Source organism: Streptomyces sp. APSN-46.1 (genome assembly GCF_022815725.1).
In the GTDB taxonomy this organism is placed as follows: Bacteria; Actinomycetota; Actinomycetes; order Streptomycetales; family Streptomycetaceae; genus Streptomyces.
Genome location: NZ_JALGRF010000008.1, coordinates 57,482 through 170,774, shown reverse-complemented (window position 1 = coordinate 170,774; position 113,293 = coordinate 57,482). Strand labels below are relative to the sequence as shown.

The 113,293-nt window shown below is 71.3% G+C and carries 104 protein-coding genes, 5 tRNA genes, 2 pseudogenes and 1 riboswitch (2 of these 112 cut by a window edge); of the genes and pseudogenes, 30 read left to right on the top strand and 81 right to left on the bottom strand.

Features of this window, described 5'->3' with window-relative positions; genetic code table 11:
* Both MTF65_RS21785 and MTF65_RS21780 read right to left on the bottom strand, forming a co-directional pair.
* Positions 1-182 carry the 5' portion of a PotD/PotF family extracellular solute-binding protein gene (locus MTF65_RS21785; protein ID WP_243630569.1) on the bottom strand. It extends 997 nt beyond the left edge of the window, so only the first 182 of its 1,179 coding nucleotides appear in the window; it begins with the start codon at positions 180-182; its stop codon lies off the left edge, out of view.
* Positions 183-283: 101 nt separating this feature from the next.
* The gene (locus MTF65_RS21780) at positions 284-1,723 is read right to left on the bottom strand and encodes a gamma-aminobutyraldehyde dehydrogenase (protein ID WP_243630568.1); all 1,440 of its coding nucleotides are present in this window, start codon (positions 1,721-1,723) and stop codon (positions 284-286) included.
* Positions 1,724-1,892: 169 nt separating this feature from the next.
* On the opposite strand from MTF65_RS21780, the gene MTF65_RS21775 reads away from it, so the two are divergent.
* The 6 genes from MTF65_RS21775 (at position 1,893) to MTF65_RS21750 (ending at position 7,999) form a co-directional block, all read left to right on the top strand.
* Positions 1,893-2,396, top strand: coding sequence for an Lrp/AsnC family transcriptional regulator (locus MTF65_RS21775; protein ID WP_243630567.1), 504 nt, complete (start codon positions 1,893-1,895; stop codon positions 2,394-2,396).
* Between the two features lie 3 nt (positions 2,397-2,399).
* On the top strand, positions 2,400-3,761 hold the full coding sequence (locus tag MTF65_RS21770) for an aspartate aminotransferase family protein (RefSeq protein ID WP_308407199.1): 1,362 nt from the start codon (positions 2,400-2,402) through the stop codon (positions 3,759-3,761).
* A 198-nt stretch (positions 3,762-3,959) separates the two neighbouring features.
* The gene (locus MTF65_RS21765; RefSeq protein WP_243630566.1) at positions 3,960-4,784 is read left to right on the top strand and encodes an ABC transporter ATP-binding protein; all 825 of its coding nucleotides are present in this window, start codon (positions 3,960-3,962) and stop codon (positions 4,782-4,784) included.
* On the top strand, positions 4,766-5,839 hold the full coding sequence (locus tag MTF65_RS21760; RefSeq protein ID WP_243630565.1) for a hypothetical protein: 1,074 nt from the start codon (positions 4,766-4,768) through the stop codon (positions 5,837-5,839). Before MTF65_RS21765 ends, MTF65_RS21760 begins: the two co-directional genes overlap by 19 nt.
* Positions 5,840-5,865: 26 nt before the next feature.
* Positions 5,866-6,999: an LOG family protein gene (locus MTF65_RS21755; protein WP_243630564.1), complete on the top strand. Its 1,134-nt coding sequence runs from the start codon at positions 5,866-5,868 to the stop codon at positions 6,997-6,999.
* Positions 7,000-7,093: 94 nt separating this feature from the next.
* Positions 7,094-7,999, top strand: coding sequence for a hypothetical protein (locus MTF65_RS21750; RefSeq protein WP_243630563.1), 906 nt, complete (start codon positions 7,094-7,096; stop codon positions 7,997-7,999).
* 150 nt (positions 8,000-8,149) lie between these two features.
* Here the strand turns inward: MTF65_RS21750 and MTF65_RS21745 are convergent, their stop codons facing one another.
* From MTF65_RS21745 to rpsB, 9 genes are all read right to left on the bottom strand, one after another.
* On the bottom strand, positions 8,150-9,172 hold the full coding sequence (locus tag MTF65_RS21745; protein WP_243630562.1) for an ABC transporter ATP-binding protein: 1,023 nt from the start codon (positions 9,170-9,172) through the stop codon (positions 8,150-8,152).
* The gene (locus MTF65_RS21740; protein ID WP_243630561.1) at positions 9,172-10,788 is read right to left on the bottom strand and encodes an iron ABC transporter permease; all 1,617 of its coding nucleotides are present in this window, start codon (positions 10,786-10,788) and stop codon (positions 9,172-9,174) included. The genes MTF65_RS21745 and MTF65_RS21740 overlap by 1 nt, the downstream gene beginning before the upstream one ends.
* 53 nt (positions 10,789-10,841) lie before the next feature.
* Positions 10,842-11,948, bottom strand: a complete 1,107-nt coding sequence (locus MTF65_RS21735) for a thiamine ABC transporter substrate binding subunit (protein WP_243630560.1) — start codon at positions 11,946-11,948, stop codon at positions 10,842-10,844.
* An 85-nt stretch (positions 11,949-12,033) separates the two neighbouring features.
* Positions 12,034-12,143, bottom strand: a riboswitch (TPP riboswitch).
* A gap of 56 nt (positions 12,144-12,199) precedes the next feature.
* Positions 12,200-13,309 (bottom strand): 23S rRNA (adenine(2503)-C(2))-methyltransferase RlmN, encoded by a 1,110-nt coding sequence (rlmN, locus tag MTF65_RS21730; RefSeq protein WP_243630559.1) that lies wholly within the window; start codon positions 13,307-13,309, stop codon positions 12,200-12,202.
* Positions 13,310-13,500: 191 nt separating this feature from the next.
* Positions 13,501-14,580 (bottom strand): phosphatidate cytidylyltransferase, encoded by a 1,080-nt coding sequence (locus MTF65_RS21725; RefSeq protein WP_243630558.1) that lies wholly within the window; start codon positions 14,578-14,580, stop codon positions 13,501-13,503.
* Positions 14,580-15,137 carry a ribosome recycling factor gene (gene frr / locus MTF65_RS21720; protein WP_243630638.1) on the bottom strand — a complete coding sequence of 186 codons (558 nt, stop codon included), beginning with the start codon at positions 15,135-15,137 and terminating at the stop codon, positions 14,580-14,582. Before frr ends, MTF65_RS21725 begins: the two co-directional genes overlap by 1 nt.
* A 79-nt stretch (positions 15,138-15,216) precedes the next feature.
* The gene (gene pyrH, locus MTF65_RS21715) at positions 15,217-15,996 is read right to left on the bottom strand and encodes a UMP kinase (RefSeq protein ID WP_243630557.1); all 780 of its coding nucleotides are present in this window, start codon (positions 15,994-15,996) and stop codon (positions 15,217-15,219) included.
* Between the two features lie 162 nt (positions 15,997-16,158).
* A complete protein-coding gene (tsf, locus tag MTF65_RS21710) occupies positions 16,159-16,995 on the bottom strand; it encodes a translation elongation factor Ts (RefSeq protein WP_243630556.1) in 837 nt (278 codons plus the stop codon).
* A 135-nt stretch (positions 16,996-17,130) separates the two neighbouring features.
* Complete coding sequence (gene rpsB, locus MTF65_RS21705; RefSeq protein ID WP_243630555.1) at positions 17,131-18,069, bottom strand: 30S ribosomal protein S2; 939 nt, start codon at positions 18,067-18,069, stop codon at positions 17,131-17,133.
* A 252-nt stretch (positions 18,070-18,321) separates the two neighbouring features.
* Here rpsB and MTF65_RS21700 point away from each other — a divergent pair, with 252 nt between their 5' ends.
* Entirely contained in the window at positions 18,322-18,867 is a 546-nt protein-coding gene (locus MTF65_RS21700) for a M23 family metallopeptidase (protein WP_243630554.1), read from the top strand.
* A gap of 42 nt (positions 18,868-18,909) precedes the next feature.
* On the opposite strand, the gene MTF65_RS21695 is transcribed toward MTF65_RS21700, so the two are convergent.
* The 18 genes and pseudogenes from MTF65_RS21695 to proS form a co-directional block, all read right to left on the bottom strand.
* Positions 18,910-19,467 carry a TetR/AcrR family transcriptional regulator gene (locus MTF65_RS21695; RefSeq protein ID WP_243630637.1) on the bottom strand — a complete coding sequence of 186 codons (558 nt, stop codon included), beginning with the start codon at positions 19,465-19,467 and terminating at the stop codon, positions 18,910-18,912.
* Between the two features lie 61 nt (positions 19,468-19,528).
* Positions 19,529-20,365 (bottom strand): RNA polymerase sigma factor WhiG, encoded by an 837-nt coding sequence (gene whiG / locus MTF65_RS21690; protein WP_243630553.1) that lies wholly within the window; start codon positions 20,363-20,365, stop codon positions 19,529-19,531.
* A gap of 209 nt (positions 20,366-20,574) precedes the next feature.
* Positions 20,575-21,699 (bottom strand): DNA-processing protein DprA, encoded by a 1,125-nt coding sequence (gene dprA, locus MTF65_RS21685; protein WP_374207279.1) that lies wholly within the window; start codon positions 21,697-21,699, stop codon positions 20,575-20,577.
* A gap of 473 nt (positions 21,700-22,172) precedes the next feature.
* Positions 22,173-23,806 (bottom strand): annotated as a pseudogene (locus tag MTF65_RS21680) (YifB family Mg chelatase-like AAA ATPase).
* Positions 23,806-24,177 carry a YraN family protein gene (locus MTF65_RS21675; protein ID WP_243630551.1) on the bottom strand — a complete coding sequence of 124 codons (372 nt, stop codon included), beginning with the start codon at positions 24,175-24,177 and terminating at the stop codon, positions 23,806-23,808. The pseudogene MTF65_RS21680 and the gene MTF65_RS21675 overlap by 1 nt, the downstream one beginning before the upstream one ends.
* 155 nt (positions 24,178-24,332) lie before the next feature.
* Positions 24,333-24,641 carry a DUF2469 domain-containing protein gene (locus MTF65_RS21670; protein WP_153486264.1) on the bottom strand — a complete coding sequence of 103 codons (309 nt, stop codon included), beginning with the start codon at positions 24,639-24,641 and terminating at the stop codon, positions 24,333-24,335.
* 55 nt (positions 24,642-24,696) lie between these two features.
* Entirely contained in the window at positions 24,697-25,209 is a 513-nt protein-coding gene (locus MTF65_RS21665) for an NUDIX hydrolase (RefSeq protein WP_243630550.1), read from the bottom strand.
* Positions 25,199-26,017: a signal peptidase I gene (gene lepB, locus MTF65_RS21660; RefSeq protein WP_243630549.1), complete on the bottom strand. Its 819-nt coding sequence runs from the start codon at positions 26,015-26,017 to the stop codon at positions 25,199-25,201. Before lepB (MTF65_RS21660) ends, MTF65_RS21665 begins: the two co-directional genes overlap by 11 nt.
* Before the next feature lie 43 nt (positions 26,018-26,060).
* Positions 26,061-26,966, bottom strand: a complete 906-nt coding sequence (lepB, locus tag MTF65_RS21655) for a signal peptidase I (RefSeq protein ID WP_243630548.1) — start codon at positions 26,964-26,966, stop codon at positions 26,061-26,063.
* 113 nt (positions 26,967-27,079) lie between these two features.
* Complete coding sequence (gene lepB, locus MTF65_RS21650) at positions 27,080-27,922, bottom strand: signal peptidase I (RefSeq protein WP_374207278.1); 843 nt, start codon at positions 27,920-27,922, stop codon at positions 27,080-27,082.
* The gene (lepB, locus tag MTF65_RS21645) at positions 27,915-28,694 is read right to left on the bottom strand and encodes a signal peptidase I (protein ID WP_243630547.1); all 780 of its coding nucleotides are present in this window, start codon (positions 28,692-28,694) and stop codon (positions 27,915-27,917) included. Before lepB (MTF65_RS21645) ends, lepB (MTF65_RS21650) begins: the two co-directional genes overlap by 8 nt.
* 44 nt (positions 28,695-28,738) lie before the next feature.
* Complete coding sequence (gene rplS / locus MTF65_RS21640) at positions 28,739-29,089, bottom strand: 50S ribosomal protein L19 (RefSeq protein ID WP_243630546.1); 351 nt, start codon at positions 29,087-29,089, stop codon at positions 28,739-28,741.
* 134 nt (positions 29,090-29,223) lie between these two features.
* Positions 29,224-30,045 (bottom strand): tRNA (guanosine(37)-N1)-methyltransferase TrmD, encoded by an 822-nt coding sequence (trmD, locus tag MTF65_RS21635; RefSeq protein ID WP_243630545.1) that lies wholly within the window; start codon positions 30,043-30,045, stop codon positions 29,224-29,226.
* The gene (gene rimM, locus MTF65_RS21630) at positions 30,045-30,608 is read right to left on the bottom strand and encodes a ribosome maturation factor RimM (protein ID WP_243630544.1); all 564 of its coding nucleotides are present in this window, start codon (positions 30,606-30,608) and stop codon (positions 30,045-30,047) included. Before rimM ends, trmD begins: the two co-directional genes overlap by 1 nt.
* Positions 30,609-30,771: 163 nt before the next feature.
* Complete coding sequence (locus MTF65_RS21625) at positions 30,772-31,011, bottom strand: RNA-binding protein (RefSeq protein ID WP_007266827.1); 240 nt, start codon at positions 31,009-31,011, stop codon at positions 30,772-30,774.
* 2 nt (positions 31,012-31,013) lie between these two features.
* Complete coding sequence (gene rpsP / locus MTF65_RS21620; protein WP_073776529.1) at positions 31,014-31,451, bottom strand: 30S ribosomal protein S16; 438 nt, start codon at positions 31,449-31,451, stop codon at positions 31,014-31,016.
* Between the two features lie 225 nt (positions 31,452-31,676).
* Positions 31,677-32,276: a hypothetical protein gene (locus MTF65_RS21615; RefSeq protein WP_243630543.1), complete on the bottom strand. Its 600-nt coding sequence runs from the start codon at positions 32,274-32,276 to the stop codon at positions 31,677-31,679.
* A gap of 233 nt (positions 32,277-32,509) precedes the next feature.
* The gene (gene proS / locus MTF65_RS21610; protein WP_243630542.1) at positions 32,510-33,922 is read right to left on the bottom strand and encodes a proline--tRNA ligase; all 1,413 of its coding nucleotides are present in this window, start codon (positions 33,920-33,922) and stop codon (positions 32,510-32,512) included.
* 131 nt (positions 33,923-34,053) lie between these two features.
* Here proS and MTF65_RS21605 point away from each other — a divergent pair, with 131 nt between their 5' ends.
* The gene (locus tag MTF65_RS21605; protein ID WP_243630541.1) at positions 34,054-34,722 is read left to right on the top strand and encodes a methyltransferase type 11; all 669 of its coding nucleotides are present in this window, start codon (positions 34,054-34,056) and stop codon (positions 34,720-34,722) included.
* 53 nt (positions 34,723-34,775) lie between these two features.
* On the opposite strand, the gene ftsH is transcribed toward MTF65_RS21605, so the two are convergent.
* The 6 genes from ftsH to MTF65_RS21575 all read right to left on the bottom strand — a co-directional run bounded on the left by ftsH (position 34,776) and on the right by MTF65_RS21575 (position 44,773).
* Complete coding sequence (gene ftsH, locus MTF65_RS21600) at positions 34,776-36,743, bottom strand: ATP-dependent zinc metalloprotease FtsH (protein WP_374207277.1); 1,968 nt, start codon at positions 36,741-36,743, stop codon at positions 34,776-34,778.
* Positions 36,744-36,873: 130 nt separating this feature from the next.
* Complete coding sequence (gene ffh, locus MTF65_RS21595; protein ID WP_243630540.1) at positions 36,874-38,448, bottom strand: signal recognition particle protein; 1,575 nt, start codon at positions 38,446-38,448, stop codon at positions 36,874-36,876.
* A gap of 347 nt (positions 38,449-38,795) precedes the next feature.
* Positions 38,796-41,231: a [protein-PII] uridylyltransferase gene (locus MTF65_RS21590; protein WP_243630539.1), complete on the bottom strand. Its 2,436-nt coding sequence runs from the start codon at positions 41,229-41,231 to the stop codon at positions 38,796-38,798.
* Positions 41,232-41,248: 17 nt separating this feature from the next.
* Positions 41,249-41,587, bottom strand: coding sequence for a P-II family nitrogen regulator (locus MTF65_RS21585; RefSeq protein ID WP_243630538.1), 339 nt, complete (start codon positions 41,585-41,587; stop codon positions 41,249-41,251).
* Positions 41,584-42,930: an ammonium transporter gene (locus MTF65_RS21580; RefSeq protein WP_243630537.1), complete on the bottom strand. Its 1,347-nt coding sequence runs from the start codon at positions 42,928-42,930 to the stop codon at positions 41,584-41,586. Before MTF65_RS21580 ends, MTF65_RS21585 begins: the two co-directional genes overlap by 4 nt.
* Positions 42,931-43,243: 313 nt before the next feature.
* The gene (locus MTF65_RS21575) at positions 43,244-44,773 is read right to left on the bottom strand and encodes a hypothetical protein (RefSeq protein ID WP_374207276.1); all 1,530 of its coding nucleotides are present in this window, start codon (positions 44,771-44,773) and stop codon (positions 43,244-43,246) included.
* 398 nt (positions 44,774-45,171) lie between these two features.
* Between MTF65_RS21575 and MTF65_RS21570 the strand changes: the two genes are divergently transcribed.
* Positions 45,172-45,840, top strand: coding sequence for a bifunctional DNA primase/polymerase (locus MTF65_RS21570; RefSeq protein ID WP_243630535.1), 669 nt, complete (start codon positions 45,172-45,174; stop codon positions 45,838-45,840).
* Positions 45,841-45,933: 93 nt separating this feature from the next.
* On the opposite strand, the gene ftsY is transcribed toward MTF65_RS21570, so the two are convergent.
* On the bottom strand, positions 45,934-47,151 hold the full coding sequence (gene ftsY / locus MTF65_RS21565) for a signal recognition particle-docking protein FtsY (protein ID WP_243630534.1): 1,218 nt from the start codon (positions 47,149-47,151) through the stop codon (positions 45,934-45,936).
* 273 nt (positions 47,152-47,424) lie between these two features.
* On the opposite strand from ftsY, the gene MTF65_RS21560 reads away from it, so the two are divergent.
* Positions 47,425-48,420 carry an LLM class flavin-dependent oxidoreductase gene (locus MTF65_RS21560; protein WP_243630533.1) on the top strand — a complete coding sequence of 332 codons (996 nt, stop codon included), beginning with the start codon at positions 47,425-47,427 and terminating at the stop codon, positions 48,418-48,420.
* Positions 48,421-48,471: 51 nt separating this feature from the next.
* On the opposite strand, the gene MTF65_RS21555 is transcribed toward MTF65_RS21560, so the two are convergent.
* The 4 genes from MTF65_RS21555 to MTF65_RS21540 form a co-directional block, all read right to left on the bottom strand.
* Positions 48,472-49,905 carry a sugar porter family MFS transporter gene (locus MTF65_RS21555; protein ID WP_243630532.1) on the bottom strand — a complete coding sequence of 478 codons (1,434 nt, stop codon included), beginning with the start codon at positions 49,903-49,905 and terminating at the stop codon, positions 48,472-48,474.
* A gap of 208 nt (positions 49,906-50,113) precedes the next feature.
* Positions 50,114-54,196, bottom strand: coding sequence for an AAA family ATPase (locus tag MTF65_RS21550; RefSeq protein ID WP_243630531.1), 4,083 nt, complete (start codon positions 54,194-54,196; stop codon positions 50,114-50,116).
* A 194-nt stretch (positions 54,197-54,390) separates the two neighbouring features.
* On the bottom strand, positions 54,391-54,606 hold the full coding sequence (locus tag MTF65_RS21545) for a hypothetical protein (protein WP_008739933.1): 216 nt from the start codon (positions 54,604-54,606) through the stop codon (positions 54,391-54,393).
* Between the two features lie 349 nt (positions 54,607-54,955).
* Positions 54,956-55,237: an acylphosphatase gene (locus tag MTF65_RS21540; RefSeq protein WP_243630530.1), complete on the bottom strand. Its 282-nt coding sequence runs from the start codon at positions 55,235-55,237 to the stop codon at positions 54,956-54,958.
* 160 nt (positions 55,238-55,397) lie between these two features.
* Between MTF65_RS21540 and MTF65_RS21535 the strand changes: the two genes are divergently transcribed.
* Positions 55,398-56,282: a CAP domain-containing protein gene (locus tag MTF65_RS21535; RefSeq protein ID WP_243630529.1), complete on the top strand. Its 885-nt coding sequence runs from the start codon at positions 55,398-55,400 to the stop codon at positions 56,280-56,282.
* Between the two features lie 80 nt (positions 56,283-56,362).
* Positions 56,363-56,794, top strand: coding sequence for a helix-turn-helix domain-containing protein (locus tag MTF65_RS21530; protein ID WP_243630528.1), 432 nt, complete (start codon positions 56,363-56,365; stop codon positions 56,792-56,794).
* Here MTF65_RS21530 and mutM read toward each other — a convergent pair.
* The 9 genes from mutM to MTF65_RS21485 all read right to left on the bottom strand — a co-directional run bounded on the left by mutM (position 56,767) and on the right by MTF65_RS21485 (position 65,739).
* Positions 56,767-57,636 (bottom strand): bifunctional DNA-formamidopyrimidine glycosylase/DNA-(apurinic or apyrimidinic site) lyase, encoded by an 870-nt coding sequence (mutM, locus tag MTF65_RS21525; protein WP_243630527.1) that lies wholly within the window; start codon positions 57,634-57,636, stop codon positions 56,767-56,769. The genes MTF65_RS21530 and mutM overlap by 28 nt on opposite strands.
* Before the next feature lie 118 nt (positions 57,637-57,754).
* The gene (gene rnc / locus MTF65_RS21520; protein WP_243630526.1) at positions 57,755-58,597 is read right to left on the bottom strand and encodes a ribonuclease III; all 843 of its coding nucleotides are present in this window, start codon (positions 58,595-58,597) and stop codon (positions 57,755-57,757) included.
* Positions 58,598-58,616: 19 nt separating this feature from the next.
* Positions 58,617-58,790: a 50S ribosomal protein L32 gene (rpmF, locus tag MTF65_RS21515; protein ID WP_053675094.1), complete on the bottom strand. Its 174-nt coding sequence runs from the start codon at positions 58,788-58,790 to the stop codon at positions 58,617-58,619.
* Between the two features lie 2 nt (positions 58,791-58,792).
* Positions 58,793-59,497 carry a DUF177 domain-containing protein gene (locus MTF65_RS21510; protein WP_374207275.1) on the bottom strand — a complete coding sequence of 235 codons (705 nt, stop codon included), beginning with the start codon at positions 59,495-59,497 and terminating at the stop codon, positions 58,793-58,795.
* Positions 59,498-59,574: 77 nt separating this feature from the next.
* Positions 59,575-60,591: an ATP synthase F0 subunit B gene (locus MTF65_RS21505; RefSeq protein ID WP_243630525.1), complete on the bottom strand. Its 1,017-nt coding sequence runs from the start codon at positions 60,589-60,591 to the stop codon at positions 59,575-59,577.
* A 103-nt stretch (positions 60,592-60,694) separates the two neighbouring features.
* Positions 60,695-61,174, bottom strand: a complete 480-nt coding sequence (gene coaD / locus MTF65_RS21500; RefSeq protein ID WP_243630634.1) for a pantetheine-phosphate adenylyltransferase — start codon at positions 61,172-61,174, stop codon at positions 60,695-60,697.
* Between the two features lie 29 nt (positions 61,175-61,203).
* A complete protein-coding gene (gene rsmD, locus MTF65_RS21495; protein ID WP_243630524.1) occupies positions 61,204-61,782 on the bottom strand; it encodes a 16S rRNA (guanine(966)-N(2))-methyltransferase RsmD in 579 nt (192 codons plus the stop codon).
* An 82-nt stretch (positions 61,783-61,864) separates the two neighbouring features.
* Entirely contained in the window at positions 61,865-64,057 is a 2,193-nt protein-coding gene (recG, locus tag MTF65_RS21490; RefSeq protein ID WP_243630523.1) for an ATP-dependent DNA helicase RecG, read from the bottom strand.
* A gap of 26 nt (positions 64,058-64,083) precedes the next feature.
* Complete coding sequence (locus tag MTF65_RS21485) at positions 64,084-65,739, bottom strand: DAK2 domain-containing protein (RefSeq protein WP_243630522.1); 1,656 nt, start codon at positions 65,737-65,739, stop codon at positions 64,084-64,086.
* A 242-nt stretch (positions 65,740-65,981) separates the two neighbouring features.
* On the opposite strand from MTF65_RS21485, the gene rpmB reads away from it, so the two are divergent.
* The gene (rpmB, locus tag MTF65_RS21480; RefSeq protein WP_007266795.1) at positions 65,982-66,167 is read left to right on the top strand and encodes a 50S ribosomal protein L28; all 186 of its coding nucleotides are present in this window, start codon (positions 65,982-65,984) and stop codon (positions 66,165-66,167) included.
* Positions 66,168-66,247: 80 nt separating this feature from the next.
* Here rpmB and thiD read toward each other — a convergent pair whose 3' ends face one another.
* Both thiD and MTF65_RS21470 read right to left on the bottom strand, forming a co-directional pair.
* Complete coding sequence (gene thiD / locus MTF65_RS21475) at positions 66,248-67,048, bottom strand: bifunctional hydroxymethylpyrimidine kinase/phosphomethylpyrimidine kinase (protein WP_243630521.1); 801 nt, start codon at positions 67,046-67,048, stop codon at positions 66,248-66,250.
* Complete coding sequence (locus tag MTF65_RS21470) at positions 67,045-68,028, bottom strand: thiamine-phosphate kinase (RefSeq protein ID WP_243630520.1); 984 nt, start codon at positions 68,026-68,028, stop codon at positions 67,045-67,047. The genes thiD and MTF65_RS21470 overlap by 4 nt, the downstream gene beginning before the upstream one ends.
* 245 nt (positions 68,029-68,273) lie before the next feature.
* On the opposite strand from MTF65_RS21470, the gene MTF65_RS21465 reads away from it, so the two are divergent.
* Both MTF65_RS21465 and MTF65_RS21460 read left to right on the top strand, forming a co-directional pair.
* The gene (locus tag MTF65_RS21465) at positions 68,274-68,507 is read left to right on the top strand and encodes an Lrp/AsnC family transcriptional regulator (protein WP_030028650.1); all 234 of its coding nucleotides are present in this window, start codon (positions 68,274-68,276) and stop codon (positions 68,505-68,507) included.
* 23 nt (positions 68,508-68,530) lie between these two features.
* Complete coding sequence (locus MTF65_RS21460; RefSeq protein WP_243630519.1) at positions 68,531-69,049, top strand: DUF3515 domain-containing protein; 519 nt, start codon at positions 68,531-68,533, stop codon at positions 69,047-69,049.
* Between the two features lie 73 nt (positions 69,050-69,122).
* Here the strand turns inward: MTF65_RS21460 and MTF65_RS21455 are convergent, their stop codons facing one another.
* From MTF65_RS21455 to MTF65_RS21445, 3 genes are read right to left on the bottom strand one after another with little or no spacing between them, the layout of a single operon-like run.
* Positions 69,123-70,280, bottom strand: a complete 1,158-nt coding sequence (locus tag MTF65_RS21455; RefSeq protein WP_243630518.1) for a D-alanine--D-alanine ligase family protein — start codon at positions 70,278-70,280, stop codon at positions 69,123-69,125.
* 39 nt (positions 70,281-70,319) lie between these two features.
* Complete coding sequence (locus MTF65_RS21450) at positions 70,320-71,330, bottom strand: NAD(P)H-dependent glycerol-3-phosphate dehydrogenase (RefSeq protein WP_243630517.1); 1,011 nt, start codon at positions 71,328-71,330, stop codon at positions 70,320-70,322.
* Positions 71,327-72,079 carry a 1-acyl-sn-glycerol-3-phosphate acyltransferase gene (locus tag MTF65_RS21445; protein ID WP_243630516.1) on the bottom strand — a complete coding sequence of 251 codons (753 nt, stop codon included), beginning with the start codon at positions 72,077-72,079 and terminating at the stop codon, positions 71,327-71,329. The genes MTF65_RS21450 and MTF65_RS21445 overlap by 4 nt, the downstream gene beginning before the upstream one ends.
* A 267-nt stretch (positions 72,080-72,346) precedes the next feature.
* Here MTF65_RS21445 and cofC point away from each other — a divergent pair.
* Positions 72,347-72,946 (top strand): annotated as a pseudogene (cofC, locus tag MTF65_RS21440) (2-phospho-L-lactate guanylyltransferase); the annotation flags it as partial.
* A 307-nt stretch (positions 72,947-73,253) separates the two neighbouring features.
* On the opposite strand, the gene MTF65_RS21435 reads toward cofC, so the two are convergent.
* The 4 genes from MTF65_RS21435 to leuC form a co-directional block, all read right to left on the bottom strand.
* Complete coding sequence (locus MTF65_RS21435; RefSeq protein WP_243630515.1) at positions 73,254-73,922, bottom strand: HU family DNA-binding protein; 669 nt, start codon at positions 73,920-73,922, stop codon at positions 73,254-73,256.
* Positions 73,923-74,066: 144 nt separating this feature from the next.
* A complete protein-coding gene (locus tag MTF65_RS21430; protein WP_243630514.1) occupies positions 74,067-74,294 on the bottom strand; it encodes a hypothetical protein in 228 nt (75 codons plus the stop codon).
* A gap of 137 nt (positions 74,295-74,431) precedes the next feature.
* On the bottom strand, positions 74,432-75,025 hold the full coding sequence (gene leuD, locus MTF65_RS21425; RefSeq protein ID WP_243630513.1) for a 3-isopropylmalate dehydratase small subunit: 594 nt from the start codon (positions 75,023-75,025) through the stop codon (positions 74,432-74,434).
* A gap of 3 nt (positions 75,026-75,028) precedes the next feature.
* Positions 75,029-76,462 (bottom strand): 3-isopropylmalate dehydratase large subunit, encoded by a 1,434-nt coding sequence (gene leuC, locus MTF65_RS21420; protein WP_243630512.1) that lies wholly within the window; start codon positions 76,460-76,462, stop codon positions 75,029-75,031.
* 119 nt (positions 76,463-76,581) lie between these two features.
* Between leuC and ndgR the strand changes: the two genes are divergently transcribed.
* Positions 76,582-77,298 (top strand): IclR family transcriptional regulator NdgR, encoded by a 717-nt coding sequence (ndgR, locus tag MTF65_RS21415; RefSeq protein ID WP_007266782.1) that lies wholly within the window; start codon positions 76,582-76,584, stop codon positions 77,296-77,298.
* 156 nt (positions 77,299-77,454) lie between these two features.
* On the opposite strand, the gene MTF65_RS21410 is transcribed toward ndgR, so the two are convergent.
* The 9 genes from MTF65_RS21410 to MTF65_RS21370 all read right to left on the bottom strand — a co-directional run bounded on the left by MTF65_RS21410 (position 77,455) and on the right by MTF65_RS21370 (position 81,423).
* A tRNA-Glu gene (locus MTF65_RS21410) sits at positions 77,455-77,527 on the bottom strand.
* Positions 77,528-77,549: 22 nt separating this feature from the next.
* A tRNA-Gln gene (locus MTF65_RS21405) sits at positions 77,550-77,621 on the bottom strand.
* Between the two features lie 24 nt (positions 77,622-77,645).
* Positions 77,646-77,718, bottom strand: a tRNA-Glu gene (locus MTF65_RS21400).
* A 60-nt stretch (positions 77,719-77,778) separates the two neighbouring features.
* A tRNA-Glu gene (locus MTF65_RS21395) sits at positions 77,779-77,851 on the bottom strand.
* Between the two features lie 27 nt (positions 77,852-77,878).
* Positions 77,879-77,950 (bottom strand) — tRNA-Gln (locus MTF65_RS21390).
* 86 nt (positions 77,951-78,036) lie between these two features.
* Entirely contained in the window at positions 78,037-78,765 is a 729-nt protein-coding gene (locus MTF65_RS21385; RefSeq protein WP_243630511.1) for an HAD family hydrolase, read from the bottom strand.
* Positions 78,766-78,877: 112 nt separating this feature from the next.
* A complete protein-coding gene (gene gltX, locus MTF65_RS21380; protein WP_243630510.1) occupies positions 78,878-80,353 on the bottom strand; it encodes a glutamate--tRNA ligase in 1,476 nt (491 codons plus the stop codon).
* A complete protein-coding gene (locus MTF65_RS21375; RefSeq protein WP_243630509.1) occupies positions 80,346-81,140 on the bottom strand; it encodes a fumarylacetoacetate hydrolase family protein in 795 nt (264 codons plus the stop codon). The genes gltX and MTF65_RS21375 overlap by 8 nt, the downstream gene beginning before the upstream one ends.
* A 97-nt stretch (positions 81,141-81,237) precedes the next feature.
* Positions 81,238-81,423 (bottom strand): hypothetical protein, encoded by a 186-nt coding sequence (locus tag MTF65_RS21370; protein WP_243630508.1) that lies wholly within the window; start codon positions 81,421-81,423, stop codon positions 81,238-81,240.
* Positions 81,424-82,017: 594 nt separating this feature from the next.
* Here MTF65_RS21370 and MTF65_RS21365 point away from each other — a divergent pair.
* From MTF65_RS21365 to MTF65_RS21330, 8 genes are all read left to right on the top strand, one after another.
* Complete coding sequence (locus MTF65_RS21365; RefSeq protein ID WP_243630507.1) at positions 82,018-85,671, top strand: nitrate- and nitrite sensing domain-containing protein; 3,654 nt, start codon at positions 82,018-82,020, stop codon at positions 85,669-85,671.
* Between the two features lie 9 nt (positions 85,672-85,680).
* Entirely contained in the window at positions 85,681-86,094 is a 414-nt protein-coding gene (locus MTF65_RS21360; RefSeq protein WP_308407201.1) for a roadblock/LC7 domain-containing protein, read from the top strand.
* 151 nt (positions 86,095-86,245) lie between these two features.
* Positions 86,246-86,641 (top strand): DUF742 domain-containing protein, encoded by a 396-nt coding sequence (locus MTF65_RS21355; protein WP_243630505.1) that lies wholly within the window; start codon positions 86,246-86,248, stop codon positions 86,639-86,641.
* Positions 86,622-87,206, top strand: coding sequence for an ATP/GTP-binding protein (locus tag MTF65_RS21350; protein WP_073776607.1), 585 nt, complete (start codon positions 86,622-86,624; stop codon positions 87,204-87,206). The genes MTF65_RS21355 and MTF65_RS21350 overlap by 20 nt, the downstream gene beginning before the upstream one ends.
* 292 nt (positions 87,207-87,498) lie before the next feature.
* Positions 87,499-90,684 carry a nitrate- and nitrite sensing domain-containing protein gene (locus MTF65_RS21345; protein ID WP_243630504.1) on the top strand — a complete coding sequence of 1,062 codons (3,186 nt, stop codon included), beginning with the start codon at positions 87,499-87,501 and terminating at the stop codon, positions 90,682-90,684.
* A gap of 10 nt (positions 90,685-90,694) precedes the next feature.
* Entirely contained in the window at positions 90,695-91,108 is a 414-nt protein-coding gene (locus MTF65_RS21340; RefSeq protein ID WP_008739857.1) for a roadblock/LC7 domain-containing protein, read from the top strand.
* A gap of 93 nt (positions 91,109-91,201) precedes the next feature.
* Positions 91,202-91,735 (top strand): DUF742 domain-containing protein, encoded by a 534-nt coding sequence (locus MTF65_RS21335; RefSeq protein ID WP_243630503.1) that lies wholly within the window; start codon positions 91,202-91,204, stop codon positions 91,733-91,735.
* The gene (locus MTF65_RS21330) at positions 91,716-92,303 is read left to right on the top strand and encodes an ATP/GTP-binding protein (RefSeq protein ID WP_243630502.1); all 588 of its coding nucleotides are present in this window, start codon (positions 91,716-91,718) and stop codon (positions 92,301-92,303) included. The genes MTF65_RS21335 and MTF65_RS21330 overlap by 20 nt, the downstream gene beginning before the upstream one ends.
* 167 nt (positions 92,304-92,470) lie before the next feature.
* On the opposite strand, the gene MTF65_RS21325 is transcribed toward MTF65_RS21330, so the two are convergent.
* Both MTF65_RS21325 and MTF65_RS21320 read right to left on the bottom strand, forming a co-directional pair.
* Positions 92,471-92,674 (bottom strand): acyl-CoA carboxylase subunit epsilon, encoded by a 204-nt coding sequence (locus MTF65_RS21325; protein ID WP_243630501.1) that lies wholly within the window; start codon positions 92,672-92,674, stop codon positions 92,471-92,473.
* A 24-nt stretch (positions 92,675-92,698) separates the two neighbouring features.
* Positions 92,699-94,282, bottom strand: a complete 1,584-nt coding sequence (locus tag MTF65_RS21320) for an acyl-CoA carboxylase subunit beta (protein ID WP_243630500.1) — start codon at positions 94,280-94,282, stop codon at positions 92,699-92,701.
* A 264-nt stretch (positions 94,283-94,546) separates the two neighbouring features.
* On the opposite strand from MTF65_RS21320, the gene MTF65_RS21315 reads away from it, so the two are divergent.
* Positions 94,547-95,167: a YceI family protein gene (locus tag MTF65_RS21315; RefSeq protein WP_243630499.1), complete on the top strand. Its 621-nt coding sequence runs from the start codon at positions 94,547-94,549 to the stop codon at positions 95,165-95,167.
* A gap of 54 nt (positions 95,168-95,221) precedes the next feature.
* On the opposite strand, the gene MTF65_RS21310 is transcribed toward MTF65_RS21315, so the two are convergent.
* The 6 genes from MTF65_RS21310 to ureA form a co-directional block, all read right to left on the bottom strand.
* Positions 95,222-96,553 carry a hypothetical protein gene (locus MTF65_RS21310; RefSeq protein ID WP_243630498.1) on the bottom strand — a complete coding sequence of 444 codons (1,332 nt, stop codon included), beginning with the start codon at positions 96,551-96,553 and terminating at the stop codon, positions 95,222-95,224.
* 97 nt (positions 96,554-96,650) lie between these two features.
* Complete coding sequence (gene cimA, locus MTF65_RS21305) at positions 96,651-98,276, bottom strand: citramalate synthase (RefSeq protein WP_243630497.1); 1,626 nt, start codon at positions 98,274-98,276, stop codon at positions 96,651-96,653.
* 281 nt (positions 98,277-98,557) lie between these two features.
* Positions 98,558-99,178, bottom strand: a complete 621-nt coding sequence (locus MTF65_RS21300) for a TetR/AcrR family transcriptional regulator (protein ID WP_243630496.1) — start codon at positions 99,176-99,178, stop codon at positions 98,558-98,560.
* A gap of 34 nt (positions 99,179-99,212) precedes the next feature.
* The gene (locus MTF65_RS21295) at positions 99,213-100,259 is read right to left on the bottom strand and encodes an agmatine/peptidylarginine deiminase (protein WP_243630495.1); all 1,047 of its coding nucleotides are present in this window, start codon (positions 100,257-100,259) and stop codon (positions 99,213-99,215) included.
* Between the two features lie 18 nt (positions 100,260-100,277).
* Positions 100,278-102,011: an urease subunit alpha gene (locus MTF65_RS21290; protein WP_243630494.1), complete on the bottom strand. Its 1,734-nt coding sequence runs from the start codon at positions 102,009-102,011 to the stop codon at positions 100,278-100,280.
* The gene (ureA, locus tag MTF65_RS21285; RefSeq protein WP_243630493.1) at positions 102,008-102,889 is read right to left on the bottom strand and encodes an urease subunit gamma; all 882 of its coding nucleotides are present in this window, start codon (positions 102,887-102,889) and stop codon (positions 102,008-102,010) included. The genes MTF65_RS21290 and ureA overlap by 4 nt, the downstream gene beginning before the upstream one ends.
* 167 nt (positions 102,890-103,056) lie before the next feature.
* Here ureA and MTF65_RS21280 point away from each other — a divergent pair, with 167 nt between their 5' ends.
* Complete coding sequence (locus MTF65_RS21280; protein WP_243630492.1) at positions 103,057-104,481, top strand: cytosine permease; 1,425 nt, start codon at positions 103,057-103,059, stop codon at positions 104,479-104,481.
* 98 nt (positions 104,482-104,579) lie between these two features.
* On the opposite strand, the gene MTF65_RS21275 is transcribed toward MTF65_RS21280, so the two are convergent.
* From MTF65_RS21275 to MTF65_RS21265, 4 genes are all read right to left on the bottom strand, one after another.
* Positions 104,580-105,665: a branched-chain amino acid aminotransferase gene (locus MTF65_RS21275; RefSeq protein ID WP_243630491.1), complete on the bottom strand. Its 1,086-nt coding sequence runs from the start codon at positions 105,663-105,665 to the stop codon at positions 104,580-104,582.
* A 226-nt stretch (positions 105,666-105,891) separates the two neighbouring features.
* Positions 105,892-106,932, bottom strand: a complete 1,041-nt coding sequence (locus MTF65_RS21270; RefSeq protein ID WP_243630490.1) for a 3-isopropylmalate dehydrogenase — start codon at positions 106,930-106,932, stop codon at positions 105,892-105,894.
* 93 nt (positions 106,933-107,025) lie between these two features.
* Entirely contained in the window at positions 107,026-107,154 is a 129-nt protein-coding gene (locus MTF65_RS30325) for a hypothetical protein (protein WP_279399355.1), read from the bottom strand.
* Between the two features lie 271 nt (positions 107,155-107,425).
* Positions 107,426-108,355, bottom strand: coding sequence for a LysR family transcriptional regulator (locus MTF65_RS21265; RefSeq protein WP_243630489.1), 930 nt, complete (start codon positions 108,353-108,355; stop codon positions 107,426-107,428).
* Positions 108,356-108,456: 101 nt separating this feature from the next.
* On the opposite strand from MTF65_RS21265, the gene MTF65_RS21260 reads away from it, so the two are divergent.
* Both MTF65_RS21260 and MTF65_RS21255 read left to right on the top strand, forming a co-directional pair.
* Positions 108,457-109,470, top strand: a complete 1,014-nt coding sequence (locus MTF65_RS21260; RefSeq protein WP_243630488.1) for an NADP-dependent oxidoreductase — start codon at positions 108,457-108,459, stop codon at positions 109,468-109,470.
* Positions 109,471-109,589: 119 nt separating this feature from the next.
* Positions 109,590-111,638, top strand: coding sequence for a phosphocholine-specific phospholipase C (locus tag MTF65_RS21255; protein WP_243630487.1), 2,049 nt, complete (start codon positions 109,590-109,592; stop codon positions 111,636-111,638).
* Between the two features lie 10 nt (positions 111,639-111,648).
* Here the strand turns inward: MTF65_RS21255 and MTF65_RS21250 are convergent, their stop codons facing one another.
* The gene (locus MTF65_RS21250; RefSeq protein WP_243630486.1) at positions 111,649-112,191 is read right to left on the bottom strand and encodes a GNAT family N-acetyltransferase; all 543 of its coding nucleotides are present in this window, start codon (positions 112,189-112,191) and stop codon (positions 111,649-111,651) included.
* 248 nt (positions 112,192-112,439) lie between these two features.
* Here MTF65_RS21250 and MTF65_RS21245 point away from each other — a divergent pair, with 248 nt between their 5' ends.
* Complete coding sequence (locus tag MTF65_RS21245) at positions 112,440-113,141, top strand: nitroreductase family protein (protein WP_243630485.1); 702 nt, start codon at positions 112,440-112,442, stop codon at positions 113,139-113,141.
* A 112-nt stretch (positions 113,142-113,253) separates the two neighbouring features.
* On the opposite strand, the gene pruA is transcribed toward MTF65_RS21245, so the two are convergent.
* Positions 113,254-113,293 carry the end of an L-glutamate gamma-semialdehyde dehydrogenase gene (gene pruA / locus MTF65_RS21240; RefSeq protein ID WP_243630484.1) on the bottom strand. 1,592 nt of this gene lie beyond the right edge of the window, so the window shows 40 of its 1,632 coding nt (coding positions 1,593-1,632); the start codon falls outside the window, past its right edge; the stop codon is at positions 113,254-113,256.

Genomic DNA, 113,293 nt, shown 5'->3' with positions numbered 1-113,293 from the left:
TCGATGTAGAGGGGCCAGTTGGAGAAGGCGACGCTCTGGTCCCGGTCGGAGACGTCCAGGCCCTCCCGGCGGTCCTCGGGGACGTAGGCCGCGGGCACACCGCATCCGGCGAGGCCGGCCACCAGGCCCGCGGCACCGAAGCCGCGCAGCACCGCGCGGCGGGAGAAGGGGAGTTCAGGCATGGGAGAAGACTCGGGCAACGCGAAAGGGGCGGGCAATAGACATGTTGTCTACCGCCCGCCCCCGTCAGCGCTGAGTTGTGCTGTGCCGTGATCGGCGAGGGTCAGCCGTCGAGCGAGGTCATCACGTGCTTGATGCGCGTGTAGTCCTCGAAGCCGTAGGCGGAGAGGTCCTTGCCGTAGCCGGACTTCTTGAAGCCGCCGTGGGGCATCTCGGCGACGAGCGGGATGTGGGTGTTGATCCACACGCAGCCGAAGTCGAGGTTCTTGGACATGCGCATCGCGCGGCCGTGGTTCTTGGTCCACACCGAGGAGGCGAGGGCGAACTCGACGCCGTTCGCGTACTCCAGGGCCTGGGCCTCGTCCGTGAAGGACTGGACGGTGATGACGGGGCCGAAGACCTCGTTCTGGATGATCTCGTCGTCCTGCTTCAGGCCGGAGACCACGGTCGGGGCGTAGAAGTAGCCCTTCTCGCCGACCCGGTGGCCGCCCGCCTCGACCTTGGCGTGCGCGGGGAGGCGCTCGATGAAGCCCGCGACCTGCTTGAGCTGGTTCGGGTTGTTCAACGGGCCGTACAGCACGTCCTCGTCGTCCGGCTGGCCGGTCTTGGTGTCGGCCGCGGCCTTGGCGAGCGCGCTCACGAACTCGTCGTGGATCGACTCGTGCACGAGCACGCGGGTGGCGGCGGTGCAGTCCTGGCCGGCGTTGAAGTAGCCGGCGACGGCGATGCCCTCGACGGCCTTGGCGATGTCGGCGTCCTCGAAGACGACGACCGGGGCTTTGCCGCCGAGCTCCAGGTGGACGCGCTTGACGTCCTTGGAGGCGCTCTCGGCGACCTGCATGCCCGCGCGCACCGAGCCGGTGATGGAGGCCATCGCCGGGGTGGAGTGCTCGACCATGGCCTGGCCGGTCTCACGGTCGCCGCAGATGACGTTGAAGACGCCCTTGGGCAGGATCGAGTCGATGATCTCGGCCATCAGGACGGTGGAGGCCGGGGTGGTGTCCGAGGGCTTGAGCACGACGGTGTTGCCCGCCGCGATCGCCGGGGCGAACTTCCAGACGGCCATCATCATCGGGTAGTTCCAGGGCGCGACCTGGGCGCAGACGCCGATCGGCTCGCGGCGGACGATCGAGGTCATCCCGTCCATGTACTCGCCGGCCGAGCGGCCTTCGAGCAGGCGGGCGGCGCCCGCGAAGAAGCGGAGCTGGTCCACCATCGGCGGCAGCTCCTCGCTGGCCGTGAGGCCCAGCGGCTTGCCGGTGTTCTCCGACTCGGCCGCGACGAGTTCGTCCGCGCGCGCCTCGAAGGCGTCCGCGATCTTGAGCAGCGCCTTCTGCCGCTCCGAGGGCGTGGTGTCGCGCCACGCCGGGAAGGCGGCGGCGGCCGCGGCCATGGCCGCGTCGACGTCGGCCTGGCCGGACAGCGGAGCCGTGGCGTACGCCTCGCCGGTGGCGGGGTTGACCACCTCGGTGGTCCGCCCGTCGGCGGCGTCCTTGAACTCCCCGCCGATGTAGTTGCGCAGCCGACGCAGTTCGGTGGTCACTACAGCCACTCTCCTGATCACATGTCCAACGATTGAGACGAATCCCAAGCCTAGCCCCTCGGCGGACGCTTTCGACAGGGCCACACGCCACGAACTACGAAATCAGTGAGATCTAAGTCTTCAAACAACGGATTTCATCGATTCCGTCTTGCGGAACAGACGACTCCTCGTGCAAAGTGAGGGTGTGGTCAGTCGAAGCGCAGATTCCAGGAACAGACAACCGTCCCCTTCGGTCGATGCTGTGTCCTTGGCGATCATCGAGCAACTGCAGGAGGACGGACGCCGTCCCTACGCGGCGATCGGAAAGGCCGTCGGCCTGTCCGAAGCCGCTGTACGCCAGCGCGTGCAGAAGCTGCTCGACCAGGGCGTCATGCAGATCGTCGCCGTCACCGACCCGCTCACCGTGGGCCTGCGGCGCCAGGCGATGGTCGGCATCAACGTCGAGGGAGACCTCGACCCCGTGGCGGACGCGTTGACCGCGATGGCCGAGTGCGAGTACGTGGTGATGACCGCGGGCTCGTTCGACCTGATGGTGGAGATCGTCTGCGAGGACGACGACCACCTGCTCGACACGATCAACAAGAAGATCCGCGCGCTCCCCGGCGTGCGATCCACCGAAAGCTTCGTTTACCTGAAGCTGAAGAAGCAGACCTACATGTGGGGAACTCGATAGCCCGTGAGCCAGGACCTCTCCAAGACCGCCTACGACCACCTGTGGATGCACTTCACCCGCATGTCGTCGTACGAGAACTCGCCCGTCCCCACCATCGTGCGGGGTGAGGGCACCTACATCTTCGACGACAAGGGCAAGCGCTACCTGGACGGTCTCGCCGGACTGTTCGTGGTCAACGCCGGTCACGGCCGCAAGGAACTGGCCGAGGTCGCCTACAAGCAGGCGCAGGAACTCGCGTTCTTCCCCATTTGGTCGTACGCGCACCCCAAGGCCGTCGAGCTCGCCGAGCGTCTCGCCGACTACGCCCCGGGCGACCTGAACAAGGTCTTCTTCACCACCGGTGGCGGCGAGGCCGTCGAGACCGCCTGGAAGCTCGCCAAGCAGTACTTCAAGCTGCAGGGCAAGCACACCAAGTACAAGGTCATCTCGCGTGCGGTCGCCTACCACGGCACCCCGCAGGGCGCCCTGTCCATCACCGGCCTGCCGGCCCTGAAGGCCCCCTTCGAGCCGCTGGTCCCCGGCGCGCACAAGGTGGTCAACACCAACATCTACCGCGCCCCGATCTACGGCGACGACCCCGAGGCCTACGGCCGCTGGTGCGCCGACCAGATCGAGCAGGAGATCCTGTTCGAGGGCGCCGACACCGTCGCCGCCGTCTTCCTGGAGCCGGTGCAGAACGCCGGCGGCTGCTTCCCGCCGCCGCCCGGCTACTTCCAGCGGGTCCGCGAGATCTGCGACGAGTACGACGTGCTCCTCGTCTCCGACGAGACGATCTGCGCCTTCGGCCGCCTCGGCACGATGTTCGCCTGCGACAAGTTCGACTACGTGCCGGACATGATCACCTGCGCCAAGGGCATGACCTCGGGCTACTCCCCGATCGGTGCCTGCATCATCTCGGACAGGCTCGCCGAGCCGTTCTACAAGGGCGACAACACCTTCCTGCACGGCTACACCTTCGGCGGACACCCGGTGTCCTCTGCGGTGGCCCTGGCCAACCTCGACATCTTCGACAAGGAAGGCCTGAACCAGCACGTGCTGGACCAGGAGGGCAACTTCTTCAACACCCTGAAGAAGCTGCACGACCTGCCGATCGTCGGCGACGTCCGCGGCAACGGCTTCTTCTACGGCATCGAGCTCGTGAAGGACAAGGTCACCAAGGAGTCCTTCACGGACGAGGAGACCGAGCGCGTGCTCTACGGCTTCCTCTCCAAGGCGCTCTTCGAGAACGGCCTGTACTGCCGGGCCGACGACCGCGGTGACCCGGTCATCCAGCTGGCCCCGCCGCTGATCGCGGACCAGGGCACCTTCGACGAGATCGAGGGGATCCTGCGCTCGGTGCTCACCGAGGCGTGGACCAAGCTCTGAGCCGGACCAAGCTCTGAGCCGAGCGGCGCCCGGGCCGTAAAGAGTCCGGCCACACGGCCCGGATCACCCGTTCGAGTGAGAACGCGGGGGTCCGGGCCGTGTGCTGTCACCATCCAAGAGGTTCATCTCTTTACATCTCCTTGCGGCGCCAGTGACTGAACGGGCTCCGCTTCGTTCCCCCGGACGGAGGTGTACGCCATGGTGGCTCCACCGGACAATGCCCAGCCTGACAAAGCCCCGCCGCAAGATGATCTGCTCTGGGCGCGGTCCCTTCATTACTCCCACAGCGGTTCGCCCGGCCTCTTCGGGATCTCGGTCGGCGTCCGCCAGGGCGAGATCCTGGCCTTGACGGGCCCGCGCGGCAGCGGCAAGACCACCCTGCTGCGCTGCCTTTCCGGGCAGCTGGTGGCCGAGCAGGGCGAGGTCTGGTTCAACAGCGTGCCCGTGCACACCATGGGCGCGCTGGCCCGCGAGCGGCTGCGCCGCGACCGCTTCGGCTGGATCGGCCCCGAGCCCCGGCTGCTGCCCGAGCTCAAGGTCTGGGAGAACGCGGCGCTGCCGCTGCTCATCGCCGGCGCCTCGCACCGCGCCGCCAAGACCTCCGCCTGCGAATGGCTGGACCGCCTCGACATCGGCGGCTTCGCCCACAACCGCCCCGGCGCCCTCACCTGGGCCGAGTCACAGCGGGTCGCCCTGGCGCGGGCCCTGGTCAACGAGCCCGCCGTCATCTTCGCCGACGAGCCGACCGCCCCGCTGCACCGCGCCGAGCGCGCCCTGCTCATGCGCACGCTGACCACCGCTGCCCGCTCGCACGAGATCACCGTGCTGCTGGCGACCCACGACGAGGAAACCGCGGCCGTCGCCGACCGCCGGATCGACCTGGTCGACGGCCGGCCCGCCGGGACCGCGGCCGCCACCGCTGCCACAGCCACAGCCGCCGCCTCCGTCGCGTCCGGCTCCCCCTCCGCCTCCGCCTCCGCCGAGACCCCGGAGGACAACGCCGCGTGCTCGCTCTCCGCCTAGCCCGCGGCTCCCGGCCGCTCGTCCAGCTGCGCAGGCTGCTGGTCGCGGCCGCCTCGGCAGGTACCGGATTCCTGCTGCTGTACGTCCTCGCGGAGGCGACCGCCCGCCCCGCCGGATCGTTCCCGCAGCTGCTCTGGGCCCTGGTGCCCCTCGCCGCCACTGTGCAGTTCGCGGTCGCCGTGGCCCGCGCCGACCCCGCGACCCGGCCCCGGGAGGGGCTGGACGCGGTCGGGCTGGGACCCGTTCGGCTCACCCTCGTCGCCGCGATTTCCACGGCCGTCGCGTGCGCCCTGGGCAGCGCGCTCGCGCTGGCCGCCTTCCTTCATCTACGGGGCGACCTCACCGGCCTGCCCTTCGACGGCGCCGCGGCCACGCTCCTGCACGCCGAACGGCCGCTCCCCGTGGCGGCCGCCCTCACCCTGCTGGCCCTGATCCCGCTGGCCGCCTCCGCCGCCACCGCCCTCGCCCTGCGGCCGCACCCGCCGCTGTCCCCGCAGGCCGGGCTCCCGTGGGGCATCGCCCTCACGGCGTGCGGGCTCGCCGTAGAAGCGGCCTTCGGTCACGGCAGCGCGGGCATGGCGGCCGGCTGGTCCCTGACCGCGGCCGGGCTCGGCCTCGCCGGACCGGGCCTGGCCTACGCCTGCGGAGCCCTGGTGCAGGCAGTGCGCCCGGGAGCGCTGCGACTCCTCGCCGGCCGGCCCCTCCAGGAGGAGGCCACCCGGCTGGGCCGCCCCCTCGGGGTGCTGTGCGCGGTCGTCGCGGGCGCCCTCACCGCGGCGGCGTTGCAAGGCCGGGCAGCCGAGCTCCTCCCGCTGGGCCCGCTGACGGGACCCGCCGCCGTACAGGTGGCGCTGTGCGCGGCCGCGACGCTGCTCACCTCCGCGGTGGAGGCCCGGCAGGCCCGCTCCGCCACCCGGGAGACCCTGATCGACCTGGGAACCCCGAGCGCGGTCCTGCGTACCGCGGCCACGTTGCGGGCGACCGCGCTGGTCGTCGTATGCGTACCGCTCAGCTGGGGTGTGGCACAGCTGACGTCGCTGGCGTTGACCCGCTGACACGGCCAGCCCTTAGGGTGGGCCGAATGGTCAACGCAGACATCGAGATCGAGACGCTCGCCGAATTCGACCAGGTCGTGGCCCGCGGTTCGCTCAGCGGCTACCGGATCCAGTCGGTCAACCTGCTGGACCGGACCTTCGCGCTGCTGTCCGCCGACACCTCCGCCGCCGTGTTCCTGGGCTGCGCGATGGAGCCCGACGCCTCGGTGAAGGTCCGCGCGGACGGCGCGCTCGTCTTCCCGCCGGTGCCCGACCTGCCGTTCGATCCGTACCGAGGGCTCCTCTACACGGCCGACGAGCTGTTCACGGGGCTGTCCGGCGGATACGAGGCCACCCCGGACGCCCAGGCCTACGCCTGGTTCCAGGAGACCAAGGCGGACGGCGACGTCTTCTCCTCGATGCTCCGCTCCCTCCACGACGACGCCATCTCCGACGCCCTCGACGAACACCTCCTGGACGCCCGGGTGGTGGGCGTGATGGGCGGCCACGCCATGGCGCGCGGCGGTACGGAGTACCGGGGCGCCGCGGAACTCGGCCGGGCTCTGACGCGGTCGGGGCTGACCGTCGCCACCGGCGGCGGCCCGGGCGCGATGGAGGCCGCGAACCTCGGCGCGTACCTGGCCGCCGCCCCGGACGAGGCCCTTCCGGAAGCGCTGGAACTGCTGTCCAAGGCCCCGTCCTTCGCTCCCTCGGTGTCCGACTGGGCGCGGGCGGCCTTCGCCGTACGGGAGCGCTGGCCGGCCGGCGGTGACTCGGTGGGCATCCCGACCTGGTTCTACGGGCACGAGCCGCCGAACGCCTTCGCGGGCCACGTCGCCAAGTACTTCGCCAACGCCACCCGGGAGGACGGGCTGTTGGCCCGGTCCACCGCGGGCGTGGTCTTCCTGCCGGGCGCGGCGGGCACGGTGCAGGAGATCTTCGACAACGCGACCCCGAACTACTACGCGTCGCGCGGCGAGCCGACCCCGATGGTGCTGGTCGGGCGCCACCACTGGACCGGTCATCTGCCGGCCTGGCCGCTGCTCCGGGCACTGGCGCGCGACCGGGGCATGGAGTCCCGGATCGCGCTGGTCGACTCGGTGGACGAGGTCCCCGACGCGCTCGCGGCCATGGGCCGGGCGGAACAAGAGCGGAACACGAGCGGTATGAGAGCGCAATGAGACGAGCCCGAGGGGCCGGAGAGGCAACTTCCCGGCCGTTTCACACGTCTGCAAGAGGTACCGCAAAACCTGCCAGACGTGAACGGAGCCTTCTGTGCTCATAGGCCTGCTGACCGCTGTCGCGGCGTCCATCTGCTACGGCACGGGATCCGTCCTGCAAGCCGTGGGCTCCCGCCGGGCGGCCCGGATGTCCCCGGCCGCCGCCGGGGTGACCCAGCACGGCGGACCGAACCTGTCCTCCACCGCGAAGGCGGCGATGACCTGGGAGTTCATCGTCGGCACAATCCTCGACTTCGTGGGCTTCGGCCTCGGAGCGCTCGCGGCCCGGCTGCTCCCGCTCTTCCTCTCCCAGACGGTGATCAGCGCCAACCTGGTGATCACGGCCGTGCTGAGCGTGAAGATGCTGGGCATCCGGCTGACCCGCAAGGAGTGGACCTCCATCGGGGTCGTCTGCGCTGCGCTGGTGCTGCTGGCCACGGCCGCGGGCCACGAGGGCGGCCACCACGCCCCGATGTCCACCCACTGGTGGCTGTTCGGTGTGACGCTGCTGATCATCGTGGGCGGCACGGTGGCCGTACGGTTCCTCGGCGCCCGGGCGGCGATCCTGGCGGGCCTGCTGTCGGGCCTGGCCTTCGGCGCACTCGGCGTCGGCGTGCGCATCCTCGACGGTGTCGAGCCCTTCGACCTGGGCGCGCTGCTGGCCGACCCGGCCCTCTACGCCATCCTGCTGGCGGGTACCGGCGGCATGTACCTGCACACCGTCGCCCTCCAGATCGGCTCGGTCAACGGCGCGACGGCGGCCCTGGTCGTCGGCGAGACGGTGCTGCCGGGCGCGATCGGCGTGCTCTGGCTCGGCGACGCCTCCCGGCCGGGCCTGGCCTGGCTGGCCGTCCTCGGCTTCGTCCTGGCGGTGACCGGTGCGGTCGCGGTCGCCTGGTACGGCAACCACGACGGCGCCGACGCCCCGGCCGACACCCCGGAGCCGGTCCCGGTCCGCTGATACCGCGGCCGGGCGGGGCCCGGCGGGGCCGGATGGGGCGGCCTATGGTGGAGCAGTGGATCACCGTCGCGACCGCCTGGCGCCGGCGTGCTTCGTGGCCGTTCTCGTTCGAGGGCGACGGCGCGGGCGCCGGCGGCGACCGCGGCGGGCCTACGCCGCCGGGAGGACGACCACCTCGTCCGGCGTGAAGGACACCGCGACCCGGTCGCCCACCGCCGGCGCCCCGGCCAGATCGCACTCGGCCTCCAGCACCGGCCCCGCCTCCGGACGGAGCAGCAGCGCCACATGCGTTCCGCGGAAGGTGCGCGAGAGTACCTCGCAGCCGAGGCCGGCCGCCGCGAGCACCACGCCCGCCGGCCGGATCAGGAGCAGCCGCTCCCCCTCCGCGGACCCGGCCGGCACCGGGACCTTGCCCCACGCGGTCGCGGCGGCCCCGCCCGACACCGTCGCCGGGACCACGTTCTCGAACCCGAGGAACCGGGCGACGAACTCCGAGGCCGGCCGCCGCCACACGTCCAGCGGGGTTCCCGCCTGCGCGATCCGCCCCTCCCGCATCACCACCACCCGGTCGGCCAGCGCGAACGCCTCCCCCTGATCGTGCGTGACCGCCAGCACCGTCGTCCCCAGCCGGGAGAACAGCTCCCGCAACTCCACGACCAGCCGCTCCCGCAGCCTGCGGTCCAGCTGCCCCAGCGGTTCGTCCAGCATCAGCAGCCGGGGGGACGGCGCCAGCGCCCGGGCCAGCGCCACCCGTTGCTGCTCCCCGCCCGAGAGCGAGGCCACCGCCCGGCGCTGGGCGCCGGGGAGCCCGACCAGCTCCAGCAACTCCGCGACCTGGGCCTCGTAGGCTCCGCGCGAAGAGCCGCGCATCCGGAGCCCGAAGGCGACGTTCCCGCCGACGTCCCGGTGCGGGAACAGCTGGTGGTCCTGGAACATCAGGCCCACCTCCCGGCGGTGGACCGGCACCCTGGCCTGGTCGGCGCCGCCGAGCAGCACCCGGCCGCACGAGAGCGGCTGGAGTCCGGCCACCACCCGCAGCAGCGTGGACTTTCCGCTCCCGCTGGGCCCGAGGACGCACACGATCTCGTGCTCGGCGACCTCCAGATCCACGGCGTCCACGACCGCGCGCTCCCCGAAGCGGACCGACACGTCCTCCAGCCGAAGCAGCGTCATCAGAACTCTCCCGAGGTCTTGTCGGATCGCAGTCGCTCCAGCACCAGCAGGGACACCGCGCACACCAGCATCAAAATCGTGCTCAGGGCCATCGCCTGCCCGTAGTTCATCTCTCCGGCCCGCCCCAGCAGCCGTGCCACGGCCACCGGCAGGGTCGGACGGTCCGGCCGCGCGATGAAGACGGTCGCCCCGAACTCCCCCAGCGAGACCGCGAACGCGAACCCGGCCGCGATCAGCAGCGCCCGCCGCACCAGCGGCAGATCCACCTCCCGCCACGCCCGCAGCGGCGACGCGCCGAGCACCGCGGCCGCCTCCCGCAGCCGCGCGTCCACCGCGCGCAGCACCGGCAGCATCGTCCGTACGACGAACGGCACACCGACCAGCGCCTGCGCGAGCGGCACCAGGATCCAGGAGGTCCGCAGGTCGAGCGGCGGCTCGTCGAGGGTGATCAGGAACCCGAAGCCGACCGTCACCGCCGACACCCCCAGCGGGAGCATCAGCAGCGCGTCGAAACCGCGGACGAACCGTCCGGCGCGCCGCGTCAGCGCCGCGGCCGCGAGCCCTCCGATGACCAGGGCGATGGCGGTGGCGGCCAGCGCGTACTGGAGGGAGTTCCAGATCGCCTCCAGCGGCGGTACGAGAAACGTTCCGCCGCCCGCGCCCACCTCCTGGAGCGCCCGGTAGAAACCGAACCCGTACCCGCCGGGCGCGTCGAAGGACCGCTCCACCAGCACCCCCAGCGGGGCCACGATCAGCAGAGCCACCGTCAGCAGCACCCCGCCCAGCAGCGAGCGCTGCGCCCAGCCGCGCGGCGGGTGCGCCGTCCGCGACGGGTCCACCAGGCGGAGCGCGGTGTCCCGCTTGCGTACGGTCCAGGCGTGCACGGCGAGGACCCCGCCGAGCGCGGCGAACTGCGTCATCGTCAGCACGGCGGCCGTCGGCAGGTCCAGCAGCTGCGCCGTCTGCCGGTAGACCTCCACCTCCAGGGTGGAGTACGCGGGCCCGCCCAGGATCTGCACGACGCCGAAGGAGCTGAAGGTGAACAGGAACACCATCAGCGAGGCGGCGGCCACCGCCTGCGCGAGCGCGGGCAGCGTCACCCGCCGCCACGCGCCGAACCGCCCGGCGCCCAGCACCCGGGCGGCCTCCTCCTGGCGCGGGTCCAGCTGCGCCCACAGACCGCCGACCGTCCGTACGACCACGGCGTAGTTGAAGAAGACGTGCGCGAGCAGGATCGCCCACACCGTGGTGTCGAGCCGGACGCCCCCCACCTCGTCCAGCAGCCCGCCCCGTCCGACCAGCGCCAGGAAGGCGGTGCCGACGACCACGCTCGGCAGCACGAACGGAACGGTGACCACCGCCCGCAGCACCTGCTTGCCGGGGAACTCGAAGCGCGCGAACACGTACGCGCCGGGGAGCGCGATCAGCAGCGTGAGCGCCGTCGACGCGAGCGCCTGCCAGGTGGTGAACCAGAGCACGTCGGCGATGTCGGGGCGGGCCAGCACCTCGCCGATCCGGCCGAACTGCCAGCCCGCGTCGGTCTTGAGCCCGCGCCCGACGATCGCGGTGACGGGGTAGGCGAAGAACAGCCCGAAGAAGGCGAGCGGAACCGCCATCAGAGCGAGTCTGACGGCTGTCGCCCGCGCCCCCTCCTTCGGGCTCTCCCGTACTACTTCACGACGAGCGAGGACCATGCCTTGACCCACTGGTCACGGTTCTTGGCGATGGTCTCGGGAGCCACGCTCTCCGGCTTCTCGACCACCACGCCGTGCTTCGTGAACAGCTCCGGCAGCTTCGCGTCCTCGACCACCGGGTTCACGAACATCTGGAGCGGCATGTCCTCCTGGAACTTCTTGCCGATCAGGAAGTCCAGGAGCGCCTTGCCGCCCTCCCCGTTCTTCGCGCCCTTGAGCAGGCCCGCGAACTCGACCTGGCGGAAGCAGGTGCCGGTGGCGACGCCCGTGGGGGCCTCGGCCGGCTGCGGGTCGGCGTACAGCACCTCGACGGGCGGGCTGGAGGCGTAGGAGACGACCAGCGGGCGGTCACCCTTGGCCTTCTTGCCGCCCGCGGAGCCGGAGAAGCGCTCGTTGTACGCCTGCTCCCAGCCGTCGACGACCTCGACGCCGTTGGCCTTGAGCTTGCTCCAGTAGTCCTTCCAGCCTTCCTCGCCGTACTTGCCGACGGAGGCGAGCAGGAAGCCGAGGCCGGGCGAGGAGGTCGCGGCGTTCTCGGTGACCAGCAGGTTCTTGTACTCCGGCTTGATCAGGTCGTCCAGCGTCTGCGGCGGGGCGATCTTCTTGTCGGCGAAGTACTGCTTGTCGTAGTTGACGCAGATGTCGCCGGAGTCGACCGGGGTGACCCGGTGCTCCTTGTCGAGCACGTACTCCGGCTTCACCTCGCCGAGGCCCTTGGCCTCGTACGGCGTGAAGATGCCGTTGTCGAGGGCGCGCGAGAGGAGGGTGTTGTCCACACCGAAGAAGACGTCGCCGCGCGGCGAGCCCTTGGTGAGGATCTCCTGGTTCAGCGCCGCGCCGGCGTCCCCGGACTTCAGCACCTTCACGGTGTAGCCGCTCTGCTGCTCGAACTCCTTGAGGACCGGCTCGCTCACGACGAAGGAGTCGTGGGAGACGAGCGTGACGGTCTTGGACTTCGGCGACGCGTCGCTCGCGTCCGCCGCCTTGTCCTTGGCGTCTCCGCCGCCGCCACAGGCGCTGAGCGTGGTGACGCCGAGCGCGGTCGCGAGCAGGGCGCCCGCGAACTTCCTGGTGGTGCTCACTGGTGAATTCCTCCTGGGATGTCCAGGAGAAGACGCGGCCCCGCCCGGCGCTCAGTAGGAGCGGTCGCCGGGCAGGGCGCAACAGCTTGAGTGGTGACCGAACTTCCTACCCCGAATGACCGGGGCGAGGTTCAGAGGGTCTGCGGATGACGGATACCGCACTCTCAGCGCTGTGGCGCTCCCCTGTCGGAATATGCAATTGGTTCGGCCACAGGGTACCCCGTGGCCGATCCGGCCCCAGAAGGCCGTGGCTAGCGCTCCGAGGCGGCCAGCTGGCCGCACGCGCCGTCGATCTCCTGGCCGCGCGTGTCCCGGACGGTGACGGGAACGCCGTGCCGGGCGATGGCCTCCACGAAGGCCCGCTCGTCCTCGGGGCGCGAGGCGGTCCACTTGGAGCCCGGGGTCGGGTTCAGCGGGATGAGGTTGACGTGCACGCGCTTGCCCTTGAGCAGCTTGCCGAGCAGGTCACCGCGCCAGGCCTGGTCGTTGATGTCGCGGATCAGGGCGTACTCGATGGAGATCCGGCGGCCGGACTTCTCCGCGTACTCCCAGGCCGCGTCCAGCACCTCGCGCACGTTCCACCGGGTGTTCACCGGCACCAGCGTGTCGCGCAGCTCGTCGTCCGGCGCGTGCAGCGAGACGGCCAGGCGGCACTTGAAGCCCTCGTCGGCGAAGCGCAGCATGGCCGGGACCAGGCCGACGGTGGACACGGTGATCCCGCGCTGCGACAGGCCCAGGCCGTCGGGCTCGGGGTCGGTGAGGCGGCGGATGGCTCCGACGACGCGGTTGTAGTTGGCGAGCGGCTCGCCCATGCCCATGAAGACGATGTTCGACAGCCGGGCCGGGCCGCCGGGGACCTCGCCGTCGCGCAGGGCGCGCATGCCGTCGACGATCTGGTGCACGATCTCAGCGGTGGACAGGTTCCGGTCCAGGCCGGCCTGGCCGGTGGCACAGAACGGGCAGTTCATGCCGCAGCCGGCCTGCGAGGAGATGCACATGGTGACCCGGTCGGGGTAGCGCATCAGCACGGACTCGACGAGCGTGCCGTCGTGCAGCTTCCACAGGGTCTTGCGGGTGGTGTCGTCGTCGCACGAGATGTGCCGGACGACGTTCATCAGGTCCGGGAGCAGCTCCTGCTGGAGCTTCTCGCGGGCGGCCGCGGGGATGTCCGTCCACTCGGCCGGGTCGTGCGCGTAGCGGGCGAAGTAGTGCTGCGAGAGCTGCTTGGCCCGGAACGGCTTCTCACCGATCGCGGCGACCGCCTCGCGGCGCTCGGCCGGCGTCAGGTCGGCGAGGTGCCGGGGTGGCTTCTTCGCTCCGCGGGGCGCGACGAAAGTGAGTTCTCCGGGACGGGGGGCCATGAGCGGGTACTCCTCAGTGGAACGAGGCCCGGGCGACCTCCGCGAGAGCGGAGCGACGGCAATGGCTCGACCGGAGCCAGGCGACCTCACAGGGTGACCCCGCTGTCGCGGGGCAGGAAAGGCGCGCCACTGCGAGTGGCGCGCCTTCCAGGATAACCCGGGCAGTTCAGCCCGTGCCCACACCAGCCGTGTCAGCCCGTGCCCACGAAACCGGCCAGCAGCAGCCACACGACCGGAGCGGTCGGCAGCAGGGAGTCGAGCCGGTCCATGATGCCGCCGTGCCCCGGCAGCAGCGTGCCCATGTCCTTGATGCCCAGGTCCCGCTTGATCATCGACTCGCCGAGGTCACCCAGGGTGGCGCTGACCGCGACCGCGAGGCCCAGCAGCAGGCCCTGCCACCAGGAGCCCCCGTCGATCATGAACTCCATGCAGAGCGCGCCCGCCGCCATCGCGAAGGCCACCGCGCCGAACAGCCCCTCGCGGGTCTTGCCGGGGCTGATGCGCGGCGCCAGCTTGGTCTTGCCGAAACGCCAGCCGACCGCGTAGGCCCCGGTATCGCTGACCACGGTCAGGACCAGGAAGGTGACCACCCGCTGCGGGCCGTCGTCGGCGGTGAGCAGCATCGCGACGAAGGTGGCCAGGAACGGCACGTAGAACGCCGCGAAGACGCCCGCCGTGACGTCCTTGAGGTAGTCCTCGGGCGGTTCGGTCATCCGCCAGACCAGCACCGCCAGCGCGGTCAGGGCCATGGCGACCCAGGCGCCCTCGGCCCCGCGGACGTATCCGGCGATGACCATCGCCGCGCCGCCTACCGCCAGCGGGACCAGCGGCGCCTTGATGCTCTTCTGCTCCTGGAGCCGGGAGGTGAGTTCCCACAGGCCCACGACGACCGCGACGACGATGACGCCGACGAAGACCGCCTTGACGATGAACAGGGAGGCAAAGATCACCGCGCCGAGGCCCACGCCGACCCCTATGGCGGCCCGCAGGTCCCGCCCGGCGCGCTTCTTCGGCGGCGGCGAGTCGTCCCGGGGTGCCTGCGAAGGCGGAGGCGGAGGCGGAGGGCTGGGCATGGGCTCCTGCGGCGGCGTCTCGTCGCGGAAGAGGGAGCCGCCGTCCGAGGCGGCTCCCCGATCGCGTGCTTCCCGGTCGTCGAAGTCACGGCCGGCGGCATCGGGCACGATGGGCATGGGCCGAGTGTGCGGGCCCACCAGCGCATCGTATGCGGGACCCGCCGGAACCGGCTCCGGCTGCCAGGAAGAGTCGTTCATCAGACTTCGAGGAGCTCGGCTTCCTTGTGCTTGAGCAGCTCGTCCACCTGCGCCACGTACTTGGCGGTGGTGTCGTCGAGCTCCTTCTCCGCGCGGCGCACCTCGTCCTCGCCGGCCTCCTTGTCCTTGACGAGCTTGTCAAGGGCGTCCTTCGCCTTGCGGCGGACGGAGCGGATGGAGACCTTGGAGTCCTCGGCCTTGTTCTTGGCGACCTTGATGTACTCCTTGCGGCGGTCCTGCGTCAGCTCGGGGAAGGTCACCCGGATGATGCGGCCGTCGTTGCTCGGGTTGACACCGAGGTCGGAGTCGCGGATGGCCTGCTCGATGTTGCGCAGCGCGGACGCGTCGAACGGCGTCACGATGGCCATGCGCGGCTCGGGAACCGCGAACGAGGCCAGCTGGTTGATGGGCGTGATGGCACCGTAGTAGTCCGCCACGATCTTGTTGAACATCGCCGGGTGCGCACGACCGGTACGGATCGCGGCGAAGTCCTCCTTCGCGACGACGACGGCCTTCTCCATCTTCTCCTCGGCTTCGAGGAGGATTTCTTCGATCACCACGTGCTCCTGCATGTCTTGAGTGGATGGTCCAGTCGGCCGGGGCGGGCCCGGTGGGCCGGGCCCGGCATCCGACTGCTCAGGCCCGGGTGCCCTGGTCGTTCACGAGCGTGCCGATCTTCTCACCCTTGACGGCGCGGGCGATATTGCCCTCGGCGAGCAGCTCGAACACGAGGATCGGCAGCTTGTTGTCACGGCACAGCGTGATGGCGGTGGCGTCGGCGACCTTGAGGTCGCGGGAGAGCACCTCGCTGTACTCCAGCGCGTCGAACTTGACCGCGTCCGGGTTCTTCTTCGGGTCGGAGTCATAGACCCCGTCGACACCGTTCTTGCCCATGAGCAGGGCCTCGGCGTCGATCTCCAGGGCACGCTGGGCGGCCGTGGTGTCGGTGGAGAAGTACGGCATGCCCATGCCGGCGCCGAAGATGACGACGCGCCCCTTCTCCAGGTGGCGCACGGCGCGCAGCGGGATGTACGGCTCCGCGACCTGGCCCATGGTGATGGCGGTCTGGACGCGGCTGGCGATGCCCTCCTTCTCCAGGAAGTCCTGGAGTGCGAGGCAGTTCATGACGGTGCCGAGCATGCCCATGTAGTCGGACCGGGCCCGGTCCATGCCGCGCTGCTGCAGCTCGGCGCCGCGGAAGAAGTTGCCGCCGCCGATGACGACCGCGATCTCCGCGCCGTCGCGGACCACGGCCGCGATCTCACGGGCGATGGCGTGCACGACGTCGGGATCGACACCCAGTCCGCCGCCTCCGGAGAAGGCCTCACCCGACAGCTTCAGCATGAAGCGCCGGCCCTTGTTCTCGTGGTCGTTCTTGTCGTCGGAAGCGGTGTGGGGGTCTACGCCCTGATTCATGGAGATCTCCTCGTGCACATACGAAGAAGGCCATTGCCGGTGGGTCCTCGCGGTTCCCTCTGCGGCAATGGCCTCCTCGTCAGATCTGCGGTCGTCCTGCGCGAGCGCGGACGACTGCTTCAGACCCTAGCGGGGTCCGGTGTCCGTCGCGTACGGACGGATTCAGATGCCGACCTTGATGCGCGAGAAGCGCGTCAGGGTGACACCGGCCTCGTCCAGAACCTTCTGGACGGACTTCTTGGCGTCCAGGGCGTACGCCTGGCCAAGGAGCGTGTTGTCCCTGAAGAAGCCGTTGACGCGACCCTCGACGATCTTCGGGAGCGCGGCCTCGGGCTTGCCCTCGGCGCGGGTGACCTCTTCGGCGACGCGGCGCTCGGACTCGACGACCTCGGCCGGGACGTCGTCCTTGGAGAGCCACTTCGGCGCGAACGCGGCGATGTGCTGCGCGACGCCGCGGGCGACCTCGGCGTTCTCCTTGTCGAGCTCGACGAGGACGCCGATCTGGTACGGCAGGTCGGGCATGGTGCGGTGCATGTACGCCGCGACGTAACCGCCGGTGAACTGCGTGAAGCGGTCCAGGACGATCTTCTCGCCGAGGTTGGCGTTGGCCTCGTCCACGAACGCCTGGACGGTCTTGCCGGGCTCGATCTCGGACGCGAGGAGCGCCTCGATGTCCGCCGGGGAGGTGGCGGCGACGTGCGCGGCCAGCTGGTTGGCGACGGCCTGGAACTTGTCACCCTTGGCGACGAAGTCCGTCTCGCACTTCAGCTCGACCAGAACACCGGAGGTGTTGTCGTCGCTGATCAGGGAGACGACGGCGCCGTTCTCGGCAGAACGGCCCTCGCGCTTGGCGACGCCCTTCTGACCCTTGATGCGCAGGGCCTCAACAGCCTTGTCGACGTCGCCGTCGGACTCGACCAGGGCCTTCTTGCAGTCCATCATGCCGGCGCCGGTGAGCTCGCGGAGCTTCTTGACGTCAGCGGCGGTGTAGTTCGCCATGAGTCTGTGATTCTCTCTCGAAGTCGTAGATCTACGGGTGAACGGTGGAGGAGGCGCGCTCGTGGCGCGGCTCCTCCACCGTCATCGTCCGTGCTGGGAGTGCCCGGCGCGTGAACGCCGGGCGCTCTCAGTGGGTCAGGCCTGCTCGGCGTCGGCGGCCGGAGCCTCGACGACCTCGGCGGCGGCCGGGGCCTCGGCCTCGGCGGCCGGGGTGACCTCGGCAGCGACCTCGGCGGCGGCGTCGGCGTCCACCTTGGCGGTGTCGACAACGGCGGCCGGGGCCTCGTCAGCCTTCTTGTCGCCCTCGAGCAGGTCGCGCTCCCACTCGGCGAGCGGCTCGGCGGCGGCCTTCTCGCCCGGCTTCGAGTCGCCGGTCGCGGCGCCGGAACGGGCGATGAGGCCCTCGGCGACAGCGTCGGCGATCACGCGGGTGAGCAGGGTGACGGAGCGGATCGCGTCGTCGTTGCCCGGGATCTTGTAGTCGACCTCGTCGGGGTCACAGTTGGTGTCGAGGATCGCGACGACCGGGATGTGGAGCTTGCGCGCCTCACCGACGGCGATGTGCTCCTTCTTGGTGTCGACGATCCAGACGGCGCTGGGGACCTTCGACATCTCGCGGATACCACCGAGGGTCTTCTCCAGCTTGGTCTTCTCGCGGGAGAGGACCAGGAGCTCCTTCTTGGTGAGACCCGAGGCGGCGACGTCCTCGAAGTCGATCGCCTCAAGCTCCTTCAGACGCTGAAGGCGCTTGTAGACGGTGGAGAAGTTGGTGAGCATGCCACCCAGCCAGCGCTGGTTGACGTACGGCATACCAACACGCGTCGCCTGCTCGGCGATGGCCTCCTGGGCCTGCTTCTTGGTACCGACGAACATGATGGAGCCACCGTGCGCGACGGTCTCCTTCACGAACTCGTAGGCGCGGTCGATGTACGACAGCGACTGGAGCAGGTCGATGATGTAGATGCCGTTGCGCTCCGTGAAGATGAAGCGCTTCATCTTCGGGTTCCAGCGACGGGTCTGGTGACCGAAGTGGACGCCGCTTTCCAGCAGCTCCCGCATCGTTACGACGGCCATGGCCATCTCCTTGGTTTCTCGGTTTTGGTTCCTGACGACCCAATGCACCCTGCCCCCGACGAGGGGACCGAGAGGCGCTGCCATGCGGCCTGACCGGCCGATGCTGGGGCGTGCGAAGTCGACCCGGTGACCCGGATCGCCACAAGAAGTGTACGGGACCCGGCGGTATGCCGGGTGACGCCCTTGTCCACACCCTTCGGGCTGTCCACAGGCGCCCGCGTGCCGCGCGCCGCGGCCGGGACCCTGGACGGCATGACATCACTGCTGCTCAGCCTGCTCCTGGCCCTGACCGCCGCAGCGGCCGTGCCGCCCGGCCCCGCCATGCCCGGCGACGGCGTCGGAGTCCGCGCCGCCGTCCCCGGCGCCGTCCCCGGCGCCGTCCGGCCGCTGCCCGCGCCGCTGGCCGTGGTCCGGTGGTGGGATCCGCCGCCGAGCCCGTACGCGGCGGGGCACCGCGGCGTGGACCTGGCGGCCCCGGTGGGCGCGGAGCTCCGCGCGGTCGGCCCGGGCCGGGTGCACCACGCCGGGCAGGTGGCCGGGCGCGGGGTCCTCTCCCTCACCCTCCCGGGCGGCCTGCGCACCACGTACGAACCGGTCCGCCCGCTCGTCGCCGAGGGCGAGGAGGTGGCGGCGGGCCAGGTCGTCGCGGTCCTCACGGAGGGCGCCCACTGCCCCGGCCCCTGCCTCCACTGGGGCCTCCTGGCAGGCGACACCTACCTGAACCCCTTGGCGCTGCTCCCCCGCCCGACGCCGAGACTGCTCCCCACGACGGCCGCACCCGGCCCCGCCGGCGTCTGACGTGCGCGGCCTGAGCGGACCGCCCGCGAGGCTGCCGCCGGGTCAGCCCCGTACGCCCCGCAGGGCCATGGCGACGGCGGTCTCCGTCACGACGTCGGGGTCCTCGGCCGCGCCGAGCTCGATGCGCCGGACGGCAGCGTCCACGATCCCTTGCAGCAGCATCGCCGCGAGACGCGGCTCGGCCTGGCCCAACGCGCCCAACGCCTCGACCGTCATCGCGATCAGCCCGCCGTGCGCCGCGCGGATCTTCTCCCGCGCCCCGGCGTCCAGCTCACTCGCCGAGATCGCCACCACGGCCCGGTGCCGCCGGTCCCCGACCAGCCCGAGCTGGCTCCGCACGTAGGCCTCGATCTTCGCCTCCGGCGTGTCCGCCGCCTCCATCGCCGCCTCGATCTCGGCAGCCCAGACGGGGAAGTCCACCGCGCACAGCTCTTCGACCACGGCCGCGCGAGAGCGGAAGTACTCGTACACGGAGGACCGGGCGAGACCGGTCCGCTCCGCGAGGGCGGGGAAGGTCAGCGCCTCCGTACCGCCTTCGGACAGCAGGGAACGCGCGGCGTCCAACAGGGCGCCGCGCTGCATCGACCGGTGCTCGGCCACGGAGGCCGCTCGAATCCTGGGCACACGTCCACTTTACGGAGGTGCGCAAGGCCGACGGCCGTCATCGCCCGACATCCGCCAGCTTCGCCCTGAGTTGCAGCACGGACTTGGTGTGGATCTGGCTGACCCGGCTCTCGGTGACGCCCAGCACGTTGCCGATCTCGGCGAGGGTGAGGCCCTCGTAGTAGTAGAGGGTCACCACCGTCTTCTCCCGCTCGGGCAGGGTGTTGATCGCCCGCGCCAGCAGCCGCCGCAGTTCGCGGTCCTCGGCCACCTCCACCGGGTTGTCGGCGGCGGTGTCCTCCAGGGTGTCCATCAGCGACAGGCGGTCGCCGCCCTCCCCGCCGGCGTGCAGCAGCTCGTCCAGGGCGACCACGTTGGCCAGGGACAACTGGCTGAAGACGGTGTGGAGTTCCTCGACCCCGATCCCCATCTCCTCGGCGACCTCGCACTCCGACGGCGTGCGCCGCAGCTGGGCCTCCAGCGTCGCGTAGGCCCGCTCCACGGCCCGCGCCTTCTGCCGGACGGAGCGCGGGATCCAGTCCAGCGCCCGCAGTTCGTCGATCATCGCGCCCCGGATCCGGGTGATCGCGTACGTCTCGAACTTGATGGACCGGTCGATGTCGAACTTCTCGATGGCGTCGATCAGCCCGAAGACGCCGGAGGAGACGAAGTCGGCCTGTTCCACATTGGCCGGCAGACCCACGCTGACCCGGCCCGCCACGTACTTCACGAGGGGCGAGTAGTGCAGGATCAGCTGCTGTCTCAGCCGCTCGTCACCCGACTCCTTGTACGAGCGCCAGAGTGCCTCCAGGGACGAGGGCGCGGTGGACCGCTCGCTGCCGCGGGCAGCGGGCGGCACCGCAGCGCGGTCAGACCCTGAAGTGTGCTGGGGCATGCTTCGCCTTTGCCGGAGCGGGATTCCTTGGGAGCGTAGCGTGACGGAAGAGTCGCGGTGCGCGAAGAGTACGGGATCGCGCGGGGGTGCAGGGGCGGCCCGAGTCGCGCGGGCGGCCCGGGACCGGCGCCTGGCGCTCGGTCCCGGCGACTGCCACCGGGAAGACCGCGTCTCTCATCGGCTTCACTCTTTCACCGGAACGCCCCAGGTCAACGACCGCCTCGCCGGGGGGTGCCCGTTTGTATGCCTCCCTCAGGTGTCTGCCTGGTCAACTGCCAGCCGTCGCCCTGCCGTTCGACGAACCCCAGAGAGTGAAGTTCGTACAGTCTGCCGATGACTTCATCAGTGTCGGTGGCCGCGGCGAGGGCGACCTCCGCCACGTTCGCGAGGCGGCCGGCGGGGAGGGCTTCGAGTACCCGGGCGGCGGCCGGGTCGAGCAGGTCGCGCGCGAGTACCGGACCGCGCCGCTCGGGAGCCAGCTCGCCCATGGCCCCGACCAGTTCGATCACCTCCGCGGCGTCCGTGACGAGCGCCGCCTCGCCCCGGAGCAGTGCGTGCACCCCGGCCGAGAGCCCGCTGGTGGCGGGGCCGGGGATGCCCATCGTGAGCCGCCCGAGCCGCTGGGCCCGCCGGGCGGTGACGAGGGAGCCGCTGCGGTGGGCCGCCTCCACCACCACCGTCCCCCGGGTGAGGGCGGCGATGACCCGGTTGCGCAGTACGAACCGGCTGGGCGTGGGGTGACTGCCGGGCGGCAACTCCCCGAGGACCAGCCCCTGGCCGGCGATCCGGCCGAGCAGACCGGCGTGCCCGCGCGGGTAGGCCACATCGACTCCGCAGGCCAGCACCGCGGCCGTGGCCCCGCCCGAGGCGAGTGCTCCCCTGTGCGCGGCGCCGTCGATCCCGTACGCCGCGCCGGAGACCACCACCCAGCCGCGCTCGGCGAGCCCGGCGGCCAGGGTCTGGGCCATGTGCGCCCCGTACGGGGTACAGGCCCGCGCGCCGACCACGGCGACGGAGCGCAGCGCCCAGGTCCGCAGGCTGGGCCGGCCCCGGAGCCACAGGCCGATGGGCCGTTCGTCACCCAGGTCGTCCAGCTGGGTCGGCCACTCCGCCGACCCCGGGCAGACGAACCGTGCGCCCGACTCGGCGGCTGCCGCGAGGTCCCGCCGTGGGTCGGCGAGCGCGGCCCGTCTGCGGTATCCGGCGAGCCGGTCCGGCCCCACCCCGGCCAGCGTGCCCGTTTCCGGGGCGGGGCCCGAGAGCAGCCGTATCAGCCCGACGGCGCCGAACGCCCGGAGCCAGCGGCCGCCGTGCTCCTCCCCGGGCTCAAGCACCCGCGTCAACGCAACCCGCGCCAACACCTCCACCCCCGCCCCCTCCTCCCACACCGACCCCGACCCACAGCCCGGCCCCTTCCCCCGCGCCGACCCCGACCCGGACTCTCCGCCCCAGCCCGGCCCCGGCTCACCGTCCGAGGCCGACCCCGACCCACAGCCCGGCCCCTTCCCCCGCTCCGACCCAGACCCCAACCCGCAGCCCGGCCCCTTCTCCCGCGCCGACCCCAACCCGCAGCCCGGCCCCTTCTCCCGCGCCGACCCCGGCCCCGACCCGGACTCCGAGCCCCAGCTCGGCCCCGGCTGACCGTCCGAGGCCGACTCCGACCCGCAGCCGGGCCCCTTCTCCCGCTCAGGCCGCGACTCCGAGGCCCAGCTCGGCGGCTCACCGTCCGGGGCCGAACCCGGATCGCACCCGGGGGTGGGTACGCACTCCCGCTCGCGCTCCGGTCCGTGACCCGGTCCGGCGGCGCTCATGGCCCGGCCCCCGCGGCCAGCGTCGCCCCGCGGGCGATTCCGGTGCGCAGCTCCAGGGCGACGGCCACATCCGCCGCTCCGGGCCGGTCCCGCCCCCGGAGGTCGGCGACGGTCCAGGCGACCCGCAGCACCCGGTCCAGCCCCCCGCGGTGAGCAGCCCGCGCTCAAGGTCCCGCTCGGCCTGGGCCAGGGCTCCCGGTTCCGCCGGCCAGCGGGTCCTCAGCTCGTGTCCGGGCACCTCGGCGTTGAGTCGCCACGGGGTGTCCGCGAGCCGCGCCCCGGCCCGGTCCCTGGCCTCCCGGACCCGGTCCGCCACCACCGCCGTGCTCTCCCCGCGGCCGCCGCGCCCCAGCAGATCGGACCGGGTGACCGGCTCGACCTCCACCCGCAGATCCACCCGGTCCAGCAGCGGCCCGGACAGCCGGGCCTGGTAGCGCCGGACGACGGAGGCCGGACAGTCGCAGCCGGCCCCTTGCAGGCTGTGCCTGCCGCACGGGCAGGGATTGGCCGCGAGCAGCATCAGGAACCTGGCCGGCAGCCGTACCACCCCGGCGGCCCGGGCGATGACCACGTGTCCCGATTCCAGGGGCTGCCGCAGGGCGTCCAGGGCCTTGGTGCTGAACTCGGCGGCCTCGTCCAGAAAGAGCACGCCCCGGTGGGCCAGCGAGACCGCCCCGGGCCTGGGCACGCCGGCCCCGCCCCCGACCAGTGACTGCATCGTCGCCGAATGGTGCGGGGCGCAGTACGGGGGCCGGCCGACCAGTGGTTCCCCGGGCGGAAGGATTCCCGCGACCGAGTGGACGGCCGTCACCTCCAGGGAGTCCTGTCGGGTGAGCGGCGGCAGGATCCACGGCAGCCGCTCGGCCAGCATCGTCTTGCCCGCGCCCGGAGGCCCGCTGAGGAAGAGGTGGTGTCCCCCGGAGGCGGCCACCTCCAGGGCCCGGCGGGCACCGTACTGCCCGGCGACGTCGGAGAGGTCGGGGTGGTCCGGGGAGTCTGCCCCGCCCGCCGAACCGCGGGCGAGCCCCGTGCCGAGGCCGGCGCCGGGCACGACCAGGCCGGCCAGCATGGGATCCGGCCGCCCCGGCGGATCCGGCGGATCCTCCTCGGGCACCACCCCGTCCGTCAGCACCGCGATCAGCTGCCGCAGGCTGCGCACCCCGAGCACCGAGACGTCCGGGACGAGCGTGGCCTCGGCCGCGCACTGCTGCGGGACCACGACCTGCCGGTATCCCGCCTCGGCCGCCGCGAGGACCGCCGGCAGGATGCCCCGGACGGGGCGCACCCGGCCGTCCAGCCCGAGCTCTCCGATGAGCACGAGGTCGGCGATGGCGGCGGGATCGACCACCTCGGCGGCCCCCAGCACCGCGGCCGCCACGGCCATATCGAAGCCGGCGCCGGATTTCGGTACGGAGGCCGGGCTGAGCCCGACCGTGAGCTTCTTCTGCGGCCACGCGGCGCCGGAGTTCACGACGGCCGCCCGCACCCGGTCCCGGCTCTCGACGAGGGTCTTGTCGGGCAGCCCCACCAGCGTGAAGGCCGCGACCCCGGGCTCCAGGTCGGCCTGGACCTCGACCACCACGCCCTCGACGCCCACGAGGGCCACCGAGCAGGCCCGCGCGAACCCCATCAGGCAACCCCCCTGACGTGTTCCACCACGGGCGCACCGCGCCGCGGCAGCAGGACTCCGACGAGGTCGATGCGCACACCGCCCGGGGGTGGCCCCCCGTGGTCCGCGAGCCAGCGCTCGGCGAGCCGGCGCAATCGCGCGGCCTTGCCCGGCCGGACCGCGGCCATGGGGTGCTCGAACTCCCCCGCCCGCCGGGTCTTCACCTCGCACACGACGAGGGCGTCCCCGTCCCGCGCGACGATGTCGATCTCCCCGCTCCGGCACCGCCAGTTCCGCGCGATCACGGTGATCCCGGCCTCGGCCAGCGTCCGTACCGCCAGCTCTTCGCCGTACCGCCCCAATGCCTGCTGTGCCACGCCCTTCGCGTTCATCCGGCACCACCTCCGGTACCGACGATCCCGCGTCCCCACCCCGCTTGTGGATCTTGGTGGACAACCGGGGCGTTGTGGATAACTCCGTCACCCACACGACGGACGACCGCCGCCCCCGGGGGCAGCGGCCGCTCAGTGCCGGGTGCGGTGGCCGCTCAGGTGCCGGGAAGTTCGAGATCGCTCTTGTTGAGCTCCTCGATGTTCACGTCCTTGAAGGTCAGCACCCGCACCTGCTTGACGAACCGGGCCGGTCGGTACATGTCCCAGACCCACGCGTCGGCCATGGAGACCTCGAAGAACACCTCGCCCTGGACCGAGTGCACCTGCATCTCGTAATCGTTGGTGAGGTAGAAACGGCGTTCGGTCTCGATCACATACTTGAACAGCCCGACGACGTCGCGATACTCGCGATAGAGCTTCAGCTCCATCTCGGTCTCGTACTTCTCGAGGTCCTCGGCACTCATGGCATGTTCCCCTTCAGCCGTGCGTCCCCCTATTGTGCGCCAGGCTCCCGCGCCCCTAAACGATTTCCGGGGCGAGGACCACCGGCACATCCGGAGGACCGTCGTCGAGCAGCGTCCGGAGCAGCCCGGCCAGTCTGGTCGGGTACACCGTCTCACGGGCCGCGGACAGTTCCTCGGAGGTCCACCACCTGGCCCCGATGACGCTGCGCCGCTCCAGCTCGGTGAGCCCGCCCATCACGGTCTCGGCCCGGGCGGTCCGCGTCCGGGCGAGGAAGTACCACTCGTCCTGTTCCCAGCGCCGCCCGTCGAAGGGGAAGGAGCAGTACCGGTGCCACAGCACCGGCCCCAGCTCCACGTCCGTGATCCCGGTCTCCTCGGCCAGCTCGCGCAGCGCGGCCTCCTCGCGGGTCTCGGACCCCTCCAGCCCGCCGCCCGGGGTGAACCACCAGTCGTCCGCCGGGTCCTGCGGCTCGAAGCCGTGCAGCAGCAGGATGCGGTCCTGGGGGTCCAGCAGGATCACCCGCGACACCTTTCGGAGGCCGTCGGCCGCGGCCGGGTCAGCGGACACCCGCCTGCTCCCGCCTGCGACCGCGCCCGAGAATCCGTACGAGCGGCCCGTACGCGGCACCCAGCACCACCAACGCGGCTCCGGCCACCACCGCGGCCGCCTGGAGCCTCAGCGGCCCGGGCCGCGAGATGCCGCCGGGCAGCGCCGCGTAGGTCTGCGGCCGGTCCACCATCGCCACCGAGGGCCACGCCACGGCGTCGACGCGGGCACTGACCGCGGCCCGGGCCACGGTCCCCTGCCCGGCCTCCTGGAGGTGCGCCCGGGAGTCCAGCGAGGCCGACCGCCGGTCACCCAGCAGGAAGAGCTTGCCCTCCGGCACCGTCACTTCGAAGGGGGTGTCGGATGCCACGCCGAGCGAGCCATCCGCCGTACCGACACCCGACGTACCCGACCCCGAACCCGCACCCGTACCCGAACCCGCCGTGGGGCGCTCGATGTACGGCTCGTCGAGCTCCTTGCCGTTCACGGTGAGCCGGCCGCCCTGGCCGCAGCATCTGACGGTGTCGCCGCCGACGCCGACGACCCGCTTGACCATGGGCGAGTCACTCCACACGGAATCAGTAAAGATGACCACGTCCCCGCGGCGCACCTCACCGCCGTCGATGCGCTGCGCCAGCACCCGGTCCCCGGGCTTCACCGTCGGCATCATCGAGTCGGTCGGCACCGTGTAGGGCTGGTACGCGACCGCCCCCCAGACGAAACCGCCCAGGAAGAGCACAAAGCCGATGGCCACGGCCAGCCCCGACAACATGTTGCCGAGGCCGCCGCGGCCATCCTTTTCAGCGCGTATCGCCTGTGTTCCGCCCATTGCAGCGCCCCCATGCCCGGAGATCGTCGACCTGGGCGGCACCCTACCCGGCGGTACGGCCCCCGGTCAGCTTCCGCCGGCGCCACATGACGAGCGGCACGGCACCGGTGAGCCCCAGCGCGGCCGGGCCGAGCCCGACGGGGGCCAGTCCCGACGCCCCGAGGCCCAGCGCGGACGCGGCGGCCTGGTTGCCGATGCCGGGCTGGTCGAAGGTGTCCGGGATCGGCAGGGTGGACCAGCGGGTGACCGGCCACGCGACGACGACGGCGCGACCGACGACCTTGTCGACGGGAACGAAGCCCTGGGTGGAGTCCTGCATGTGGTAGCGGGAGTCCTGGGAGTTCTGGCGGTGGTCGCCCATGACCCAGATCTTGCCCTTGGGCACGGTGATCGGCCCGAACGGGGCGTCGTCGCAAGGGGTGTTGCCGGGGAAGATGTACGGCTCGTCCAGCTCCTTGCCGTTGACGACGACCGGTCCCCCCTTCTTGCACTCGACCGTGTCCCCGCCGATGGCGATGGTCCGCTTGATCAGGTCCTTCTCGGCGGCGTCCGGCATCAGGCCGATCTTGCTGAGGATCTGCTGGGCGAGGTTCGGCTCCGGGGTGGGCTCTCCGGACAGCCAGTCCGCCGGGTCGTGGAAGACGACGACCTCGCCGCGCTCGGGCTCGGAGCCGAACCACGGGGTCAGCTTGTCCACCAGGACGCGGTCCCCGCGCTGCAGGGTGTTCTGCATCGAGTCGGAGGGGATCGAGAACGCCTGGACCAGGAAGGTCTTGATCAGCAGGGCCAGCAGCAGGGCGATACCGATGAGGAGCGGGAGCTCCTTCCAGAAGGAGCGGTGCGGGTGCGCCTTGGAACCGCCGTCCTCCTCCTCGGCCTCGCGCTTCACGGCGTCATCGTCCGGCCGCTCCTCGCCCTCGTCGCGTCCGGACCGTGCGCCTACCGCCACATCCCCCACATCCACTCCTCTTGTAGAGATCGCCGCCCGCGCCGAACCGGACACGGGCCCTCCCCTCCCCTAACGAGCGGGAGTTCCCTAAGGCTCGGGAGACCCAGGACACACTATGCGAACGGTGCGCCCCTACGGCGCCTGCCGGGCCCGCGCCGCCCGCTCCGTGCCTGATCGGGGACCATGCGGAAGGTGGCCGGCGTCTCCAGTCGGCGCCAGTGTCCGAACGGCCAGGCGATCACCACGGCCTCCCCGACCACCCCCTGCTCGTCGATGGTGCCCTCGAAGGCCTCGTCGAGGTGCCAGCGGGAATCGGCCGAATTCGCGCGGTGGTCGCCCATGACGAACAGCCGCCCCTCCGGCACCTTCACCTCGAAGCGGATGTCCGACGGGGAGTTGCCGGGGTTCACGTACGGCTCATCGAGCGCCGCCCCGTTGACGGTGACCCGGCCCCTGCCGTCGCAGCACTTGACGGTGTCCCCGCCGACTCCGATGACCCGCTTGATCAGGTCCTGCTCGTCGGCGGAGGGCAGCAGGCCGATGAAGGTCAGGGTCTGCTTGACCTGCTTGACGCCGATCGGGTCGGGGGCCTGGCGGGCGGCCTCGCCCTTGAGCCAGCCGCCGGGGTCCTGGAACACGACGACGTCGCCCCGCTCCACCTTGGAACCGAACCACGGGGTCAGCTTGTCCACGAGGACCCGGTCGCCGATCCGGATCGTCTGCTCCATCGAGCCGGACGGGATGAAGAAGGCCTGCACCAGGAAGGTCTTGAGGACGAGTGCTATGCACAGCGCGACGACGACCAGCAGCGGGAGCTCGCCCGCCCGGCGGGTACGCCGGCGCCTGCGGACCCGGCGCGCCAGCCGGCGCCGCTCGGCCCGGCCGCCCTCCACCACGAGGGGTTCGGGCTCCGGCTCGGGCTCCCGCTCGCGTCTCGGCCGGCCGCGGCTACCCATGCCCGCCGCCGGCAACCCCAGCACCGGAGCCGACACCGACGCCGGCGCCAGAACCGGAGCCAGATCCGGAACCGGTCCCGCCCCAGCGCGAGACCGGCCAGCCGATCCAGTCCGCCCGCCCGATCACCTTCTCCACCGGCACCATCCCCCCGCCCGGCTCTCCCAGGTGGTCCCGGGAGTCCCGGGACTGGGAACGATGATCACCCATGACCCACAGGGTCCCAAGGGGTACGACGACGCGGAAGGGCACGCTTGAGGCGCCGTCGCCCGGGTACAGGTACGGCTCGTCGAGCGGGACCCCGTTGACCTTGATCCGCCCGCCGGAGTCGCAGCACACCACGTCGTCACCGCCGATGCCCACGACCCGCTTCACGAAGTCGGAGTCGGACGGTTCGGCGAGCCCGAGCGCCGAGGCCGCGCCGTGCAGGGCCTCGCCGACTGGATTGCCGTCGGCTCCGGCCCGCTCCCGCACGAAGGACCCCGTGCCGTCGAAGACCACCACGTCCCCGCGAAGCGGCTGGTCGCCGAAACGGTAGGCCAGCTTGTTCACCAGGACCCGGTCCCCGACCTTGAGCGTCGGCTCCATCGAGCGGCTCGGGATCAGGAAGGGCTGTACGACGAAGTTGCTGAGCAGCAGCAGGAAGGCGGTGCAGACCACGCCGAGCCATCCGGCCCGCCGCCAGGTCAGCGTCGAAAACGCACAGCGCGGCCGCCCCGCCCCCTGTTCGGGGGAGGAGTGGCCGCGCTGTGTGAGCTCTGCTTCGGTGTCCATCGGGGGCGAGCCTATCCGGCCGCCTCCGGAACCCGGAGAGGAGATCAGCGGTCGCGCTTCTCCTTGATCTTCGCGGCCTTGCCGCGGAGCTCACGGAGGAAGTACAGCTTGGCGCGACGCACGTCACCGCGGGTGACGAGCTCGATCTTCTCGAAGATCGGGGAGTTCACCGGGAAGGTGCGCTCCACGCCGACGCTGAAGGAGACCTTGCGAACGGTGAAGGTCTCGGAGACGCCAGCGCCCTGGCGACGGATGACAACGCCCTTGAACTGCTGGATACGGGAGCGGTTGCCCTCGATGACACGGACGTGCACGTTGATCGTGTCACCCGGGCGGAAGGCCGGGACGTCGGAGCGGATCGAGGCGGCGTTGACGCCATCGAGCAGGTGAGACATGGTGTTCGTCTGCTTTCTTCGCACGACGCCACAGGTCGCCGGTGCGGGGTTTCCGTAGAGAATTCGGGAGCTGCGACACTCGGCGGACGACGGTCCCCCTGTGGCAGGGGCGCACGCGAGCACACAGCAGCCGCCTATTCTTCCACGGCCTCCGGCCTACGCCAAAATCGGCCGTCCGCGGTCGGCTTCCAGCCCAGCAGGCTCAGCATCTCCCGGTCCTTCTTGTCGAAGGCGGAGGCCTCGCAGCGCTCGATCAGGTCGGGGCGGTTGCGCGCGGTCCGCCGGAAGGCCTCGTCCCGGCGCCAGCGGGCGATCTTGCCGTGGTGGCCGCTGAGCAGCACCTCGGGGATACCGCGCCCGCGCCACCGCGGTGGCTTGGTGAAGACGGGCCCTTCCAGCAGGTTCGCCATCTCGCCGGGCGCGAAGGAGTCGTCCCGGTGCGATTCGGCGTTGCCGAGGACTCCGGGCAGCAGCCGGGCCACGGCCTCGGTGACGACCAGGACCGCCGCCTCACCGCCGGCCAGGACGTAATCGCCGATGGAGACCTCGTACACCGGCATCCGCGTGGCGTACTCGTCCATGACGCGACGGTCGATGCCCTCGTAGCGGGCCGGGGTGAAGATGAGCCAGGGCCGCTCGGAGAGCTCGACGGCGAGTTCCTGGGTGAACGGGCGGCCGCTGGGCGTGGGGACGACCATGACCGGCCCGTGCGCGCCGGCCTCGTAGCCGTCGGCCAGCGCCGCGTCCAGGGCCTCGCCCCACGGCTCGGTCTTCATGACCATGCCGGGGCCGCCGCCGTAGGGGGTGTCGTCCACCGTGTTGTGCCGGTCGTACGTCCAGTCCCGCAGGTCGTGGACGTGTACGTCGAGCTGGCCGCGGGCGCGTGCCTTGCCGACGAGCGAGACGTTCAGCGGCTCCAGGTACTCGGGGAAGATCGTGACGACGTCGAGACGCATCAGGCTTCTTTCCCGTCGTCACGCCCGTTGTCACGCTGGGAGACGACCTCTGCGCGGTCGTCGATCAGCCCGGGCGGCGGGGTGATGACACAGCGCTGCTCCTCCAGGTCGATCTCGGCGACGATCTCCCCGACGAAGGGGATCATCACCTCGGTGCCGTCCGGCCGCTCGACGATGAAGAGGTCCTGGGAGGGCAGGTGGGAGATCTCGGTGATCCGGCCGATCTCGGTGCCGTCCTCCAGCACCACATCCAGGTCCATCAGCTGGTGGTCGTAGTACTCGTCGGGCTCCGCCGGGAGCTCCGCCGGGTCCACGTCGGCGATCAGCAGGATGTTGCGCAGCGCCTCGGCGCCGGTGCGGTCCTTGACGCCCGCGAAGCGGAGCAGGAGCCGGCCGCTGTGCACCCGGCCCGTCTCGATGGTCAGCGGACCCGCCGACGCCGGTTCGGTCTGGAGCACGGCACCGGGCCCGAGCCGCAGCTCCGGCTCGTCGGTCCGCACCTCGACGGTGACCTCACCCTTGATCCCGTGGGCGCGGCCGATCCGCGCGACTACCAGCTGCACTTCTGCTCTCCCTTTCGCGGCTGAACCGCCGCCGCTCTCGCGGAGGTGGTACCTCTCCGTCGCGGTTTCTCAATCAATGGTCGCTCTGCTCGTGGGCAGAAACGACTCAGGCCGGGGTGGGCGACCAATCGCCCTCCCCGGCCCGTGCCGGTGATTCAACTGCTCAGCGGACCTGGTCCACGTCGACGAGGTCGACGCGGATCCCCCGGCCGCCGATGGCGCCCACGACGGTACGCAGAGCACGTGCGGTGCGGCCGTTGCGGCCGATCACCTTGCCGAGGTCGTCGGGGTGGACCCGGACCTCGAGCACCTGCCCGCGGCGCAGGTTGCGCGAGGCGACCTGCACATCGTCGGGGTTGTCCACAATGCCCTTTACGAGGTGCTCAAGAGCCTCCTCGAGCATGATCAGGCCTCGGTCGACTCGGCGGCGGCCTCAGCCTCGTCCGCCTTCTTGTCGGCCTTCTTCTTCTGGGTGATGGCCTCGCCCTTGCCCTCGCCGATGCCCTCGAGGGCCTTGGCGAACTCGTCGAAGGAGCGACGCTTGCTCTCCTTCGTCTCCGGCTGGAGGAGCGGCGCGGGGGCGGGGAGACCCTTGTGGGCCTGCCAGTCACCGGTCAGCTTCAGGATGGCGAGCACAGCCTCGGTGGGCTGGGCGCCGACGGACAGCCAGTACTGCGCACGCTCGGCGTTGACCTCGATGCGCGACGGGTTGTAGGTCGGGTGGTAGATACCGATCTCTTCGATCGCGCGACCGTCCCGGCGGGTGCGGGCGTCGGCGACGACGATGCGGTAGTGCGGCTGGCGAATCTTGCCGAGGCGCTTGAGCTTGATCTTGACTGCCACTGGAGTGGTGTCTCCTGAACTTGACGTGGTTGGGCACATGAGATGCCACGTGGGGTTGCGGTACTCGGGTGCCCGATGGACGCGTCAGCCGGAGGAGAGAGGGGTCCTATGCGACTGTCGAGTACAGCTAGCCATTGTGCCATACGCCCGCTGCGCGCTCAGCCGGGAGGCCCCGGGACCGGCCCATCGCCCTCACGGTCCGCGCCCCCCGCGGGGCGCCCCCGCTCAGGAGGCGGCGGCCGAGAGGGCGGCCTCGGGAATGCGGAACGGCTTCATGCAGCCTCCGCAGACGATCGGCGCCTGGGCCAGCACGGAGGGAACGACCCGCACATTGCGCCCGCAGTCGCAGACCGCCTTGACGCGCACCCCGCCGCCGGACGAGCCGTGCCGGGCGGCCGGACCGCGGAAGCTGCGCTTGGTGTCGGCGGCGGTGGCGACCGTATGCGCCTTGAGGGCGCGCTGGAGCCGCTCCATGGTCGGGCGGTAGCGCTTCTTCGCCTCGGGACTGAGCGAGACCAGCGAGAAGCCGCTGCTGGCATGCGGCTCGTCCGAGTGGTCCAGCCCCATCTCCTCGGCGATCGCGAGGAATCTGCGGTTGTGGTAGCGGCCGGCGCGCGAGGTGTCGCGGACTCCTCGGGCGGCGGCGATGCCGTGGACTGCCTCGTGCAGCAGTCGCTCGAAGGAGAGTTCCGCGCCACAGGCGGACGAGGACTCTCCGATCAGGGACTCGGGCGCGGCAAGGTCAGGCAGCTCGGGGTGGTACCGCTGAATGTCGGCCCACGCCTGCGCCAGCTCTGCGGCGAGAACAGGTGGTGTCGTGCTCACGTCGTGACAACGAGCCGGGGTGCCCAGGTGTTCCGATTCCGGGCCATTCCAAATTTTTTGCACGTACCAGTCAGTTCAGTCTCATCTGTCCTGACGAGGACGGGTGCGCCGATCTCAGGAGGAGTCGGTACGTAACGACGACCAACAAGCACCAACCCCGGCGGGCGGCTCGGGCCGCACGCCGGGGCGTGAGAAGACAGCGGTGCCGGCGAGTGCCGACCAGCGAGTGCCGGCTAGTACGAGCGCGCGACGATCGCGAGCGTACCGGGGGCGTCGTCCGCCTCCGGAACCGACCCGTCCGCGGCGATCAGGCAGCGCACGGAGACGGCCTGCTCGGCGAGCTTGGCCTCGCCCTCCGGGCCGAGGTCGGCCCACGGGATCCGCGCCCAGCCACCGGCGACGGCGGCCTCGGCGGCCTCCTCGATGGTGGCGACGTCGGAGGTACGGGCCACACGGCGCTCGCGGGACTCGCGCAGCAGCTGCGCCTGGTCCTCTTCGAGCACCTTGGGCAGCAGGTCGGCGAGCGCGTCGATCTGCACCGGGGTCTTCCCGCCCGGGATCCGGCGGGCCAGCATCGCGGTGCCGGCCTCCAGGTCGCGGGGGCCGATCTCGATGCGGACCGGTACGCCCTTGAGCTCCCAGTCCACGGCGCGGCGGCCGAAGGGGGTGTCCACGCGGTCGTCGACCTGCACGCGGATGCCGGCGGCCTTCAGCCGGGCACCCAGCTCGCGGACCTTGGTGACGGCCTCGTCGCCCTTGATCGCCATGACGACGACCTGGACGTGCGCGAGGCGCGGCGGGACCCGCAGGCCGTTGTCGTCGCCGTGAGACATGATCAGGCCGCCGACCATGCGGGTCGAGACGCCCCACGAGGTCTGCCAGACGAGCTCCTGCTTGCCTTCCTTCGACAGGTACTGGGTGTTGAAGGCCTTGGCGAAGTTGGTGCCGAGCTCGTGGCTGGTGCCCAGCTGAAGGGCCTTGCCGTCGCCCATCATGCCCTCGAGGGTGAGGGTGTTGATGGCGCCGGCGAAGCGCTCCTTGGCGGTCTTGCGGCCGAGCACGACGTCGATGCCGAGCACGTTCGTCATGAAGTCGCCGTACACGTCCGTGTGGATGCGGGCGGCGTAGTCGCGGGCTTCCTCGTAGGTGGCGTGGGCCGTGTGGCCCTCCTGCCACAGGAACTCGCTCGTGCGGAGGAAGACGCGCGGGCGCATCTCCCAGCGGACGACGTTGGCCCACTGGTTGATCAGCAGGGGCAGGTCCCGGTAGCTCTGGACCCACTTGGAGAAGTAGTCGTTGATGATCGTCTCGGAGGTGGGCCGGACGACGACCGGCTCTTCCAGCTCCTTGCCGCCGCCGTGCGTGACGACCGCCAGCTCGGGGGCGAAGCCCTCGACGTGCTCGGCTTCCCTCGTCAGGTAGGACTGCGGGATGAACAGCGGGAAGTACGCGTTCTGGGCGCCCGCGTCCTTGATGCGCGCGTCCATCTCCTGCTGCATCCGCTCCCACAGGCCGTAGCCGTACGGCCGGATGACCATGGTGCCGCGTACCGGACCGTTGTCGGCCAGCTCGGCCTTGTTGATCAGATCCTGGTACCAGCGGGGAAAATCCTCCGCCTGGGGGGTGAGAACGGGTGCCTTTGCCATGGCGCGAATGGTACGGCGCCGGGCGCGTCGAGCGTGAATCGGGTGGCGCACTCCTCTGGACGCGGAGGCGAATGGGGAGTTCTCTGGCAACGGGGGCAAGGGGGCGACACGGAATCAGGAGCGCTCTTTCGATGACACCGACGCCGACGCTGGTCGCCCGGGACTGGGCGGAGATCCAGGAACGGATGCTGGTACCGCTGTACGAAGCGGTCTACGACCGGCTGGAGGTAGGGCCGGGTGACCGGCTGCTGGGCCTCGGCTGCGGGGCGGGGCTGCCCCTCCTGCTGGCCGCGGGGCGGGGAGCCCTGACCACGGGTGTGGAGGCCGATCCGGCCCGCCGGGCACTGGCGCGCGAGCGGCTGCTGGAGGTGGTGGCCGCCGCTCCGGCGCCCCGGGTGCCGTACGACGTGCTGCTGGCGTTCTCACCCCGCCCGGGCGACTTCGCCGCGGCCCTGCCGGCGGTCCGCCGGGGCGGTGCGGTGGTGCTGGCGGACTGGGGTCCGGCGGAGCGGTGCACGGTGCCGGAGGTGCTGGGGGGCGGGCCGGTGCCCCGGGACCTGGACGCGATGGTGTCGGGGGCGGGGCTGGTGCCGGACGGGTCGGGGCGGGTGTTCTGCCCCTTCGGGTACGCGGATGTGGACAGCGCGGTACGGGGGCTGCTGTCGACGGGGCTGTACCAGAGCGCCGATCCCGCCCTCGCGGAGAAGGAACTGGCCGAGGCGCTTCACCCGTACGAGCGCGGTGACGGTGCCGTGTGGCTGCCGAACATCTTTCGGTACGTGATCGCCCGGGTGGCCTGACGCGCGGGCCCCGCCGGCGCCGCGGATGCGGGCCGGCGGGGGCGGGCGGGTTCCTAGAAGTCGCCCGCCGCACCCGTCTCGCCCGCCTCGCCCGCCTCGGCGCTCTTGCGCAGCCGCGGGATGCCCGCGGCCGCGTACGCGGCGGGTTCGTCCAGGGTCTCGTTGGCGAGGAGGGCCTCGGCCAGGGCGTCGAGCTTCGGGCGGTTTTCGCGCAGCAGGTCGCAGGCCTCCTCGTAGCACTCGTCCACGATCCGCCGCATCTCGTGGTCCACCGCGTCGAGGGTGGCGGGGGCGGCGGACAGGCCGTACGGGCCCTGCCCGTCGGACGGCACGGCGGTGAGTTTGCCGACACGCTCGCTCATGCCCCAGCGGCCGACCATGCCGCGGACGATGTTGGTGACCTGTTCGAGGTCGTTCTCCGCGCCCGTGGTGATGACGTCGTAGACGATGTGCTCGGCCGCCATGCCGCCCAGGGCGCCGATGATGCGGCCGCGCAGGTACTCCTCCGTGTACGCGTACCGGTCCGCGTCCGGGGTCGAGAGGGTGACGCCGAGCGCCCGGCCGCGCGGGACGATGGTGATCTTGCGGACCGGGTCGGCCCCGGGCTGGAGCATGCCCAGCAGGGCGTGGCCGCTCTCGTGGTACGCCGTACGGCGGCGCTCCTCCAACGGCATGACCAGGGACCGCTCCGCGCCGAGCTGGATCTTCTCCAGGGCGTCCGACAGGTCGGACTGGGTGACCCGGTCCTGGCGGCGCTTGACGGCCAGCAGCGCGGCCTCGTTGGCCAGGTTGGCCAGTTCGGCGCCCGTCATGCCGGGGGTGGTACGGGCCATGTGGGCCAGGTCCACGTTCTCGGCGAGCGGGATGTCGCGGGTGTGGATGCGCAGGATGGCCTCGCGGCCGCCCCGGTCCGGCGGGGCGACGACCACCGTACGGTCGAAGCGGCCGGGGCGGGTCAGGGCCGGGTCCAGGACGTCCGCGCGGTTGGTGGCGGCCAGGACGACGACGCCCTCCGAGCCGGAGAAGCCGTCCATTTCGGTGAGGATCTGGTTCAGGGTCTGCTCGCGCTCGTCGTGGCCGCCCATCGTGGCGCCGCCGCCGCGCACCCGGCCGATGGTGTCGATCTCGTCGATGAAAATGATCGCGGGGGCCACCTTGCGTGCCTCGGTGAAGAGTTCACGGACCCGGGAGGCACCCACGCCGACGATCATCTCGATGAACTCGGACGCGGAGGCGGAGAAGAACGGCACCCCGGCTTCGCCGGCGACGGCCCGCGCGAGCAGGGTCTTGCCGGTGCCGGGCGGTCCGGACAGCAGGACTCCGCCGGGCATCCGGGCGCCCAGCTTCCGGTACTCCTGCGGGTTTTTCAGGAAGTCGACGACGTCGCTCAGTTCCCCCGCCACCTCGTCGATGCCCGCGACGTCCTCGAAGGTGGTGCGCTTGGCGCCCTCCAGCTCCACCGGCTTGGGCGGCGCCTTGCGGCCGAGCCCGCCGACGCCGCCCATCCCCGCGCCCATGCGCCGGGCGACGAGGACCCACAGAAGGACGAGCAGGAGCATCGGGGCCAGGGAGAGCAGCAGATTGGCGAGGAAGCTGCGCTGCACGACAACCGGGGAGGCCGTGACGTTGACGTTCTGCTTGGTGAGGTTGGCCCACAGGTCGTCGTCGGCGAAGGCCGGGCGTTGGGTGACGAACTTGGTGTAGTCGCCCTCGCCGCCGTCCGGCACCGGCTGCTCGGCCTTCAGCTCGCCCTGGATGGCGTCGCCCTTGGAGTAGATCTTCGAGACGTTGCCGGCGGCGACCTGCTTGCTGAACTCGGTGTACGAGACCGTCGGCTCGTCGCCCCGGTTGAAGAAGGACAGCACCACGTTGGTGATCAGGTAGACGATCAGCGCGGCGAGGATGAGCCACCGCCAGCCGCCGGGCATCTTCTTCTTCTGCGGCGGACCGGGCGGGGCGCCTTCGGAGCGCCAGGGCGTATCGGCCCGGTCGCGCGGGGGCACGGGGGTGGGGGTGGGCACGGGGCCTCCTTCTGCCGTCCTCCCGGCCGACCATAAGGGATGAATCGTCCCCTTGCGTCCGGAAGAACGGGAAGGGCCCCGGCCGTATCCCCGGCCGGGGCCCTCCACGTCGCGCCGACTCCTGCGCGGACTACTTCATGAACTTCTTGAACTCGTCCGGGAGGTCGAACTCGTCGGCGGACCCGGACTGACCACCCGCGGGCAGCCCGAAGGGGTTGGCGGCGGCGGGCTCGACGGCCTGCGGGCCCGCCTCGCGCCGGGCGGCGGCCGCGGCCTCCTCTTCCCTGCGCTTCATCGGGTTACCGCTCTTGCGCTTGCCCTTGGCCTGCTTGACCTGCTTCTTCTGCCGGCCGGGGCCGCCACCCATGCCCGGAATGCCCGGCATCCCGGGCATCCCGCCGCCCTGGGCCATGCGGGACATCATCTTGCGGGCGTCGAAGAAGCGCTCGACCAGGCTCTTGACGGCGCTGACCTCGACACCGGAGCCCTTGGCGATACGGGCGCGGCGCGAGCCGTTGATGATGTGCGGGTCCTGGCGCTCGGCCGGGGTCATCGACTTGATGATCGCGGCGGTGCGGTCCACGTCGCGCTCGTCGATGTTGTTGATCTGGTCCTTGATCTGCCCCATGCCGGGCAGCATCCCGAGCAGCTTGGAGATGGAGCCCATCTTGCGGACCTGCTCCATCTGGGCCAGGAAGTCGTCGAGCGTGAACTCCTTGGGGCCCTTGGCGAGCTTGGCCGCCATCTTCTCGGCCTCGGCCTGCGAGAAGGTCTTCTCGGCCTGCTCGATGAGGGTGAGCATGTCACCCATGTCGAGGATCCGGCCCGCCATGCGGTCGGGGTGGAACGCGTCGAACTCGTCGAGCTTCTCGCCGTTCGAGGCGAACATGATCTGCTTGCCGGTGACGTGCGCGATGGAGAGCGCGGCACCGCCGCGGGCGTCGCCGTCGAGCTTGGAGAGCACGACGCCGTCGAAGCCGACGCCGTCGCGGAAGGCCTCGGCGGTGTTGACCGCGTCCTGGCCGATCATGGCGTCGACGACGAACAGGATCTCGTCGGGGCTGACGGCGTCGCGGATGTCCGCGGCCTGCTGCATCATGTCGGCGTCGATGCCGAGACGGCCGGCGGTGTCGACGATGACGATGTCGTGCTGCTTGGTGCGCGCGTACTCGATGGAGTCCTTCGCGACCTGGACCGGGTCGCCGACGCCGTTGCCGGGCTGCGGGCCGTAGAACGCGACGCCCGCGCGGTCGGCGACCACGGAGAGCTGGTTGACGGCGTTGGGGCGCTGGAGGTCGCACGCGACGAGGAGCGGGGTGTGGCCCTGCCCCTTGAGCCAGAGGCCGAGCTTTCCGGCGAGGGTGGTCTTGCCGGCACCCTGGAGACCGGCCAGCATGATCACGGTCGGCGCGGTCTTGGCGAAGCGCAGCCGCCGGGTCTCGCCGCCGAGGATCGTGACGAGCTCGTCGTTGACGATCTTGAGGACCTGCTGGCCCGGGTTCAGGGCCTTGCTGACCTCTTCGCCGCGAGCCCGTTCCTTGACGTTCGCGATGAAGGAGCGGACGACCGGGAGGGCGACGTCGGCCTCAAGGAGCGCGATACGGATTTCCCGGGCCGCGGAGTCGATGTCAGCCTCGGACAGCCGGCCTTTGCCGCGCAGGCCCTTGAAGGTATTCGCCAAGCGGTCGGAGAGCGTATCGAACACGGTGGTCGCGATTCCTCGGGTCGGGGGCGTGGTGGTCGTCCCCCAGGGTATCGGGCCGCGCCACGAGGTGGACCCGGCGGTCCGATCCCGGGCCCTTGGGCTCCGCCGGGCCGCCGCTGCGCGGGGCCTCTCCCCGCCCCGCCCTTTCTCCGTTTCTCCCCCAGCTACCGCTGGGAGGTGCCCCCAGGGCTCCGCCCGGACCCGCGCCTCAAACGCCGGCGGGGCTGGATTTGGCCGGCGTCAGCCTGCAAGTGCGCGCAGCGCAACCTTGCAGGGCAATTCCAGCCCCGCCGGCGTTTGAGGCGCGGGGGTTCGGGGGCGGAGCCCCCGACAGCGGCGCCGCAGGGCTACGACAGGGCCTCCTGCACCCCGACGGCAAGGGCGGCGGCCTCCCGGGGAGGCAGGGGTTTACCGTCGGCGTCGACGACGTACACGGTGTCCACCGCGTTGGCGCCCAGCGTCGAGACGTGCGCGCTGCGCACCCGGACCCCGGCCGATTCCAGCGCGCGCCCGATGCGGTGCAGCAGCCCGACCGCGTCCGGCGCCCGCACCTCCAGGACCGTGGCCAGGGAGGAGACGTCCGGGACCGCCGTGACCCGGGGCGGCGGCGGCACCACGCCCCGCCGGCGCGGGTACGCCGCCTCGCGGTCCGCCAGCTTCGCCGGGACGTCCAGCGAGCCGTCCAGCGCGCGGACCAGGTCCGTACGCAGCCGGGACCCCTCCGGCAGTGAGCCGTAGGCAGCGGCCACGCGCCAGCGCAGGACGAGGACCTCGCCCAGCCGGTCCGGGAGCTCCAGCGAGCGGAGGTCCGCGGCGCGGACCGTGAGCCGGTGCAGGGCCAGGACGCCCGCCATCGCGGGGAGGACCCCCGGCTGGTCCGGGACCGCGACGACCAGCTCCACCCCCACCGCGTCCTCCTCCTGGCGGGCGTGCAGCGCCAGCACCGGTTCCCCGGTGCGCAGCGCCTCGACCGCCAGGCGTTCCTCCTCGGTCGTCGGGACAGCGGGTTCGGCGGCCACCGGAGCCGCGCCCTGGAGCACCGACGCCACCCGGGACACCAGGTCCGCCACGAGCGACCCCCGCCACGCGCTCCACGCCGCCGGCCCGGTCGCCAGCGCGTCCGCCTCCGTCAGGGCGTGCAGCAGCTCCAGCGTGCCCGGCGAGCCCACCGCGTCCGCGACCGACCGCACGGTCGCCGGGTCGTCCAGGTCGCGCCGGGTCGCGGTGTCGATCAGCAGCAGGTGGTGGCGTACGAGCACGCCCAGGGCGGCGACGTCCTCCGCGTCGAAGCCCATGCGTACCGCCATGTCGCGCGCGATGGTCTCGCCCGCCGCCGAGTGGTCCCCGGGCCAGCCCTTGCCGATGTCGTGCAGCAGGGCGGCCACCAGCAGCAGGTCCGGCCGGCCCACCCGCCGGGTCAGGGCCGAGGCCCGGACCGCCGTCTCCACCAGGTGCCGGTCCACCGTCCAGGTGTGCACCGGGTTGCGCTGCGGGCGGCACCGCACCCGTTCCCAGTCGGGCAGCAGCCGGGTGATCAGGCCCTCGGCCTCCAGCGCCTCCCACACCCCCACGGTCGGCTCCCCCGCGCCGAGCAGGGTCACCAGCTGCTCCCGTGCCTCCGCCGGCCACGGCACCGGGAGCGGCTTGGCCTGCGCCGCGAGCCTGCGTACGGCGTGCAGGGACACGGGAAGGCCCGCCTGCGCGGCCGCCGCGCCGAATCGGAGCGCGAGCACCGGATCCCGGTCGGGCCGCGCCGCCAGTGCCAGTACGGCCTCTCCGTCGGACTCCACGACCCCCTCGGCCAGCGGCGCCCGCTCGGCGGCCGCGGGTCCCCGGCCCCCCAGCAGCCCGCGCAGCCTCGGCCGCGCCGACCGGGCGCGCAGCACGCGCCCGACCTCCCGCCAGGTCACGTCACCGGCGTACGCGACCACCCGCGCGGCCTCGTACACCTCCCGCAGCAGCGCGTCGGCGTCGAGCAGCCCGAGCTGCGCGGCGACCTGGTCCTGCTCCTGGAGCGAGAGCCGGTCGGTCGCCCGGCCCGTCACCAGGTGCAGCGCGTCCCGCGCGTCCAGCAGCCGCCGACGGGCCTCGGCCAGGCCCTCGCGCGGGGCGTCGGCCAGCCAGGAGGCGGCGACGGCCCCCAGCGCGGTGATGTCCCGGAGCCCCCCGCGGGCCTCCTTGAGATCGGGTTCCAGCAGGAACCGGAGCTCTCCGGCCCGCTCGTGCCGCTCGCGGCACAGGGAGTGCAGGTGCGGGAGCCGCTTGGCGGCCTGGTTGCGCCAGTCGGCCAGTACGGAGGTCCGCAGGCCCGCCAGCAGCCCCGCGTCGCCCGCGACCGGCCGCGCGTCGAGTAGCCCGAGGTGCACCTTGAGGTCCTCGGCGGCGGTCTTGCGCGCCTCGGCCGGGGTCCGTACCGAGTGGTCCAGGGCCACCCCCAGGTCCCAGACGGGGTACCAGAGGCGGTCTGCCAGCGCGCTGAGCGCTCGCGGCTCGGCCTTCCCGTCGTGGAGCAGCAGCAGGTCGAGGTCGCTGCGCGGGGAGAGTTCGCCGCGCCCGTAGCCGCCGACGGCGACCAGGGCCGCGCCCCGTACGCCCGTTTCTCGTACGGCCGTCGCGAACAGCGCGCTCAGCCAGTCGTCGGTCAGCCCGGCCAGGGCGGAACGCCGCGAAGGCCCGGACCGCGACTCCTCCTGGAGGAGTCGCAGCCGGGCCGCGGCGTAACCGCTGGGTCCCGAGTCGGCCGGATCGGTCGGATCCGTGGTCGTGTTCTCGACGCTCGTCACCCAGGAGCTCCCGTCACCTAGAGCGCTTCAGCGCCGCGCTCGCCGGTGCGGACCCGGATGATCGAGTCCACGGGGACGCTCCACACCTTGCCGTCGCCGATCTTGCCCGTGTGGGCGGCGGAGACGATGACGTCCATCACGTCGTCGGCCGCGTCGTCCTCGACGACCACCTCGATGCGGATCTTCGGTACGAGGTCCACGGTGTACTCGGCGCCGCGGTAGACCTCGGTGTGGCCGCGCTGGCGGCCGTAGCCGCTGGCCTCGGTGACCGTGAGGCCCTGGACCCCGAACGTCTGCAGGGCGTCCTTGATCTCGTCCAGCCGGTGCGGCTTCACGATCGCGGTGATCAGCTTCATGCGTCAACCTTCTTGCTCGCGGCGGCGACGGGGACGGGGACGGCGGTGCTCCGCGAGGAGGCGCCGCCACCGGCTCCGCTGAAGTCGTAGGCGGTCTCGGCGTGCTCGACCTGGTCGATGCCGGAGACCTCGTCGTCCTCGGTGACCCGCATCCCGATCGTCTTGTCGAGGAGGAAGGCGAGCAGCGCGGACGCGACGAGAGAGTAGACGAGGACGGCGAAGACTCCGATGGCCTGCTTGCCGAGCTGCTCCAGTCCGCCGCCGTAGAAGAGGCCGGCCGCGTCGGACTGGACCCCGCCCGTGGCGAAGAAGCCGACGAGGAGGGAGCCGAGGACACCGCCGACGAGGTGGACGCCGACCACGTCGAGGGAGTCGTCGTAGCCGAACTTGTACTTGAGACCGACGGCCATGGCGCAGACGACGCCGGCGATGGCGCCGATGGCGATCGCGCCGAGCGGGGAGCAGGAGCCGCCGGAGGGGGTGATGGCGACGAGGCCCGCGACCGCGCCGGAGGCGGCGCCGAGCGTGGTGAAGGAGCCGTGGCGGAGCTTCTCGTAGCCGAGCCAGGCGAGCATGGCGGCGGCGGGGGCGACCTGGGTGTTGACGAACATGACCGCGCCGACGCCGTCGTCGTTGCCGAGCCAGGAGCCCGCGTTGAATCCGAACCAGCCGAACCAGAGGAGACCGGCGCCGAGCATCACGAGCGGGAGGCTGTGCGGGCGCATCGGGTCCTTCTTGAAGCCGACGCGCTTGCCGATGACGAGGATCACGCCGAGGGCGGCGGCGCCGGCGTTGATGTGGACGGCCGTACCGCCGGCGAAGTCGATGACGCCGAGCTCGAAGAGCCAGCCGCCGGCGCCCCAGACCCAGTGGGCGACGGGGAAGTAGACGACGGTGACCCAGAGGGCGGTGAACAGGGCCCAGGCGCTGAATTTGACGCGGTCGGCGAGGGCGCCGCTGATCAGGGCCGGGGTGATGACGGCGAACATCAGCTGGAAGACGGCGAAGACGTACACCGGGATGGTGTAGCCGTCCCAGAGCTCGGTGATGCCGATGCCGCTGAGGCCGACGTAGTCGGAGGACCAGCCGATCAGCGAGCCGGTGTCGGTGCCGAAGGCGAGGCTGAATCCGTAGAGGACCCAGAGGATCGTGACGATCCCGAGGCTGATGAAACTCATCATCAGCATGTTGAGGCTGCTCTTGACGCGGACCATGCCTCCGTAGAAGAAGGCGAGTCCCGGGGTCATCAGCATGACCAGGGCGGAGCAGATGAGCATGAACCCGGTGTTCGCGGCAGACAGCGTCGGGGCTTCTGCAGCGAGGGTCGTGATGGCTGATGCCATCGGCGTCTCCTCGTCGTCGGTACGTTCGCGTGCGGGCGATCGTGGATACCTGAGCGGCGCAAGGCGTAAGGCCTGGGGGTGTGGCCTGGGGGCTGGCCGGTTATTGGCCCTGAGATTCGCGCAGGCCGGTTTCCGGCGGCGCCGCTGGGTGTTTCGCGCCGATGACGAAGAGGTCGGGAGTGTTACACGTCCATGAACGGGTCGGTCGTCAGCCGGCCGCGGCGGTGACCCGAGGAGACCTGGCTGGGGGAGCCTGATCGGGCTTCACGGGGTCACTGCCGCGGCCGGGGCTTTGGGGCGGCCGCCTGGGCCGTCAGACGGCCTCGGCGGCTTCGGGGAGCCGGGAGGCGAGGTGGTCGGTCAGCCGGACCACCTCGGCGACGTCGCCGTACTCACGGGCGGCGGTGTCCACGGTCTTGCGCAGCCGGGTGTTCACCCGTTCGGACCGCACTTTTCCAGCCACGTCGAGGGCGCGTCCCACGAGGACCGCGGCCTGCTCGGGCTCGCGCTGGAGCAGGTGGACGGTGGCCATGCCGATGAGGTTGAGCGCGTAGGAACGCTGGTGCTCCTCGTCCTTCTCGAAGAGTTCGACCGCCCGCTCCATGACGGGTTCGGCGAGCGAGGCGTACGTGGGGCTGCGCCCGGCGACGTAGGCCAGATCCCGGTACGAGTGCGAGTTCTCGCCGTTGAGTTCGGCCTCGGAGAAGAACCGGATCCAGTCGGGTTCGGGCTCGCTCCCGAACCCCACGTCGGAGAAGGTGTCCTCGGCCATCCGGACGGCTCGCTTGCAGCGGCTGGGCTGGCCCATGTTGGCGTACGCGCGGGCCTCCATCGCATACAGCATGGCCTGGGTGCGCGGTCCGGCGCAGTCGCGACTGCCGTACTGCGCCAGGTGGATGAGCTCCAGGGCGTCCTCGGGACGGCCGAGGTGGATCATCTGGCGGCTCATGCTGGAGAGGATGTACGAGCCGAGCGGCTTGTCCCCGCCCTCCTTGGCGGCGTGCAGCGCGAGGACGAAGTACTTCTGCGCGGTGGGATGCAGGCCGATGTCGTAGCTCATCCAGCCGGCCAGTTCGGCGAGTTCGGCGGCGACCTTGAACAGCCGCTTCATGACGGGGGCCGGATGGTTCTCCTGGAGCAGGTCGGTGACCTCGTGCAGCTGCCCCACGACGGCCTTGCGGCGCAGCCCTCCCCCGCACTGGGCGTCCCACTGGCGGAACATGGCGGTGGTGGCTTCGAGGAGGGCGAGCTCGGGTTCCGACAGCCGGGGCGGCCGCTGCCCGGCGACCATGCCCGCCGGCCCGCCCTCGGTACGCGATCCGGGGTCGGCGGCCGGGACCGGGACGAGCCAGCGCTGCATGGGCTCGATGAGGGCGGGGCCGGCGGAGAGGGCGAGCGAGGTCCCGAGGAACCCGCGACGGGCGAGCATCAGGTCGCTGCGGGAGAACTCGCCGAGCAGCTCGACGGTCTGCGGACCGGCCCAGGGCAGGTCCACCCCGGAGACCGAGGGGGTCTGGTGGGCGGTGCGCAGCCCGAGCTGCTCGATGGCGACGACGGAGCCGAAGCGCTCGGAGAAGAGCTCGGAGAGGATCCGCGGGACGGGCTCGCGGGGCTGTTCGCCGTCGAGCCAGCGGCGCACGCGCGAGGTGTCCGTGCTGATGTGGTGCGCGCCCATCTGGCGGGCCCGGCGGTTGACCTGGCGGGCGAGTTCGCCCTTGGACCAGCCGCTGCGCACGAACCACGAGGTCAGCTGCTCATTGCGGACAGCGGTTGCCGACGGCACTTCTGACTCAGGCGACACTTCGGACTCCGTACCCGTTCCGCTTGCGCCGTTGCCGCTCACTGGAACGCCCCCATCCGCTCAGCCTCTTCCACACGAAACCCTGGCGGGGTCGGCAGGCGCCGCCACGGACCTTCACAAGTCCTCCACACATTGCCTCCGGCATACCCACGGTCGGGTGTGCCGCGCGGGGCTCGTGCACCGAAAGTAATCCTACGATCACCCCCACGGCGAGGCCGATCCCTGAAACGCCACCATTCGCCACCCCTTCGAATGAACAAGCCACCGATCAGGCGCGATTCACTTGACACCAAGGCGAAACGGATCGGTTGGACAGGAGTGCGCCGGGGCGCGCGCGGCGACGAGTGCGCCGGGCGGACACGGCTCGGCACGCGGCCCTCAACCGGTCAGGCCTACGTCGTAACCACCGGCGCGTCCGACCCGTTGGAGGGGGCATGGGCATGGGCTTCACGATCGGCGGCAGTCGCAGCACCAGGGAATTCCGTTCCGGCACTCGGCGCCGCGGCCGCACGTCGGAGTGCACCGCGGTGGCGGAGTACACCGGGCTGTGGGGCTGGGAGGCGGTCCCCGGCGCCCGGGCCGCGGCCCCCGCACGCGACTGCTCCTGCGGTCATACGAATTGCCTCGCGCCGGGGGCGCATCCGCTGGACTTCGCCCCGACCGTCAAGGCCGGCGCCACCCTGGACGAGGTCACCGAGGCCTGGGGCGAGTACCCCGGCGCGGCGGTCCTGCTCCCCGTGGGCCGCTCCTTCGACGTCATCGAGGTCTCCGAGGAGGCCGGGCGCCGGGCGCTGGTACGGCTGGAGCGGATGGGCCTGCCGCTCGGTCCGGTCACCGCGACCCCGGACGGCCGTGCCCAGTTCTTCGTGGCCCCGGGCGCCGCGGCCGAGCTGCCTCAGCTCCTCTACCGGATGGGCTGGGACGACGCGGACCTCGACCTGCGCGCCCTGGGCCTCGGCGCCTTCCTCACCGCGCCGCCGTCCGACTTCGCCGGGCTCGGGCCCGTCAGCTGGCTGCGGCCGCCGGCACTGGACTCCGCGGGCGACCCGCCGCAGGCCCGGCTGCTGCTGGGCACGCTCGCGTACCTCTGCCACCGCTTCCGCCGCTAGCCGCCCTGTTCCACAGCCCCCGTAAGCCAGTGCCCCCGCGTCCGGTCGGATGCGGGGGCACTGGCTTACGGGGGCTGCTGCGCGGCAGCGCGCTCAGTCGCCGATCAGGGCGTCCACGAACGCCTCCGGCTCGAACGGGGCCAGGTCGTCCGCGCCCTCGCCCAGTCCGACCAGCTTGACCGGGACGCCCAGCTCGCGCTGGACGGCGACGACGATGCCGCCCTTGGCGGTGCCGTCGAGCTTGGTCAGCACGATGCCCGTGATGTCCACGACCTCGGCGAACACGCGGGCCTGGGTCAGGCCGTTCTGCCCGGTGGTGGCGTCCAGGACCAGCAGGATCTCGTCCAGCGGGCCGTGCTTCTCCACGACGCGCTTGACCTTGCCGAGCTCGTCCATGAGGCCGGTCTTGGTGTGCAGGCGGCCGGCGGTGTCGATGAGCACCACGTCGGCGCCCTCGGCGATGCCCTCCTTGACCGCGTCGTAGGCGATCGAGGCCGGGTCGCCGCCCTCGGGTCCGCGCACGGTGCGCGCGCCGACCCGCTCGCCCCAGGTCTGGAGCTGGTCGGCGGCGGCGGCGCGGAAGGTGTCGGCCGCGCCGAGCACCACGCTGCGGCCGTCGGCGACGAGCACGCGGGCCAGCTTGCCGGTGGTGGTGGTCTTGCCGGTGCCGTTGACGCCGACGACCAGCACGATCCCCGGGGTGTCGGTGCCGCTCTCGGTCTTCACCGCGCGGTCGAAGTCCGTGCCGACCAGGGTCAGCAGCTCCTCCTTCAGCAGGGCGCGCAGGTCCGCCGGGGTGCGGGTGCCGAGCACCTTGACCCGGTCGCGGAGCCGGTCCACCAGCTCCTGGGTCGGCGCGACACCGACGTCGGCGATGAGGAGGGTCTCCTCGATCTCCTCCCAGGTGTCCTCGTCGAGGTGCTCGCGGGAGAGCAGGGTGAGCAGCCCCTTGCCGAGCGAGTTCTGCGACCGGGCGAGGCGGGCGCGCAGCCGGACGAGCCGGCCGGCGGTGGGCTCGGGCACCTCGATCTCGGGTGCGGCGGGAGCTTCCGGCTCGATGACTGGCGCCTCGACCGGTTCCGCGACCTCCGCCTCGGGGAGGGCGACCTCCTCGATCGTGCGGCGCGGCTCTTCAAGGGTCGGTGCGGCGTCCTCCCCCACCTGCGGTTCGGCGGGCGGGGCAGTGATGGTCGGCGAGCTCGACGGCGCCGTGGGCGGCAGCTGCTTCTTCTTGCGGCTGCTGACCACGAGCCCGCTGATCACGCCGACCGCGACCAGGGCGATGACTACAGCGAGAATGAGGATTTCCATAGCCGCTCCAGTATGCGCGACCTCGGGGAACGCACTCCGCTTTCCGAGCGGGCTGTCTGTCGTGGCCCCCTGCTGTGGGCCGCGACAGCCCGTGATGCGTGAGCCAGCTCACCGGCCGGGGCCTACGCGGTCCTGCCGCGTGCGGCGGCCCGGAACGCGGAGCCTGTGCCCGCACCCGCGCCCGCGCCCTGCCGGATCCCTGTCCAACTGACGCTACGTCAGCTAACGTCCCCCTTCGCCCGCCCACCCCATCCGGCGAAGGGGGACTCCTCCATGCCCATCACCGTGGCCCGGTTCAATCTCGTCGACCCGAACGGCACCCCCGAGACCCTCTCCGCCCGCTACAGGGCCGCGCTGGAGATGGCGAAGTACGCCGACGACCGCGGCATCGACACCATCCAGACGGAGGAGCACCACGGGACCGCGAACAACTGGCTGCCCTCGCCGTTCGCCTTCGCCGGCGCCGTCTTCGGCGCCACCCGCCGGATCGCGGTCACCGTCTCGGCGATCATCGGGCCGCTGTACGACCCGCTGAAGGTCGCCGAGGACATCGCCGTCCTCGATCTGCTGAGCGGCGGCCGCCTCGTCACGGTCGCCGGCATCGGCTACCGGCCCGAGGAGTACGAGCAGCACGGCGTGGAGTGGGGCCGGCGCGGCAGGCTCCAGGACGAGCTGCTGGAGACCCTGCTGAAGGCGTGGACCGGCGAGCCCTTCGCGTTCCGCGGCCGTACGGTACGGGTCACCCCGGCCCCGTTCACCCGGCCGCACCCGCTGCTGCTGGTCGGCGGCAGTTCGCGGGCGGCGGCCCGGCGTGCCGCCCGGCTCGGGCTGCCGTTCTTCCCCAGCGCGCACCTGCCCGAGCTGGAGGCGTACTACCGGGCGAGGCTCGCGGAGTACGGCACGGCGGGCTTCTGCATGATGCCGGCGGCCGAGACGCCGCTGCTGCACATCGCGCAGGACCCGGACCGGGTCTGGGCCGAGCACGGCGAACGGTTCCTGCACGAGGCCGCGATGTACGCGTCCTGGCAGTCCAAGGACATCCGCAGCGCCGTACGGTCGGCCGCGCGCTCGGTGGCGGAGCTGCGCGCCGAGGGCGTGTACCGGGTTCTGACACCGGAGGAGGCGCTCACGTACGCCCGCGGCGCGGGCGAGGCCGGCAATCTGGTCCTGCACCCGCTGTGCGGCGGGATGCCGATCGACGAGGGCTGGCGCAGCCTCCAGCTGCTGTGCGAACAGGTACTGCCCCGGCTCGGCGGCGCGAACGCCTGAGAACCGGGGCAGTACCCGCTGCGAGAGGAGAAGGGGTGATGGCGGGGGTGGTTACCCCATCTCCTCCAACGCCTTGCCCTTGGTCTCCGGCACCCACTTGAGGATGAACGGGATCGAGAGCACGGCGAAGCCCGTGTAGATGACGTACGCGCCGGACAGGTTCCAGTCCGACAGTGTCGGGAACGTGACGGTGATGACCCAGTTGGCGATCCACTGGGCCGCGGCGGCGACGCCGAGCGCCGCCGCGCGGATGCGGTTCGGGAACATCTCGCCGAGCAGCACCCAGACCACCACGCCCCAGGACAGGGCGAAGAAGAGCACGAAGGAGTGCGCGGCGATCAGCGCGACCGTGCCCTGGGTGTCGGGCATGGAGATGTTGTCGCCGGTGCCCTGCTTGTAGGAGAAGGCCCAGGCGCAGACGCCGAGGGAGACGGCCATGCCCACCGAGCCGATGAGCGCGAGCGGCTTGCGGCCGAGCCGGTCCACGAAGATCATCGCGATCACCGTGCCGATGATGTTGATGATCGACGTGGTGAAGGAGTAGAGGAACGAGCTGGTGGGGTCGACGCCGACGGACTGCCACAGCGAGGAGCTGTAGTAGAAGATCACGTTGATGCCGACGAGCTGCTGGAAGACCGAGAGGCCGATGCCGACCCAGACGATGGGCAGCAGGCCGAAGCGGCCGCCGAGCAGGTCCCTGAAGGTGGACTTGTGCTCGGAGCGCATGGCGGTTTCGATCTCGGCGACGCGCACGTTCAGGTCGATCTTGGAGCCCTCGACCTCGGCCAGCACCTTCTTGGCCTGGTCGGTACGGCCGACCGAGACCAGGAAGCGCGGGGACTCCGGGATGACGAAGGACATCAGCCCGTAGAGCACGGCCGGGACGACCATGACGCCCAGCATCCACTGCCAGGCCTCGAAGCCGCCGATCTCGCCGCGCTGGTCGCCGTCGGCGAGGTTCAGGATGCCCCAGTTGACGAGCTGCGAGACGGCGATGCCGATGACGATCGCGGCCTGCTGGAACGAGGCGAGCCGGCCGCGGTACGCGGCCGGGGACACCTCGGCGATGTAGGCGGGGCCGATGACGGAGGCCATGCCGATGCCGAAGCCGCCGATGACACGCCACATGGCGAGGTCCCAGAGGGTGAAGGGGAGGGCCGAGCCGAGCGCGCTCGCCGTGAACAGCACGGCGGCGATCTGCATGCAGCGGATGCGGCCGATCCGGTCGGCGATCCGCCCGGCGGTGGCGGCGCCGAGCGCGCAGCCGATCAGCGCGGCGGCGATCACCTGGGCGAGGACCTCGGAGCCGACGTCGAACCGGTCCCGGATCGCGACGACGGCGCCGTTGATGACGGAGCTGTCGTAGCCGAAGAGGAAGCCGCCCATCGCCGCGGCGGCCGCGATGAAGATGACGTGCCCGAGGTGTTCCGGGCGGGCCGCGCGGCCGCCGCCCGGATCCGATGCCTGCGTGGTGCTGCTGGTCAAGGTCTGCTCCGTGGGGGGTTCGTCCGTCCTCCCAGTGGCGCACAGTTCAAGATCGGGCACCACCCGAAGGCGGGAGACAGCGGAGCCGAGCCTATGCGTTCATTTCCTGAAGTCAAGACGGGGCGTTAACTTCGCTTGAACGGGAAATCGGGCGTGATGGGTTAACTTCTTGAAGCTGGGGGCCCGGGTGTGGGGCCGGGGCCAGGGCCTAGCGCAGGCGCTGGCTGATGACCTTGGAGACGCCGTCTCCCTGCATCGAGACGCCGTAGAGCGCGTCGGCGACCTCCATCGTCCGCTTCTGGTGCGTGATGACGATCAGCTGCGAGCTCTCCTGGAGCTCCTCCATGATCCGGATCAGCCGTTGCAGGTTGGTGTCGTCGAGCGCGGCCTCGACCTCGTCCATCACGTAGAACGGGCTGGGCCGGGCCTTGAAGATGGACACCAGCAGGGCGACGGCGGTCAGCGAGCGCTCGCCGCCCGAGAGCAGCGACAGCCGCTTGACCTTCTTGCCGGGCGGACGGGCCTCCACGTCCACGCCGGTGGCCAGCATGTTGTCCGGGTCCGTGAGGATCAGCCGGCCCTCGCCGCCGGGGAACAGCCGCGAGAACACGCCCTCGAACTGCCGGGCCGTGTCCCGGTACGCCTCGGTGAAGACCTGCTCGACGCGCTGGTCGACCTCCTTCACCACCTGAAGGAGATCCGCGCGCGTCTTGCGCAGGTCTTCGAGCTGCTCGCTCAGGAACTGGTGCCGCTCCTCCAGCGCCGCGAACTCCTCCAGCGCGAGCGGGTTGACCTTGCCGAGCTGCTGGTACGCGCGCTCGGCCGTCTTGAGCCGCTTCTCCTGCTGGGCGCGGACGAAGGGGCCGGGCTGGTTGCGGGGGTGCTCCGGGTCCTCCGGCAGCTGCTCCCCCTCGGCGGGCAGGCTCGGCGGGACCGGCTGGTCGGGACCGTACTCGGCGACGAGCGCGCCGGCCTCGACGCCGAACTCCTCCAGCGCCCTGCCCTCCACCTGTTCGATCCGCAGCCGCTTCTCCGCGCCGAGCACCTCGCCGCGGTGTACGGAATCGGTGAGCTTGTCGAGCTCGCCCTTGAGGTCGCGGCCGCGGGTGCGGGCGCCGTCGAGCTCCCGCTCGCGCAGGGTCTTGGCGTACTCGGCGGCGGAACGCTCCTGCTCGGCCCGGCCGAGCGACACCTCGATGTGGGCCAGCAGCTGCCGGGCCCCGTCGGCGACGGCGCGGGCCACCTCCGCCTCGTACCGCAGCCGGGCCCGGCGACGCTCGGCGCGCGCCCGGGCCTCGCGCTCGGCACCGGCCGCGCGATCCAGCGCGTCGGCGCGGCCCGCCAGGCCCTTGACCCGCTCCTCGTGGGTCCTGAGCTGGAGCCGGGCCTCCATCTCGGTCTGCCGCGCGTTGGCCCCGTCGGCGGCGAGCCGGTCCCGTACGGACGTGTCCGGCTCCTCCTCCATCGGCATGTCCTCGGCGATCGCGAGCCGCTCGGCGCACTCCTCCACCTCGGCCAGCGCCTGCTCCAGCGCGTCCTGAGCCTTGGCCGCGGCCGCGGCGCCGCGCTCGGCCTCACCGGCTGCCCCCTTCGCCTGCCCCGCGAGCCGCCCGAGCTGCTGGGCGACCCCGGCCTTGGCCTGCTCCGCCGCCCGGCGCCGCCGCGCGAGTTCCTCCACGAGGGCCGCAGCCTCGACCCGCCGGGCCTCGGCGGCCAGCTTCCCGGCCGCCGACGTCTCGCACTGCTCGTCGAGCGCGGCCAGCTCGGCCGCGGCCTCGTCGACGGCGGCCCGCACCTCGATCAGGCTGGGCGCGCCGGCGGATCCGCCGTGCGCGAGGTGCGCTCCGAGGACATCCCCTTCGGCGGTCACCGCCACCAGGTCGGGCCGCGCGGCGACGAGCGCCGCCGCGTCGTCGAGGGTCCCGACGACGACGTAGTCCCGCAGCACCCACCCCACGGCGCGGACCACCGCGGCCTCCCCCTCCACCAGCTCCCCCGCGGGTACGCCGAGGGGGCGTGCGCCGGCCACCACACGGCCCGCGGCACCGGCCCCGTTGCCCGCCACAACCGCCGCGCCGTCCCCAGGACCCGGCGACCCGTGAGCGACCCGGCCGCTCTGCGCGAAACCGCCCCCCGGGCCCCCCGGGCCCGGTACCTGCCCCGCGACCCCAACCTCACCCGCCGGGGTGGCGGACGGCGCCGCAGCCGCGACGTCGGCTCCGTCCGGGGCCGGGCACGGAAGGGCGGCCCCCGCCGACGGTGCGGCCGCCGCCGCCTGGACGCCGGCTCCGCCCGGGAACGCCACCTGGACACGGGATCCGTCCACGGACGGGGCCTGCCCCACGAGAGCGGCCCCCGCCGAGGGGGCGGCCGCCGCCGGAACACCGGCTCGGTCCGGGGCCGGGGCCTGCCCCGGAAAGGCGTCCCCCGCCGACGGGGCAGCCGACGCCGACGGGGCGGACGGGGCCGCCGCGGGGGTGTCGGCTCGGTGCGGGGCCGGGGGCTGGGCCGGAAGGGCGGCCGCCGCCGACGGGGCCGTGGCGGGGGTGTCGGCTCGGTTCTGCGACGGGGGGTCGGGCGGCGGGGCGATCAGGAACGTGGCGCGGCCCGCGTCGGCGGAGCGCAGGTGGCGGATCGCCCCCACCGCGCCGCCCACGGAGGCGACGGCCACCGCGTCGGCGGCCGCCCCCAACGCCGCCGCCACCGCGACCTCGTGCCCCGCCGCCACCGACACCCGCTCCGCCGCCGGCCCCAGCAGGCCCGTGAACCGCTCCCGCGCCGCCAGCACCGCCCCGGTGCCGTCCTTGCGCCGTAGGCCCAGCGCCAGCGCGTCCCGCCGCGCCGACACCGCCGCCCGCGACCGCTCGGCCGCGGCCAGCCCGTCCCGCGCGGCCGACAGCTCGGCCTCCGCCGCCGCCAGGGCGGCCCGCGCCTGCTCGTACTCCCCTTCCACCGAGGGGTCGTCGAGTCCCCCGACCTCCTCCGCCAGCGCCTCGTACTCCGCCTGCGCGGCACCCGCCCGGGACTCCGCCCCGTCGCGCGCCGCCACCAGCCGGTCGATCTCCGCCTGCGCGGCGCCCGCCCGCGACCGGGCCGCGCCCAGCCGCCCCGTCAGCCGCGCCAGCCCCTCGCGCCGGTCCGCGATGGCCCGCGCCGCGTCCCTCAGCCGCCGTTCCTCCGCGGCCAGCGACCGCTCCAGCTCGGCCCGGTGCTCGACCGTGTCCTCCAGGGCCCGCGAGGCGGCCTCCAGAGCCGCCGTCAGCTCCGCCTCCTGCTCCCGGATCCGCGCGGCTTCCCGCCGCATGTCCTCCGGGTCGCGGCCGCGCCGCTCGTCCTCGACGGGAGCCGAGGCCGAGGTGACCCGCGCGTCCGCCAGCGACGTGGTCCCGCGGACCCGCTCGGCGAGCTGGGAGAGCTCGTACCAGGTCTGCTGGGCCCGGGCCAGCCGCGGCGCGAGTTCCCGTACGGCCGCCTCCAGCTCCGCCTCGCGCCGCAGCGCGGCCGCCAGCTCCGCCTCCGCCGACTCCTTGCGCTCCTTGAGCGCCGCCTCGTCGGCGATCTCCGCGTCGAGCGCGCCCCGCAGCGTCACGAGGTCGTCGGCGAGCAGGCGCAGGCGCGCGTCCCGCAGGTCCGCCTGGATCACGGCCGCCCGCCGGGCCACGGCCGCCTGCCGGCCCAGCGGCTTGAGCTGCCTGCGGAGCTCCTCCGTCAGGTCCTGCACGCGCGCGAGATTGGCCTGCATCGCGTCGAGCTTCCGCAGCGCCTTCTCTTTCCGCTTGCGGTGCTTCAGTACGCCGGCCGCCTCCTCGATGAACGCCCGGCGGCCCATCGGATCGGCGTGCAGGACGGAGTCCAACTGGCCCTGCCCGACAATGACGTGCATCTCGCGCCCGATGCCGGAGTCGGACAGCAGCTCCTGGATGTCGAGCAGGCGGCAGGTGTCACCGTTGATCTGGTACTCGCTGCTGCCCCCGCGGAACATGATCCGCGTGATGGTGACCTCGGCGTACTCGATCGGCAGCGCGCCGTCGGAGTTGTCGATGGTCAGGGACACCTCCGCCCGCCCGAGCGGCGGACGCCCGGTCGTGCCCGCGAAGATGACGTCCTCCATCTTCCCGCCGCGCAGGGACTTGGCCCCCTGTTCGCCCATGACCCAGGACAGCGCGTCCACCACATTGGACTTGCCCGAACCGTTCGGGCCCACGACGCACGTGATACCGGGCTCGAACCGCAGGGTCGTTGCAGAGGCGAAGGACTTGAAGCCGCGCAGGGTCAGGGACTTGAGGTGCACGCCGCCGGACTCTACCTTTCACGTTCCGTTTCGCCCATGAAGGTGCGGGGCACTTCAGACGCTAAAGGAATCACCACCCCCACCTGGCCCAACGCTCTTCGCATGGACCGGTGAAAGAAAGAAGGGACGCCGAGGCGTCCCTTGCAGATCTTGCAGATCTTGCGGGCCTGAAGTTGAGCGACGAGAAGCGCGGATCAGGTGAGCGCAGGCTCCGCCTGGGGTACGTCGATGCCGATGCTGTCCAGCAGCGAGTCTCCGTGCTGAGCGGCGGCCGCGTTCAGAGCGTCATTTTCGGACTGAATCCGTACGAGCTCGGACTCAAGGTCCTGGACGCGCTGCTGAAGCCGTCGCATCTCGGCGAGGAGTCGCGGATCGGAACCGCCGACGTAACCGAGAAGCGCCTTTGCCATGATGGATGGTCCTCCACACTGAGTGACCGACCGTAGCGGTGTGGGTCGTGAGGGAATCGCACCCGCGGATGTCCGGCAGCGACTGTCAGTCACTGCGCTTACTACTGCCAGCACTGCCAAACAGCTCAGGTGCGCGGGGCTTCCAGCGTCTCACCAAAAAGTTTGACGGTCAACACGATCACGCCCCGTATCGGCGGGCGGCCCGGCCCTCGCAAGGGGCGTGGAGATCAGCCTCAGCTCCGAGCCTTCCACGAATCGCACCCCGAGGCAACGCTTCGGGGATGAATGCGCAGATCCGACCGTGTGCGGACCATCCAGAGATCTGATCAGGGCATGATCAGTCGATTGATCACCGGATCGCGAACCCGTCATAGCCACCGCGCGGTGTCCCCCAGATCTCTGTCACTCCGTCCACCCTTCCGGGCGTGTCGGCGGAGCAGAGCCATTCGAGCAGCCGGTGGCAATTCTCACGTTGACCTTCGGCCACCACCTGCACTCGGCCGTCGTCGAGGTTGAGCGCGAAGCCGACGACGCCGCCGATCTCCAGGGCATTGGCCCTGGTGAACCAGCGGAAGCCCACTCCCTGTACACGGCCGCGTACCCATGCGGTCATGCGGACATCTGCATTCATGCGTGAACGCTAACGGGGCAAACGCTTTCCGGGCACATCACCCCCCGGGCCCCATGGGCTACAGTCGCGCTCCAATGAGCTCACCCGTTCGGGCGAGTAGTTGCTCTTGTTAGCAGTTGCTCATGTAAGCAGTTGTCCTCGTAAGGAAAGGCAAGCCGCCATGGGACGCCACCGCCTCCATGCCGCGCCGCGCCGCGGCGGTCGGCGCACCGCCGTGCGCAACGGTCTGCTCGGCGTCTCCGTGGCGGTGGCCCTCGGCACGGCGGCCGTCACCACCGGCCTGGTGCCGGTCGGCAGCGCCTTCCCCTATGTCGGCCCCGGCGCCGACACCACGGCGGAGGCCAAGAAGGACGCCCCGGCCGGGGCCAAGGTCTCCCTGAGCGCCAACGGCACGACGCAGCAGCAGGGCGGCCTCGCCAACCTGTCCGGCCGCGCCCCCTCCCCCGCCGGCTCGGCCACCGCCTCTCCGTCGGCCTCGGCGTCCCCCACGCCGTCGGCCTCGCCCTCGCCGTCCGCGACGCCCTCCCCCTCCGCCTCCACCAAGGCACCGTCGAAGGCGCCGGCGAAGGTTCCCACCAAGGCGCCCACCAAGGCCCCCGCCAAGGCGCCGACGAAGAGCGCCGCCCCGACGCCGGTGAAGCCGCCCGCGCCGACGCCCGATGACGGCCACTCCGCCGAGGAGGCCGCCGTACTCACCCTGGTGAACCAGGAGCGGGCCCAGGCCGGCTGCGGTCCGGTCCGGGCGAACCCGCCGCTCGCGGCGCTGGCCGGGGCGTTCAGCAACGACATGGCCGTACGGGGCTTCTTCGGCCACACCGACCCCGACGGGAACACCCCCTGGGCCCGCGCCGAGCAGGCCGGCATCTCGGGGCTCGGCGGCGAGAACATAGCCCGGGGCCAGGGTGACGCCCAGGCAGTGATGAATGCCTGGATGAACAGCCCGGGCCACAAGGCGAACATCCTCAACTGCGAGTTCCGCACCCTGGGCGTCGGCGTGTACGTCGCGTCCGGCGGCCCCTGGTGGACCCAGGACTTCGGCTTCTAAACCGTCCCGGTCGCCCGTGATCACTTACTCCGCCACAGCGCTCCCCCAGGGTGAGCGCTGTGGCGGAGTACGCTTTCGCCATGGAGACCCCTGTCAGCACCGAAGCCGCATCGGACGTGGCAGCCGCCGAGGCCGAGCTGCCGTTCGGCCTATTCGATGTATTCGCGCGCGCGTGCCCCTCCCGCGCGACCCTGGAGCACGTCACCGGCCGCTGGGGCAGCCTCACCGTGGGCGCCCTGCGTGAAGGCCCGTGCCGGTTCAACGAGCTGCGCCGCCGGGTGGACGGCGTGAGCGAGAAGATGCTCTCCCAGACCCTGCACGCCTTGGAGCGGGACGGCATCGTCAACCGCGAGGCCCAGCCGACGAACCCGCCGCGCGTCGACTACGAGCTGACCCCGCTGGGCCGCGAGGTCGCCGACCGGCTGCTCGCGCTGATCCACCTCCTGGAGAGCAGCATGGAGCAGGTGCTGACCGCCCGGCAGTCCTACGATGCCACCCGCGGCGGCCGCTGACAGCGCGGGCAGAAGTAGCTGGACCGGTTCATCCACGGCCGCCGCCGTATCGGCGTACCGCAGCGCCGGCAGGGCTCGTCCTCGCGCCCGTAGGCGTCAAGCGAGCGGTCGAAGTACCCGGACTCCCCGTTCACATTGACGTAGAGACTGTCGAAACTGGTGCCGCCCACGGCCAGGGCGGCATGCAGCACGTCCCGGACATGGCCCAGGAGTTCCGCGCTCCGGGGGCGGGTGAGGGTGGCGGTGGGGCGCTCGTAGTGCAGCTTGGCGCGCCACAGCGCCTCGTCCGCGTAGATGTTGCCGACCCCGCTGATCAGGGACTGGTCCAGCAGGGCCCGCTTGACCGTGCTCCGCTTGGCGCGCAGGGCCAGGTGGTACGCCCCCTCGTCGAACAGCGGATCCAGGGGGTCCCGCGCGATGTGCGCGATGACGTCGGGCAGCCCGTCCGCGCTGTCGGGGACGGTCTCGTGCAGCGAGAGCCCGCCGAAGGTCCGCTGGTCGACGAACCGCAGCTCGGTCCCGGCGGTGTCGCGGAACCGCACCCGGATCCGCAGGTGCTTCTCGTCGGCCACGCCCTCCGGCTGCACCAGGAGCTGTCCGCTCATCCCGAGGTGCCCGAGCACCGACAGGTCGCGTCCTTCCAGGGGCAGCCACAGGTACTTCCCCCGCCGCCGCGGCACCCCGATGGTCTCCCCGGCGAGCCGCGCCGCGAAATCGGCGCCGCCGCCCGGGTGCCGGCGTACGGCCCGCGGGTGCAGCACCTCGACCGCCTCGACGGTCCGGCCGGCCACCCAGCGCTCCAAGCCGCGCCGGACGACTTCGACTTCGGGCAGCTCGGGCACGGCATTCCTCCGGGGTAACCACATTCACGCTCTCCGGCGAGCCTACCGGCCGACCCCGGAGACGGGTCCGCCCGCCCCTGCGAGGCAGGGGCGGGCGGGGATGTCCCGAAGGAAGGGGTCAGGCCTGCGGCGTCGGGTCGACGGGCATCGGCGCCCCGCCGTCCTCGGCCGGAGCGGGCTCCGGAGTCGGAGCCTGAGCGGCGGCGGCCGAGGCCGCCGCGATCCGCTCGTCCGCGGCGGCACGGATCCCGCGCCACGCGGACTCCGCCGCCTGCTGTTCCGCTTCCTTCTTGCTGCGGCCGGTGCCGGTGCCGTACGAGACACCACCGACGCGGGCGGCAGCGGTGAAGGTCTTCTCGTGGTCCGGTCCGGTCTCGGTGACCAGATATTCCGGTACGCCAAGGCCTTCGGCCGCCGTGAGCTCCTGGAGACTGGTTTTCCAGTCCAGGCCGGCCCCGAGGTTGGAGGACTTCTCGATGAGCGGGTCGAAGAGCCGGTGCACCAGCTCCGAGGCCGCGTCGAGGCCCTGATCGAGGTAGACCGCGCCGATCACCGCTTCAAGGGTGTCGGCGAGGATGGAGGCCTTGTCCCGGCCGCCCGTGCCCTCTTCGCCCCGGCCGAGCCGGATGAAGGAGCCGAGGTCGAGGCCGCGCCCGACCTCCGCAAGTGCGCGTGAGTTGACCACAGCGGCCCGCAGTTTGGCCAGCTGGCCTTCCGGCAGGTCCGGATGGGTCGTGTACAGCGTGTCCGTGACCACCAGGCCCAGCACGGAGTCCCCGAGGAACTCCAGCCGTTCGTTGGTGGGCAGACCGCCGTTCTCGTACGCGTACGAGCGGTGGGTCAGCGCACGCACCAGAAGGGCGGACTCGAGTTGGTACCCGAGCCGCCCTTCCAGAAGCGTGTGGGACGAGGCCGCGTTGTTACTGTCTGCCTGCTTCTCAGCGTTGGACAGCTCAGACATTGCGCCTCTCACCAGCCGCTCAGACCTCGAGGACCTGGCGCTTGTTGTAGGTGCCGCAGCTCGGGCACGCAATGTGCTGGAGCTTCGGCTCCTGGCAACGCTCGCACGAAACCAGGTTGGGGACCGCAGCCTTCCACTGCGACCGGCGGTGGCGCGTGTTGCTGCGCGACATCTTCCGCTTCGGAACAGCCACGGCTACTTCTCCTGCTTCTCGGCGGCGTCGCTCTGAACGTCGTCAGATGCAGTACCGCTCATGTTGTCCTTCTCGTCGTCCTGATCGGTCACGACGAGTTCCTGCAATGCCGCCCAACGGATGTCGACGGCGTCATGGTGGTGGTCCGGGTCGTCGTTCAGGCTGAGCCCGCAATCGGGGCACAGTCCGAGACAGTCCTCCCGGCACACCGGCTGCAGCGGCAGTGTGAGCACTACCACGTCGCGCAGCACGGGTTCGAGGTCGAACAAGCCGTCCTCAAGGTGAAGCGTGTCCTCGTCGTCCTCGGCGTCGTCGGCCGGTTCCGCGTGGGAGCGGCTCCGGTCGTCGGCGTCAGGGTACGAGAACATCTCCTGGAAGTCCGCCTTGAGCTCGCGCTCCACGGACTCCAGACACCTTACGCACTCCCCTGTGGCCGATCCACGGACGGTGCCTGTGACAAGCACCCCTTCCATGACCGACTCCATACGGAGGCTGAGCTTCAACGGGGCGCCTTCCGGAACCCCGATGACGCCGGCGAGACCGAGGTCCGCCGGTGCCGCGATCTCACGGGACAGCCGCTGCATGGCACCAGGACGCCGACCCAGCTCGTGCGTGTCGAACACGAGAGGGTTGCGGTGGTCGAGGCGGGTATTCAGGGCCGTTCCTGCTTTCACAGATCGCTGAAGATCAAAGATGCCGCCGCTCAAGGGCAGCATGGATCGCGGCGCATACGCGCGACCGAACAGCCAGGATACCCGGCGCTTCGCTCTGAGCCCAATCGGGCCTAGCGGCCCTGTTCGTACTGGCGCAGCTGGTCAAGATTGATCATGCTCGTGTCGAAGAAGCTGGTCTCGTCGAGCGCGGGCTGCGAAGCCTGGGGCTGCTGGTACGCCTCATACGGATCCGGCTGCTGCTGGTACGCGGAGTACGGGTCCTGCTGCTGCTGGTAGCCGGAGTAGGGGTCCTGGTAGGCGTAGCCGTCCTGCTGCTGGGGCTGCTGCTGGTAGGCATAGGCGTCGTACACCGGCTCCTGCTGCTGCGCCGGGATCTGCGCATGGACGTGGGCCGGCTCGGGTTCCGCCAGGCCCGCCAGGAAGTCCGCGTCGCTCGCCGAGCGGGACTGCTGCGGGCCCGCCGCGTCCTGGGCGGCCATGTGGGCGCCGAGGTCGTCCACGGGCGCCCGGCCCAGGAGCTTCTGGCGGCCCCGGCCGACGGCCTCCAAGGTCTTGGAGAGCACCGCCTCGAAGGTCGCCAGCTTGGTGTCCACGTACGCGTCCGCCTGCTGTCGCTGGACCTCCGGGTCGTGGCTGCGCTCGGGCGCCTCCGCGTCGGGGTAGCCCTGGTCGTCCAGGCCCTGGCCGCGGCCCAGCAGCTTCTCGCGGCCCCGGTCCACCGATCCGATGGTCTTGCTGAGGACGACCTCGAAGTTCGCCAGCTTGCTGTCCACGTAGTCGTCGGCCTCGGCGCGGATCTCCTCGGCCTCCCGGCGGGCCTCCGCCAGGATCCGGTCCGCCTCGTCCTGGGACCGGCGCGCGACCTCGGTGTCGGAGATGAGCGAGCCGCGCTGGGCGTGGGCCGAGTCGATGATCCGCTCCGCCTCCCGGCGGGCCTCCTCGACCATCTGCTCCCGGCCCCCGAGGAGCTCCTGGGCCTGGGCCAGCGAACCGGGCAGGGCCTGGCGTACTTCTTCGAGCTGGGCGAGCAGCTCCGCGCGGTTGATCACGCAGGAGGCCGACATGGGCATGGACCGGGCGCCGCCGACGGCCGCGACGATCTCGTCGAGCTTCTTCTGCACGTCCATGGGGGCTCGCACTCTCTCGGCCTCAGGGCGGTCCTGAGACGGACGGGACGACTGTAAGGCCACCGGGCGGGCACCCGACACCGACTGACGTTCCGTCAGGCCGTCACTTCTTCCGGAGCCGCTCGACGAGCGCCGCGTGCACGTGCGCCGGCAGCAGGTGGGCGACGTCTCCGCCCCAGGCCGCGACCTCCTTGACCAGGGAGGAGGACAGGAAGCTGTAGGTCGGATTGGTCGGCACGAACAGCGTTTCGACGCCCGACAGGCCCATGTTCATCTGGGCCATCTGGAGCTCGTAGTCGAAGTCGCTGACGGCGCGCAGGCCCTTGACGATGGCCGGGATGTCCCGCTGCTTGCAGAAGTCGACGAGCAGCCCGTGGAAGGCCTCGACCTCGACGTTGCCGTAGTCGGCGGTCGCTTCGCGGATCAGCTCGATCCGCTCCTCCACGGTGAACAGTCCCTGCTTGGACTGGTTGATCATCACGGCGACGTGGACGACGTCGTAGAGCCTGGAGGCCCGGCCGATGATGTCGAGGTGTCCGTTGGTGATGGGGTCGAATGACCCGGGACAGACGGCGCGGCGCAACTTGGGTCCCTCGCTCTCCGGGGCGGTCATCATGACTCTTCGCTGGTGAAGGCGGCGCGACCGTACCAAAGGGTGCCCTCGCCGTACTTCCGGGACCTGAGCGGCTCGAAGCCCTCCGGCCACGGGAACGCGCCGCTCCTCGTGCTGCGCTCCACGGTGACGAGCGCATCGTCCGTGAGCCAGCCATTGGCGCGGAGTGTGAGGAGGATCTCGCCAAGATCGTCGTGTTCGACGGCGTACGGCGGGTCCAGGAAGACGATGTCGTACGGCTCCCCGTGCGCCGGGACCGCCACGATCTGCTCGGCCTTGCCGGCCCGGAATTCGGCGCCCGGCAGGCCCAGCGCCGCGATGTTGTCCCGGATGGCCTTCACGGCCTTGGCCTCGGACTCCACCAGCAGGGTGTGGGCCGCGCCCCGGGACAGGGCCTCCAGGCCGACGGCGCCGGAGCCGCCGTACAGGTCGAGCACCCGGGAGCCCTGGACGCCGTGCAGCGACTCCCAGGTGGAGAAGAGGCCTTCGCGCATCCGGTCCGAGGTCGGGCGGGTGCCGGTGCCGGGCGGTACGGCCAGCCGTCGCCCGCCGGCGCTGCCGGCGATCACGCGGGTCATCTGGGGTCCTTCGGTGTGCGGGAGACGGGGGGATGGCGCGACTCCACGATATGCCGTGCCCGCCCGGACGCCCTCCCCCGGTTCAGCCCTTCTCCAGGTACTGCTCTCGCTCGGTGTCCAGCAGGGCGTCCAGCGCGGCCCTGAGGCCGGGCAGCCGCTCCAGCTCCGGGTCCTCGGCGACCACGCGGGTGGCCTCCTCCCGGGCCTGGGCGATGACCTCCTCGTCCTCGATGACCGCGAGCATGCGCAGCGAGGAGCGGACTCCCGACTGGGCCTGGCCCAGCACATCGCCCTCGCGGCGCTGCTCCAGGTCGATCCGGGAGAGCTCGAAGCCGTCCAGGGTGGCGGCGACGGCCGCGAGCCGGGCCCGGGCGGGGCTGGCCTCGTGCATCTCGCTGACCAGCAGGCACAGGCCCGGAGCGGAGCCCCGGCCGACGCGGCCGCGCAGCTGGTGGAGCTGGGAGACGCCGAACCGGTCCGCGTCCATGATCACCATGACGGTGGAGTTGGGGACGTTCACGCCGACCTCGATGACGGTCGTGGCGACGAGCACCTTGACCTCGCCGGCGGTGAACCGGCGCATGACGTCGTCCTTGTCGGCGGGGTCCATCCGGCCGTGCAGCACCTCGACGCGGAGCCCGGCCAGCGGCCCGCGCGACAGCTGCTCGGCGATCTCCAGCACGGCGAGCGGCGGCCGCTTCTCGCTCTCGTCCTCGGCGGTCTTCTTCTTGGGGTCGTCGGCCTCGTCCCCGATCCGGGGGCAGACCACGTACGCCTGGTGGCCGTTCTCCACCTCCTCGCGGACCCGCTCCCAGGCCCGGGCCAGGAAGTGCGGCTTGTCCTTGGCGGGCACCACGTGGGTGGCGATCGGGGAGCGGCCGGCCGGCAGCTGGTCCAGGACGGAGGTCTCCAGGTCGCCGAAGACGGTCATCGCGACCGTGCGCGGGATCGGCGTCGCCGTCATCACCAGCAGGTGCGGCGGCTGCTTCCCCTTGGACCGCAGGGCGTCGCGCTGCTCCACGCCGAAGCGGTGCTGCTCGTCCACGACGACCAGGCCGAGGTCATGGAACTGCACCTTGTCCTCGATCAGCGCGTGCGTGCCGATGACGATGCCGGCCTCGCCGGTGACCAGATCGAGCAGTGCCCGCCGGCGCGCGGGCACCCCCATGGAGCCGGTGAGCAGCACCACCTTGGTGCCCATGTCGGAGCCGCCGAGCATTCCCCCCTCGGCGAGCTCGCCCATCATCTCGGTGATGGAGCGGTGGTGCTGCTGGGCGAGCACCTCGGTGGGCGCGAGCATCGCGGCCTGCCCGCCCGCGTCCACGACGGCGAGCATGGCCCGCAGAGCCACCAGCGTCTTGCCCGAACCCACCTCGCCCTGGAGGAGGCGGTGCATGGGGTGCTCAGTGCCCAGGTCGTCGAAGATCTCCTTCGAGACGGTCTGCTGGCCCTCGGTGAGGGTGAAGGGCAGTGTGGCGTCGAAGGTGTCGAGCAGTCCGCCGGGGGTGGGGCGGCGGGGGACGGCGGGGAGCTGGGAGTCGGTGTGGCGGCGGCGGGCCAGGGCGACCTGGAGGACGAAGGCCTCGTCCCACTTCAGACGCCGGCGGGCGTCCTCGATGTCGGCCTTGGTGGCCGGGCGGTGGATCTTGAGCAGGGCCTCGGTGAGCGGGACCAGCGCCCGGTCCTCGCGCAGGGCGGGCGGCAGCGGGTCCACGGCCTCCCGGGCGCCGGGCAGCACCGCGTCCACACACTTGGAGATCTTCCAGGACTCCAGCTTCGCGCAGGCCGGGTAGATCGGGATGAGCTGGTTGGCAAAGGCGGTGGCGGCGTCCTGGTCGGAGGCGTCCGCGCTCAGCAGTTCGTAGGCCGGGTGGGCGAGCTGGAGCTTGCGGTTGAACATGCCCACCTTGCCCGCGAACATCGCGCGGGTGCCGGGCAGCAGGTCCTTGTGGGGCTTGTGGACTCCGGCCCCGAAGAACACCAGCTGGAGGCGGCCGCTGCCGTCGGTGATGGTGACTTCCAGGCGCTTGCCGCGACCGCCGTTGAAGGTGAGGATCCGGGCGTCGGCCACCTGCGCGACGACCGTCACGTGCTCGTCGAGCTGGTCGGCGAGCTCGGTCAGCGGGGTCAGCTCGCCGCGCTCCGCGTACCGCCTCGGGTAGTGGTGCAGCAGGTCCAGGGCCGTGTGCAGGCCGAGCTGCTCGGCCAGCACCTTGGCGGTGGCGGGGCCGAGCGTCTTCTTGAGGTCTTCGTCGAGCGCGGGCACGTGTTCCATTGCACACCATGCCGCTGACAACCCGGCTATTCGACCCCGATGAGGAGGGGTGCCGAGTACCGCCCGCCGCGATAGGTCACGGTGTCCACGGCCAGGTGCCCGTGCTGTACGTAGGCCTCCAGGCGCTCGGCGAGGGCGTCGGGCACCTCGGGTCCCAGGACCAGCGTGACGAGTTCGCCGCCGGAGCCGAGCATCCGCTCCAGGACCGCCTCGGCGGTCTCCGGCAGGCCCGCGCCGATCACGGCGACGTCGCCGTCGATGAGCCCGAGGACGTCCCCGGCCTGGCAGATGCCGGCGGAGGTGAAGGACTGGCGTTCGGCGACGGCCAGTTCCGCGTAGCGGGTGGCTCCCGCAGCGGCGGTCATGGCGACCACGTCCTCGTCGAAGCTGCCCTCCGGGTCGTGCACGGCGAGCGCGGCCAGCCCCTGGACGGCCGACCTGGTCGGGATCACGGCCACCCGCACGCCGTCGGCGCGGGCCTGTTCGGCGGCGGCCGCGGCGGCCGCCCGCCACTCGGCACCACCGGGCAGCAGCACCACCTCGCGGGCGTGGGCCCGCCGGATGGCGTCGACCAGCCCGGCGGCGGCCGGTGCCTCGCCGGGCCGGACGAGCACGGTGGTCGCGCCCGCCTCCGCGCACAGCCCGGCCAGCCCCTCGCCGGGGACGACCGCGACCACGGCCCGCTGGACGCGCTCCACCCGGCTCCGGCGCCGCTCGTCGCCGAAATGCGTGATGCGGATCCGGTACGGCCGTCCGGCGACCACCCCGGCCTCCACCGCCGCGCCGGGGTCGTCCACGTGGACGTGGACGTTCCACAGCCCGTCGCCGCCGACCACCACCAGGGAGTCGCCGAGTCCGTCGAGCCGGCTGCGCAGGGCCGCGACCGCCGGCTCGGAGGCCTCCAGCAGGTAGATCACCTCGTACGCGGGTCCGCCCCGCTCCTCGGCGCACGGCTCCGGCGGCAGCGGTACGGGCCCGGCCCGCCCGCGCACCGGCTCGCGGGCCGGCTGCTCTCCCGACAGCGCCTGCCACAGGGCCCCGAGGACGGCGACCACCCCGCAGCCCCCGGCGTCGACCACTCCGGCCCGGCCCAGCACGGCCAGCTGTCCCGGGGTCTCGGCCAGGGCCGCGCGGGCCCCTTCGTAGGCGGCCCGGGCCACGTCGGCGGCGGTTCCGTCAGCGGCCTGGGCGGCCTCCCCGGCGCGCGCCGCGGCGCTGGCGACGGTGAGCATCGTGCCCTCCACCGGGTGCGCGACGGCCTGGTACGCCTCCTCGGCGGCCCGGGTCAGGGCCTGCGCGAGCAGCCGGCCCGGGTCGGAGTCCCCGGGCTCGGCGTTCTCGGCGTCCTGAGCGTCCTCGGCGCCGAGGACGTCGGCCACCCCGCGCAGCAGCTGCGCGAGGATCGTCCCGGAGTTCCCCCGGGCCCCTATGAGGGCGCCGTGCGCGTAGGCCCGTACCGCTTGGGACAGGGAGGTGGCCGCGATCGCTTCCAGCGCGCGGTCCGCCGATTCGGCGGTCAGGTACAGGTTGGTGCCGGTGTCGGCGTCCGCGACCGGGTAGACGTTGATCGCGTCGATGTCCTCGCGGTCCCGGCCCAGCGCGGCCAGGGCCAGCGAGCTCCAGGTGCGCACCGCTTCGGCGTCGAGCTCGTCGGCGGGCTGCGGCTGAGGCGCGTGCGGCACCGGGCGTTCCTCCTTGTGCGGGCCAGGGTTCACCGCAGGGTAACGAAGGCCGGCGGCCGGCCCGGGACCCCGGGGCGGAGCCGACGGCGAACATGGTAGTTTTCTTGGACCGAAGCAGTCGTTGTATGCTGCTCAGGTTGCCCGTCGAGAGTCGGGCCATCCGTCCGGCAAGCCACTTCAGATCTCTGATTCCGGTGCGCCGGATTTCACTGTAAGTGCATCTGAAGTCTTTGGAGTGACCTGTGGCTGCCAACTGCGACGTTTGCGCCAAGGGGCCGAGCTTCGGCAACAACATCTCCCACTCGCACCGCCGCACCTCGCGTCGCTGGAACCCGAACATCCAGCGCGTCCGTGCCGTGGTCAATGGGACGCCGAAGCGCCTCAACGCCTGCACCTCGTGCATCAAGGCCGGCAAGGTCTCGCGCTGACGCCTCCCGTCGTCGTAGCGCAGCCCTTTCCGGTTGCCCAGAAGGCCGGTCCACCTCGTGGACCGGCCTTTTGCTTTGCCTCAGCGCCACTGCCAGGCGTGGTCCACCGGCCCGATGCCGCCGCCCAGCGCGAAGCCGGCGGCGATGGCGCCCGTGACGTAGTCCTTGGCCGCCGCGACCGCCTCCGGGACCGGTAGCCCCTTCGCCAGGCCCGCCGCGATCGCGCTCGCCAGGGTGCAGCCCGTGCCGTGCGTGTGCCGGTTGCCGTGCCGGGGCGCGCGGAGCCAGCGCTCGTCGGCTCCGTCCGTGAGCAGGTCCACGGCCTCGTCCCCGTGCGCCGCGAGGTGGCCGCCCTTGATCAGCGCCCAGCGGGGCCCGTACCCGAGGATCGCGTCGGCGGCCCGCCGCATGTCGTCCTCGCTCTCCACGACCACGCCCGTGAGCTGCGCCACCTCGTCCAGGTTCGGCGTGGCCACGGTGGCCCGCGGCAGCAGCTCCGCCCGTACGGCTTCCAGCGCCGAGGCGGCGAGCAGCGCGTCCCCGTGCTTGGAGACGCCGACGGGGTCCACGACGGCCGGGGCCGCGGTGCCGGCCAGCAGTTCGGCCACCGTCTCCACGAGCACGGCGGAGGACAGCATCCCGGTCTTCACCGCCCCCACGCCGATGTCGTCCACCACGGCCCGGTACTGGCCCCTGACGGCCTCGGCGGGCAGCTCCCAGACGCCCTGCACCCCCAGCGAGTTCTGGGCGGTCACAGCGGTCACCACGCTCATTCCGTGCACGCCGAGCGCCAGCATCGTCTTGAGGTCGGCCTGGATGCCCGCGCCGCCGCCGGAGTCCGATCCGGCGACGGTCAGGCACAGCGGCGGGGCGGCGCTCATCGGGGGCTGTCCTCGGGGGCCGGTTCGCCGCCGAAGTGGTCCCAGCCGCCGGAGGTGTGCCAGGGCGCGCCGTCCACGGTCACCTGGGGCTGCGCCGACGGGTTCAGCACCTCTCCGATGACCTTCCAGCGGGCCGGCAGCTTCACGTCGGGCGGGAAGGTCGCCACGATGGCGTGGTCCTCTCCCCCGGTGAGCACCCACTGGAGCGGGTCCACGCCGACGGCCTGGCCGATGTCGTGCATCTGGGTCGGGATGTCCACGGCCGCCGAGCGCAGGTCGATCCGTACCTTGCTGGCCTCGGCGATGTGCCCGAGGTCCGCGATCAGGCCGTCGCTGACGTCCGTCATGGCGGTGGCGCCGAGTCCGGCGGCGGCGGGGCCGGCGTGGTACGGCGGCTCGGGGCGCCGGTGCGCCTCGACGAAGGCCCGCGGGGAGCGGAAGCCGCGCGAGAGCACGGCGAATCCGGCGGCGGACCAGCCGAGCCAGCCCGTGACGGCCACGACGTCGCCGGGCTGGGCGCCGGAGCGCAGCACGGGCTCGTGGTTGCGCAGGTCGCCGAGGGCGGTGATGGCGACGGTGATGGTGTCCCCGCGCACGACGTCACCGCCGACGACGGCCGCGCCGGCGACCTGGCACTCGTCGCGCAGGCCGTCCATCAGCTCGGTGGGCCAGGTGACCGGCAGCTCGGCCGGGACGACGAGGCCGAGCAGCAGCGCGGTCGGCACCGCGCCCATGGCGGCGATGTCGGCGAGGTTCTGCGCGGCGGCCTTGCGGCCGACGTCGTAGGCGGTGGACCAGTCACGGCGGAAGTGCCTGCCCTCCAGCAGGATGTCCGTGCTCGCCACGACCCGCCGGTCGGGGGCCGACACGACCGCGGCGTCGTCACCGGGTCCGAGTCGGACCGCCGGGGTGGTGGTGAGCCGTGAGGTGAGCTCTCGAATGAGCCCGAACTCCCCCAGCTCGCCCACAGTGCCCTTCATCGCTGTGCCCCTTCTTGCCCAGTCCGCTTGCGGTCGCGAGCCGTCACAGCTCTGGGTACCGTCAACAGATACGTCAACTTCTGGTCTCCGTACGCCCCGCTGTGCGTGGCGCCGGGCTCGCGGGTCTCCCCGCGGCGCTCGGCGACGCGGTACCGTGGCGTCCCTTCTTCCCCGGGCCCACCCGATCTCCCCGGGCCCACCCGAAGATTAGGGGAAATGATCCTCGTGGCCGCCCTGGAGGTTCCGTGGTACAGGCGTACATCCTTATCCAGACCGAGGTGGGCAAGGCGTCGTTCGTCGCCGAGTCCATCGGCCAGATTCCGGGGGTGATCCAGGCCGAGGACGTGACGGGCCCGTACGACGTGATCGTGCGCGCCCAGGCCGACACCGTCGATGAGCTCGGCCGCATGGTCGTGGCCAAGGTCCAGCAGGTGGAGGGGATCACCCGCACCTTGACCTGCCCGGTGGTCCATCTGTAGCCCCCGTCTACTCTTGGCCGGTGATGACCCACCACCGCCGGCCCCTCCGTCTGTCCGCCCTGCCCACCCTGGCGGCCGTACTGGCCGTCGCGGGCTGTACCCCGGGCGATTCCGAGGCCCGGGTGGATCCGCCGCCCACGCCGCCCGCCGACGTCGCGGGGCTCTGTGCGGCATTGCACGAGAAGCTCCCCGACACGGTGGCCGGCCTGGCGCGGACCCGGACCGAACCGGCGTCCGATCTGACCGCCGCGTGGGGCGGCTCGGCGATCGTACTGCGGTGCGGTATCCCCAGGCCCCCCGAGATGGCGGATCCGAAGCAGGAGGGCGTCGAGGTCAACGGCGTCGGCTGGCTGCTGGAGAAGCTCCCCGACGGCTCCGGCGGTGCCGGCGGTGCCGTCGGAGGGTTTCGGTTCACCACCGGGCTGCGGCTGGCGTACACGGAGGTCCGGGTCGACAAGGAGCATGCCACGGATGCGGGGATGCTGGTCGGGCTCTCCGCGGCCGTGGCCGAGACCGTGCCCGTGGGCGTCTCGTCCTACTGAGACCCGCACTCCACAGCGACCGCCCGCCGGATTCCCCGGCGGGCGGTCGCTGTGTGTACGGGTGGACGCGCGGCTAGCGCAGCCCGGTGGGGCGGCGCAGGGCGGCCTGGATCAGGAGGTCCACCAGCTCCTGGTACTCGACGCCGGACTCCTGCCACATCCGCGGGTACATGGAGATCGGCGTGAAGCCGGGCATGGTGTTGATCTCGTTGATGACGAAGGTGCCGTCCTCGGTGAGGAAGAAGTCGGCACGCACCAGGCCCTCGCAGGACGCTGCCTCGAAGGCCTCGATCGCGAGCCGCCGCACCTCGGCGGTCTGCTCCGGGGTGAGCGGGGCGGGCACGATTCCGGAGGCGGAGTCGATGTACTTCGCCTCGAAGTCGTAGAAGTCGTGGCTGGAGACCGGCGGGATCTCGGCCGGGGCGCTCGCGCGCGGCCCGTCCTCGAATTCCAGCACGCCGCATTCGATCTCGCGGCCGCGCAGCAGCGCCTCCACGATGATCTTCGGGTCGTGGCGCTGGGCCTCGCGGATCGCCTCGTCCAGTCCGGAGGCGTCGTCGACCTTGGTGATGCCGATCGAGGAGCCGGCCCGGGCGGGCTTGACGAACAGCGGCCAGCCGTGCTCGGTGGCGAAGTCCAGGATCTTCGCCTTGGCGGCGTCCTGGTCGGCGCTCCACTCACGGGGGCGGATGGTCACGTACGGGCCGACGTTCAGCCCGAAGGACGTGAACACCCGCTTCATGTAGTCCTTGTCCTGGCCGACGGCCGAGGCGAGGACGCCCGAGCCGACGTACGGGATGCCGGCGAGCTCCAGCAGGCCCTGGAGGGTGCCGTCCTCGCCGTACGGGCCGTGCAGCACGGGGAAGACGACGTCCACCTCGCCCAGGGCCTTGGGAACGGCGCCCGGCTCGGTGTAGACGACCTCGCGGCTGGCGGGGTCCACCGAGAGCACGACGGCGCCGTCCTCGGAGTCGGCCAGGTCGGCGACGTTGGGGAGCTTCCGGTCGGAGATGGCCATCCGGGACGGCTCGTCGGCGGTCAGCGCCCATCGGCCGTCGGTGGTGATGCCGATGGGCAGCACCTCGTACTTGGACCGGTCGATGGAGCGCAGCACGGCGCCCGCGGTGACGACCGAGATGGCGTGTTCCGAGCTGCGGCCGCCGAACACGACGGCCACACGGGGCTTGCGGCCCTGCTGCTCAGGGGTCTGGGGGAGGTTCTCGCTGCTCATATCGCCACGAGGGTACCCGCTCGGACGTCCGGAAAGGAGTCAGCGGCGTTCCGGTTTGGCGCTGCGTCCCATCAGTTCCTTGAGCGCGACCAGCGGGGGCTTGCCGTGGTGGACGATGTCGACGACGGTGTCGGTGATCGGCATGTCCACCCCGTGCCGGCGGGCCAGATCGGCCACGGACTGGCAGGACTTGACCCCCTCGGCGGTCTGCTTGGTGACCGCGATGGTCTCCTCCAGGGTCATCCCGCGGCCCAGGTTGGTGCCGAAGGTGTGGTTCCGGGAGAGCGGCGAGGAGCAGGTGGCGACGAGGTCGCCGAGGCCCGCGAGGCCGGAGAAGGTGAGCGGGTCGGCGCCCATCGCGAGGCCCAGGCGGGTCGCTTCGGCGAGTCCTCGGGTGATGAGCGAGCCCTTGGTGTTGTCGCCGAGGCCCATGCCGTCCGCGATGCCGACGGCGAGGCCGATGACGTTCTTGACGGCGCCGCCGAGTTCGCAGCCGATGACGTCGGTGCTCGTGTACGGGCGGAAGTACGGGGTGTGGCAGGCGGCCTGGAGGCGCCGGGCCACGGACTCGTCCACGCAGGCGACGACGGAGGCGGCGGGCTGCCGGGCGACGATCTCGCGGGCGAGGTTGGGGCCGGTGACGACGGCGACCCGCTCGGCGGGGACCTTGGCCACCTCCTCGATGACCTCGCTCATCCGCTTGGCGGTGCCGAGCTCGATGCCCTTCATCAGGGAGACGAGCACGGTGTCGGCGGGCAGCAGCGGGGCCCATTCGGCGAGGTTGCCGCGCAGGGTCTGGGAGGGGATGGCGAGGACCGCGAAATCGGCGCCGCGCGCGGCCTCGGCCGCGTCGGTGGTGGCCCGCATGTTCGCGGGGAGTTCGACGCCGGGGAAGTAGTCCGGGTTGGTCCGGCCGGTGTTGATGGCGTCGACCAGCTGCTGCCGGCGGCCCCACAGGGTCACCTCGCAGCCCGCGTCGGCGAGCACCATGCCGAAGGCCGTGCCCCAGGAGCCGGTTCCGTAGACGGCTGCCTTCACGGGACGTGTCACTTGTGGTCCTCCCCCGCGGCCTTGTGCCGCTGTTCCGCCCTGGCCTTGCGATGGTCGTACGGCTGCTCGGGGGCCCGCTCGCCGCGCAGCTGCTCCAGGAGCTCCGTGATGGCCGCCATGATGACCTCGGTGGCGTCCTTGAGCACGTCCGGGGTGGGTTCCCGGTCGTAGAACTCGGAGAGGTCCACGGGCGGTCCGGCCATCACCTGGAGGGTCTTGCGCGGGAACAGCCGGAGCTTGTCCTCCTTGGCGTAGGGCGGCATCGCGTGGTTCGCGCCCCACTGGGCCACGGGAATGACGGGCGCCTTGGTCATCAGCGCGACACGGGCGGCGCCGGTCTTGCCTGCCATCGGCCACATGTCGGGGTCCCGCGTGAGGGTGCCTTCCGGGTAAAAGGCCACGCATTCGCCCCTCTCGATGGCGTCCACGGCGGCCCGGAATGCGTCCAGGGCGTTGGTGGTCTCCCGGTAGACGGGGATCTGCCCGGATCCGCGCAGGATCGAGCCGACGAAAGGCACCTTGAAGAGGGCCGCCTTCGCGAGCAATCGGGGCACCCGGCCGGTGTTGTACTGGAAGTGCGCGTAGGACAGCGGGTCCAGATACGAGTTGTGATTGACGGCGGTGATAAATCCGCCCTCGGCCGGAATGTGCTCCATTCCCCGCCAGTCCCGCTTGAAGAGCACTACCAGCGGCGGTTTCGCGATCACCGCTGCCAGGCGGTACCAGAAGCCGATTCTGCGGCGGGACACTCGGACACCTTCCTCTAGGACCGGTGCGGGAGCCTCCCAGCGGTGGCTGGGGAGAGGGGGCACCCGCGTCGGCCGGTCAAGTGTGGCCCCCGGTTCCGGTCTCTGTCGAGAACACCGTACGCCCCGCTCGGGACACCGAAGCCCCGGGTGTCCCGGGGGAAGGCGACAATGGGCCGAGGCATGACCCGGCCATGACCCGGCCATGGTCTACGGGGGCGCGCGAGCGCGCCGGAGGGGAAGGAGTCGGCCACGAGCACCGCATGGAGCCTGGTGGTCCCGCTGAAGCCCTTGGCCGTGGGGAAGAGCCGTCTCGCGGCGGCGGTGGGCTCGTCCCGCCCGGGGCTCGCGCTGGCGTTCGCGCAGGACACCGTGGCAGGCGCCCTGGCCTGCGCGGCCGTCGCCGATGTGGTGGTCGTCACGGACGACGCCCTGGCCGGACCGGAACTGGCCCGCCTCGGCGCCCGGATCGTCGCGGACAGCCCCGGTGCCGGTCTCAACGCGGCGCTGGTCCACGGGGCGCGGGCGATACGGGCGGGCCGGCCGGGTTCGCCGGTCGCCGCCATGAACGCGGATCTGCCGGCACTGCGGCCGCCGGAATTGCTACGCGTGCTCGAAACCGCTTCGGCATTTCCGCGGGCATTTCTGGCGGATGCGGCGGGAATCGGGACGACCTTGCTTTCCGCTGCTCCGGACGTGGAATTGGCACCCGCGTTCGGCGGCCCGTCGCGGGCGCGGCATTCCGCTTCGGGGGCGGTGGAAATGGCCCTGGCGGGCGTCGACAGCGTGCGCCGCGACGTGGACACGGCGGCGGATCTGCGGACCGCCCTCGCCCTCGGTGTGGGGTGGCACACGGCCCGATACAGTGCCCGTATGCAGGCGACCGCGTATACGTACGACTCCCAGACCCGCAGCGGCAGTGTGCTGCTGGACGACGGCACTCCGGTGCCCTTCGAGGCCCCGGCGTTCGACGCGGGCGGCCTGCGACTGCTGCGCCCCGGACAGCGGGTCCGGATCGAGACGGACGGCGAGGGAGCGAGTCTGCGGATCACCCTGATCACCCTGCAGACCTTCTGAGCTTCTGAGCTTCTGAGCTGCGAAGACAGTCCAGGACAGCACCGCGGGCCGGCTTCCCCACCCAAGGGGAAGCCGGCCCGGCGTGTGTGACGGTCGGCCCTTACTTCTTGCGGGCCGTGGTCTTCTTCGCGGTGGTCTTGCGCGCCGTCGCCTTCTTGGTGGCGGGCGCCGTGGTCTTCGCGGTGGCCTTCTTGGCCGCCGGAGCGGTCTTCGTGGCCGCGGCCTTCTTCGCGGTGGCCGCGGCCTTCTTGACGGTGGCCTTCTTCGCCGCCGGCGCTGCCTTCTTCGCCACCGCGGTCTTCGCGGTCGTCTTCTTCGCGGCGGCGGTGGTCTTCTTGGCGACGGCCTTCTTCGCGACCGCGGTCTTCGCCGCCGCCTTCTTGGCGGTGACGGCCTTCTTGGCCGCGGCCTTCTTGACCGTCACGGCAGCGCCTCCGGTGAGGCTGCCCTTGGGGGCCTTCTTCACCGACACCTCGCCGCCCTTGGGGAGCTTCTTGGTGCCGCTGACCAGGTCCTTGAAGCCCTGGCCCGCACGGAATCGGGGGACCGAGGTCTTCTTGACCCGGACGCGCTCACCGGTCTGCGGGTTGCGGGCGTAACGGGCCGGGCGGTCGACCTTCTCGAACGAGCCGAAGCCCGTGACCGAGACCCGGTCGCCCGCGACGGTCGCGCGGACGATGGCGTCGAGTACCGCGTCGACGGCGTCCGCGGCCTGCTGGCGGCCGCCCAGCTTGTCGGCAATCGCTTCTACGAGCTGCGCCTTGTTCACGTCTTCCCCTTCGGAGACTTCGCCAGAACGAATGTGTTCAAGCTTATTTCGCACGTTAGGCGGATATATACCGCAAATCAAACACGAAACGGGCTAATCACCCTAGTGCCGCAACGATGTAGGCCGTTACGGAGTTCCTTCGCATCAGTCGCCTTCAGGGAATCGACCCTCGTCGAGGTCCTTCATCAACCTGTCCAGGCGCCTTGCCGCATCGGCGAGATCATGCTTCGCCGCGGCCGTGACGACCAACAGCTTCCGGGACAGCGCCATCCTTACGCCCTCCGGGACTTGCAGCGTGCGCACCCTTGCGTGTGCTTCTTTCAATCGGTTCGCGACGAGTTCGTAGAGCTCAAGTTGACTGTCGCGTTCCATGCACAGATTGTGCCATCTGGGGCGAGTTGTCGCCTCACGGGGCCCCAACACACGGCTGTGCCCCCCGCCGGAAGGCGAGGGGCACAGTGTTGTCGTCGCGATCACCCAAGGGCGAATAAGCGCTGATCAGGCCGGAATCAGGCCCGAATCGTGCGCGGCTTGTAGGTGGGTCGGGTGCTTTCGTAGGTGGCGATGTCCGCTTCGTTCTGAAGGGTGAGCGAGATGTCGTCCAGCCCCTCCAGCAGACGCCAACGGGCATTGTCGTCGAGCTCGAACTCCGCCTCGACGCCCTCCGCTCGGACCTGCCGGGCGACCAGGTCCACCGTGATCTCGGCGGTCGGGTCGGCCTCGGTCAGCTCCCACAGCCGCTCGACCGTCTCCTGCGGCAGGACCACGGTCAGCAGCCCGTTCTTCAGCGAGTTGCCGCGGAAGATGTCGGCGAACCGGGAGGAGATGACCGTCTTGAAGCCGAAGTTCTGCAGGGCCCATACGGCGTGCTCACGCGAGGAACCGGTACCGAAATCGGGGCCGGCGACCAGCACGGTCGCGCCCTCGCGCTCCGGGCGGTTCGTGACGAACTCCGGGTCCTTGCGCCAGGCCTCGAAGAGCCCGTCCTCGAAGCCGTCGCGGGTGATCTTCTTCAGCCAGTGGGCCGGGATGATCTGGTCGGTGTCGACGTTGCCGCGGCGCAGCGGGACGGCCCGGCCGGTGTGGGTGGTGAAGGCTTCCATGGTTCAGACTCCTGCGGGGGCGTTGACGGCCGACGATCCTGACAGGTCGGCGGGCGAGGCCAGATGGCCCAGCACCGCGGTGGCCGCGGCCACCTGCGGCGAGACCAGGTGGGTGCGCCCGCCCTTGCCCTGGCGGCCCTCGAAGTTGCGGTTGGAGGTGGACGCGGAGCGCTCACCGGGCGCCAGTTGGTCGGGGTTCATGCCCAGACACATCGAGCAGCCCGCGTGCCGCCATTCGGCGCCGGCCTCCTTGAAGACCGTGTCCAGGCCCTCTTCCACGGCCTGGAGCGCGACGCGGACCGAGCCCGGGACGACCAGCATCCGTACGCCGTCGGCGACTTTGCGGCCCTCGATGATCCCGGCGACGGCGCGCAGGTCCTCGATGCGGCCGTTGGTGCAGGAACCTACGAAGACGGTGTCGACCCTGATGTCGCGCAGCGGCTGTCCGGCCGTCAACCCCATGTATTCCAGGGCCTTTTCGGCGGCGAGACGCTCCGAAGCGTCCTCGTACGAAGCCGGGTCGGGGACGTTGGCCGACAGCGGCGCGCCCTGGCCCGGGTTGGTGCCCCAGGTGACGAACGGGGACAGCGTGGTGCCGTCGATGACGACCTCGGCGTCGAAGACCGCGTCGTCGTCGGAGCGCAGCGTCTTCCAGTACGCGACCGCCGCGTCCCACTCCTCACCCGTGGGGGCGTGGTCGCGGCCCTCCAGGTAGTCGAAGGTGGTCTGGTCGGGGGCGATCATGCCCGCGCGGGCACCGGCCTCGATCGACATGTTGCAGATGGTCATGCGGGCTTCCATCGACAGCTTCTCGACGGCCTCGCCGCGGTACTCCAGGATGTAGCCCTGGCCGCCGCCGGTACCGATCTTGGCGATGATCGCCAGGATCAGGTCCTTGGCGGTGACGCCCTCGGCCAGCGCGCCGGTGACGGTGATCGCCATCGTCTTCGGACGGGCCAGCGGCAGCGTCTGGGTGGCCAGCACGTGCTCGACCTGGCTGGTGCCGATGCCGAAGGCCAGCGCGCCGAAGGCGCCGTGCGTGGAGGTGTGCGAGTCACCGCAGACCACGGTGGTGCCGGGCTGGGTCAGACCCAGCTGCGGTCCCACGACGTGGACGACGCCCTGCTCGACGTCGCCCAGCGAGTGCAGGCGTACGCCGAACTCGGCGCAGTTCTTGCGCAGCGTCTCCAGCTGGGCCCGGGAGACCGGGTCCGCGATCGGCTTGTCGATGTCGAGGGTGGGGGTGTTGTGGTCCTCGGTCGCGATGGTGAGGTCCAGGCGACGGACCTTGCGGCCGGCCTGCCGCAGGCCCTCGAAGGCCTGGGGGCTGGTCACCTCGTGCAGCAGGTGCAGATCGATGAAGAGGAGGTCGGGCTCGCCCTCGGCGCGCCGGACGACATGGTCGTCCCAGACCTTCTCCGCGAGTGTCCTACCCATCGCTTTCCCTCCGGCTGACCGTCTCGGACCCAGTGGTTCGTGGACCCGTACATACAGACTCGCTGGTTCTTGGAAAAATTGAACTTGCGTTTCACAGTGTGAGACGCGAATATCGTTTCATGGACAACTCTAGCGGCGTCGGCGTTCTCGACAAGGCAGCTCTGGTATTGAGCGCACTGGAGTCCGGTCCGGCCACCCTCGCCGGGCTGGTCGCGGCGACAGGGCTCGCACGACCCACGGCACATCGCCTTGCCGTGGCACTGGAACACCACCGGATGGTGGCGAGGGACATGCAGGGCCGGTTCATCCTCGGCCCGCGGCTGGCAGAGCTTGCCGCCGCGGCCGGCGAGGACCGCCTGCTGGCCACGGCCGGACCGGTGCTCACCCACCTCCGTGACGTGACCGGCGAGAGCGCGCAGCTCTACCGGCGTCAGGGCGATATGCGTATCTGCGTGGCGGCCGCCGAGCGGCTGTCGGGTCTGCGGGACACCGTCCCGGTGGGCTCCACGCTCCCCATGAAGGCCGGCTCGGCCGCGCAGATCCTGATGGCCTGGGAGGAGCCCGAGCGGCTCCACCGGGGCCTACAGGGCGCGCGTTTCACGGCGACGGCGCTCTCGGGCGTACGGCGTCGCGGCTGGGCGCAGTCGATCGGCGAGCGGGAGCCCGGCGTGGCCTCCGTCTCGGCGCCGGTGCGCGGGCCGTCGAACCGCGTCGTGGCCTCCGTGTCGGTCTCCGGGCCGATCGAGCGCCTGACCCGCCACCCGGGCCGGATGCACGCCCAGGCCGTGATCGACGCGGCCGCCCGCCTCACGGAGGCCCTGCGCCGCTCCGGCTGACCCGCCCGTTCCCTTCCCACCCGCACACCCCCGGGCCCGGGGGCGCGTTCGACGCCGCACACGTCCGAACACGCGCCTCCGGGCCCGCACTTGTGCGTGCGTACGGGCAAAGCGAAGAGGCCTTCCGCGATGATCGCGAAAGGCCTCTTCCGTGCGTACCCCCGACCGGATTCGAACCGGCGCTACCGCCTTGAGAGGGCGGCGTGCTAGGCCGCTACACAACGGGGGCTAGCTGTTACTGCGGTACTACGCTGGGCTACCAGGACTCGAACCTAGAATAAGGGAACCAGAAACCCTCGTGTTGCCAATTACACTATAGCCCAATGGTCTAGACCAGCTAGACACAGTACCCCCGACCGGATTCGAACCGGCGCTACCGCCTTGAGAGGGCGGCGTGCTAGGCCGCTACACAACGGGGGCCCTAGCGATCCTGCATCGAGACGTCGAGGTGCGACCTGGAGATCTCGCGGGAAGGATCTGTACCCCCGACCGGATTCGAACCGGCGCTACCGCCTTGAGAGGGCGGCGTGCTAGGCCGCTACACAACGGGGGCAAAGCACTGCGTTACTTCTGCACTGCGCTGGGCTACCAGGACTCGAACCTAGAATAAGGGAACCAGAAACCCTCGTGTTGCCAATTACACTATAGCCCACCAAAACGCAAGCCCTTGAGGGACTTTGTTTGGTTAGCGCCCCCGTGTCCGGCCTCTCGGCCCGCTCCGGCGGCGCAGAAAGAACATTACCGGATGCCTGACCGTGCTCCAAAACGGGTATCCCGTGCCAGCAGCTCCGGGAGCTGGGCGAGCCCGGCGATCCGGTGCACACCGGAGGGAGCTGCTCCGCGCCCTCCCTCGCGGTCGAGCCAGAACGCCGTGAGCCCCGCGTCGCGGGCGCCGCGGGCGTCGATCTCCGGCTGGTCCCCCACGTACGCCACCTCGCCAGGCGGCAGCCCGAGCGCCCCGCACGCGGCGAGGAAGGCCTCGGCCTCGGGCTTGCTGAAGCCCAGCTCGGCGGCGCAGACCAGCACCTCGAAGCGCTCGCGCAGCCCGAGCGCCCGCAGCTTGGGGTCCTGGTTGGCCACGGAGGAGTTGGAGAGCACCCCGTGCCGGTATCCGGCCGCCAGGGCGTCCAGTACGGGCACCACGTCGGGGAACACCGCCCAGGCGGCCCGGTAGTGCGCGACGTACCGCCCGAACCAGTCCTCGGCCTCGTCGTCGCTCAGCCGCGGCGCCCCGAGGAAGTCCCGGACCCGGTCCCGGCGCTGGCCCTCGAAGGTGACCTCCCCGGCGCCGAAACGCGCCCAGTGCCGGTCGGTGAGCCGGCGCCACAGGGAGAGCGCCTCGGCCGGGGACCCGTACCGCTCCGCCAGCCCCTCCTCGGCCAGGTGCCGCGCCAGCCCGGCCCGGTCGGCCCCGGTGTAGTCGAACAGGGTGTCGTCGATGTCCCACAGCACGGCGCGGATCGGCATGGGCCGAGCCTACGCCGCGGGGACGCCCTGGACGGGCATGACGACGAAGTCGGCGCCGGCCATGCCGAAGGGGCGGCAGCCGGTCGGCTGCCGCCCCTTCGGGGGGTGCGGGTCAGGCGGCGAGCTTCGCCAGGGCCGCTTCGATGCGGGCCAGGGAGCGCTCCTTGCCCAGGATCTGCAGGGACTCGAAGAGCGGCAGGCCCACCGTACGGCCGGTGACGGCCACGCGGACCGGGGCCTGGGCCTTGCCGAGCTTGAGGCCGTGGGCCTCGCCGGCGGTGAGGACGGCCTGCTTGAGGGACTCGGGGTCGCTCCAGTCGGCGCCGGCGAGGTGCTCGCGGGCCGTCGTCAGGAGGGCCGCCGGGTCGCCCTTCATGGCCTTGTCCCAGGACGCCTGGTCCTCGACCGGCTCCTTGCGGAACAGGAAGTCCACGTTGGCGGTGATGTCCGACAGGACGGTCACGCGGGTCTGGGCGTACGGCGCGATGGCCGCCCAGGCCTCGGGGTCGAAGTCCTCCGGCTCCCAGTTGGCGTGCGGGGCCCGGAGCCACGGCGTGCAGGCGTCCGCGAAGGCCTTCGGGTCCAGCAGGCGGATGTGGTCGGCGTTGATCGCCTCCGCCTTCTTGATGTCGAAGCGCGCCGGGTTCGCGTTGACGTCCGGGATGTCGAACTTCGCCACCATCTCCTCGATCGAGAAGATGTCCCGGTCGTGGGAGAAGGACCAGCCGAGCAGCGAAAGGTAGTTCAGCAGGCCCTCGGGGAGGAAGCCGCGCTCGCGGTACAGATTGAGCGAGGACTCGGGGTCGCGCTTGGAGAGCTTCTTGTTGCCCTCGCCCATCACGTACGGCAGGTGGCCGAACTGCGGGACGTCCGTGGCGATGCCGAGTTCCATCAGCGCCTTGTAGAGCGCGATCTGACGCGGGGTGGAGGACAGCAGGTCCTCGCCGCGCAGCACGTGCGTGATCTGCATCAGCGCGTCGTCGACCGGGTTGACCAGCGTATACAGGGGGGCGCCGTTGGCCCGCAGGATGCCGAAGTCCGGCACGTTCTCCGGGGTGAAGGTCAGCTCGCCGCGGACCAGGTCCGTGAAGGTGATCGGCTCGTCGGGCATCCGGAAGCGGACGATCGAGGGGCGGTGCTCGCCCTGGAACGCCTCCAGCTGCACCTGGGTCAGCTCGCGGCAGTGGCCGTCGTAACCGGAGGGCTTGCCGGCCGCGCGGGCGGCGGCGCGGCGCGCGTCCAGCTCCTCGGTGGTGCAGTAGCAGTCGTACGCGTAACCGCCGTCGCGCAGCCGCTGGGCGACGTCCGCGTAGATGTCCATGCGCTGGGACTGGCGGTACGGGGCGTACGGGCCGCCGACCTCGGGGCCCTCGTCCCAGGTGAAGCCGAGCCAGCGCAGCGAATCGAGCAGCTGCTCGTACGACTCCTCGGAGTCACGGGCCGCGTCGGTGTCCTCGATGCGGAAGACGAACGTACCGCCGTGGTGGCGGGCGAACGCCCAGTTGAAGAGGGCGGTCCGGACCAGGCCCACGTGGGGGTTGCCGGTCGGGGAGGGACAGAAACGTACGCGGACGTTCGCGTTAGCCACGCTTGATCACCTTGTTGGTGAGAGTGCCGATGCCTTCGATGGTGACGGCGACCTCGTCGCCGACGTTGAGGGGGCCGACTCCGGCCGGGGTCCCCGTGAGGATGACGTCGCCCGGGAGCAGTGTCATGGCCTCGGTGATGTGGACGATCAGGTCCTCGATGGAGCGGACCATGTCGCTGGTGCGGCCGAGCTGGCGCTGTTCGCCGTTGACCGTGCACTGGATGGTCAGGTCGCTCGGGTCCAGATCGGTCTCGATCCAGGGGCCCAGCGGGCAGGAGCTGTCGAAGCCCTTGGCGCGGGCCCACTGCTTCTCGCGCTGCTGGACGTCGCGCGCGGTGACGTCGTTGGCGCAGGTGTAGCCGAGGATCACGTCCTTGACGCGCTCCTTGGGGACCTCGCGGCACATGCGGCCGATGACCACGGCGAGCTCCGCCTCGTGGTGGAGGTCCTGGGAGAAGGAGGGGTACGTGATCGGGTCACCCGAGCCGACCACCGAGGTGGAGGGCTTGAAGAAGGTGATGGGCGGCTCGGGACGGCCTTGGTCGTCAACGATGGCGTGGCCCAGCTCCGCCACGTGCTCCGCGTAGTTGCGGCCGATGGCCACGACCTTGTTCGGGAGCACGGGCGGCAGCAGCCGGACCTTGCTCAGCGGGACCTTCGTGCCGGACAGCTCGAAGTCCGCGAACGGGATGCCCTTGATGATGTCGAGAACGAGCTCGTCGGGGGCGGAGCCCTCGACCGCCCCGAACGCGACATTGCCGTCGATCGAGAACCTGGCGATGCGCACGTGTTGCGTCTGCCCCTCTGTATATCCGCTGGCTGGAATCTGCGGACTCCAGGCTAACGCGGTGGGCAGCGGCGCTTCGCGTTCCTTCGCGGAGGGTCTACCGCGCGGCGCTGGCGACCGGCGCGTCCATGAGGATGGTGCGGCGCGGGTTCGCGGTCTGGGCCGGCAGGTCGACGGTGTGCTCCTGAACCTCCACCGTCTGCAGCTCCTCGGCGTCCTTGAGGTGCATGAGGGTGGTGCGGCGCGGGTTGGCTATGTTGCGGAACATCATTGTCGTCTTCATCGGAGTTTCGGGCCCTCGGCTCGCTCGTCGGGGTGTCGGTTGTCGGTTCGCCAACCTTGTAAAGAGCAAGGCTAAACATGTGAATCAAGGACCGAACTGTGAAGTAATGGCCAGGGCCGTGTGAGTTTGCTCACCCACGGCCAGGCATTCCGGTCATAACGGACGGTCAATTTCACCCGAAGAAACGGACATTGCGCCACTGAATGCGGCATTCCGCTCCTGATCATCTCGACTGGGACACCTTGACAGCAGCACTGTTTGGATGGCGTAAGTCCGGTTCATCCCGAAAGGCCTTCCACGGCGCGTAGTCGGGCCGTCGCACAACGTGACCGACTCTCCAGGCCGACACGCGCACCTTGTTGGAGATCCGCCACTGTGCTGGAATTCGCGGGACCGCCGCGGGAATCAGCCGGCGCGCAGGTGGCGCGACTCAGCGCCGAGCGCGGTGGCAAGGAGAGGGAGACGCGCCGGTCACCGACGACCACCATGGGGCCGTTAGTGCCCCACGACTCGACACCGTCCCACCGGTCGCCCGGCGGGACGCCTGGTCCAGAGGTTGCGACGCTAGTGCAGGGACGATTCAAGAGGGATGGAATGGGGTCTCCCCAGGCCCGTCAGGGCCGAGGGGACGCCGCGGCGGAGCAAGAGCCGCGCGGCGGGACCGACCGTGGCTCATCGCCCCAGCACGCCCAGAACCGCGGGCCGGCTGCCGAAGGAGCGAGCCCCAACGCCTCCGCCATGGCGAAGGCCAAGGGACGCGGCAAGTCCAAGGGCACCTCGAAGGCCAAGGACAAGGTCAAGGACCAGTCCGCAGAGCTGGACGTGGCGATACCGAAGGCCCCCAGTGGGCCCGGTTCCCGTCTGGCCATGCAGAACTGGCGCATCAGCACGCGACTGGTGTCGCTGCTGACCCTGCCGGTCGTCGCGGCCACCACGCTCGGTGGCTTCCGCATCAACGACTCGCTCAACGACATCTCGCAGCTTGAGCACATGCAGCTGCTGACGACCATGACCCGGCAGGCCACCAACCTGGCCGCCATGCTCCAGGAGGAGCGGGACAAGACTGCGGGTCCGCTCTCGGCGACCGAGTCGGCCAAGGCCAACAGCATCGTCCAGGGCGTCCGCGACCAGACGGACGCGGCCGCCAAGTCCTTCGCCGCCGCGACCGACAAGGTCGACGGCGCGGAGGACAAGGACGAGACGCTCAAGTCGATCCGCAACAACATCCTGCAGATCGGCCGTCAGCTCACCGGCATCGAGGACATCCGCAAGAAGGCGTACCAGAACGGCGCCCAGCAGACCGTCACCGAGTACAACGCGCTGATCGTCTCGCTGCTCTCGCTCTCGCAGGACATGGCCCAGGCCACCTCGAACCCCGAGATGATCAAGCGTACCCGTGCCCTGGCGGCGTTCTCCTCCGCCAAGGAGTACGCCTCGATCCAGCGCGCGATCATCGCGGCGTCGCTCCCCGACCCCTCCGCCTCGACCAGCGTCGGCAAGCTCGAGGAGAACGACCGGCTGTACGCCCTCTCCGCGCTCCGCGGCGAGAGCCAGTCGAAGAAGACCTTCGAACTCGTCTACCAGGGCAAGCCCGAGGAGCTCCTCGCGGCACTCGGCGACAGCAACCCGGAGATCGGCACCGCCGACCACTACGCCCGCCGTGTCCTGAGCACCCAGGGTCAGTTCGTCAAGGAGAAGAACCGGTCCTGGCTGGACTGGTACGACGCCGACGACAACAAGATCCAGGCGATGAAGGTCATCGAGCTCACCCTGCTCGAAGACATGGAGCAGAAGGCCCGCGAGCTCAAGAACGAGTCGCAGCAGGACGCCATCATCAACGGTGCCCTGATCCTCCTCGTCCTCGGTGTCTCCCTCGTCGGCGCCTTCGTCATGGCCCGCTCCATGATCCGCTCGCTGCGCCGCCTCCAGGACACCGCCACCCGCGTCGCCCAGGACCGTCTGCCGGAGCTCGTCAAGCAGCTCTCCGAGTCCGACCCGCAGGACGTGGACACGTCCGTGGAGTCGGTCGGCCTGCACACCCGCGACGAGATCGGCCAGGTGGCCGCGGCCTTCGACGACGTGCACCGCGAGGCCGTCCGCCTCGCCGCCGAGCAGGCCCTCCTGCGAGGCAACGTCAACGCGATGTTCACCAACCTCTCGCGCCGTTCCCAGGGTCTGATCCAGCGCCAGCTCTCGCTCATCTCCGAGCTGGAGTCGCGTGAGGCCGACCCGGACCAGCTGTCCTCGCTCTTCAAGCTCGACCACCTCGCGACCCGTATGCGCCGGAACGGCGAAAACCTCCTCGTCCTCGCGGGCGAGGAGCCGGGCCGCCGGTGGACCCGCCCCGTCCCGCTCGTCGACGTGCTCCGCGCCGCCGCGTCCGAGGTGGAGCAGTACGAGCGCATCGAACTCGCGTCGGTGCCCGGCACCGACGTCGCCGGCCGCGTCGTCAACGACCTCGTGCACCTGCTCGCCGAGCTGCTGGAGAACGCCACCTCGTTCTCCTCCCCGCAGACCAAGGTCAAGGTCACCGGTCACGCGCTTCCCGACGGCCGTGTGCTCGTCGAGATCCACGACACCGGTATCGGCCTCTCCCCCGAGGACCTCGCCGCGATCAACGAGCGGCTCGCGTCGCCGCCGACCGTGGACGTCTCCGTATCCCGCCGCATGGGCCTGTTCGTGGTCGGCCGCCTGTCCCTGCGACACGGCATCCGCATCCAGCTGCGCCCGTCCGACTCGGGCGGTACTACGGCCCTCGTCATGCTCCCGGTGGACGTCGCCCAGGGCGGCAAGAAGCCGGGTCCGGTTCCGGGCCAGGGCGGCGCCGGTCCGCAGGGCGCCTCCTCGGCCCAGGGTTCCGTGCCCGGTGGAGGTGCGCGTCCCCCCGTGGGCGGTGCCCCGCAGCGCGGCCAGGTCTCCGGCGGCGGCCAGCGTGCGGCTCTGCCCCCGCGTGACGGTGGCCCCGGCCAGCGTCCGCAGGGCGGCCGGCCCCAGCAGCCGGGTGGTCCCTCCGCCCGGCCGCAGGGTGCGCCCGCCGCGCCCACGGGCCAGGGCCAGGGCCAGGGTGCCTTCGGTTCCGGTGCCCCGCTGGCCGGTCGCGGTCCGCAGGCCCGGCCTGCGGCGCCCGCTCCGGCGGCGCCCTCGGCTTCCGGCCCGGCCGGCTTCCCGCAGGGCAACGGTTTCGAGCGGCCGCAGCCCCCTCAGCAGCACCAGCAGCCGTCGGCGCCCGCCGCTCCGGCCCAGCGGGGCCCCCGCCCGCAGCTGCCGCCGCACGGTGGCGCACCGCGTCCGGAGCTCCCGGGTACGGGTACGCCCGCTGGGATCCCGCAGGCCACCAGCTGGGGCGCCGGCCAGGGCGGTCACGAGGTTCCGCGCGGCCACGACGAGCTGACGGGCCCCGGCTCGACGGCCGAGTTCGCCCGCCCGGACTTCAACGCCCCGCAGCCCCCGGCCCAGTACAACGGCGGTACGACCGGCCAGTTCGAGCGTCCCGACGTGCGCGGCGGCTCCCTGGGCCCGTCCGCCACCGGGCAGTTCGAGCGCCCGGACGTCCAGGCCACCCGGCCCGGCGGTCCCGGTGTCGGCGGCTTCGGCCGGCCGGGCCAGGCTCCGCAGTCGGGCGGGGCCTACGCCCCCGTACCCGCCTCGCGGCCCGAGCCCCCGCGGCTCCCGCAAGGCCACCAGCCGGAGGCGCTGCCGCCGGCCCAGGGCCAGGGCGAGGCGCGCAGCCCCATCTTCGACACGCTGGAGTCGAACTGGTTCCGCGAGGAGGACGGGCAGTCCTCCGCGCAGGGACCGGCCGCATCCCAGCAGCCGCAGCAGCACCGGCAGGCGGCCCCCACGGCCCCGACCGGTCCGCAGCGCGCGCACCGTCCCCTGCCGCCGCGCGGCCAGGAGCCCGCGGCCGAGTCCGCCCAGGCGACGACCGGCGCCACGCCGACCGTCAGCTGGAAGTCCTCGCCGAACGATGAGCTGATGCGGCAGGCCGAACGCGTGCGCCAGCCCGCCGCCGGCGGTATCACCACCTCCGGTCTGCCCCGGCGCGTACCGCGGGCGAACCTCGTCGCAGGCACCGCGCAGCAGCAGTCCGACGCCCAGCCCGGTCCGCAGGTCTCACGTGCCCCGGACGACGTCCGCGGCCGTCTGACCAACCTCCGACGCGGTATCCAGCAGGGTCGCCAGGCCGGCAACAGCGGTCCGGCGACCGGCAGTTACCACATCGACCCCACTTACCAGCAGGAGCGTTAGTTGAGTTCGATGAGCCAGGCGGCACAGAACCTGAACTGGTTGATCACCAACTTCGTGGACAACACCCCTGGGGTGTCCCACACGGTGGTGGTCTCCGCCGACGGCCTCCTTCTGGCGATGTCCGAGGGGTTCCCGCGTGACCGCGCCGATCAGCTGGCGGCCGTGGCCTCCGGTCTGACGTCGCTGACCGCCGGTGCCTCCCGCATCTTCGAGGGCGGCGCCGTCAACCAGACCGTCGTGGAGATGGACCGCGGGTTCCTCTTCCTGATGTCCGTCTCCGACGGTTCCTCGCTGGCCGTACTGGCGCACCCCGAGTGCGACATCGGCCTCGTGGGCTACGAGATGGCCCTCCTCGTGGACCGAGCCGGCAGTGTCCTCACCCCGGAACTGCGCTCGGAGCTCCAGGGAAGCCTGCTCATCTGACCGCCCATCTCCCGGCCGGACGGTACTTCCGGCCGGGAGACCGGGGTACCCGCCCCGGAACCCAGTACCACCGCCAGGCCGTCATACCGTCCCCCCACCGGCCGCCCCGTCAGACGGCACGCTGACCACTGCTGTCCAGCCCGGAGGATCAATGACCCCGCCCCCCGCCTATTCCGATCCGTACGGCGACTCGTCGTACTCGGAAGGCGACCAGCCGCTGGTACGTCCGTACGCGATGACCGGTGGCCGGACCCGGCCGCGCTACCAGCTCGCCATCGAGGCGCTGGTCAGCACCACGGCCGATCCGATGCACCTGTCGACCCTCCTCCCGGAGCACCAGCGCATATGCACGCTGTGCCGCGAGGTGAAGTCGGTCGCGGAGGTCTCCGCACTGCTGTCGATGCCGCTCGGTGTCGCCCGAATCCTCGTCGCCGACCTGGCGGAAGCCGGAATGGTGGCCATCCACCAGCCGGGCAATGGAGAGGCCGGCGGCACGCCGGATGTAACGCTGCTCGAGAGGGTTCTCAGTGGACTTCGCAAGCTCTAACGGCGGAGCGGCTCCTCGCTCCACCACCTCCGCGAAGATCGTGGTGGCGGGCGGCTTCGGCGTGGGCAAGACCACGTTCGTCGGCGCGGTCTCCGAGATCAACCCGCTGCGCACCGAAGCCGTGATGACGTCCGCGAGCGCGGGCATCGACGATCTGACCCACACCGGGGACAAGACGACCACCACGGTCGCCATGGACTTCGGCCGCATCACCCTGGACCAGGACCTGATCCTGTACCTCTTCGGCACCCCCGGACAGGACCGCTTCTGGTTCATGTGGGACGACCTGGTCCGCGGCGCCATCGGCGCCATCGTCCTGGTCGACACCCGCCGCCTCGCCGACTGCTTCCCCGCCGTCGACTACTTCGAGAACAGCGGCCTGCCGTTCGTCGTGGCCCTGAACGGCTTCGAGGGGTACCAGCCGTACACCCCGGAAGAGGTCCGCGAGGCGCTCCAGATCGGCCCGGACGCCCCGATCATCACCACCGACGCCCGCCACCGCGCGGACGCCAAGAGCGCGCTCATCACGCTCGTCGAGCACGCCCTCATGGCGCGACTCAAGTAACACGGTTTCACATGCGCGAGGGAGGGGCGGGTTGTGTCGTACGACACGGCCCGCCCTTCTGGTTCATAACGTTTCGACAGAGAATTCCGGCGAGTTGGGCACAGGGTGCGTTCGCCTGGTGCCGCTGCGCTCACAACTCTCCCTATATTTGCCGCACCTCGCTCTTTATGTCCGGTTTATGTGAGGCATAAGTCTCCGGGAAGGGTCGATTTCAACTGTTTGGAACACGGCCGTTACCCGTGCTGGAATTCATCGAACTAGCTAGTAGCACCGCCGAGAGGTTGTTGGTCGAGTGAGGCGAAGCAACTCGAGCCCCATGGATGAACCCGCGCGCGGCAATTTCACCCCGCCGCCGCGCGCGGCCGCGTCGCCCGTCGACGTGCCCGTGGACGTGCCGAAGAGCGGCAGCACCAGCAGGTTCGCGCCGCGCAACTGGCGCGTGCCGACGAAGCTGAACGCCATCCTGCTCGTGCCCGTCCTCGTCGGACTGGTCATGGGCGGCTTCCAGGTGAAGGGCTCCATCGACACCTGGAACGAGGCCAAGGACGCCGAGAAGACAGCTCGCGTCGTCCAGGCTGCGGCCGAGTACGGCCAGGCCCTCCTCAACGAGCGCGACCTGACGGCCGCGCCGCTCCTCAAGGGCGACCGCAACAACGAGGCCGTCGCGAAGGCCTACGCGGCCACCGACGCGGCCAAGGCGAAGTTCGACCAGGCCGCGAAGGACCTGCCCGAGGGACAGGGCATGGAACGCCGCATGGAGCTCTTCCGCCAGGAGGAGCCCAAGCTGGAGAAGGTCCGCTCCACCGCCTACGCGATTCCGGAGACGGCAAAGAAGAACCTCCAGGCCAGCCAGTTCGGTCCCATCCCGACCGAAGAGGGGTATGTGCAGGTCCAGCACTACCTCATGCAGTTCTCCAACGAACTCGGCCTCGGCACCGGCAATGTGACCAGCTACGGCCGCATGGTCTACGCGATCGAGCTGGCCAAGGCCGCCAATTCGCTGCAGCGCTCCGTCGGTACGCACCTCCTGGTCCGCCCCGCGGACAGCGAGGACGTCCGCAAGGCCCAGCTGGTCGCCTTCTCCTCCTACGCCTACCTCGAAGAGATCGCCATCGGCGAGTACGTCGCCGCCGGCACCGAGGAGGACGTGAACCGCCTCAAGGAGGTGATGGAGAAGAAGAAGAAGGAGGGCGCGGCCAAGCTCGCCGCCGCCAAGCAGCAGGCCGAGACCGCCGGTACCAAGTTCGTCGCCCCGCCCGTGGTCAACGACTCCGTGCTCACCGGCATGACCGAGGCGATAGCCGGCGGCGAGAAGAACACCAAGCTGGCCGCCAACGGCACCACCGCGCCGGTCTGGCAGGCCGCCGCCACCGCCAAGTTCGACGGCTACGCCGAGGTCGAGAAGGAACTCCTCGACAAGGCCGTCAAGGACGCGGTGGCCGTCTCCGACGACGCCCGCAACGACGCCATCGTCACCGGCGCCATCGTGGTCGTGGCCCTGCTCGTCGCCTTCATCATGGCGGCCATGATGGCCCGCCAGATGGGCCGCGCGATGCGCCGCCTGCGCTCCGCCGCCTTCGACGTCGCCGAGCAGCGCCTGCCGATGCTCGTCGACCAGCTCTCGCGTACCGACCCGGGCAAGGTCGACACCCGGATCGTGCCGATCCCGATCGACTCCCAGGACGAGATCGGCGAGATCGCCCGCGCCTTCGACCAGGTTCACCAGGAAGCCGTGCGGCTCGCCGCCGAGCAGGCGCTCCTTCGAGGGAACGTCAACGCGATCTTCACGAACCTCTCCATGCGCAACCAGTCGCTGATCGAGGGCCAGCTGACCCTCATCACCGACCTGGAGAACAACGAGGCCGACCCGGACCAGCTGGAGAACCTCTTCCGCCTGGACCACCTGGCCACCCGTATGCGCCGCAACGGCGAGAACCTCCTCATCCTCGCGGGTGAGGAACCGGGCCGCCGCTGGGACCAGCCGGTGCCCCTCGTCGACGTCCTGCGCGCCGCCTCCTCCGAGGTGGAGCAGTACGAGCGCATCGAGTTCTCGGGCGTCTCCGAGGCCGAGATCCACGGCCAGGCCGTGACCGACCTCGTGCACCTACTGGCCGAGCTCCTGGAGAACGCCACCACGTTCTCCTCCCCGCAGACCAAGGTCCGCGTCAACGCCACGCGTCTGCCCGACGGCCGCGTGATGGTCGAGATCCACGACAAGGGCATCGGCCTCACCGCCGAGGACTTCGCGGACATCAACCACAAGCTGGCCAACCCGCCGACCGTGGACGCCGCGATCTCGCAGCGCATGGGTCTGTTCGTGGTCGGCCGGCTGGCGGACCGCCACAGCATCCGCGTCCAGCTGCGCCCTTCGGGCGAGGCGGCGGGCACGACCTCGCTGGTCATGCTCCCCGACGCCATCACCCACGGTGGCGGTGGCGAGGGCATACCTGACGACGACTTCACCGTGTCCCAGATCATCCCGCAGCAGCATGCCCAACAGGCCGCCCCGCTGCGTACGGCCGCCGAGCTCGGCTTCGACGACTCGCAGTACGACCGGCAGGACGGTGACGGCACCGAGCTCGACCCGGTCGGCCGGTCCCTGGGGCAGCAGGGCCGCAGGGCCGCGCTGGCCGCCCAGGTGAGCTTCCCGGAGGAGCAGCAGGAGTACTCCGGCCACTCCCCCCAGGAGTATCCGGAACCCCAGCCTGAGCACGGGTACCAGGACTTCCAGGGCTACGAGCAGCAGCCGCGGCAGGAGTACGACACCTCGCAGGGATACGAGGCGTACCCGCAGCAGGGCTACGAATATCCGGAGGCCTCCTACCAGGAGGGGCCGGCGGACGCCCAGGTGTACGACGGCGGCTACGAAGCCCAGTCCCACCAGGCAGAATGGCCCGAGCAGAACGCGTATCCGGCTGCCTACCAGCAGGGGTACGGGACTGAATCGGAACCCAAGCGCGCTCCCGAACCCGCTCCGGAGCGCGTAGGCTTCGACCGTCCGGGCGCCGCTGCCGACACCGGTCACGACATGACCGGAGCGGGCCTGCCGCGACGCGGCGGCCAGCAGCAGTGGCAACCGGCGCAGCAGGAAGCGGAGTCCACCGGATCCCTCTTCGAGCAGCGGCCGCAGCGTCAGCAGCAGCCCGCCGCGGCGGAGCGGAATCCGGAACCCCCGCAAAGCACGGAAAACACGGAAGGCAGCGCGGCCTGGCGCTCGGCGAACGACGAGCGCTGGCAGCAAGCCGGCAAGCTCCGTGAGCCGAAGGCGGGCGGGGTCACCCAGTCCGGTCTCCCTCGGCGGGTGCCCAAGGCCAACCTGGTCGAGGGCGCCGCGGAGACGACCCCGCAGGGCGGCCCCCAGGTCTCCCGCGCACCGGAGGACGTCCGTGGCAGGTTGAGCAACCTGCGACGCGGTGTCCAGCAGGGCCGCAGCGCGGGTTCCGAGCAGTCAAGTAACAGCTATGACCAGGAGCGTTAGTGTGAGCCCGATGAGCCAGGCGGCACAGAACCTGAACTGGTTGATCACCAACTTCGTGGACAACACCCCAGGGGTGTCCCACACGGTGGTGGTCTCCGCCGACGGCCTTCTTCTGGCGATGTCCGACGGATTCCCGCGCGACCGCGCCGATCAGCTGGCGGCCGTGGCCTCCGGTCTGACGTCGCTGACCGCCGGAGCCTCCCGCATCTTCGAGGGTGGCGCCGTCAACCAGACCGTTGTGGAGATGGACCGTGGGTTCCTCTTCCTGATGTCCGTCTCCGATGGATCGTCCCTCGCGGTGCTCGCGCACCCCGAGTGCGACATCGGCCTCGTGGGCTACGAGATGGCCCTCCTCGTGGACCGAGCCGGCAGTGTCCTCACCCCGGAACTGCGCTCGGAGCTGCAGGGAAGTCTTCTCAACTAGCAGACAGGCAGTGCGTTTCGCGTCATCGCACCATAGGGTGCGGTGGCGCGGTTCCACAGGGAGTACTGCGTTCTTGGAGTCGGAGGAGGAAACGTGACAACACCCGGAGGTCATCCTTATGGCGGCGCTCAGCAGCCGCAGGGTGGGCACGACCAGAACCGCTTCAACTTCCCCTCTGCTCCCAGCCGGCCCGTGCCGGAGCACAACCCTTACCAGCAGCAGCCGCCGTACGGTCAGCCCCAGCAGCCGCCGCGGATCGCGCGGCAGCCGGCTGCCCCGAAGGCGCACAACCCGCTGGTGCGTCCCTACGCGATGACCGGCGGCCGTACCCGGCCGCGCTACCAGCTCGCCATCGAGGCGCTGGTCAGTACCACGGCCGATCCCGCCCGGCTGCAAGGGCAGTTGCCCGAGCACCAGCGCATCTGCCGTCTGTGCCAGGAGATCAAATCCGTCGCGGAGATCTCGGCACTTCTCTCCATTCCTCTTGGTGTCGCCCGCATCCTCGTCGCCGATCTGGCCGAGGCGGGGCTTGTCGCCATTCACCAGCCCGGCGGCGACGAGTCTGCCGGCGGCCAGCCAGATGTGACACTGCTCGAAAGGGTGCTCAGTGGACTTCGCAAGCTCTAACGGCGGAGCGGCTCCCGCTCGCTCCACCACCTCCGCGAAGATCGTGGTGGCGGGCGGCTTCGGCGTGGGCAAGACCACGTTCGTCGGCGCGGTCTCCGAGATCAACCCGCTGCGCACCGAAGCCGTGATGACGTCCGCGAGCGCGGGCATCGACGATCTGACCCACACCGGGGACAAGACGACCACCACGGTCGCCATGGACTTCGGCCGCATCACCCTGGACCAGGACCTGATCCTGTACCTCTTCGGCACCCCCGGACAGGACCGCTTCTGGTTCATGTGGGACGACCTGGTCCGCGGCGCCATCGGCGCCATCGTCCTGGTCGACACCCGCCGCCTCGCCGACTGCTTCCCCGCCGTCGACTACTTCGAGAACAGCGGCCTGCCGTTCGTCATCGCCCTCAACGGCTTCGAGGGGCACCAGCCGTACACCCCGGAAGAGGTCCGCGAGGCACTCCAGATCGGCCCGGACGCCCCGATCATCACCACCGACGCCCGCCACCGCGCGGACGCCAAGAGCGCGCTCATCACGCTCGTCGAGCACGCCCTCATGGCACGCCTGCGGTAGTCGGCGCATCGCGTCCGAAGAGGCCCCCCGCCGTCCGGCGGGGGGCCTCTTCGTGTCGGAGCGCCCCAGGGGCGGGAGCGGGTGCGGGAGCGGAAGCGGGAGCGGGTACGCGAAAAGCGGGTGACGTCGTGGTCGACGTCACCCGCTTTCGTGTGGTTCTGCGGGGACTAGCCCTGCCAGCTGTGCGGGGCGCGGAAGCCCGGGGAGCGCTCCAGGCGGCGCCAGCCGGCCTGGGTGCCGATGCGGTGCACCGGGGCGGCCGTGGGGGCCGCGGCGGCGCGGGCGAGCAGGATCGCGGTGATCGCGGCCAGCTCCTCGGGCTCGGCGTTGCCCTTCTCGACCTTCAGCAGGGTGTCAGAGGTGAGGCTCATGTGGTGGCAGGTCTCCTTCGCTGCTTACTGCGGCGGGTTGCCGTGCTTGCGGGACGGCAGATCGGCGTGCTTGTTGCGGAGCATCGCGAGGGCGCTGATCAGCGTGGAGCGGGTCTCGGCGGGGTCGATGACGTCGTCCACGAGGCCGCGCTCGGCCGCGTAGTACGGGTGCATCAGCTCGGCCTTGTACTCCTTGACCATGCGCGCGCGCATCGCCTCGGGGTCTTCGGCATCCGCGATCTGCTTGCGGAAGATGACGTTGGCCGCACCCTCGGCGCCCATGACGGCGATCTCGTTGGTGGGCCAGGCGTAGGTGATGTCGGCGCCGATGGACTGGGAGTCCATGACGATGTACGCGCCGCCGTAGGCCTTGCGCAGGATCAGCGAGATCCGGGGCACGGTGGCGTTGCAGTACGCGTACAGCAGCTTGGCGCCGTGGCGGATGATGCCGCCGTGCTCCTGGTCCACGCCCGGCAGGAAGCCGGGGACGTCCAGCAGCGTGATGATCGGGATGTTGAACGCGTCGCAGAGCTGCACGAACCGCGCGGCCTTCTCGGACGCGTGGATGTCCAGGACGCCGGCGAGGTGGCCGGGCTGGTTCGCGACGATGCCCACGACCTGGCCGTCGAGACGGGCCAGGGCGCAGATGATGTTGCGGGCCCAGCGCTCGTGGATCTCCAGGACGTCGCCTTCGTCGACGAGTTCCTCGATCACCTTGACCATGTCGTACGGGCGGTTGCCGTCGGCCGGCACCAGGTCCAGGAGGACCTCGGAGCGGCGGTCCGCGGGGTCGCTCGTCTCGTGGACGGGCGGGTTCTCGCGGTTGTTGGAGGGCAGCATCGAGATGAGGTAGCGGACCTCGGAGATGCAGGTCTCCTCGTCGTCGTACGCGAAGTGCGCGACGCCGCTCGTCTCGGCGTGCACGTCCGCGCCGCCGAGGCCGTTCTGGGTGATCTCCTCGCCGGTCACCGCGCGGACGACGTCCGGGCCGGTGATGAACATCTGCGAGGTGTCGCGGACCATGAAGACGAAGTCCGTCAGCGCCGGGGAGTACGCGGCGCCGCCGGCGCACGGGCCCAGCATGACCGAGATCTGCGGGATGACGCCCGAGGCCCTGGTGTTGCGCTGGAAGATGCCGCCGTAGCCGGCGAGGGCGGAGACGCCCTCCTGGATACGGGCGCCCGCGCCGTCGTTCAGGGAGACAAGCGGGGCACCGGCCGCGATGGCCATGTCCATGATCTTGTGGATCTTCGTGGCGTGGGCCTCACCGAGGGCGCCGCCGAAGATCCGGAAGTCGTGGGCGTAGACGAAGACCGTACGGCCCTCGACCGTGCCCCAGCCCGTGATCACACCGTCGGTGTAGGGCTTCTTGGACTCCAGGCCGAAGCCGGTCGCGCGGTGCCTGCGCAGTTGCTCGACCTCGTGGAAGGAACCCTCGTCGAGGAGGAGCGCGATGCGCTCCCGGGCGGTCAGCTTGCCCTTGGCGTGCTGCGCCTCGGTCGCGCGGTCACTGGGGCCGCGCTCGGCCTGCTCGCGCAGGTCGTGCAGCTCGGCCACGCGCCCGCGAGCATCCGTCGGCTCGCTCGAAGTCTGATCCACAACGGTCATGTACTGACCTTACGAAGCCGGTCTATGAAAACCCTCCGTTGGATCCACACAGTCTCGGACGCGTTCCGCTGTGCGGGCCGAACAGAACCTCCGGCCGAGGCGCGAACTCCACCAGCAAGCACCCATGGCCTTTGTGGAGGTTCAACAAAATCCCGAGACACGCCTCAGATGTTGAATTTTGAACGGAATAGGTCTAGCGTCTTCCTCGTTGAAAGTTCAACAACTGCCGAGCCCACTCGCGCAGACACTACCGAGGAGCACATCATGGGTATCTTCACCCGCCGCAGCCAGGAGTCCGCCGGCCTGGACAACGCCGCCGTCACCACGCTGGAAGTGGACCCGGCCCTGGCCGCGCTCACCGGCGACTACGTCATCGACGCCTCCCACAGCAGCATCGGCTTCACCGTCCGCCACGCGATGGTGACCAACGTCCGCGGCAGCTTCGCCGACCACGAGGGCACCCTGCACCTCGACGGCGCGGACCCCTCCCGCTCCACCGCCTCGATCGACGTGCGGATCGCCTCCGTGGACACCGGCATCGCCGACCGCGACGGCCACCTGCGCGGCGGTGACTTCTTCGACGCCGAGGCCTTCCCGCTGATGAGCTTCCGCTCCACCGAGGCGGCCCAGCTGGGCGGCGACAAGTACCGCGTGACCGGCGACCTGACGATCAAGGGCGTCACCCGGCCGCTCTCCATCGACCTGGAGTTCAACGGCTCGGCCACCGACGTCTACGGCAACGAGCGCGTGGGCTTCGAGGGCTCCGCGGAGATCCTGCGCTCCGACTGGGGCCTGACCTGGAACGCCGCGCTGGAGACCGGCGGTGTGATGGTCAGCGACAAGGTGAAGCTGACCTTCGACATCTCCGCGATCAAGCAGGCCTGACGTGCGGAGCCGGGGGCGGCGACCCTCAGGAGGGACCTCCCGGAAGGGGTCCTCCTAGAAGCCGCCCCCGCCGTCGAAGCCGCCACCGCCACCGAAGTCCCCGCCGCCGAAGTCGGACGGGTTGAAGTCGGCTCCGGAGAAGTCCCCGCCCTCGAAGCCGTTGCCCCCGCCGAAGTCGGACGCGTAGGCGGGACTGGACATCATCGAACCGAGCATCGTGCCCACCAGCAGACCGGGCAGCATGCCGCCGCCGAAGTAGCCGCCGGCCCACGGACCGTACGCCGGGCCGGCGTCGTAGTACGGGCGCGGCCCGTACTCGGTGTCGACCGTGCGGACCGCCGGCTCCAGTCCGTCGCGCAGCCGTACGGCGTCCGCCGCGCAGACCGGGACGGTACGGGCGGCGCCACCCGCCGGGGCCCAGGAGGCGTCCTCGGTACTCGGCCCGTGCCGGGGGTCGAAGAAGCAGGGCGCGCGGCGTTCGGGCAGCGGCCTGCCCTGGCGGCGGGCATCGAGAGAGGCCAGGGCGAACCGCCCGTCCTCCAGCGCCTGGGTCACCCCTTTGACCTCTTCCGGGTACTGCACGGAGGCCATGATCCGCTTGGCCTTCTCGTACGAGTCCAGGCCCCGCTCGTAGTCCTCGCGCATGGCGTCGTCCGCGCCGGGCTCGCCGGGGTGGAAGTCCAGCCGGTCGAGCTCCTCGCCGAAGGCCGTGATGTCCTCGTCGACGACCACGCGCAGCCGCTCGATGGCCTCGCGCCGGGCCTCCTCCTTCTTCTGCCGGTTCCGCCTGACCATCATGTACGCGCCCGCTCCGGCGACCGCGGCCACCGTGCCGAGGACGATCAGCCCGGCGCCCGGGGCGCCGGTGTCACCGACGGTGCCCCAGGAGGCCGGGGCGCCGCCCCTGGCCTGGGGCAGGGCCTGGTCGACGAAGTTGTTGAGCTGCGTCACCGCGTCGGGCGACCCCACCTTCACCGCGTCGGTGAGGTTGCGTACCGCGTTGGCCGGCATGACCGCCGGGTCGGCCCCGGCGTCGAAGCCGTCGCCGAGCCGGATCGCGTAGAGCCCGGTGATCCCGGTCTGGGTCCGGACGGCGCCCAGCACCTCGTCGGCGGGGAACTCGCTCGTCACGGGCAGCACGGCGACGAACACCGGCTTGCCGGCGTCCTTGATCTTCGCGGCGAGCGCGTCGGCCTCGGCCTTGGGCAGCTGCGCCTCGGCCCGGGGATCGACGTAGACCGGCCCGTCCTTGAGGGCCTCCGCCACGGCGGCGACCCCGGTGGCCGCCGACGCCTGCGGGGCGACCACCAGAGCGCTCGCCGACAGGGCCAGCAGCAGACCGGCCAGCAGTGATCCAGAGCGTATGGATATCAGCCTGGTCCTCATGCCTTCGACGCTACCGGAACCAGGGCATTCTTGTGCGAGTCGGACATAAGGGAATGCCGGCAGGAGTATCGGCAGGGGGCCCTGCCCGTCGGAGGAACTACTCGGCCGGTTCGACGCCCGCGTGGAGGAGGCCGTAGGTGAAGGCGTCTTCCAGGGCCTGCCAGGACGCCGCGATCACGTTCGGGGCGACGCCCACCGTGGACCACTCGCGGGTGCCGTCGGTCGTGGAGATCAGCACGCGGGTCGTGGACTCGGTGCCGTGCTTGCCCTCCAGGATGCGGACCTTGTAGTCCACCAGCTCGAACTTCGCCAACGGGGGGTAGAAGCGTTCGAGGGCCACCCGGAGCGCCCGGTCCAGGGCGTTGACCGGGCCGTTGCCCTCCGCCGTCGCGACGATCCGCTCCCCCTTGGCCCACACCTTCACCGTGGCCTCGTTGGCGTGGGTGCCGTCCGGGCGGTCCTCGACGATCGCCCGCCAGGACTCCGTACGGAAGTACGTGCGCGCCCGGCCCTCGACCTCCGCGCGGAGCAGCAGCTCGAAGGAGGCGTCGGCGGCCTCGTACGTGTAGCCCGCCAGCTCCCGCTCCTTGACCCGCTCGACGACGCGGGAGACCAGCGCGCGGTCATCGCCCAGGTCGACGCCGAGCTCCTTGCCCTTGAGCTCGATGGAGGCCCGGCCGGCCATGTCGGAGACCAGCATCCGCATGGTGTTGCCGACCCGCTCGGGGTCGATGTGCTGGTACAGGTCCGGGTCCACCTTGATGGCGGAGGCGTGCAGCCCGGCCTTGTGCGCGAACGCGGAGACCCCCACGTACGGCTGGTGCGTGGACGGGGTCAGGTTCACGACCTCGGCGATGGCGTGCGAGATCCGAGTCATGTCGGCCAGAGCGCCCGGGGGGAGCACCGACCGGCCGTACTTGATCTCCAGCGCGGCGACGACCGGGAACAGGTTGGCGTTGCCCACCCGCTCGCCGTAGCCGTTCGCGGTGCACTGGACGTGCGTGGCCCCGGCGTCGACGGCGGCGAGGGTGTTGGCCACCGCGCAGCCGGTGTCGTCCTGGGCATGGATGCCCAGGCGCGCGCCGGTGTCCGCGAGGACGGTCGCGACGACCGCGGTCACCTGTGCGGGCAGCATGCCGCCGTTGGTGTCGCAGAGGACGACGACGTCGGCGCCGGCCTCGTGTGCGGTGCGGACGACCGCCTTGGCGTACTCGGCGTTGGCCCGGTAGCCGTCGAAGAAGTGCTCGCAGTCGACGAAGACCCGGCGGCCCTGGCCGACCAGGTAGGAGACGGTGTCCCGGACCATCTCCAGGTTCTCGTCCAGCGTGGTGCGCAGGGCGAGTTCGACATGGCGGTCGTGAGACTTGGCCACCAGCGTGATGACCGGGGCGCCCGACTCCAGCAGGGCCCGCACCTGCGGGTCCTCGGCGGCCGAGCCGCCGGCCCGCCGGGTAGCGCCGAAGGCGACCAGCTTCGCGTGCTTGAAGTCGATCTCGGCCTGCGCGCGGGCGAAGAACTCGGTGTCACGGGGGTTGGCGCCGGGCCAGCCGCCCTCGATGAAGCCCACCCCGAAGTCGTCCAGGTGCCGGGCGATCGTCAGCTTGTCCGCGACCGTGAGGTTGATGCCCTCACGCTGGGCGCCGTCGCGCAGGGTGGTGTCGAAGACGTGGAAGCTGTCGTCGAGGACCGCTCCTGACCCTGTCGCCTCTGGTGTCGTCGTCATGCTGATCTGACTCCTGTCGGATGAGTGGTTCCGGATGCCCGAGACCCACTGCCCCCATCTTCGCGCGCAGCCTGCTCCCGGCAGGGATGGAGCCGGGAAACGAAAAAACCTCTCGCGGGTGCGAGAGGTCTGCGCGCGGGTCTGGGGCACGGTGGCCGCTTCCGCGAAGGTCTTCCACGGTTCAGCGGCCACTGAGGACCGGCGCGCTGCTGGCGATAATCATGAGCTGAGCAGGCACGTCCGCAGTCTGCCACACCGCTCGCGGCGGATGGACAGGGATCTCACGATGCGGGCAGCGGGGCCAGCGACTCCGTGAGGAACTCCCGGACGTGGGCCAGGATGTCCGCCCGGTCCAGCATCGGCAGACCCACGGCCAGCTGGATGCTGAACCCGTCGAGCAGCGCCCTGGTGCGGGTCGCGAAGCGGTCGGCGTCCACCGGGCGGAACTCCCCGCGCGAGATGCCCTCGGCGAGGAGGGCCACCAGGTCGCGGTGCCAGGCTCCTTCGATGGCCGCCTGCCGGTCGCGTTCCTCCGGGCCCGCGTTCTGGGAGCGGTTCCAGACCTCCAGCCACAGGGTCCAGTGCGGATCCCGGGCGTACTCGGGCACGTACAGGTCGACGTACGCGTGCAGTCGCTCGCGCGCCGGGCCGCGCCGGGACAGCACGGCGCGGCGCTGCTCGCCGAGCGCGGCCTCGCTCCACTCCAGGGTCCGCAGCAGGAGCTCGTCCTTGCTGCCGAAGTAGTAGAGGAGGTGGCCGCTGCTCATGCCGACCTGGCGGCCCAGACCGGCCATGGTCAGGCCGTCCAGGCCGCGCTCGGCGATCGTGGCCATGGCGGCGGCGAGTACGTCCTCGCGCGGCGGCGCGTTCTTCCGCGCCGCCCGTACTCCACCCGCCGCCATGGGCCTCTCCTTACATCCGTTCGCCCGAGGTCGGTCAGACCTTCGGCTGCTGCTGGGTGATGCAGTGGATACCGCCACCCCCGGCGAAAATCGTACGTGCGTCAACCAGCGTCACGGTCCGCCCGGGGAAGAGTCCGCGGAAGATCTCGGCGGCCTCCTCGTCGCGCGGGTCGTCGAAGGAGCACAGCACCACGCCGCCGTTGCACAGGTAGTGGTTGATGTACGAGTAGTCCACCCACTCCCCGTCCTCTTCGAGCACGGTCGGCGCCGGGATCTCGACGACCTCCAGCTGCCGGCCCCGGGCGTCGGTGGAGGCGCGGAGGATGGCGGCGATGGTCTTGCCGCGCTCGTGGTCCGGGTGGGCCGGGTCGGGCTGGCTGTGGACCATGACCACGCCGGGACGGGCGAAGGCGGCGACGATGTCCACGTGGCCCTGGGTGCCATAGGTGCCGTAGTCGCCGGCCAGGCCGTACGGCAGCCAGATGGCCTTGGTGGTACCCAGGTGGGCGTGGATCTCGGCCTCGACCTGCTCACGGGTCCAGCCGGGGTTGCGGCCCTGGCCCAGCTGCACGGTGTCGGTGAGGAGCACGGTGCCCTCGCCGTCGACGTGGACGGCGCCGCCCTCGTTGACCAGCGGGGTGCTGAACGTCCGGGTGCCGACGAGGTCCGAGATGTGCCGGGCGATCTTCGCGTCGTGGTCCCAGCGGGCCCACTCCTGGGCTCCCCAGCCGTTGAAGGTCCAGTCCACGGCCGCCAGCTCACCGGCGCCGTTGGTGACGAAGGTGGGGCCGATGTCGCGCATCCAGGCGTCGTCGAGGTCCCGCTCGACCAGTGAGATGCCGTGGCCGTCGCCGTTCTCGACGATCGCGCGGGCGCCGTCCGCGTCACCGGGCGAGACCACCAGGGTCACCGGCTCGTACGCGCTGACCGCGTGGGCGACGGCGCCCCAGGCCTCGCGGGCCTCGGCGAGCTCCCGCTCGTTGGTGAAGGTCGGGTTGGGGCTGGGCCAGGCCATCCAGGTGCGCTCGTGGGGCATCCACTCGGCGGGCATCCGGAATCCGTTGGCTGCGGGCTTGGTCATGGTGGTCCTTAGAGGCTGCTAAAGGAAGTACAGGCGGTTGAGGGAGACCGATTCGGCCGCTTCGGAGCGCAGCGGATCACCGTCGAGGGTGACGAGCCCGCTGCGCGCGTCCACATCGACCGCGCCCACCCGGGAGTTCAGGAGGAGGTCCCCCGGGCCGATGCCGCGGGTGCCGCGGACGGCGACCCGGCGGCGGCGGGTCGGCATCTGGTCGCTGCCCAGGGCAGCTGCCGCGGCCGAGACGAAGGCGACGGAGATGTCGGCGGCGGTGGCCCCGTAGGAGCCGAACTGCGGGCCGAGGACCAGCGGTTCGCAGGTGTCGGTGGCCGCGTTGGGGTCACCGGTGACCCCGTACGCGGGGAAGCCGGACTTGAGGACCAGCTGCGGCTTGGCGCCGAAGAACTGCGGACGCCACAGCACGATGTCGGCGAGCTTGCCGACCTCGATGGAGCCGATCTCGTGGGCCAGGCCGTGGGCGATGGCCGGATTGATGGTCAGCTTGGCCAGGTAGCGCAGGACGCGGGCGTTGTCGTCGCCCTCGCCGTCGCCGGCCAGCGGGCCGAGCTCGCCCTTCATCTTGGCGGCCATGGCGAAGGTGCGGCGGATGGTCTCGCCCGCGCGGCCCATGCCCTGGGCGTCGGAGGAGGTGATGCCGATGGCGCCCAGGTCGTGCAGCACGTCCTCGGCGCCCATGGTGCCGGCGCGGATCCGGTCGCGTGCCATGGCCGCGTCCCCCGGGAGGTCCGGCTTGAGGTCGTGGACGGAGACGATCATGCCGTAGTGCTCGGCGACCGCGTCCCGGCCGAAGGGCAGGGTGGGGTTGGTGGAGGAGCCGATGACATTCGGCACGCCGGCCATCTTGAGCACGTTCGGGACGTGTCCGCCGCCGCAGCCCTCGATGTGGAAGGCGTGAATGGTCCGGCCGTCCAGGACGCGCAGGGTGTCCTCGACGGAGAGGCATTCGTTGAGGCCGTCGCTGTGCAGGGCGACCTGTACGTCGTGCTCCTCGGCCACCCGCAGGGCGGTGTCCAGGGCGCGGGTGTGCGCGCCCATGTCCTCGTGCACTTTAAATCCACCTGCCCCTCCTTCAACCAGTGCCTCGACCAGCGGGGCCGCGTCCGAGGAGGAGCCGCGCGCGAGGAAGCCGATGTTGACGGGCCAGGCGTCGAAGGCGTTGAAGGCGTGCTTCAACGCCCACGGGGAGTTCACGCCGACGCCCCAGACCGGGCCGAACTCCTGGCCGATGACCGTGGTGACGCCCGCGGCGAGCGAGGCCTCCATGATGCGCGGGGACAGCAGGTGGACGTGGGTGTCCACGGCTCCGGCGGTGGCGATCAGGCCCTCGCCGGAGACGATCGACGTGCCGGTGCCGACCACGACGTCCACGCCGTCGAGGGTGTCGGGGTTGCCGGCCCGGCCGATCGCGTGGATGCGGCCCTCGCGGATGCCGATGGAGACCTTGCGGATCCCGAGAACGGCGTCGATGACCAGCACGTTGCTGATGACGACGTCGCAGGTCTCGCGGACGGCGGCGGCCTTCAGGTGCAGGCCGTCGCGGGCGGTCTTGCCGAAGCCGGCCAGGAACTCGTCCCCGGGCTTCTGGGCGTCGTACTCGACCCGGACGGTCAGCCCGGAGTCGCCGAGCCGGACCCGGTCCCCGGCCCGGGGGCCGAAGACGGAGGCGTACTCGTGGGGGTCGATGTGCCGGCTGCCCGGCGCGCAGTGGTCGCTGTGGGGGGTCTGGCGGCTCATGCGGAGGCTCCTTCCGGGCCGGGGGTCCCGCCGTGGCCGACGGCACCGTCGGCACCGGGGGCACTGGGGGCACTGGGGGCACTGGGGGCACCGGGCCCGCCGGGGGCACCCGGGGCACCCGCACCCGGGGCACCGGGGGCGCTGGGGGCGCTGGGGGCGCTGGGGGCGCTGGGCCCGGCGGGCCCGGCGGGCCCGGCGGAGGCGCCGAGGTAGCCGCACGCCGCCGCCTTCGCCAGCGCGAGCGACTTGGCTCCGGGGGCGTCCAGCGGGCCGTCCACCAGCCCCGCGAAGCCGACGGCGATGCGCTCGCCGCCGATCGGAACCAGCCCGACCTCGCCCTCGCCGTGCGGGTCGAACCGTACGGAGGAGCCCGCGGGGACACAGAGCCGCATGCCGTAGGCGGCGGCCCGGTCGAAGTCGAGACGGGGGTTCGCCTCGAAGAAGTGGAAGTGGGACGTGACGCTCACCGGCACGGAGGCGGTGTTGCGCACGCGCAGGTGCAGGACCGGCTCCGGCTGGGGCGCGCCGGGTCCGGGCACGACGGCGCCCGGGGCGTCGTCGCCCAGGCCGACCGCGCCCCGGATCGGGGACGAGACCACCGCGAGGCGGGATCCGTCGTCGAAGACGGCCTCCACGTGCACCTCGGTGACCACGTCGGCCACGCCGGGCAGGACGTCGTCCGGGCCCAGCACACCGCGGGCCTCCTCGATGGCCTCCGCCAGCCGCTTGCCGTCGCGCGCGGCCTCGCAGACCGTGTCCGCGATGAGCGCCGTGGCCTCGGGGACGTTGAGCTTCAGTCCACGGGCCCGTCGGGCCCTGGCGAGTTCCGCGGCGCCGCGCAGCAGCAGCCGGTCGCGCTCCGTAGGGGTCAGCCGCACGCCGATCCACCACCTCTTGAGTCGATGGGTTAGAGCATCACTCTAACTCTTCATTTCCTGGCAATGAAGCATTGACCGGAGACCAGGCCCTGGGTCACATTGAATGTCGCTCAAACATCGCACCCGCATGCAGCGCCGTCCCGCCGCCCCGCAAAGGGAGTCCCCCCATGCCCATCGAACAGCGCGGAGTCGACACCATCCCCGAGGAGGAGCGAACGAGTGGTCCCCGTGACCTGATCTCGATCCTGCTCGGCTCCAATCTCTGCCTCGGCGTGATCGTTTTCGGCTGGCTGCCCCCGTCCTTCGGACTGGGCCTGTGGCCTTCCGTCACCGCCATCGTGACCGGCACCCTCGTCGGTATCGCCTTCACCGCGCCGCTCGCGCTCGTGTCCCTGCGCACGGCGACGAACCTCTCCACCTCCAGCGGCGCCCAGTTCGGCGTACGCGGCCGGCTCGTGGGCTCGGTCGTGGGCCTGCTGCTCTCGCTCGGCTACACCGCCCTCACCCTGTGGATCGGCGGCGACGTGATGGTCGGCGTCCTGTCCCGGCTCACCGGGCTGCCGGACACCGGTGTCTCGCGGGGCGTGATGTACGGAGTACTGGCCGCCTGTACCGTCGTCGGGGCCGTGTTCGGCTACCGGCTGCTGCTGCGCATGAGCAAGATCCTGTCCATCGGCATGGTGGTCCTGCTGGCGGTCGGCCTCTTCGCGTACTCCGGTGACTTCACCACCGCCGCGCCGCCGGAGACCCCGTACCTGCTCGGCTCCTTCTGGCCCACCTGGCTGCTCGCCGCCGTCGCCGCCGGGCTCAGCGGCCCCGTCGCCTTCATCACCCTGCTCGGCGACTACACCCGCTACATCTCCCCGCGTCGGCACAGCTCCCGCAAGGTCTTCTGGGCCACCGGCTTCGGCCTGCTGATCGGCCTGCTGATACCGCAGCTGTTCGGCACCTACACCGCGCTCGCCGCCAAGGCCGGCGCCGACTACGCCGGGCCGCTGGTCGAGGCCGCGCCGTTCTGGTACCTGGTCCCGCTGCTCGCCGCCGCGGCGGCCGGCTCGGTGGGCAACGCCGGGCTGATGCTCTACTCCATGGGCCTGGACCTCGACGCGATCGTCCCCAAGGCCACCCGCACCACGGCCACGCTGGTCGCCGCGGCCGTCGCCACCGCCTTCGTGTTCATCGGCTCGTTCGAGTGGGACGTCCAGTCCGCGATGACCTCGTTCGTGCTGCTGCTGACCGCGATCGGCACCCCGTGGGCCGTGATCACCCTGATCGGATACGTCCGCTGCCGCGGCCGGTACGACGCCGACGCGCTCCAGGTCTTCAACCGCCGCTCGGTGGGCGGGATCTACTGGTACCGCGGTGGCTGGAACGTGGCCGCCACCACCTCCTGGGCGATCGGCGCGGGCGTCGGCCTGCTCTCCGTGACCACCCCCTTCTACGAGGGCCCGCTGCTCGCCCTCACCGCCGGCGTGGACTGCTCCTTCGTCCTCTCCGGCCTGGCCGGCGGCCTGGTGTACGCCGCGCTGACCGCCCGTACGGCAGCCGTCCCGGTCGCGGCGCCCGCCGTCGAGGAGCCGGCCGCCGCGTAGCGCTCCCCCACAGGTACGAAGGTGCCCGCGCCCGGGCTGCGTTGAATCAGCCGGGCGCGGGCACCTTCGTACGTATGTGTGGACTCGGCTGTGTGGACTCAGCCGAGCGGGTGCATCCAGCCGTGGGTGTCGGCGGTCCGGCCGGTCTGGAGGTCCAGGAGGGCCTTGCGGAGCTTCATGGTGACCTCGCCGGGCCGGCCGTCGCCCTGGGTCCAGTTGGCGCGCTCGGACTTGACCGAGCCGACCGGGGTGATGACGGCGGCGGTGCCGCAGGCGAACACCTCGGTCAGGGTGCCGTTCTCGTTGTCGCGCTTCCAGTCCTCGGTGGTGATCCGCCCCTCCTCGGCGGTGTAGCCGAGGTCGCGGGCGATCGTGAGGAGGGAGTCGCGGGTGATGCCCGGGAGGAGCGAACCGGTGAGCTCGGGGGTGACGATGCGGTCGCCGTACACGAAGTACAGGTTCATGCCGCCCATCTCCTCGATCCAGCGGTGCTCGACGGCGTCGAGCCAGACCACCTGGTCGCAGCCGTGCGAGGCGGCCTGGGCCTGGGCGACGAGGGAGGCCGCGTAGTTGCCGCCGGTCTTGGCGGCGCCGGTGCCGCCCTTGACGGCGCGCACGTACTCCTCGGAGAGCCAGACGGAGACGGGCTTGACGCCACCGGGGAAGTACGCGCCGGCGGGCGAGGCGATGACGATGAAGAGGAACTCGTTGGCCGGGCGGACGCCGAGGCCGACCTCGGAGGCGAACATGAACGGCCGCAGGTACAGGGAGGCCTCGCCGGAGTCCGGCACCCAGGCGCGGTCCTGCTTGATGAGCGCGTCGCAGGCCTCGATGAAGAGCTCGGTCGGCAGCTCCGGCATCGCCATGCGGCGGGCGGAGGACTGGAAGCGCTCGGCGTTGGCCTGCGGGCGGAACGTGGCCACGGTGCCGTCGGGCTGACGGTAGGCCTTAAGGCCCTCGAAGATCGTCTGCGCGTAGTGCAGCGTCATGTTCGCCGGGTCCATCGACAGCGGCGCGTACGGGACCAGCTCGGCGTCGTGCCAGCCGCGTCCCTCCGTCCACTTGATCGTCACCATGTGGTCGGTGAAGTGGCGGCCGAAGCCGGGGCTGGCCAGGATCGCCTCGCGCTCCGCGTCGGACAGGGGGGTCGAGGTGGGCTTCAGCTCGATCGTGGGCGTCGTCATGAGTGCTTGTCCTTCACCGGTTGTGTATGGCGGACCGCGCTCACGGCGTACTAGGACGTCCGAGCTTCCCCGTAGTCCGCGGCCTCGCGTTCGATTATCGCGCGGGAGCGGGCCCGGGTGAAACGGGGTGATGCGGCCCAGGGGAGATGGTGGCACCCGGGGCCGCACAGGAAAAGCCGCCAGGTCCGTTTGTGACCTGGCGGCTTCCTGAGGTGGAGACGCCGGGTCAGCCGGCTACTCGCGCGGCGAGGGCGTCGCCGATCGCGTCGGTGGAGCGGAAGGTGCCGTCGCGCTCCGCGAGGTCGGCGGAGACCGCGTCCTCGATGCGGACGGCCTCGGCCTCGTGGCCGAGGTGGCGCAGCAGGAGGGCGACGGACAGGACCGTCGCGGTCGGGTCGGCCTTGCCGGTGCCCGCGATGTCCGGGGCCGAGCCGTGGACGGGCTCGAACATGGAGGGGAACGCGCCGGTCGGGTTGATGTTCCCGGAGGCGGCCAGGCCGATTCCGCCGGTCACGGCGGCGGCCAGGTCGGTGAGGATGTCACCGAAGAGGTTGTCCGTGACGATGACGTCGAAGCGCTCGGGCTGGGTGACGAAGAAGATCGTCGCGGCGTCGACGTGCAGGTAGTCGGTGGTGACCTCGGGGTACTCCCGGCCGACCTTGTCGAAGATGTTCTTCCACATGTGGCCCGCGTACACGAGGACGTTGTTCTTGTGGACCAGCGTCAGCTTCTTGCGCGGGCGGGCGTTGGCCCGCTCGTACGCGTCGCGGACGACGCGCTCGACGCCGTACGCGGTGTTGACGCTGACCTCGGTGGCCACCTCGGCCGGCGTCCCCGTGCGCAGGCTGCCGCCGTTGCCGGTGTACGGGCCCTCGGTGCCCTCGCGGACCACGACGAAGTCGATCTCCGGACGGCCGGCCAGCGGGGTGGGGGTGTTGGGGAACAGCTTCGACGGGCGCAGGTTGATGAAGTGGTCGAAGGCGAAGCGGAGCTTCAGCAGCAGACCGCGCTCCAGCACGCCCGACGGCACCGAGGGGTCGCCGATGGCGCCCAGCAGGATCGCGTCGTGGTGCTTGAGGGCTTCGAGCTCGGCGTCCGGGAGGGTCTCGCCGGTGCGGTGCCAGCGCTGGGCGCCGAGGTCGTACTCCTTGGTCTCCAGCTTCACATCCTGGGGCAGGGCCGCGGTAAGGACCTTGAGGCCCTGAGCCACGACTTCCTGGCCGATGCCATCACCGGGGATCACTGCGAGATTGATGCTGGTCGACATGCCGGAACCGTACTCCCTGTCCCAGCCCTCAGACATATCGCGTCCAGCATTCGGACCAATGTGGACGCGACACGGCGTGGGCGGGCGCGCTCGTCAGTGGCCGGTCGAGCCGCCGTTGTCGCGGCGGTCCAGGGCGCGCTGCAGGGCGGCGGCGGCCTTCTTGCGGTCGGTGTCGGCGGTGGAGGAGTGGCGGACGCGGCGGGCGGCGGTGATTGCGGTCATGGTGATCGACTCCTTGAGATCACGGCGTGGCGGGGCCACGGATGAGGGGTTCCTTCAAGGCGCCGGAAGAGGCGGGGAGCGGTGCGCAGCAGGGGTTGCCTGCCATCGGGCGCGCGCTCTCGACCGCCATTCGCGGGATCAGCGAGACGTTCGGCTCCTACAAAGCTAGGGCAGCTCCCGCTGTATGTCTCCGCAATTACTCGGACTTCCTAGTATCTGAGACGGGAATGGCGCGAACGGCGCACCCCAGCGGCTCCGATTTGATTCCGTCTCAGCCCGCGTCTGACCGAAGTTCCCTGATCAGAGCCCTGACGGCGAGGGTGGACGCCAACTCCGGCGTGGTGACGTATCCCACGCGCCTCACCGGCCTCTCCGGGCCCAGATCGGTGATGTCCACGGCGTCGCCCGCCTCTCGGAGGGACAGCTCGGGCAGGATCGCCATCCCGAGCCCCCGGCCGACCATCGTCAGCACCATCCCGTCGTCCTCCGCCTTGACCGTGGCCCGCGGGATCCAGTCCTGGGCCTGCCACCAGTCGCGGGTGTACGAGCCGCAGTTCTCGTCCCAGTCCAGCAGGGGCAGCGCCTTCGGGTCCGGGTGCCCGGCCGGATGGACCAGGGCGTACGCCTCCCGCCTGAGCAGCCCGGTCAGCAGGCCGCCCGGGCGCGCGCCCGGCTGGACGCCCGGCCGCGCGCCGCCGTCCGGTACGGATCCGGTCGCGTCCAGCGTGGCGATCCCGAGGTCGGCGCGGCCCGCGGCGACCTCCCCGGCGGTGCCGGCGCCGAGTTCGCGGACCACCCGGACCTCGGCGCGAATGCCGGGGTACCGGGCGGTGAGCCGTTCCAGCGCGGGCGGCAGCAGATGCAGGGCCGCGCTGCGGAAAGCGGCGATGCGCAGCGTTCCCGACACGGCACCGGCGGAGCCAGCGGCCGCGCCGGCCACGCCCCGGGCCTCCGCGCCGAGCACCTCGTACATCCGCAGGATCCGGCGGGCGAGGGCGACGGCCCGCTCCCCCGCCGGGGTGGGGGAGGCTCCGCCGCGCCCACGCTCGAAGAGCACCGCGCCGACCTTGGCCTCGCTGCCGCGCACGGAGTGGGACACGGCCGACTGGGTGAGGCCCAGGGCAGCGCCGGCGGCGGAGAACCCACCCTGTTCGGCGACGGCGACCAGGACCCGGAGTTCCTGGGGCAGCAGATCGGCCACGGTGGCTCCCACCTCGTTCTATGAGCGGCGTTCATGGATGTGCGGCTTCCATGAACGCAACTCCCTGCCCGGCCCGGTGATTCCTTTCTAACGTCCTCGCCATGAGCATCGTTTCGGCTTACGCCGTCCACCAGATCGCCCGCCCCACCGGCTTCCCCTCCGCCACCGACTTCACCCTCGTGGCGGTTCCCGTCCCCTCACCCGCTCCGGGTACCGCACTTGTGGAGAACCTCCTGCTGTCGGTGGACCCGTACCACCGCGGCCTGATGGACGGCGGCGAGGGCGGCTTCGAGCTGAACACCCCTTTGGAGGGACGCGCGGTGGGCCGAGTGGTCGCCACCCGCGACCCGGGCCTCCGGGAGGGCGACCTCGTCTTCCACCGCGCGGGCTGGCGGACGCACGCGCTGGTCACCCTCGGCGTGGACGGCACCCGCGCACTGCGCGGGCACGAGGGCGTCCCCCTGGAGGCGTACCTCTCCATCCTCGGCGGCACCGGCCTGACCGCGTACGCCGCGCTCACCCGGACGGCGGCCCTGCGCGAGGGCGAGGACCTCTTCGTCTCCGCCGCCGCGGGCGGGGTGGGCACGGCGACCGCGCACATCGCCCGGCTGCTGGGCGTCCGTCGGATCATCGGCAGCGCGGGATCCGCGGCGAAGGTGCGCCACCTCACCGGGACGCTCGGCTTCGACGCGGCCTTCGACTACCACGACGGGCCGGTCGGCGAGCAGCTCGCGGAGGCGGCTCCCGCCGGCATCGACGTGTACGTGGACAACGTGGGCGGGGACCACCTGGAGGGTGCGATCGACGTGCTGCGCGAGTACGGGCGGATCGCCTGGGTCGGCGGGATCTCGATGTACAACGGGGACCGCGCGCCGGCCGCGCCCCGCAACCTCTTCGAGGTCGTACACAAGTCGCTGCGCCTGGAAGGGGTATTGGTTCGCAATCACACCAATCTGCAAGACGAGTTGGAGGACTTCCTCGTCCCGCACCTGCGCAGCGGCCGGGTGGGCACCGACACCACGGTGGTACAGGGCATCGATCACACCGTGGACGCCTTCCTGGGCATGCTCCGAGGGGACAATCTGGGCAAGATGCTTGTCCGCCTCGACGGCTGATTCCAGCCAGCCGGATGTTCACCGACTTCTTACCGCACGGATGTAGACCTTTGGACCGGCTCCCGCCACCCTTGCCGACAATGTGCCAGCGGGGCACTTGAGTTGGAGGCGAGTAGCCAGTGACACCGATCAGCCGCAGAGGATTCGTGGGAATCGGCGCCGGGCTGATGGCGGGCGGGGCCCTGCCCGCGATCGCGCCGGCCTCGGCGTCCTCGCCGGCCTCGGCGGCGGCGGCCGCCGCGAGCGGCACGATCACCGACGTGAAGCACGTGGTGATCCTCATGCAGGAGAACCGTAGCTTCGACCACTACTTCGGCAGGCTGAAGGGCGTCCGGGGCTTCGGCGACCGCGCCGCCGGCAACATCCCGGGCGGCTGGGGCATGTTCAACCAGCCCAACTGGGGCGGCCGCCAGTACCCGTGGAAGCTCAGCGCCACCCCGCCGGCGGGCGGCGTGGACGGCGAGACGCTGGCCCAGTGCAACGGCGACCTCCCGCACAGCTGGACCTCGCAGCACGCCGCGTGGAACAAGGGCCGGATGGACAACTGGGTCGCCGGCGTCGGCAACACCCGCACGCTCGGGTACCTGGACCGCGGCGACATACCCTTCCATTACGGCCTCGCCGACAACTACACGATCTGCGACGCGTACTTCTGCTCCACGCTCAGCGCCACCGGCCCGAACCGCACGTTCCTGTGGAGCGGCAAGGTCGACGCGGGCAGCAAGGACGGCGGCGACGAGTCCGGGCTGACCTGGGAAACGTACGCGGAGGCCCTCCAGCGGGCCGGCATGAGCTGGAAGGTCTACCAGAACGCCCAGGACAACTACGGGGACAACGGTCTGGCCTACTTCAAGAAGTTCACCGACGCCGCCCCGGGCAACCCGCTGTGGGACCGCGGCATGGGCTCGGTCCCGAAGGTCACCGGCTCGACCCCGGACGACATCGCCGCCGCCATCCGCGCCGACGTGGTCGCGGGCACGCTGCCCCAGGTCTCCTGGGTCGTGGCGAACGAGGCCTTCTCCGAGCACCCGTACGCCCCGCCCGGCGACGGCGCGCACTTCGTGGACCTGGTCTACCGGGCGCTGGCCGCGAACCCCGAGGTCTTCGACTCCACGGTCCTCTTCCTGAACTACGACGAGAACGACGGCTTCTTCGACCACGTCCCGCCGCCGGTCGCCCCGCCGGGCACGCCGGGCGAGTACATCGACGGCACCCCGATCGGCCTCGGCTTCCGCGTGCCGATGATCGTGATGTCCCCGTGGACGCGCGGCGGCTGGGTGAGCTCGGAGGTCTTCGACCACACCTCGGTGCTGCGCTTCATGGAGACCTGGACGGCGGCCCTCGGCACCCCCGCCACCTGCCCGAACATCAGCGCGTGGCGCCGCAAGGTGGTGGGCGACCTGACGGGCGTCTTCGATTTCGCACACCCCGTCCACGGAGTCCCCGCCGGGCTCCCGTCCACGGCGAAGGTCATCGGCCAGTCCACCTGCGGCCCGCTCCCCAACCCGGCACCGCAGGACAACGCCCTCCCGGCACAGGAGCCCGGAACACGGCCGGCGCGAGCCCTTCCGTACCAGGTCAACGGCAACCTGGACCGCTTCGAGTTCGGGGCGGCCGGGAAGATCCTGGCCTGGTTCTCGATGACCAACCAGGGCTCGGAGGCGAAGCGGGCGGCGCACTTCTCGATCCACCCGCACCAGTACCGGGACACGGCGGCCTGGCAGTACACGGTGGACCCGGGCTCCACCTCGACGGACTACTTCAACATCGGCCTCGGCAGCGGCTCCGGCAAGTACGACATCTCGATGTACGGCCCGAACCGGTTCCTGCGGCGGTTCATCGGCGACGCGTCGAAGGCGGGCAAGGCGATCGAGGTCGCGGCCCGCTTCGCGGTGGAGCCGGGCACCGGCAAGACGGCCGTCTACTTCAAGATGACCAACACCTCGGCCACGCCGGTCACGTTCACGATCCGCCCGAACGCCTACCGGACGGACGGCCCGTGGACGTACACGGTCCCGGCGAACTCCTCGCGCGAGGACTACTTCAACGCGGTCGCCTACGCCAACGGCTGGTACGACTTCACGATCCTCGCGGACTCCGACGGCACCTGGTCCCGCCGCTACACGGGCCACATCGAATCGGGCGCGCCCAGCGTCTCGGGCTCTTAGCCGCCGCCCCCTACAGGACGTCCCCGTTGCGCCAGTCGAAGTCGAGCCGCCCGGCGGCGGGGTCCGGCAGGGCCGCGCCGGGCGGTGCCCAGAGGTAGGTGCTGCCCTCCTCCTCGGGGAGCCGCTCGGGCCCCTGCGGCCCGAGCGTCCCGATCCGCCCGGCCCACACCTGCCAGCCCCGGCTCCGGTACAGGGCGGCGGCGGCCTCGGAGGCGGACAGGGCCCCGAGCACGTACGCCCGCCCGATCACCCGCTCCAGCTCGGCCATGACGAGCCCGCCGAGGCCGCGACGCCGCCGGTCGGCCCGTACGGCCACGGCCTCGACGTACCCGACGCGCAGGGCGCGCCCCTGATGCACCACGCGCCGCTGGACGACGCTGCCGTGCGCGAGGAGTTCCCCGCCCTCGTCCCGTACCAGCACGTGGACCCCGCCGAGGGCGTGCTCGAAGTCCTCCTCGCCGAAGTCGCCGTCGAAGGCGCCGTCGAGGAGCGCGCGGACGGCCGCGAGCTCTTCGCCGCCGAGCTGCGAGGTGTGCCGTACGAGGGTGTCCATCACTGCTCCAGCCCGTCGGTGTACCAGGTGCGGAAGTCGGGGCTCGCGGGCGCCGCCGGCTCCCGTACCCGCGCCCGTACGGCGACGGCTTCCGCGTATGCGTCCCAGTGGCCCATCCCGGGACCGTACCAACGCCGGTCCGCGGCGGCGGGGGGCCCGCATTGCGGACACCGAGGCGGCCTCCACCGGCCCGGATTCGGCCGACGCGACGCTAGCCGGGCCGGTCGGGGCCTCGGCAGACTCGGATCATGTCGCCTGAGACCCAGCAGTGGACTCCCACCCACGGTGAGCCGTACCGTCCCGTCGCCTACCGCCCGGAGCGGATGGCGCCCTCTGAATCCCTCGCGCGCGCGGCCGAGTTGCGCGCGCGGATGGACGAGCGGCGGACGGTGCGCCAGTTCTCCCCCGACCCCGTGCCCGAGCAGGTCGTCCGGGACGCCGTCGCGTGCGCCGCGACCGCGCCCTCGGGGGCGCACCAGCAGCCGTGGACCTTCGTCCTGGTCAAGGACCCGGCCGTCCGGCAGCAGATCCGCGCCGCCGCCGAGCAGGAGGAGCAGCTCTCCTACGACGGCCGCCTCGGCGACGAATGGCTCGCCGCCCTGCGCCCCATCGGCACGGACGCCGTCAAGACCCACCTCACCGACGCGCCCGCGCTGATCGTCGTCTTCCAGCAGCGCTACTGGCTCGGCCCCGACGGCACCAAGCGCAAGCACTACTACGTGGACGAGTCGGTCGGCATCGCCGTCGGCATGCTGCTCTCCGCCCTCCACCTCAGCGGCCTCGCCGCCCTGATCCACACGCCGAGCCCGATGCGGTTCCTGGGCCACGTCCTGGACCGCCCGGAGAACGAGAAGGCCTTCGCGGTCATCCCCGTCGGCTACCCCGCCGACGACTGCGAGGTCCCGGACCTCCTGCGCAAGTCCCTGGACCAGGTCATGGTCGAGGTCTGAGTCGAGCTCTGAGTCGAGGTATGAGCGGTCGGGTCCGCGCCGGAATTGGAACCGCCCCCGCTCCGGGCTTGGGGGTACCGGAGCGGGGGCGGGGTTCAGCGGGGGGCGGGGATCAGCCCATGTGGGGGTAGCCGTACTCGGTCGGCGGGACC

Excerpts from the sequence above, each read along its gene's own strand:
- MTF65_RS21455 (WP_243630518.1), bottom strand. The coding sequence starts at position 70,280 with ATGAGCAGCGAGAACCTCCCCCAGACCCCTGAGCAGCAGGGCCGCAAG.
- cimA (WP_243630497.1), bottom strand. The coding sequence starts at position 98,276 with ATGACGACGACACCAGAGGCGACAGGGTCAGGAGCGGTCCTCGACGAC.
- MTF65_RS21540 (WP_243630530.1), bottom strand. The coding sequence starts at position 55,237 with ATGAATGCAGATGTCCGCATGACCGCATGGGTACGCGGCCGTGTACAG.
- MTF65_RS21675 (WP_243630551.1), bottom strand. The coding sequence starts at position 24,177 with ATGAACGCGAAGGGCGTGGCACAGCAGGCATTGGGGCGGTACGGCGAA.
- MTF65_RS21605 (WP_243630541.1), top strand. The coding sequence starts at position 34,054 with ATGACACCGACGCCGACGCTGGTCGCCCGGGACTGGGCGGAGATCCAG.
- MTF65_RS21430 (WP_243630514.1), bottom strand. The coding sequence starts at position 74,294 with ATGGAACGCGACAGTCAACTTGAGCTCTACGAACTCGTCGCGAACCGA.
- MTF65_RS21700 (WP_243630554.1), top strand. The coding sequence starts at position 18,322 with ATGACATCACTGCTGCTCAGCCTGCTCCTGGCCCTGACCGCCGCAGCG.
- whiG (WP_243630553.1), bottom strand. The coding sequence starts at position 20,365 with ATGCCCCAGCACACTTCAGGGTCTGACCGCGCTGCGGTGCCGCCCGCT.
- MTF65_RS21545 (WP_008739933.1), bottom strand. The coding sequence starts at position 54,606 with ATGGCAAAGGCGCTTCTCGGTTACGTCGGCGGTTCCGATCCGCGACTC.
- MTF65_RS21275 (WP_243630491.1), bottom strand. The coding sequence starts at position 105,665 with ATGACGACGCCCACGATCGAGCTGAAGCCCACCTCGACCCCCCTGTCC.
- MTF65_RS21460 (WP_243630519.1), top strand. The coding sequence starts at position 68,531 with ATGACCCACCACCGCCGGCCCCTCCGTCTGTCCGCCCTGCCCACCCTG.
- ftsY (WP_243630534.1), bottom strand. The coding sequence starts at position 47,151 with ATGGAAATCCTCATTCTCGCTGTAGTCATCGCCCTGGTCGCGGTCGGC.
- MTF65_RS21280 (WP_243630492.1), top strand. The coding sequence starts at position 103,057 with ATGCCCATCGAACAGCGCGGAGTCGACACCATCCCCGAGGAGGAGCGA.
- proS (WP_243630542.1), bottom strand. The coding sequence starts at position 33,922 with ATGGCAAAGGCACCCGTTCTCACCCCCCAGGCGGAGGATTTTCCCCGC.
- MTF65_RS21315 (WP_243630499.1), top strand. The coding sequence starts at position 94,547 with ATGGGTATCTTCACCCGCCGCAGCCAGGAGTCCGCCGGCCTGGACAAC.
- MTF65_RS21765 (WP_243630566.1), top strand. The coding sequence starts at position 3,960 with ATGGTGGCTCCACCGGACAATGCCCAGCCTGACAAAGCCCCGCCGCAA.
- MTF65_RS21755 (WP_243630564.1), top strand. The coding sequence starts at position 5,866 with ATGGTCAACGCAGACATCGAGATCGAGACGCTCGCCGAATTCGACCAG.
- MTF65_RS21580 (WP_243630537.1), bottom strand. The coding sequence starts at position 42,930 with ATGGCATCAGCCATCACGACCCTCGCTGCAGAAGCCCCGACGCTGTCT.
- MTF65_RS21505 (WP_243630525.1), bottom strand. The coding sequence starts at position 60,591 with ATGGACGTGCAGAAGAAGCTCGACGAGATCGTCGCGGCCGTCGGCGGC.
- rplS (WP_243630546.1), bottom strand. The coding sequence starts at position 29,089 with ATGTCTCACCTGCTCGATGGCGTCAACGCCGCCTCGATCCGCTCCGAC.
- MTF65_RS21745 (WP_243630562.1), bottom strand. The coding sequence starts at position 9,172 with ATGACGCTGCTTCGGCTGGAGGACGTGTCGGTCCGCTTCGGGGAGCGC.
- MTF65_RS21300 (WP_243630496.1), bottom strand. The coding sequence starts at position 99,178 with ATGGCGGCGGGTGGAGTACGGGCGGCGCGGAAGAACGCGCCGCCGCGC.
- trmD (WP_243630545.1), bottom strand. The coding sequence starts at position 30,045 with ATGCGTCTCGACGTCGTCACGATCTTCCCCGAGTACCTGGAGCCGCTG.
- rnc (WP_243630526.1), bottom strand. The coding sequence starts at position 58,597 with ATGTCTGAGCTGTCCAACGCTGAGAAGCAGGCAGACAGTAACAACGCG.
- MTF65_RS21535 (WP_243630529.1), top strand. The coding sequence starts at position 55,398 with ATGGGACGCCACCGCCTCCATGCCGCGCCGCGCCGCGGCGGTCGGCGC.
- MTF65_RS21725 (WP_243630558.1), bottom strand. The coding sequence starts at position 14,580 with ATGAACGACTCTTCCTGGCAGCCGGAGCCGGTTCCGGCGGGTCCCGCA.
- MTF65_RS21320 (WP_243630500.1), bottom strand. The coding sequence starts at position 94,282 with ATGACCGTTGTGGATCAGACTTCGAGCGAGCCGACGGATGCTCGCGGG.
- MTF65_RS21740 (WP_243630561.1), bottom strand. The coding sequence starts at position 10,788 with ATGGCGGTTCCGCTCGCCTTCTTCGGGCTGTTCTTCGCCTACCCCGTC.
- MTF65_RS21570 (WP_243630535.1), top strand. The coding sequence starts at position 45,172 with ATGGGCTTCACGATCGGCGGCAGTCGCAGCACCAGGGAATTCCGTTCC.
- tsf (WP_243630556.1), bottom strand. The coding sequence starts at position 16,995 with ATGGCGAACTACACCGCCGCTGACGTCAAGAAGCTCCGCGAGCTCACC.
- recG (WP_243630523.1), bottom strand. The coding sequence starts at position 64,057 with ATGGAACACGTGCCCGCGCTCGACGAAGACCTCAAGAAGACGCTCGGC.
- thiD (WP_243630521.1), bottom strand. The coding sequence starts at position 67,048 with ATGAGCGCCGCCCCGCCGCTGTGCCTGACCGTCGCCGGATCGGACTCC.
- MTF65_RS21310 (WP_243630498.1), bottom strand. The coding sequence starts at position 96,553 with ATGAGGACCAGGCTGATATCCATACGCTCTGGATCACTGCTGGCCGGT.
- lepB (WP_243630547.1), bottom strand. The coding sequence starts at position 28,694 with ATGGACACCGAAGCAGAGCTCACACAGCGCGGCCACTCCTCCCCCGAA.
- pyrH (WP_243630557.1), bottom strand. The coding sequence starts at position 15,996 with ATGAATCAGGGCGTAGACCCCCACACCGCTTCCGACGACAAGAACGAC.
- MTF65_RS21530 (WP_243630528.1), top strand. The coding sequence starts at position 56,363 with ATGGAGACCCCTGTCAGCACCGAAGCCGCATCGGACGTGGCAGCCGCC.
- rpsB (WP_243630555.1), bottom strand. The coding sequence starts at position 18,069 with ATGGCCGTCGTAACGATGCGGGAGCTGCTGGAAAGCGGCGTCCACTTC.
- MTF65_RS21290 (WP_243630494.1), bottom strand. The coding sequence starts at position 102,011 with ATGAGCCGCCAGACCCCCCACAGCGACCACTGCGCGCCGGGCAGCCGG.
- MTF65_RS21385 (WP_243630511.1), bottom strand. The coding sequence starts at position 78,765 with ATGCCGATCCGCGCCGTGCTGTGGGACATCGACGACACCCTGTTCGAC.
- MTF65_RS21355 (WP_243630505.1), top strand. The coding sequence starts at position 86,246 with ATGACCCCGCCCCCCGCCTATTCCGATCCGTACGGCGACTCGTCGTAC.
- MTF65_RS21270 (WP_243630490.1), bottom strand. The coding sequence starts at position 106,932 with ATGTCGACCAGCATCAATCTCGCAGTGATCCCCGGTGATGGCATCGGC.
- rlmN (WP_243630559.1), bottom strand. The coding sequence starts at position 13,309 with ATGGCCCCCCGTCCCGGAGAACTCACTTTCGTCGCGCCCCGCGGAGCG.
- ndgR (WP_007266782.1), top strand. The coding sequence starts at position 76,582 with ATGGACAACTCTAGCGGCGTCGGCGTTCTCGACAAGGCAGCTCTGGTA.
- MTF65_RS21365 (WP_243630507.1), top strand. The coding sequence starts at position 82,018 with ATGGGGTCTCCCCAGGCCCGTCAGGGCCGAGGGGACGCCGCGGCGGAG.
- lepB (WP_243630549.1), bottom strand. The coding sequence starts at position 26,017 with ATGGGCGGAACACAGGCGATACGCGCTGAAAAGGATGGCCGCGGCGGC.
- rsmD (WP_243630524.1), bottom strand. The coding sequence starts at position 61,782 with ATGACCCGCGTGATCGCCGGCAGCGCCGGCGGGCGACGGCTGGCCGTA.
- MTF65_RS21625 (WP_007266827.1), bottom strand. The coding sequence starts at position 31,011 with ATGCTCGAGGAGGCTCTTGAGCACCTCGTAAAGGGCATTGTGGACAAC.
- leuC (WP_243630512.1), bottom strand. The coding sequence starts at position 76,462 with ATGGGTAGGACACTCGCGGAGAAGGTCTGGGACGACCATGTCGTCCGG.
- MTF65_RS21585 (WP_243630538.1), bottom strand. The coding sequence starts at position 41,587 with ATGAAGCTGATCACCGCGATCGTGAAGCCGCACCGGCTGGACGAGATC.
- MTF65_RS21360 (WP_308407201.1), top strand. The coding sequence starts at position 85,681 with ATGAGCCAGGCGGCACAGAACCTGAACTGGTTGATCACCAACTTCGTG.
- MTF65_RS21340 (WP_008739857.1), top strand. The coding sequence starts at position 90,695 with ATGAGCCAGGCGGCACAGAACCTGAACTGGTTGATCACCAACTTCGTG.
- MTF65_RS21670 (WP_153486264.1), bottom strand. The coding sequence starts at position 24,641 with ATGAGTGCCGAGGACCTCGAGAAGTACGAGACCGAGATGGAGCTGAAG.
- MTF65_RS21295 (WP_243630495.1), bottom strand. The coding sequence starts at position 100,259 with ATGACCAAGCCCGCAGCCAACGGATTCCGGATGCCCGCCGAGTGGATG.
- MTF65_RS21325 (WP_243630501.1), bottom strand. The coding sequence starts at position 92,674 with ATGAGCCTCACCTCTGACACCCTGCTGAAGGTCGAGAAGGGCAACGCC.
- lepB (WP_374207278.1), bottom strand. The coding sequence starts at position 27,922 with ATGGGTAGCCGCGGCCGGCCGAGACGCGAGCGGGAGCCCGAGCCGGAG.
- MTF65_RS30325 (WP_279399355.1), bottom strand. The coding sequence starts at position 107,154 with ATGACCGCAATCACCGCCGCCCGCCGCGTCCGCCACTCCTCCACCGCC.
- MTF65_RS21560 (WP_243630533.1), top strand. The coding sequence starts at position 47,425 with ATGCCCATCACCGTGGCCCGGTTCAATCTCGTCGACCCGAACGGCACC.
- leuD (WP_243630513.1), bottom strand. The coding sequence starts at position 75,025 with ATGGAAGCCTTCACCACCCACACCGGCCGGGCCGTCCCGCTGCGCCGC.
- MTF65_RS21245 (WP_243630485.1), top strand. The coding sequence starts at position 112,440 with ATGTCGCCTGAGACCCAGCAGTGGACTCCCACCCACGGTGAGCCGTAC.
- MTF65_RS21250 (WP_243630486.1), bottom strand. The coding sequence starts at position 112,191 with ATGGACACCCTCGTACGGCACACCTCGCAGCTCGGCGGCGAAGAGCTC.
- MTF65_RS21470 (WP_243630520.1), bottom strand. The coding sequence starts at position 68,028 with ATGAAGGGCACTGTGGGCGAGCTGGGGGAGTTCGGGCTCATTCGAGAG.
- MTF65_RS21260 (WP_243630488.1), top strand. The coding sequence starts at position 108,457 with ATGAGCATCGTTTCGGCTTACGCCGTCCACCAGATCGCCCGCCCCACC.
- MTF65_RS21370 (WP_243630508.1), bottom strand. The coding sequence starts at position 81,423 with ATGAAGACGACAATGATGTTCCGCAACATAGCCAACCCGCGCCGCACC.